Source organism: Reinekea thalattae (assembly GCF_008041945.1).
Lineage (GTDB): Bacteria > Pseudomonadota > Gammaproteobacteria > Pseudomonadales > Natronospirillaceae > Reinekea > Reinekea thalattae.
Map to the genome: position 1 here is coordinate 576,716 of NZ_VKAD01000001.1, position 115,343 is coordinate 692,058.

Annotated in this window: 109 protein-coding genes and 6 tRNA genes (2 of these 115 running past the window's edge); 33 read left to right on the top strand and 82 right to left on the bottom strand. The window is 44.5% G+C overall.

The window, feature by feature from the left end:
- Together FME95_RS02630 and FME95_RS02635 are read left to right on the top strand one after the other, a co-directional pair.
- On the top strand, positions 1-37 hold the 3' portion of the coding sequence (locus FME95_RS02630; protein ID WP_187265419.1) for a nickel/cobalt transporter. 1,121 nt of this gene lie to the left of the window's left edge; the window shows 37 of its 1,158 coding nt (coding positions 1,122-1,158); its start codon lies off the left edge, out of view; the stop codon is at positions 35-37.
- Between the two features lie 23 nt (positions 38-60).
- The gene (locus tag FME95_RS02635) at positions 61-696 is read left to right on the top strand and encodes a DUF1007 family protein (RefSeq protein WP_147712887.1); all 636 of its coding nucleotides are present in this window, start codon (positions 61-63) and stop codon (positions 694-696) included.
- Positions 697-816: 120 nt separating this feature from the next.
- Here FME95_RS02635 and FME95_RS02640 read toward each other — a convergent pair whose 3' ends face one another.
- The 5 genes from FME95_RS02640 to FME95_RS02660 all read right to left on the bottom strand — a co-directional run bounded on the left by FME95_RS02640 (position 817) and on the right by FME95_RS02660 (position 6,854).
- Positions 817-1,680 (bottom strand): ABC transporter permease, encoded by an 864-nt coding sequence (locus FME95_RS02640; RefSeq protein ID WP_222709893.1) that lies wholly within the window; start codon positions 1,678-1,680, stop codon positions 817-819.
- The gene (locus FME95_RS02645; RefSeq protein ID WP_147712888.1) at positions 1,677-2,606 is read right to left on the bottom strand and encodes an ABC transporter permease; all 930 of its coding nucleotides are present in this window, start codon (positions 2,604-2,606) and stop codon (positions 1,677-1,679) included. Before FME95_RS02645 ends, FME95_RS02640 begins: the two co-directional genes overlap by 4 nt.
- Before the next feature lie 104 nt (positions 2,607-2,710).
- Positions 2,711-4,270 carry an ABC transporter substrate-binding protein gene (locus FME95_RS02650; RefSeq protein WP_246109312.1) on the bottom strand — a complete coding sequence of 520 codons (1,560 nt, stop codon included), beginning with the start codon at positions 4,268-4,270 and terminating at the stop codon, positions 2,711-2,713.
- 29 nt (positions 4,271-4,299) lie between these two features.
- Positions 4,300-6,174, bottom strand: a complete 1,875-nt coding sequence (locus FME95_RS02655) for a dipeptide ABC transporter ATP-binding protein (protein ID WP_246109313.1) — start codon at positions 6,172-6,174, stop codon at positions 4,300-4,302.
- 2 nt (positions 6,175-6,176) lie between these two features.
- On the bottom strand, positions 6,177-6,854 hold the full coding sequence (locus tag FME95_RS02660) for a pyroglutamyl-peptidase I (RefSeq protein WP_147712889.1): 678 nt from the start codon (positions 6,852-6,854) through the stop codon (positions 6,177-6,179).
- 172 nt (positions 6,855-7,026) lie between these two features.
- Here FME95_RS02660 and FME95_RS02665 point away from each other — a divergent pair, with 172 nt between their 5' ends.
- From FME95_RS02665 to FME95_RS02690, 6 genes are all read left to right on the top strand, one after another.
- Positions 7,027-7,920, top strand: a complete 894-nt coding sequence (locus FME95_RS02665; protein ID WP_147712890.1) for a LysR substrate-binding domain-containing protein — start codon at positions 7,027-7,029, stop codon at positions 7,918-7,920.
- A 181-nt stretch (positions 7,921-8,101) separates the two neighbouring features.
- The gene (locus FME95_RS02670) at positions 8,102-8,350 is read left to right on the top strand and encodes a CopG family transcriptional regulator (RefSeq protein WP_147712891.1); all 249 of its coding nucleotides are present in this window, start codon (positions 8,102-8,104) and stop codon (positions 8,348-8,350) included.
- Positions 8,351-8,398: 48 nt separating this feature from the next.
- Positions 8,399-9,373, top strand: coding sequence for a metal ABC transporter solute-binding protein, Zn/Mn family (locus FME95_RS02675; protein ID WP_187265420.1), 975 nt, complete (start codon positions 8,399-8,401; stop codon positions 9,371-9,373).
- 4 nt (positions 9,374-9,377) lie between these two features.
- Positions 9,378-10,142 (top strand): metal ABC transporter ATP-binding protein, encoded by a 765-nt coding sequence (locus tag FME95_RS02680; protein WP_147712893.1) that lies wholly within the window; start codon positions 9,378-9,380, stop codon positions 10,140-10,142.
- Entirely contained in the window at positions 10,139-11,005 is an 867-nt protein-coding gene (locus tag FME95_RS02685; RefSeq protein ID WP_147712894.1) for a metal ABC transporter permease, read from the top strand. Before FME95_RS02680 ends, FME95_RS02685 begins: the two co-directional genes overlap by 4 nt.
- 105 nt (positions 11,006-11,110) lie before the next feature.
- On the top strand, positions 11,111-12,337 hold the full coding sequence (locus tag FME95_RS02690; RefSeq protein ID WP_147712895.1) for a tyrosine-type recombinase/integrase: 1,227 nt from the start codon (positions 11,111-11,113) through the stop codon (positions 12,335-12,337).
- Between the two features lie 69 nt (positions 12,338-12,406).
- Here the strand turns inward: FME95_RS02690 and FME95_RS02695 are convergent, their stop codons facing one another.
- From FME95_RS02695 to FME95_RS02835, 29 genes are all read right to left on the bottom strand, one after another.
- Positions 12,407-13,900, bottom strand: a complete 1,494-nt coding sequence (locus FME95_RS02695; RefSeq protein ID WP_147712896.1) for a tripartite tricarboxylate transporter permease — start codon at positions 13,898-13,900, stop codon at positions 12,407-12,409.
- 9 nt (positions 13,901-13,909) lie between these two features.
- Positions 13,910-14,371, bottom strand: coding sequence for a tripartite tricarboxylate transporter TctB family protein (locus FME95_RS02700; protein ID WP_147712897.1), 462 nt, complete (start codon positions 14,369-14,371; stop codon positions 13,910-13,912).
- Positions 14,372-14,470: 99 nt separating this feature from the next.
- Positions 14,471-15,397, bottom strand: coding sequence for a tripartite tricarboxylate transporter substrate binding protein (locus FME95_RS02705; RefSeq protein ID WP_147712898.1), 927 nt, complete (start codon positions 15,395-15,397; stop codon positions 14,471-14,473).
- Positions 15,398-15,869: 472 nt separating this feature from the next.
- Positions 15,870-16,571 (bottom strand): hypothetical protein, encoded by a 702-nt coding sequence (locus FME95_RS02710; RefSeq protein ID WP_147712899.1) that lies wholly within the window; start codon positions 16,569-16,571, stop codon positions 15,870-15,872.
- A 57-nt stretch (positions 16,572-16,628) separates the two neighbouring features.
- Positions 16,629-17,300 (bottom strand): response regulator, encoded by a 672-nt coding sequence (locus FME95_RS02715; RefSeq protein ID WP_222709894.1) that lies wholly within the window; start codon positions 17,298-17,300, stop codon positions 16,629-16,631.
- A 14-nt stretch (positions 17,301-17,314) separates the two neighbouring features.
- Positions 17,315-18,496, bottom strand: a complete 1,182-nt coding sequence (locus tag FME95_RS02720) for a sensor histidine kinase (RefSeq protein ID WP_147712900.1) — start codon at positions 18,494-18,496, stop codon at positions 17,315-17,317.
- A 77-nt stretch (positions 18,497-18,573) separates the two neighbouring features.
- Positions 18,574-19,953, bottom strand: coding sequence for a glutathione-disulfide reductase (gene gorA, locus FME95_RS02725; RefSeq protein WP_147712901.1), 1,380 nt, complete (start codon positions 19,951-19,953; stop codon positions 18,574-18,576).
- Between the two features lie 125 nt (positions 19,954-20,078).
- Complete coding sequence (gene gspM, locus FME95_RS02730; RefSeq protein WP_147712902.1) at positions 20,079-20,561, bottom strand: type II secretion system protein GspM; 483 nt, start codon at positions 20,559-20,561, stop codon at positions 20,079-20,081.
- Between the two features lie 2 nt (positions 20,562-20,563).
- Complete coding sequence (gene gspL, locus FME95_RS02735) at positions 20,564-21,820, bottom strand: type II secretion system protein GspL (RefSeq protein ID WP_147712903.1); 1,257 nt, start codon at positions 21,818-21,820, stop codon at positions 20,564-20,566.
- Between the two features lie 7 nt (positions 21,821-21,827).
- Positions 21,828-22,814 (bottom strand): type II secretion system minor pseudopilin GspK, encoded by a 987-nt coding sequence (gspK, locus tag FME95_RS02740; protein ID WP_147712904.1) that lies wholly within the window; start codon positions 22,812-22,814, stop codon positions 21,828-21,830.
- Complete coding sequence (gene gspJ, locus FME95_RS02745; protein ID WP_147712905.1) at positions 22,814-23,509, bottom strand: type II secretion system minor pseudopilin GspJ; 696 nt, start codon at positions 23,507-23,509, stop codon at positions 22,814-22,816. Before gspJ ends, gspK begins: the two co-directional genes overlap by 1 nt.
- Complete coding sequence (locus tag FME95_RS02750) at positions 23,506-23,892, bottom strand: prepilin-type N-terminal cleavage/methylation domain-containing protein (protein ID WP_147712906.1); 387 nt, start codon at positions 23,890-23,892, stop codon at positions 23,506-23,508. Before FME95_RS02750 ends, gspJ begins: the two co-directional genes overlap by 4 nt.
- Positions 23,879-24,430, bottom strand: coding sequence for a prepilin-type N-terminal cleavage/methylation domain-containing protein (locus FME95_RS02755; protein WP_147712907.1), 552 nt, complete (start codon positions 24,428-24,430; stop codon positions 23,879-23,881). Before FME95_RS02755 ends, FME95_RS02750 begins: the two co-directional genes overlap by 14 nt.
- Positions 24,431-24,441: 11 nt before the next feature.
- Positions 24,442-24,873 carry a type II secretion system major pseudopilin GspG gene (gspG, locus tag FME95_RS02760; RefSeq protein ID WP_281289359.1) on the bottom strand — a complete coding sequence of 144 codons (432 nt, stop codon included), beginning with the start codon at positions 24,871-24,873 and terminating at the stop codon, positions 24,442-24,444.
- Positions 24,874-24,897: 24 nt separating this feature from the next.
- Positions 24,898-26,109: a type II secretion system inner membrane protein GspF gene (gspF, locus tag FME95_RS02765; RefSeq protein ID WP_147712909.1), complete on the bottom strand. Its 1,212-nt coding sequence runs from the start codon at positions 26,107-26,109 to the stop codon at positions 24,898-24,900.
- Positions 26,110-26,111: 2 nt separating this feature from the next.
- On the bottom strand, positions 26,112-27,581 hold the full coding sequence (gspE, locus tag FME95_RS02770; protein WP_147712910.1) for a type II secretion system ATPase GspE: 1,470 nt from the start codon (positions 27,579-27,581) through the stop codon (positions 26,112-26,114).
- An 83-nt stretch (positions 27,582-27,664) separates the two neighbouring features.
- Positions 27,665-29,821, bottom strand: a complete 2,157-nt coding sequence (locus FME95_RS02775) for a hybrid sensor histidine kinase/response regulator (RefSeq protein WP_147712911.1) — start codon at positions 29,819-29,821, stop codon at positions 27,665-27,667.
- Between the two features lie 142 nt (positions 29,822-29,963).
- Complete coding sequence (locus FME95_RS02780) at positions 29,964-30,581, bottom strand: TetR/AcrR family transcriptional regulator (RefSeq protein WP_147712912.1); 618 nt, start codon at positions 30,579-30,581, stop codon at positions 29,964-29,966.
- A 60-nt stretch (positions 30,582-30,641) separates the two neighbouring features.
- Complete coding sequence (gene holB / locus FME95_RS02785; RefSeq protein WP_187265421.1) at positions 30,642-31,616, bottom strand: DNA polymerase III subunit delta'; 975 nt, start codon at positions 31,614-31,616, stop codon at positions 30,642-30,644.
- A complete protein-coding gene (gene tmk, locus FME95_RS02790) occupies positions 31,609-32,229 on the bottom strand; it encodes a dTMP kinase (RefSeq protein WP_147712914.1) in 621 nt (206 codons plus the stop codon). Before tmk ends, holB begins: the two co-directional genes overlap by 8 nt.
- A complete protein-coding gene (gene mltG, locus FME95_RS02795; protein WP_147712915.1) occupies positions 32,226-33,269 on the bottom strand; it encodes an endolytic transglycosylase MltG in 1,044 nt (347 codons plus the stop codon). Before mltG ends, tmk begins: the two co-directional genes overlap by 4 nt.
- 12 nt (positions 33,270-33,281) lie before the next feature.
- Entirely contained in the window at positions 33,282-34,061 is a 780-nt protein-coding gene (pabC, locus tag FME95_RS02800; protein WP_147712916.1) for an aminodeoxychorismate lyase, read from the bottom strand.
- 31 nt (positions 34,062-34,092) lie between these two features.
- Positions 34,093-35,331, bottom strand: a complete 1,239-nt coding sequence (fabF, locus tag FME95_RS02805; protein WP_147712917.1) for a beta-ketoacyl-ACP synthase II — start codon at positions 35,329-35,331, stop codon at positions 34,093-34,095.
- Positions 35,332-35,425: 94 nt separating this feature from the next.
- A complete protein-coding gene (acpP, locus tag FME95_RS02810) occupies positions 35,426-35,662 on the bottom strand; it encodes an acyl carrier protein (RefSeq protein ID WP_132700472.1) in 237 nt (78 codons plus the stop codon).
- Positions 35,663-35,786: 124 nt separating this feature from the next.
- Positions 35,787-36,527, bottom strand: coding sequence for a 3-oxoacyl-ACP reductase FabG (gene fabG / locus FME95_RS02815; protein WP_147712918.1), 741 nt, complete (start codon positions 36,525-36,527; stop codon positions 35,787-35,789).
- Between the two features lie 5 nt (positions 36,528-36,532).
- The gene (gene fabD / locus FME95_RS02820; protein WP_281289411.1) at positions 36,533-37,462 is read right to left on the bottom strand and encodes an ACP S-malonyltransferase; all 930 of its coding nucleotides are present in this window, start codon (positions 37,460-37,462) and stop codon (positions 36,533-36,535) included.
- 115 nt (positions 37,463-37,577) lie between these two features.
- Entirely contained in the window at positions 37,578-38,591 is a 1,014-nt protein-coding gene (locus FME95_RS02825; RefSeq protein ID WP_147712920.1) for a phosphate acyltransferase, read from the bottom strand.
- Positions 38,592-38,599: 8 nt separating this feature from the next.
- Complete coding sequence (gene rpmF / locus FME95_RS02830) at positions 38,600-38,779, bottom strand: 50S ribosomal protein L32 (RefSeq protein ID WP_132700476.1); 180 nt, start codon at positions 38,777-38,779, stop codon at positions 38,600-38,602.
- Between the two features lie 34 nt (positions 38,780-38,813).
- Positions 38,814-39,326 (bottom strand): YceD family protein, encoded by a 513-nt coding sequence (locus FME95_RS02835; RefSeq protein ID WP_147712921.1) that lies wholly within the window; start codon positions 39,324-39,326, stop codon positions 38,814-38,816.
- A 105-nt stretch (positions 39,327-39,431) separates the two neighbouring features.
- Here FME95_RS02835 and FME95_RS02840 point away from each other — a divergent pair, with 105 nt between their 5' ends.
- Positions 39,432-40,019 (top strand): Maf family protein, encoded by a 588-nt coding sequence (locus FME95_RS02840; protein ID WP_147712922.1) that lies wholly within the window; start codon positions 39,432-39,434, stop codon positions 40,017-40,019.
- A gap of 28 nt (positions 40,020-40,047) precedes the next feature.
- Here FME95_RS02840 and FME95_RS02845 read toward each other — a convergent pair whose 3' ends face one another.
- Positions 40,048-41,034, bottom strand: coding sequence for a S49 family peptidase (locus FME95_RS02845; protein WP_147712923.1), 987 nt, complete (start codon positions 41,032-41,034; stop codon positions 40,048-40,050).
- 182 nt (positions 41,035-41,216) lie between these two features.
- Complete coding sequence (rluC, locus tag FME95_RS02850; protein WP_222709895.1) at positions 41,217-42,158, bottom strand: 23S rRNA pseudouridine(955/2504/2580) synthase RluC; 942 nt, start codon at positions 42,156-42,158, stop codon at positions 41,217-41,219.
- Between the two features lie 432 nt (positions 42,159-42,590).
- On the opposite strand from rluC, the gene rne reads away from it, so the two are divergent.
- On the top strand, positions 42,591-45,167 hold the full coding sequence (gene rne, locus FME95_RS02855) for a ribonuclease E (protein WP_222709896.1): 2,577 nt from the start codon (positions 42,591-42,593) through the stop codon (positions 45,165-45,167).
- Between the two features lie 209 nt (positions 45,168-45,376).
- Here rne and FME95_RS02860 read toward each other — a convergent pair whose 3' ends face one another.
- The 11 genes from FME95_RS02860 to FME95_RS02910 form a co-directional block, all read right to left on the bottom strand.
- Entirely contained in the window at positions 45,377-46,039 is a 663-nt protein-coding gene (locus tag FME95_RS02860) for a hypothetical protein (protein ID WP_147712925.1), read from the bottom strand.
- A 231-nt stretch (positions 46,040-46,270) separates the two neighbouring features.
- Positions 46,271-47,284: a ComEC/Rec2 family competence protein gene (locus FME95_RS02865; RefSeq protein WP_147712926.1), complete on the bottom strand. Its 1,014-nt coding sequence runs from the start codon at positions 47,282-47,284 to the stop codon at positions 46,271-46,273.
- A 34-nt stretch (positions 47,285-47,318) separates the two neighbouring features.
- A complete protein-coding gene (gene murB / locus FME95_RS02870) occupies positions 47,319-48,326 on the bottom strand; it encodes a UDP-N-acetylmuramate dehydrogenase (RefSeq protein ID WP_147712927.1) in 1,008 nt (335 codons plus the stop codon).
- Positions 48,323-48,790, bottom strand: coding sequence for a low molecular weight protein-tyrosine-phosphatase (locus FME95_RS02875; RefSeq protein ID WP_187265422.1), 468 nt, complete (start codon positions 48,788-48,790; stop codon positions 48,323-48,325). The genes murB and FME95_RS02875 overlap by 4 nt, the downstream gene beginning before the upstream one ends.
- A complete protein-coding gene (kdsB, locus tag FME95_RS02880; protein WP_147712929.1) occupies positions 48,790-49,533 on the bottom strand; it encodes a 3-deoxy-manno-octulosonate cytidylyltransferase in 744 nt (247 codons plus the stop codon). Before kdsB ends, FME95_RS02875 begins: the two co-directional genes overlap by 1 nt.
- A complete protein-coding gene (gene lpxK / locus FME95_RS02885) occupies positions 49,499-50,497 on the bottom strand; it encodes a tetraacyldisaccharide 4'-kinase (RefSeq protein ID WP_147712930.1) in 999 nt (332 codons plus the stop codon). The genes kdsB and lpxK overlap by 35 nt, the downstream gene beginning before the upstream one ends.
- 124 nt (positions 50,498-50,621) lie before the next feature.
- Positions 50,622-51,047, bottom strand: a complete 426-nt coding sequence (locus FME95_RS02890) for an ExbD/TolR family protein (RefSeq protein ID WP_147712931.1) — start codon at positions 51,045-51,047, stop codon at positions 50,622-50,624.
- Positions 51,044-51,664, bottom strand: coding sequence for a MotA/TolQ/ExbB proton channel family protein (locus FME95_RS02895; protein ID WP_147712932.1), 621 nt, complete (start codon positions 51,662-51,664; stop codon positions 51,044-51,046). The genes FME95_RS02890 and FME95_RS02895 overlap by 4 nt, the downstream gene beginning before the upstream one ends.
- Positions 51,665-51,724: 60 nt before the next feature.
- On the bottom strand, positions 51,725-53,986 hold the full coding sequence (locus FME95_RS02900) for a ComEC/Rec2 family competence protein (RefSeq protein WP_187265423.1): 2,262 nt from the start codon (positions 53,984-53,986) through the stop codon (positions 51,725-51,727).
- Positions 53,987-54,084: 98 nt separating this feature from the next.
- Complete coding sequence (locus FME95_RS02905) at positions 54,085-54,771, bottom strand: ABC transporter ATP-binding protein (protein ID WP_147712934.1); 687 nt, start codon at positions 54,769-54,771, stop codon at positions 54,085-54,087.
- Complete coding sequence (locus FME95_RS02910; RefSeq protein WP_147712935.1) at positions 54,761-56,005, bottom strand: lipoprotein-releasing ABC transporter permease subunit; 1,245 nt, start codon at positions 56,003-56,005, stop codon at positions 54,761-54,763. Before FME95_RS02910 ends, FME95_RS02905 begins: the two co-directional genes overlap by 11 nt.
- A 130-nt stretch (positions 56,006-56,135) precedes the next feature.
- Here FME95_RS02910 and FME95_RS02915 point away from each other — a divergent pair, with 130 nt between their 5' ends.
- Complete coding sequence (locus FME95_RS02915; protein ID WP_147712936.1) at positions 56,136-56,684, top strand: hypothetical protein; 549 nt, start codon at positions 56,136-56,138, stop codon at positions 56,682-56,684.
- Between the two features lie 75 nt (positions 56,685-56,759).
- Here the strand turns inward: FME95_RS02915 and dinG are convergent, their stop codons facing one another.
- Positions 56,760-58,877 (bottom strand): ATP-dependent DNA helicase DinG, encoded by a 2,118-nt coding sequence (gene dinG / locus FME95_RS02920; protein ID WP_147712937.1) that lies wholly within the window; start codon positions 58,875-58,877, stop codon positions 56,760-56,762.
- Positions 58,878-58,942: 65 nt separating this feature from the next.
- Here dinG and kdsA point away from each other — a divergent pair, with 65 nt between their 5' ends.
- Entirely contained in the window at positions 58,943-59,788 is an 846-nt protein-coding gene (gene kdsA, locus FME95_RS02925; RefSeq protein WP_147712938.1) for a 3-deoxy-8-phosphooctulonate synthase, read from the top strand.
- Between the two features lie 82 nt (positions 59,789-59,870).
- On the opposite strand, the gene FME95_RS02930 is transcribed toward kdsA, so the two are convergent.
- From FME95_RS02930 to FME95_RS02980, 11 genes are all read right to left on the bottom strand, one after another.
- Positions 59,871-60,449 (bottom strand): KdsC family phosphatase, encoded by a 579-nt coding sequence (locus tag FME95_RS02930; protein WP_147712939.1) that lies wholly within the window; start codon positions 60,447-60,449, stop codon positions 59,871-59,873.
- The gene (locus FME95_RS02935) at positions 60,433-60,669 is read right to left on the bottom strand and encodes a hypothetical protein (protein WP_147712940.1); all 237 of its coding nucleotides are present in this window, start codon (positions 60,667-60,669) and stop codon (positions 60,433-60,435) included. Before FME95_RS02935 ends, FME95_RS02930 begins: the two co-directional genes overlap by 17 nt.
- Before the next feature lie 78 nt (positions 60,670-60,747).
- On the bottom strand, positions 60,748-62,583 hold the full coding sequence (locus FME95_RS02940) for a SurA N-terminal domain-containing protein (RefSeq protein ID WP_147712941.1): 1,836 nt from the start codon (positions 62,581-62,583) through the stop codon (positions 60,748-60,750).
- A gap of 101 nt (positions 62,584-62,684) precedes the next feature.
- A complete protein-coding gene (hupB, locus tag FME95_RS02945) occupies positions 62,685-62,984 on the bottom strand; it encodes a nucleoid-associated protein HU-beta (RefSeq protein WP_222709947.1) in 300 nt (99 codons plus the stop codon).
- Between the two features lie 128 nt (positions 62,985-63,112).
- Complete coding sequence (gene lon, locus FME95_RS02950) at positions 63,113-65,536, bottom strand: endopeptidase La (protein ID WP_147712943.1); 2,424 nt, start codon at positions 65,534-65,536, stop codon at positions 63,113-63,115.
- A 93-nt stretch (positions 65,537-65,629) separates the two neighbouring features.
- Complete coding sequence (clpX, locus tag FME95_RS02955) at positions 65,630-66,913, bottom strand: ATP-dependent Clp protease ATP-binding subunit ClpX (RefSeq protein ID WP_147712944.1); 1,284 nt, start codon at positions 66,911-66,913, stop codon at positions 65,630-65,632.
- A gap of 139 nt (positions 66,914-67,052) precedes the next feature.
- Complete coding sequence (gene clpP, locus FME95_RS02960; RefSeq protein WP_147712945.1) at positions 67,053-67,685, bottom strand: ATP-dependent Clp endopeptidase proteolytic subunit ClpP; 633 nt, start codon at positions 67,683-67,685, stop codon at positions 67,053-67,055.
- A gap of 105 nt (positions 67,686-67,790) precedes the next feature.
- Positions 67,791-69,104, bottom strand: coding sequence for a trigger factor (tig, locus tag FME95_RS02965; protein ID WP_147712946.1), 1,314 nt, complete (start codon positions 69,102-69,104; stop codon positions 67,791-67,793).
- A gap of 171 nt (positions 69,105-69,275) precedes the next feature.
- Positions 69,276-69,351: transfer RNA gene (locus FME95_RS02970), tRNA-His, on the bottom strand.
- Between the two features lie 20 nt (positions 69,352-69,371).
- Positions 69,372-69,448, bottom strand: a tRNA-Arg gene (locus FME95_RS02975).
- Between the two features lie 73 nt (positions 69,449-69,521).
- Positions 69,522-69,598: transfer RNA gene (locus FME95_RS02980), tRNA-Pro, on the bottom strand.
- Between the two features lie 207 nt (positions 69,599-69,805).
- Here FME95_RS02980 and folD point away from each other — a divergent pair.
- The 4 genes from folD to trmA all read left to right on the top strand — a co-directional run bounded on the left by folD (position 69,806) and on the right by trmA (position 73,302).
- Complete coding sequence (gene folD / locus FME95_RS02985; RefSeq protein ID WP_147712947.1) at positions 69,806-70,672, top strand: bifunctional methylenetetrahydrofolate dehydrogenase/methenyltetrahydrofolate cyclohydrolase FolD; 867 nt, start codon at positions 69,806-69,808, stop codon at positions 70,670-70,672.
- 15 nt (positions 70,673-70,687) lie between these two features.
- On the top strand, positions 70,688-71,185 hold the full coding sequence (locus FME95_RS02990; protein ID WP_147712948.1) for a peptidylprolyl isomerase: 498 nt from the start codon (positions 70,688-70,690) through the stop codon (positions 71,183-71,185).
- The gene (locus tag FME95_RS02995) at positions 71,185-71,934 is read left to right on the top strand and encodes a UDP-2,3-diacylglucosamine diphosphatase (RefSeq protein ID WP_147712949.1); all 750 of its coding nucleotides are present in this window, start codon (positions 71,185-71,187) and stop codon (positions 71,932-71,934) included. Before FME95_RS02990 ends, FME95_RS02995 begins: the two co-directional genes overlap by 1 nt.
- Before the next feature lie 270 nt (positions 71,935-72,204).
- Positions 72,205-73,302 carry a tRNA (uridine(54)-C5)-methyltransferase TrmA gene (trmA, locus tag FME95_RS03000; protein WP_147712950.1) on the top strand — a complete coding sequence of 366 codons (1,098 nt, stop codon included), beginning with the start codon at positions 72,205-72,207 and terminating at the stop codon, positions 73,300-73,302.
- Positions 73,303-73,324: 22 nt separating this feature from the next.
- On the opposite strand, the gene FME95_RS03005 is transcribed toward trmA, so the two are convergent.
- On the bottom strand, positions 73,325-73,774 hold the full coding sequence (locus FME95_RS03005; RefSeq protein WP_147712951.1) for an ankyrin repeat domain-containing protein: 450 nt from the start codon (positions 73,772-73,774) through the stop codon (positions 73,325-73,327).
- A gap of 195 nt (positions 73,775-73,969) precedes the next feature.
- On the opposite strand from FME95_RS03005, the gene FME95_RS03010 reads away from it, so the two are divergent.
- Positions 73,970-75,058 carry a class I SAM-dependent methyltransferase gene (locus tag FME95_RS03010; RefSeq protein ID WP_147712952.1) on the top strand — a complete coding sequence of 363 codons (1,089 nt, stop codon included), beginning with the start codon at positions 73,970-73,972 and terminating at the stop codon, positions 75,056-75,058.
- 3 nt (positions 75,059-75,061) lie between these two features.
- Here FME95_RS03010 and rlmKL read toward each other — a convergent pair whose 3' ends face one another.
- Entirely contained in the window at positions 75,062-77,206 is a 2,145-nt protein-coding gene (rlmKL, locus tag FME95_RS03015; RefSeq protein ID WP_147712953.1) for a bifunctional 23S rRNA (guanine(2069)-N(7))-methyltransferase RlmK/23S rRNA (guanine(2445)-N(2))-methyltransferase RlmL, read from the bottom strand.
- A 285-nt stretch (positions 77,207-77,491) separates the two neighbouring features.
- Here rlmKL and rmf point away from each other — a divergent pair, with 285 nt between their 5' ends.
- Entirely contained in the window at positions 77,492-77,707 is a 216-nt protein-coding gene (rmf, locus tag FME95_RS03020; protein ID WP_147712954.1) for a ribosome modulation factor, read from the top strand.
- 171 nt (positions 77,708-77,878) lie between these two features.
- Here rmf and FME95_RS03025 read toward each other — a convergent pair whose 3' ends face one another.
- Positions 77,879-78,898 carry a quinone-dependent dihydroorotate dehydrogenase gene (locus tag FME95_RS03025; protein ID WP_147712955.1) on the bottom strand — a complete coding sequence of 340 codons (1,020 nt, stop codon included), beginning with the start codon at positions 78,896-78,898 and terminating at the stop codon, positions 77,879-77,881.
- Between the two features lie 183 nt (positions 78,899-79,081).
- Positions 79,082-79,315 (bottom strand): DUF2835 domain-containing protein, encoded by a 234-nt coding sequence (locus tag FME95_RS03030; protein ID WP_147712956.1) that lies wholly within the window; start codon positions 79,313-79,315, stop codon positions 79,082-79,084.
- Between the two features lie 327 nt (positions 79,316-79,642).
- On the opposite strand from FME95_RS03030, the gene FME95_RS03035 reads away from it, so the two are divergent.
- The gene (locus tag FME95_RS03035) at positions 79,643-80,899 is read left to right on the top strand and encodes an OmpP1/FadL family transporter (protein ID WP_147712957.1); all 1,257 of its coding nucleotides are present in this window, start codon (positions 79,643-79,645) and stop codon (positions 80,897-80,899) included.
- Between the two features lie 84 nt (positions 80,900-80,983).
- Here FME95_RS03035 and FME95_RS03040 read toward each other — a convergent pair whose 3' ends face one another.
- The gene (locus tag FME95_RS03040) at positions 80,984-85,798 is read right to left on the bottom strand and encodes an NAD-glutamate dehydrogenase (protein WP_147712958.1); all 4,815 of its coding nucleotides are present in this window, start codon (positions 85,796-85,798) and stop codon (positions 80,984-80,986) included.
- Between the two features lie 506 nt (positions 85,799-86,304).
- Here FME95_RS03040 and FME95_RS03045 point away from each other — a divergent pair.
- The 3 genes from FME95_RS03045 to FME95_RS03055 all read left to right on the top strand — a co-directional run bounded on the left by FME95_RS03045 (position 86,305) and on the right by FME95_RS03055 (position 89,042).
- Positions 86,305-87,966, top strand: coding sequence for a nitrite/sulfite reductase (locus tag FME95_RS03045; protein WP_147712959.1), 1,662 nt, complete (start codon positions 86,305-86,307; stop codon positions 87,964-87,966).
- Entirely contained in the window at positions 87,950-88,435 is a 486-nt protein-coding gene (locus FME95_RS03050) for a DUF934 domain-containing protein (RefSeq protein WP_147712960.1), read from the top strand. Before FME95_RS03045 ends, FME95_RS03050 begins: the two co-directional genes overlap by 17 nt.
- Before the next feature lie 112 nt (positions 88,436-88,547).
- Complete coding sequence (locus tag FME95_RS03055) at positions 88,548-89,042, top strand: hypothetical protein (protein WP_147712961.1); 495 nt, start codon at positions 88,548-88,550, stop codon at positions 89,040-89,042.
- A gap of 53 nt (positions 89,043-89,095) precedes the next feature.
- On the opposite strand, the gene codA is transcribed toward FME95_RS03055, so the two are convergent.
- From codA to codB, 3 genes are read right to left on the bottom strand one after another with little or no spacing between them, the layout of a single operon-like run.
- Positions 89,096-90,340 carry a cytosine deaminase gene (codA, locus tag FME95_RS03060; RefSeq protein WP_147712962.1) on the bottom strand — a complete coding sequence of 415 codons (1,245 nt, stop codon included), beginning with the start codon at positions 90,338-90,340 and terminating at the stop codon, positions 89,096-89,098.
- On the bottom strand, positions 90,327-91,490 hold the full coding sequence (locus FME95_RS03065; RefSeq protein WP_187265424.1) for a PucR family transcriptional regulator: 1,164 nt from the start codon (positions 91,488-91,490) through the stop codon (positions 90,327-90,329). The genes codA and FME95_RS03065 overlap by 14 nt, the downstream gene beginning before the upstream one ends.
- A 29-nt stretch (positions 91,491-91,519) precedes the next feature.
- Positions 91,520-92,776 carry a cytosine permease gene (gene codB, locus FME95_RS03070; protein ID WP_147712964.1) on the bottom strand — a complete coding sequence of 419 codons (1,257 nt, stop codon included), beginning with the start codon at positions 92,774-92,776 and terminating at the stop codon, positions 91,520-91,522.
- A 303-nt stretch (positions 92,777-93,079) separates the two neighbouring features.
- Here codB and FME95_RS03075 point away from each other — a divergent pair, with 303 nt between their 5' ends.
- A complete protein-coding gene (locus tag FME95_RS03075) occupies positions 93,080-93,436 on the top strand; it encodes a hypothetical protein (RefSeq protein WP_147712965.1) in 357 nt (118 codons plus the stop codon).
- 68 nt (positions 93,437-93,504) lie between these two features.
- Here the strand turns inward: FME95_RS03075 and FME95_RS03080 are convergent, their stop codons facing one another.
- From FME95_RS03080 to FME95_RS13595, 9 genes are all read right to left on the bottom strand, one after another.
- Entirely contained in the window at positions 93,505-93,912 is a 408-nt protein-coding gene (locus FME95_RS03080) for a type II toxin-antitoxin system HicB family antitoxin (protein WP_147712966.1), read from the bottom strand.
- A gap of 96 nt (positions 93,913-94,008) precedes the next feature.
- Positions 94,009-94,185 carry a type II toxin-antitoxin system HicA family toxin gene (locus FME95_RS03085; protein WP_147712967.1) on the bottom strand — a complete coding sequence of 59 codons (177 nt, stop codon included), beginning with the start codon at positions 94,183-94,185 and terminating at the stop codon, positions 94,009-94,011.
- 354 nt (positions 94,186-94,539) lie between these two features.
- A tRNA-Leu gene (locus tag FME95_RS03090) sits at positions 94,540-94,626 on the bottom strand.
- A 42-nt stretch (positions 94,627-94,668) separates the two neighbouring features.
- Positions 94,669-94,742, bottom strand: a tRNA-Cys gene (locus tag FME95_RS03095).
- 57 nt (positions 94,743-94,799) lie between these two features.
- Positions 94,800-94,874 (bottom strand) — tRNA-Gly (locus FME95_RS03100).
- Between the two features lie 90 nt (positions 94,875-94,964).
- Positions 94,965-95,516: a CDP-diacylglycerol--glycerol-3-phosphate 3-phosphatidyltransferase gene (pgsA, locus tag FME95_RS03105; RefSeq protein ID WP_147712968.1), complete on the bottom strand. Its 552-nt coding sequence runs from the start codon at positions 95,514-95,516 to the stop codon at positions 94,965-94,967.
- 93 nt (positions 95,517-95,609) lie between these two features.
- The gene (gene uvrC / locus FME95_RS03110) at positions 95,610-97,445 is read right to left on the bottom strand and encodes an excinuclease ABC subunit UvrC (RefSeq protein WP_147712969.1); all 1,836 of its coding nucleotides are present in this window, start codon (positions 97,443-97,445) and stop codon (positions 95,610-95,612) included.
- 238 nt (positions 97,446-97,683) lie between these two features.
- The gene (locus FME95_RS03115) at positions 97,684-99,075 is read right to left on the bottom strand and encodes a PhoH family protein (protein ID WP_147712970.1); all 1,392 of its coding nucleotides are present in this window, start codon (positions 99,073-99,075) and stop codon (positions 97,684-97,686) included.
- A 193-nt stretch (positions 99,076-99,268) separates the two neighbouring features.
- Positions 99,269-99,427 carry a hypothetical protein gene (locus FME95_RS13595; RefSeq protein ID WP_187265425.1) on the bottom strand — a complete coding sequence of 53 codons (159 nt, stop codon included), beginning with the start codon at positions 99,425-99,427 and terminating at the stop codon, positions 99,269-99,271.
- A 51-nt stretch (positions 99,428-99,478) separates the two neighbouring features.
- Here FME95_RS13595 and pabB point away from each other — a divergent pair, with 51 nt between their 5' ends.
- Positions 99,479-100,903, top strand: coding sequence for an aminodeoxychorismate synthase component I (gene pabB, locus FME95_RS03120; protein ID WP_147712971.1), 1,425 nt, complete (start codon positions 99,479-99,481; stop codon positions 100,901-100,903).
- A 131-nt stretch (positions 100,904-101,034) separates the two neighbouring features.
- Positions 101,035-101,751, top strand: a complete 717-nt coding sequence (locus FME95_RS03125) for a phosphoadenylyl-sulfate reductase (RefSeq protein WP_147712972.1) — start codon at positions 101,035-101,037, stop codon at positions 101,749-101,751.
- A gap of 50 nt (positions 101,752-101,801) precedes the next feature.
- Here the strand turns inward: FME95_RS03125 and cysB are convergent, their stop codons facing one another.
- Positions 101,802-102,776 (bottom strand): HTH-type transcriptional regulator CysB, encoded by a 975-nt coding sequence (cysB, locus tag FME95_RS03130; protein ID WP_147712973.1) that lies wholly within the window; start codon positions 102,774-102,776, stop codon positions 101,802-101,804.
- A gap of 297 nt (positions 102,777-103,073) precedes the next feature.
- Here cysB and FME95_RS03135 point away from each other — a divergent pair, with 297 nt between their 5' ends.
- From FME95_RS03135 to lexA, 3 genes are all read left to right on the top strand, one after another.
- A complete protein-coding gene (locus tag FME95_RS03135) occupies positions 103,074-103,847 on the top strand; it encodes a sulfite exporter TauE/SafE family protein (RefSeq protein WP_342783497.1) in 774 nt (257 codons plus the stop codon).
- 91 nt (positions 103,848-103,938) lie between these two features.
- Complete coding sequence (locus tag FME95_RS03140) at positions 103,939-105,036, top strand: 3-deoxy-7-phosphoheptulonate synthase (protein ID WP_281289362.1); 1,098 nt, start codon at positions 103,939-103,941, stop codon at positions 105,034-105,036.
- Between the two features lie 175 nt (positions 105,037-105,211).
- Entirely contained in the window at positions 105,212-105,814 is a 603-nt protein-coding gene (lexA, locus tag FME95_RS03145; RefSeq protein ID WP_147712975.1) for a transcriptional repressor LexA, read from the top strand.
- Between the two features lie 142 nt (positions 105,815-105,956).
- On the opposite strand, the gene dnaQ is transcribed toward lexA, so the two are convergent.
- The 3 genes from dnaQ to FME95_RS03160 are packed head-to-tail and all read right to left on the bottom strand — an operon-like array spanning position 105,957 to position 107,850.
- Positions 105,957-106,673 carry a DNA polymerase III subunit epsilon gene (gene dnaQ / locus FME95_RS03150; protein WP_147712976.1) on the bottom strand — a complete coding sequence of 239 codons (717 nt, stop codon included), beginning with the start codon at positions 106,671-106,673 and terminating at the stop codon, positions 105,957-105,959.
- 12 nt (positions 106,674-106,685) lie between these two features.
- On the bottom strand, positions 106,686-107,129 hold the full coding sequence (gene rnhA, locus FME95_RS03155; protein WP_147712977.1) for a ribonuclease HI: 444 nt from the start codon (positions 107,127-107,129) through the stop codon (positions 106,686-106,688).
- Positions 107,122-107,850, bottom strand: coding sequence for a class I SAM-dependent methyltransferase (locus FME95_RS03160; RefSeq protein ID WP_187265426.1), 729 nt, complete (start codon positions 107,848-107,850; stop codon positions 107,122-107,124). Before FME95_RS03160 ends, rnhA begins: the two co-directional genes overlap by 8 nt.
- Before the next feature lie 203 nt (positions 107,851-108,053).
- On the opposite strand from FME95_RS03160, the gene FME95_RS03165 reads away from it, so the two are divergent.
- Complete coding sequence (locus tag FME95_RS03165) at positions 108,054-109,733, top strand: lytic transglycosylase (RefSeq protein WP_147712979.1); 1,680 nt, start codon at positions 108,054-108,056, stop codon at positions 109,731-109,733.
- A gap of 182 nt (positions 109,734-109,915) precedes the next feature.
- Here the strand turns inward: FME95_RS03165 and sohB are convergent, their stop codons facing one another.
- Positions 109,916-110,929 (bottom strand): protease SohB, encoded by a 1,014-nt coding sequence (gene sohB / locus FME95_RS03170; protein ID WP_147712980.1) that lies wholly within the window; start codon positions 110,927-110,929, stop codon positions 109,916-109,918.
- 142 nt (positions 110,930-111,071) lie between these two features.
- Between sohB and FME95_RS03175 the strand changes: the two genes are divergently transcribed.
- From FME95_RS03175 to FME95_RS03190, 4 genes are all read left to right on the top strand, one after another.
- Positions 111,072-111,383 carry an SCP2 sterol-binding domain-containing protein gene (locus tag FME95_RS03175; RefSeq protein WP_147712981.1) on the top strand — a complete coding sequence of 104 codons (312 nt, stop codon included), beginning with the start codon at positions 111,072-111,074 and terminating at the stop codon, positions 111,381-111,383.
- A gap of 111 nt (positions 111,384-111,494) precedes the next feature.
- A complete protein-coding gene (gene dusA, locus FME95_RS03180) occupies positions 111,495-112,484 on the top strand; it encodes a tRNA dihydrouridine(20/20a) synthase DusA (RefSeq protein WP_147712982.1) in 990 nt (329 codons plus the stop codon).
- Positions 112,485-112,527: 43 nt separating this feature from the next.
- A complete protein-coding gene (gene tal, locus FME95_RS03185) occupies positions 112,528-113,454 on the top strand; it encodes a transaldolase (RefSeq protein ID WP_147712983.1) in 927 nt (308 codons plus the stop codon).
- Between the two features lie 349 nt (positions 113,455-113,803).
- Positions 113,804-114,628 carry a DNA replication terminus site-binding protein gene (locus FME95_RS03190; RefSeq protein WP_147712984.1) on the top strand — a complete coding sequence of 275 codons (825 nt, stop codon included), beginning with the start codon at positions 113,804-113,806 and terminating at the stop codon, positions 114,626-114,628.
- Between the two features lie 36 nt (positions 114,629-114,664).
- On the opposite strand, the gene sthA is transcribed toward FME95_RS03190, so the two are convergent.
- Positions 114,665-115,343: the 3' portion of a Si-specific NAD(P)(+) transhydrogenase gene (gene sthA, locus FME95_RS03200; protein ID WP_147712985.1), read on the bottom strand. It continues 722 nt past the right edge of the window; only the last 679 of its 1,401 coding nucleotides appear in the window; its start codon lies beyond the right edge, outside the window — the gene reads right to left on this strand; its stop codon occupies positions 114,665-114,667.

Below are 115,343 nucleotides of genomic sequence, written 5' to 3' on the forward strand. Positions count from 1 at the left end.
TTCTATAGAAACTGCGGTACAGCACCCTCTTTTCTAAGCTCTATAAATGTTGAATTGCCCATGCTACGTCAGTTAGTTTTATTTTCTTTGTTATTAATAGCCAATGTGGCGCACAGCCATCCACATGCTTGGGTTAGCTTAACCAGCGATTTTGTTATCAATGAGCAGACCGAGCTTTACGAAGTTCGGCAACGCTGGATCTTTGACCCCTTTTATTCTTTAGTAATTCTCGACGATTTACGCAAGCAATATACCGACGACGAATTAGCGCTGAGGATGCAAGCAGATCAAATCGTTAACAATTTACAAGCCTTAGGTTATTACTCGCATTTATCGCTCAATAGCCAACCGATTGATTTAGGTCGCCCTTACAAATGGCATATGTCGACAGCAACCGTTGGCGATGACGAAATCATGATTTTAGAGATGTTGTTTTCGGTATCGCCCATTTCACTTATTAATCATCAGGTAGAGTGGACAGTCTTTGACCCCACCTATTATGTTTCTATGCGCCACGATGCTATTGATTACATCCGAATTATTAATGCCAGTTCCGCTGAATGTGAGCCTCAATTGATTGAGCCAACACCAACAGATGAGCAAATTATGCTTGCTTCCTCTTTGGACAAAACGCAAACCTCGACCGAGGGTCTCGGTGAAATTTTCGCGCAACGCAGTACCATTCAATGCTTTTAATTTGCTTTCAGTAGCTGAATGAGTATGTGATAAAAAACGCCTCAATAGAGGCGTTTTTTTGTTCACACTTGTGTACTGAGATTCCTTTAAGTTTCTAATTTAAGCCTCTAGTTTAAATATCTAAACACTTTTACCTAATTGATCTCTCAGCCAATCGCCGAGTAAATTTAAACCTAACACGGTCAGCATAATAGCTAAGCCTGGAAAAAGCGTTATCCACCAAGCAGTTTGGATGTAGTTTCTGCCTTCAGCCAGCATGCCACCCCAGCTTGGCGTTTGTGGGTCTACTCCTAAACCTAAAAAGGTTAAGCTACTTTCCAATAAAATATTGTTAGCGATATTAAGTGTTAACAAAATAATTAACGGCCCCATCGCGTTGGGCAAAATATGTTTGAAAATAATATTAATACTCGACTGGCCGTAACTTTTTGCTGCAAGGATAAACGTTCGTTCACGTAACGCTAAAACAGAGCCTCTGATAATCCTTGCATATTGCACCCATTGGGTGGCAATCATGACAAAAATAATTCGCTCAAGGCTCGGACCGTAAATTGCGATAATAGTCATGGCAAATAAAATAAACGGGAACGCTAGTTGAATATCAGCAAAACGCATGACAAAAGTATCGAGCCAGCCGCCATAATAGCCCGCATAGAGTCCTAAAACAGCGCCAAGAATCACTGCTCCGAGTGAAGAGTAAATTCCAACGATAAATGAAACCTTACCGCCTGCAGCAATTCGGGCCAAAATATCTCGACCTAATGCATCCGTTCCTAATGGGTATTGAGCGTTTGCAAGCGGTGGTGATAAGCGTGCCAGTAAATTAATGCTGTCAGCTTTATCTGCAAACAACCAAGGCGATAAAAATACCAGCCCTGCTAACAATAAAGTGAGGCTAATGCCTAAAATAAATTCTAAATTTCGAATACGAATCATCCATTGGGATTGCCAAATCGATGCTTTTTCTGCGGCCTGTTGAGTCATGATTTCACCCGTATACGTGGATCGATTAATGAATAAGCCATATCAGTCACTAGGTTTACCAATACGATTAGCATGGCCAAAATACAAACAGAGGCTTGAAGCAATGGGTAGTCTCGTTGCGCAATAGCATCAAGAGCTAACGACCCCATACCCGGCCAGTTAAACACCCGTTCAACCACAACGATGCCACCAATTAAGTTGCCGAACTGAAGGCCAAAAAAAGTAATCAATGCAATGGCGCTGTTACGCAGTGCATGTTTATAAATGACCACCCTCTCCTTTAAGCCTTTGGCTCGTGCAACCATAATGTACTGTTCAGAAAAGATATCTAACATAGCAGTACGAACCAGCCGAACATTCACTGCGGTCAGAACTATCGCGACTGTTAGTGACGGTAGAATTAACGAAGCTATTCCGTTGTAGCCACTGACAGGCAGCCAGCCCAGTGTGATCGAAAAAATTAAAACCAGCATCATTGCTAGCCAGAAATTAGGAAACGAAAGACCTGCTAGAGATAAAATTCTAATCAGTTGATCAATCCATTTTCCTTGTTTTGTTGCAGCAAGAATCCCTAAAGGTACAGAGACAAAAATTGAAATTAACATCGATGTCATGGCGAGAATTAAAGTCGATGGTAATGCAGAACGGATCAATTCGTTGATTGGGCCACGGAAAAAACTATTACCCAACTCGCCAGTAATCAGGTTTTTCATAAAGCCTAAGTATTGGCTATAAAAAGGAGCATTAAGACCAAGTGATTCTCGAATCATTGCTAGGTCTTGTTCAGTCACGTTGCTAGATTCTTGCGTCATCATGACTGCCGGGTCGCCAGTAAATCGGATTGCAAAGGCGACAAATAGCGTTACCGAAAAAGCCACGAACGCAGCTTGAATCAGTCGCTTTATAAAAAATGTCAGTTGTTGCATAGCGTCTCTCCTCAAATGAAAGACTTGAATGGCAACGCCGCTAATCACTTAGTAGTCGTTGATCACCAAATAAGAGTGCGGAGCTGCCTGAGTTACTTTAACTTTTAATCTTCTACTGCTACATCCATATAGCGCACTCGATCATCGGGTGCTGGCGTGAAGCCTGAAACCTTTTTAGAGACACCAAACATTGCTGCGGTATTAAATAATGGCAACTCTAAATGGTTGGAGCGAATGTACTGAGAGACCTCTTGTAAAGCCTTTTCACGAACCTCTCGGTCGTAAGTTCCTCGTTGCTGCTCTAACAATGCATCTAGGGTTTCATCGGCAATATAAGGATTAAAACGCTCGCCACTGTGGTACAACAAATAGGCCGTGTTATCGAAATCGAATGTCCAACCGCCCCAAGCAAATAAAAACAGCTCGCCTGTCTTACCATTTGGAATTAGATCGGAAGACATAATATTGCTGTCGTTTGAACGAATCGATAAATCAAGACCGACTTGGCTTAAATAAGAACTGATAACTTGAGATACTTCACGGAAGGTTTCATCGTTGTTTTGGATATCCAAGGTTATTTTTGTACCTGGTTTTACTCCTGCTTGCGCTAACAACGTTTTAGCGCGTGTAGGGTTGTAACTGTATTTCTCTAACGATGGGTCAAAACCAAACGAGCGTTCACCCTGTGCACTGGCAATGGTTTCACCGAAGCCGCCCAATAGCGCGGTTAAAATAACATCGCGATCAATGGCAATATTAATGGCTTCACGTACTCGAGGGTCGGCAGTAATGGCATCGGTGGTTTTAAAACGCATCATGTAAACCGTCGGCCCTGGTACAGTCACGAGATCAACGCCTTTATTGTTTTTTAACGCTTCAACTGAGGTGCTTGGAATGTTAAGTGAAATGTCGATACCGCCAGACATCAACTCAGCCATGCGAGTTGCAGGTTCGGCAATAAATCGAATGGTGACAAATTCTGTTTTAGCCGTGCCATTCCAATAATCATCGAAGCGTTTTAACTCTACTGCAACTGAAGGCTCATAATTAACGACCTGGTACGGTCCTGTGCCGACAGGCTTACGGTCAAATGCCTCTTCGCCGACTTGCTCAATATATTTTGGCGGTACGATCATCGCGCCATAACCGGCAAGCTTGGTGATTAATACAGGGTCAACCTGATTCATGACAAAATCGACAGTAAATTCGTCAACAACATTAACAGTATCAATGGATGTATAGTTGGAACGCTGAGGGCCTTTCATGCCCTGCTCACCGAGTAATCTATCAAAGGTATATTTAACGGCGTCAGCGTTAAAAGGCTCACCATTATGGAATTTTACGCCTTCACGCAAATGAAAACGTATACGACTGTTGTCATCTAAAAAATCCCAACTGGTTGCAAGTCCTGGTGACAGCTTTAATGTCTCATCACGCTGAATTAAGCCTTCAAAGATATTGCTTCCGATGGAGCCCCAAGAAAGCCGAAAAGTATCAATCGGATCTAGGTTTTGTGGATCGTAACCTTGAGCGACCGTTAGTTGGTCGGCAGAAAATGAATTGACTGAACAAGTCACTGCAGCAATTAAAATTGCACCAACCTTAATGGTTTTTTTAATGCCCTGACTTGCATTTGTCAAAGCGGTATTTGCTAATTTTTTCACAAGAAAATACTCCTAAGTAATTAATTTTATTAATCGTTTATAGTTGTAAACTCGGGACTGTGATTTGCGACCAGATGGCCTTTATTTACCTCAACGTAAGAGTGAACGTTGGGTTGGCTGCCTATTTTTTTAATAGTGCTTGGAATTTCAGTACTAAAGTTTGGCGGCCTGTTTTTATTTCGGGTAGCTATTGTCGGTACTGAAGAGATCAATCGCTTTGTATAAGGGTGCTGAGGGTTTTCAAAAATTTGTTGCCGCGTCCCTATTTCTACAATTTGTCCTAAATACATCACGGCAACTCGATGGCTTATACGCTCAACAATGGCCATATCGTGTGAGATAAATAAATAGGCGATCCCTTGGGTTTTCTGTAAATTCAAAAACAGATTAACCACCTGTGCCTGCACGGAGACATCCAACGCCGACACCGCTTCATCAGCAATGATCAGTTTCGGTTCGCAAGCCAAAGCTCGTGCAATACAGATACGTTGCCGCTGACCGCCAGAAAATTCTTTCGGGTATCTGCGCGCCTGTTCTGGTAATAAGCCGACCATCTTAAGTAATTCAGACACTCGTTCATCGGCTTGCTTTTTACTGCGAACAAGGCCGTGTACCCACGCCGGTTCGATAATCGACGCGCCAATGGTTTTACGAGGGTTTAATGCTCCGTATGGATCTTGAAATACATATTGGATGTCTCGACTAAAGAGCTTTTTACGCGATGAAGAAACCTTATAGATGTCTTCACTCTCAAGCCGGACTTCACCAGAAAAGGGTTCAATCAGTTGTTGAATCGCTTTACCAACGGTTGATTTGCCACTGCCAGACTCACCGACAATGGACAGCGTTTCATTCGGATAAATCGCAAACGAAACCTGTTCTGCAGCATGAACATAATGGGAAAGTCGACCTAAAAAGCCATCGAATAACGGATAACGAACAGTCAGCTTATCGACCTCTAATAGCGGCGCTGAGTAATCAACTCGACTGTCTTGGTCGTGCGCCTCGAGTACTTTTTCATCATCATCGTATTGCTCAAAATACTTAGGGCTTGTAGTGCCCGTCATGCTGCCTAATTCTGGCACTGCGGATAATAGGTTACGCGTGTAGGCCGTTTTAGGCCCACTTAACATTGCCTCGAGTGAATTACGCTCCACCTCTAAGCTATTGCGCATCACCAGTACATCATCGGCGACTTCTGCAACAACGGCCATGTTGTGACTGATAAAAACAATTGCGCTGTTCAGTTCTGTTTGTAAGTCTTTGATGAGTGACAATATTTGAGCTTGAATGGTGACATCGAGCGCTGTGGTTGGCTCATCAGCAATTAAAACTTTGGGTCGGCAGGATATCGCCATTGCAATCATGACACGTTGCAGTTGGCCACCGGATAACTGATGAGGGTAATAGCCGAGCAATCTTTTGGATTGCGGCACCCGCACCAAATCTAACAGTTCACAGGCTTTAAGTTTTGCTTGCTGGTATGAAATACCCTGATGTAACACCAGTGTTTCGCATAGTTGATGACCAATGGTAAATACCGGGTTTAACGACGCCATCGGCTCTTGAAAAATCATCGAAATTTCTCGACCACGAATCAGCCGATGCTTTTCTTCGGGCAGCTGGGTTAGGTCGACAGGCCCAAGTAAATCGCTCTCAAATTGAATCCGCCCCGTGGTAATTTCAGCACCGAGATGCTTGGTTAAACCCATAATGGCAAGAGATGAGATCGACTTACCCGATCCAGATTCGCCAACGATGGCGAGCGTTTTATTTCGATAAAGATCAAAAGAAACCTGATCAACAACCTTGTTACGTCCAAACTGAACGGATAAATTCTCGACCGACATCATAAGATCATCAGAATTTGGCAATGAACTCACGGCTTGAGTTGATTGATTCATTATTATTCCACCTTATTCACCTGAAGCTGTTTGTGTAGCTCACTAACCAACAGCGCAACGGCATCGGTCAGTGTCTGTTCGTCCATGGTTTTAGGCGTATCGATATAGTTTAATGCGTCACCCTTTGGTGGTTCGATAAAAGGAATATGAACAAAACCGCAGAGCATTTTTTGTAGTTGTTGGTTTTCTTGATTTAATTTTTGAGCTAAATAGTTGCCGGTATACAGCATCTGATTACACAGATGCGTTCCGGCGGAGAAAGAAAGTTTGGCAGCGAAGCCAGCTTGATTAAGTTTTTCTACTAATAAGCTACTCGGAAAGTTGGCTTCTAATGCCAACGGGCCTTGCTCAAAAACTCTCAACTGATCGGCAATAAAGCCATTCACATCTGGAACTTCAATAAAGTGACGTTTATTGATAGCCAGTGTTTCAAGCTGTATAGCGTCGGTTCGCCCAGAAACGCCAATACCGACCCAGGCATCGGGCTGGAACTCTCTTATCACTCGGTTCATTGACACATAAAGCTGCTCTGAGTCGACCGCCATATGAACAAACCGAATATCTAAATCTGGCCAGTCACGTAACTTCAGGTTCTCTATAACGACCGTCGATGGATTCACTGGCGCTCTCAGCCAACTGCCGTAACCGGATAAGACGATTCTTAGTTTCCTTGATGACATAACAAACCTTTGCTCGACCAGATTTATAGATCTGATACTGACAAAGGATTGCAATCACATCCAATTATAAGTAATCATGAGCTCATAACCTAAACTGATAGCATGAAGAAACCCATAGCCAAATAAGTTGCCTTATAAGGCTGTTTCCCGTTGGAGCAATAGGCAGAACATTATGATTCGATACCGACAAATAGAAGCGTTTAGATACGTTATGGTGACAGGAACGATGACTGGCGCAGCCAATTCTATGGCGGTAAGCCAGCCTGCGATCAGCCGGTTGATCAGTGATTTAGAATATTATTTAAAGTTTAAATTGTTTGATCGAATCAAAGGGCGGTTGGTGCCAACGCAAGAAGCGATGCAGTTCTATCAGGGTGTCGATCAATTTTATATCGGCTTTGAACAGTTAGAAGATGTTGCCGATAAAATTCGCACCCAACGACCATCGGATTTAAAAATTTGCGCCACACCCGCGCTTTCTACTTACGTTTGTCCTGATGCTGTTCAACGATTTCGGGTGCAGTACCCAAACGTTAGCCTATTAATAGAAAGCTTATCCTCTACCGAAGTGGTGCATCGGCTTAAAACTCATATGGCGAATTTAGGTATTACCACCGCCTTCCCTGACGTTCCGGGTATTGAACAGATCCACTGGCGAACCTGTGCTCATGTCTGCGCCCTGCATCATAGCCATCCGCTGGTTGAAAAACCGCTAATCACGGCAGATGACCTCGTTGGTGAAGAGATTTTAAAAATACTGCCTGCGGGTTTTGTTAATTGGCAGCGAGTCACTAAAACATTGAACGAGGCTGGCATTCATTACAGCGATAGAATCGGTATTCAAAGCTCTCATACTGGCTACAGCATGGTTGCACAAAACTTAGCTGTCGCGATTATAGAGCCCTTTGCTGCAACAACTTGGCTCAACAACGGCGTGGTTATTAAGCCCTTTGAACCTACCATTGAATTTGATTATGTCATTGCTCGTGCAGAGTCAGCCCCGATGACCGAGACGGAGAAAACCTTTATCGCTGCACTTCAGGATGTCTCCTTACCTTCTGCTTAATCTGCTTAAATAGCTATTGCAACAACACTTTACATAATTAAGCGCCGCCTAATCGGTTCTGATATTGACAGTCGAGAATCATTTTCACTATGCTTGCGCCAGCTAGGTATTACTAAGTATTACCTAGCAACAGCAATTGCTAAATCAACACATTCACAGCTTTAGACCGGAGGGGCAAAGCATGAAAGAACAGGTTGTCACATTTAAAGCCGACAAGCGCATGTCCGAGCAGCTTAAAAACATTCCTAATAAGTCTGAATTTATCCGCAATGCGGTCTTCAAAGCACTCAACAATGTTTGCCCGGTTTGTAACGGGGTCGGCGTGTTGAATAGCTGCCAACAAGACCACTGGCAGGACTTTACTGCACATCACGCCGTAGAGCGGTGCGATGATTGCCAATCGGTTCACTTGGCCTGTGAACACAATTAAAACCTTCAGCTAAGCCCAATGACGCACTGAGATATAAGGAAAACCCTGTTGAATACATTATTGTCTTTTCATACCAAGGTTGTAGCCATCGTAGCTTCTGCCTTATTGCCTGCAGCCCTGCTGGCTGCTGAGGCTCAAGTTAAGGTGTATACCAGCATCTTGCCACAGAGCTACTTTGTCGAAAAAATCGGCGGTGACCGTGTAGATGTCAGCGTATTAGTCAGCCCAGGTAAAGGCCCTGCTACTTATGAACCGACCCCTCGCCAAGTTTTAGAGCTTGGTTCTACCGATATTCTATTTACTATTGGTGTTCCGTTTGAAAAAGCCTTTATACCAACCATTAAGCAAACATTACCCGAGCTTACCATTGTCGATACTGCAGCCGGTATTCAGCGCCGCATTATGACTGAGCCTCACCATCACGATGATGAACACGAATACCACGACGCCGATCATGAAGGTGACCATGACGAACATGAGCACCACAACGAGGCTCATCATGAAGACGATCACGATGATCATCACCACGAAGAAGGCGGAGAAGATCCACACATTTGGCTATCGCCTCGCCTAGTGAAAGTACAGGCTCAAACCATCTATAACGCGCTGGTAAATGCAGACCCTGCTGGCAAAGCCGTTTATAGCCAAGGCTTAAAAGCGCTAATCTCTGAACTAGATGAGCTGGATGCCAAACTCAGCACAACACTTGCACCTTTTAAAGGCCAGACGCTATTTGTTTATCATCCATCGATGGGCTATTTCACAGACGATTACGGTCTTAAGCAGGCGGCTATTGAAACCGGTGGCAAAGAGCCCTCTCCTTCGGCGCTAGAGCACATCATCGAAGAAGCAAAGGAACAGAATGTTAAAATTATTTTTGTTCAACCTGAGTTTTCTCAAAACTCTGCTCGTTCTATTGCTAAAGCGATTGATGGTGCTGTGGTAACATTGACGCCCCTTGATCCTGATTACATTAATAACCTGACGCATATTGCAGAAGAAATAGAGAAGGCGTTTAACTAGCACCATGACCGATATCCACATTAAAGCTGACAAGGTCAGCTTTTCTTACAACAAGCAACAGACAGTGTTATCGGATATCGGTTTCTCTGTTCGCAAAAATGAAATCGCAGCCTTCGTTGGCCCTAATGGCGGCGGTAAAACAACATTACTACGCCTTATTGCGGGCTTATTAAAACCCGAGTCTGGCGTAATTGAATTAAATGGTCGTTGTCGTGCCCTTTCAGAAAGCGCACAGCTGATCAGCTATGTGCCGCAATACGCAAAGTTCGATAAACAATTCCCGATGACGGTATTCGATGTGGTATTGACTGGCCTAATAAAGCCCTTTGGCTTTTACTCTAAAGCCGATAAAGACGCTGCTATGCAAGCATTACAATACGTTAGCCTTGAGGCATTAAAAAACCGCTCGGTGGCCGACCTTTCCGGTGGCCAGATGCAACGCATGCTTATTGCTCGCGCTCTAGTTTCGCCTAAAGAGGTTCTGCTATTAGATGAACCAACCGCAAATATCGACCAAGAAAGCAGTGATCAGCTTAAGTCGTTAATTAGCGATTTGAGCCAATCAATTACAGTATTATTGGTCACTCATGACACAGGCTTTTTGAATAACCTCGTCAATCGACTCTTTTTGGTTAATAAAACCCTTCGTGAACTTTCAATCAGCGACCACTATTGCCAACTGGATTCTTACGAACCCCTATCATTGATACAAAACAACACGCCAATGCCATTAGTTAACACCACCAAAACAGAGGAGCACACGCTATGAGTGAGTTCTTTGCGGCACTGGCAAACCCCAATGTCCCCTTTATTCGTTATGCTCTATTTGCGGGTCTGCTTTCGAGTATTCCATTTGGCATTATCGGATCCTTTGTTGTCGTTAAACGTATGACCTACATTGCCGGAGCCGTCAGCCATACAGCTTTAGGCGGTATTGGCATGGCGCTGTACTTAAGCACGCTGTTTGGCTTTACCTTAATTTCACCACTCGGCGGCGCTGTTATCTTTGCGTTGTTTTCCGGCATTATTATTAGCCTAGCAACCAGTTTTAGCCACGCTCGTATCGATACCATCATTGGTGCAACCTGGTCGATTGGCATGTCCATTGGCATGGTTTTTATCTATTTAACGCCGGGTTATATCGATCCAATGAGTTATCTGTTCGGTAATATTCTGCTAATTTCCAAAACTAATCTCATCATGATTGCAGCTCTAAATGGTTTTATTACCCTCTGCTGCTTAGTCTTTTTCAACCAGTTTGTCGCGGTTTCATTCGATAAAGAGTTCGCTAAAACTCGCAATATTAATATTGTACTGTTTGAAAGTTTTTTAATTTTATTAGTTTCACTAACAGTCATTTTGATGATTTCGTTGGTTGGTATCGTCATGGTGATCGCGCTGCTAACGCTACCGCCGGCTATCGCAGGCTTGTTTGCAAAGCGCATGAAAACATTAGTCGTTGTAGCAGCGTTGTTGTGTGGCTGTATTACCAGTTTAGGATTGGTATTGAGCTATGTATTAGAACTGCCAACCGGTTCAAGCACTGTTATTTTGGCTGGCGCAATCTATTTGGTCTGTGTGCTGGCTAAATTTATGTTTAAGCGACGTCCATTACGATTAAGCGCTGTTTAATTGGTTGTTTAGCTCGACACAACGAAACCGCGCTTAAGTTGCCGATTGCATTGCCATCGGCGCTGATCAATAATTTCAATTCAAACAGCAACCACTGCAACTCATATGGCCACACCAAAACCAACGCCCCTATTCCCGAAAGCTGATGAAATGGTCGATTTTGACCTAAGAGATTACCCCGGGATTTCTGAGGCGTTGGACAGCGCGTGGAAAAAAGAAAACTGGCAGTACGCTTTCGACTTTTTAGCCTACATCCGTCGCAATAAATCTGAACATACCTTTGTTCGTTTTCGCAGTGAAATTGAAAAGCTATTGTTGTGGTTGTTCCTAATTAAACAGCAACCGTTAGATGCGTTACGAAAAAATGATATTTTAGAGTACGCCGATTTTTTTTGGCAGCCGCCTAAAACTTGGATGACGTTTAGCAATTACGATCGCTTTGTTTTGGATAATGGTTATTTTGTCATCAATAAAAAATGGTTGCCGTACAGGGTATCTGTTGCCAAAGGCTCCAACCTAAAACCGGATAAATCTAAGTATCGGCCATCGCAACAATCCTTGTCTGCAATGTTCACGGCCATTAACGCCTTTTTTAAGCATCTTACCGAAGAAGAATTCCTGTATGGTAATCCAGTGCCGATTGCCAAAAAAGACTGCCGCTATTTCATCAAAGACAGCCAAGTGAAAAAAACCAAACGACTTTCTGAAGCACAGTGGGAATATGTATTAACCACCTGTATCGATTTGGCCGATTCTGACGCCTACTATGAGCGTAACCTGTTTTTAATTATTACGCTTAAGACATTGTTTTTACGTATTTCAGAGTTATCTGATCGCGAAGCATGGAACCCGAAAATGGGAGATTTCTGGAAAGACCATGACGGCAACTGGTGGTTAAAGATTTATGGTAAGGGTCGCAAAATTCGTGATGTGACCGTACCGGATGATTACTTGGTTTATTTAAAGCGTTACCGATTGTCGCAAAATTTACCGGCGTTACCCGCCAGCAATGAAGCAACACCTATCATTTATAAACTACGAGGTCCTGGCAGCCCAACAGCAAGACAGTTAACCAGGCTGATTCAAGAGATTTTTGACCAAGCTTTTGAACGGATGAAAAAACAGCAAGGTATTGAAGAAGCACAGCAATTAAAAGAGTCTTCATCTCACTGGTTACGACACACCGGAGCCAGTATGGAAATTGAGCGAGGCCGAGATATGAAAGATGTATCTGAAGATTTAGGTCATGCCAGTATGGCAACCACCGATGTGGTGTACGTACAGTCTGAAGATAAAAAACGTGCCGCCAGTGGTAAAGGTCGCAAGGTTTAATTCAGCAGTCACTATATTAAATACAAAAAAAAAGAGGCTTAACGCCTCTTTTTTAGTTTCAGTTTTTAATTAGGATGCCTCGGCGGCAAGCTTTTTAGCCTTATTGTTTCTACGAACGGTAGAAACAACCGACAGTATTGCCAAGACAATAAAGGCTAATGCGATCGGCCTTTCGTATAAAAACGACCAACTACCCTCAAACATCAATAACGATTTTCTTAAATTCTGCTCTGCCATCGGGCCGAGAATAATCGCTAATAAAATCGGCGATGATGGTATATCCATCTTAGAAAGTAAGAAGCCGAGCACGCCAAAAAATATAGCGATACCGACATCGAACATTGAATTGTTAATCGCATAGGCGCCGACGATAGATAAGAAAATAATGATAGGAATCATCAATATTTTCGGCACTTCGGTGATCTTGCAGAAGAATCGGATACCTAACAAACCGACCAACAACATGACGATATTACCGACAAGCATCGAGCTGAAAATGCCATATACAATTTCAGGGTTCTGGGTAAATAATAACGGCCCAGGGGTTAAACCTTGAATGATTAAGGCACCAAGCAATACCGCAGCAACGGCATCACCCGGTACGCCTAAGGTTAACAGCGGAACTAATGAGCCGCCTGTGACCCCGTTATTACCGGATTCTGCAGAGGCCAAGCCTTCTACCGAGCCTTGACCAAATTCATCAGGATTTTTCGAAACTCGTTTGGCCTCGTTATAGCAAACAAATGCTGATATATCCGCGCCTGCGCCCGGAACTGAGCCAATAGCGGTGCCGAACAACGCACTTTTTAATGAAGTCGGCAGCATCTTTTTCAAATCATTAAAGCTTAATAACTTATAACTAAAGTTATTCGACGCCTTAATGTTGTTAAACAGCTTCTCTAATTGGCTAAGCGCCTCAGAAATCGCAAATAACCCAATCAATACAGGGATAACATTAATACCACTGTATAGATCTAAAATGCCAAAGGTGAAGCGCGGTACGCTGCTGATAGGATCTAAACCTATCGTCGATACAAACAAACCGATGGTGCCGGCAAGTAAGCCTTTTAGAATATTTTTTGATGCCACACTGGCAATAATGGTTAAGCCAAATAACGCCAAGGCAAAGTACTCTGGAGCGTTAAAGCGCAATGCAAACTTAGCCAGCAATGGTGCAATGCAGATCAAAATAATGGTACTGGTAATACCACCAATGAACGAAGCCACTGCAGAAATACTTAAGGCTCTGGCCGCTTGCCCTTTAAGGGTCATCGCATAGCCATCCAGTACCGATGCAGCCGAAGCCGGTGTGCCGGGTGTTTTCAAAAGAATCGCGGCTATTGAGCCACCATAAATTCCGCCAATATAAACACCAATCAGCATCACCAATGCTGGGGTCGCTTCCATACCGAAGGTAAAGGGCAATAAAATAGCAACCCCCATGGTTGCTGTGAGGCCAGGTAATGCGCCGAGAATGACGCCCCCTACTACACCAAATATTAAAACAGGCAATACAGACAGGCTAAAGGCGGTGGCGAGACCACCTAATAAATACTCAAACATACAGGCCCCTTAATAAAAAATGCCGGTCGGAAGGGAAATGAAGAATACCTTGGCAAACAAAAAGTAGATGCCAAAAACAAACAGCCATGCGATTAAATAATAAAGTGGTTTAGTCACCCTTAAGCAAGCAAGGTAGGCAGTAAAGCTAAGAAGGCTTGCAGGCAAATAACCAACAAATGAAATAAGAATCGCATACCCTATTAAGAACAATAGGCCCATCAATGACATGAGTGAGACAATAGGGGTAGTTTCAGATTCGTCTAATTGGCTTCGATGCTTTTTCATCAGATGTTGAACAATTAAGGCAATGCAGATAACCAGCTGTGCCAAAATAATAACTGAAGGGAAAAATTTCGCACCAACGCTGGCGTCTTGTTGATATAACGGCACTTCAAACTGGGGAATCAGTGCCAGTACAACAGCGCACAACACTATGACGATAACGGGAAAGACAACTTCTCTATTTAACATAATAGAAAGACACCTTGAGAAATTCGTTGATTACGAAGATAAAGGTTGGCAAGCCGATGCTCGCCAACCATGGGTTTAGAACCTGTTATTAATCAGAAATTATTTAACAAGTGCACCCAGTGCTTGTGTATCTTCTTTAACGAACTCAGTGAATTCCGCTGCGTTCATGTTGTGGATCGTCATCGCGCCTTTGGCCATGAAGTCTTTAAACTCTTTAGAAGCCATCGCTTCATCAAAAGCCTTGCCTAGCGTTTCAATGACATCAGCAGGCGTACCTTTAGGTGCGCCAATACCACGCCAAGTACCAGACGTTACGTTAACGCCCTGCTCGATCAACGTTGGTACATCAGGAATCATCGCAGTACGCTCTTTAGACATAACGCCTAGCGCTTTTAGCTGACCTGAACGTAGCTGAGAAATCGCTTCACCTGGAGTTACCATAGTCACTGCTGTATGACCACCTAATACGGCAGGAATTGCTTCTGAAGCACCATTGTATGGAATAGCATTCAGTTTAATGCCTTGGTCTTTTTCTAAGGCCATTAGGTAAAAGTTAGGCGCTGCTGTAGAGGCAAATTTAACTGAACCAGGATTGGCTTTAGCATCGTTGATTAGGTCGCTAATGCTGTTGTATGGGCTGCTCGCAGAAACCAAAACCACTGCAGGGTCGAGGTTAACTAGACGAATTAATTCAAAATCATCAGCAGAATGCTGCATTAGACCCATTTGCGGTAACGATGCAATTTCACGGGTAACAACAGTTAGCGTATAGCCATCTGGACGTTGCTGAGCACCAAAGCTCATACCAACGGCACCAGAACCACCGGTTCGGTTCATGACCGTAATGTTTTTACCCAAAATATCTTTAGTGCTGTTAGCGATGGTACGGCCAACCGCGTCAGTACCGCCACCTGCACCAAAAGGAACAATGAGTCGAATATTCTTGGTTGGATAGTCTGCAGCAAAGGTTGATGCTGCTGCGATAACACTAGCCGCCGCTACGACGGTTTTTAGTAGCTTTTTCATAGTTATAACCCTTTTATGCTTGTTGGTTTCGGTTAATACTTTTGTCACTATGTTGCTTATTTATTAGCTATGACGTTGTTTGTTTTTATAGTTGTACTGTCTAATTGCTGTACACATTCACTATGCATAGTGATGTGCTGTTACGCAAGTAAATCTATCTATTCGACGATCAAGGTAGTCGCTAGCAACTTGCGCTGCTGTTCGATACCTCTAAAAACCGCCTCCTCATCAATCATAGAGGGTCTATGAAGGACTCAGCTGAGGCTTAATTTATAGCCTAACGTTGTTAATATCAAGCCTTTGGTCAACCAAAAATAGATTTGATTCGCATTATCTGTGCACCTCTACGCATTTTGGTTGACCAATATTTAAAGATCTCAACCGTTTCTGCGTATTTTATGTTTTTATATAGCAATGCGACCCTTCATACGACCAGTATTCAATATGGCCCACTAAAACAAAAAGAGTTCCGTTAGCTGCCTGATAAATTTAACGATTCGACAGTTACCCCGAGATGGACATTATTCCAGACCAGGTCTTCAACCAGTCGTTCAATTAATAGCTGAGCACTGTTACGGTTCGGTGACTGCTTGAACAGGTCGAAAGCAATCTTGCAGGAGTTCGCCAAGGTGCGCTGTTGAGTACAGCAATTTAGGTATCGTAGTGTGTACTTCGTTAATTCCTTCGGAGTGTAGCGTGACAGCTGCGTGAATAGTTGCTGGCTTTGTTCATTTTCTTTTTGCTTATTCAACTCGTACAGCGCCGACTTGAGCCCGGATTCTACCGCTTCACTTAAGGTTTTGATGCCGGTAAGCTTTTTGTATTCCACCAGATCCCGATGTGCCTCGGTCGTTAAAGTAATGTTTACCGGTTTGATTTGTAAGCGCTGTTCTCGACGTCGACGTTTTTTTGCTGATAGTGCCTTGCGATAACGAGCGCGATCTTCTTCGGTAATCGAATGATCTAACAGCTGCTGCAACTTTCTGAGCATTTCATTGGTTGGTTTTTCAACCTGTCGCCATTGAGCAATTGACTGTTGAATCGAGCTAATACCCATTTCATGGATTGGATGTTCTGGCTGGAGCAACCACTGCCGTTGATGAGTTTGATATTCAAACCAATCTAAGCAATCCAGCCAATCCTGACTGCTAATGCGATATCGAGGGCGAGCCATAAAAAACCTATTCGAAGTTTAAAATAGCGTTATTATGACTACAACGTAGACGATAGATCAAATAATTCCCTGTTCTATCGCTCTAAGCACGGCACGGGTTCGATCGCGCACTTTCAGCTTAAACAGAATATTTGAGACATGGTTTTTGATAGTCCCTTCGGATTTAAAGATGGCCCGAGAGATCTCTTTATTGGAATAGCCGCCAGCCAACAGCCGTAAAATCTCTATTTCTCGCTTAGATAGCGGAGCCTCTATAGGTTCGTCTTCAACCTTACTTTCGACCTTACCTTTTAGGTCATCAAAGCCTTTGATCAGTCGTTCGGTTACCGCTGGTTGAATGAGCGTATCGCCCCGATTAACGGTTTCGATAGCTTCGACCAACGACTCTAATGACACGTCCTTTAGCAAAAAGCCTTTTGCACCAGAGCGAATACCATTGAGCACCAGATCATGATCATCAAAGGTGGTGAGTATAATCACCGGCACTTGAATAGTCTGTTGGCTCATACGCTGCAACGTTTCAATGCCATCCAGTCGTGGCATTCTGATATCCATGAGGATCACATCCAGCTCTTGTTGCGCGATAATCTCTAGTGCTTCTATACCATCAGAAGCTTCAGCCACGGTGCGAATATGGTCAGTAAGGTTCAGTAACGACTTAATGCCTTCACGAACTAAGTTTTGGTCATCGACCAGCATGATATTAATTGGTGTTGTTGTAACAGTCATGACCCACCTGTTTGTTAAGAAGGAATAAGGATTCTCAATATAAAATGATTATCCAGCGTAAACTCACACTGGCCACCAATCGCGTCAACCCGCTCTTGCATGCCCTTTAGGCCATTGCCCAGTTGGAATTCGCTGGCACCAACGCCATTATCTTCAATCTGTAATATCAGATGTTCATCTTCTTCACGCAAGACAATCGACAGTGTATCGGCATTGGTATGCTTCAGGGTGTTAGTTATAGATTCTTGCACACATCGAAACAACACCTCAGCGATCCGATAGTCCTGAATGTGTACGTCGGCATCGTAATGCAGTTGCGATTTTAAGTTGGGGGTTTGCGTTATCAGTGCTTCCAGCGCTTCTTTAAGGTTTAGTTCGGTTTTCTCACGCATGTGCCCGACGGTTTCACGCACATCTTGCATCAGTTGACGCGACATCTGATACGCCTGCTGCACAGTTTGCTGAATAGCTGGCTCTTTAGCGGTATAGGTTAAATATTGCAGTTTTAAAATAAGCGCAGATAAACCATGACCTAAGCCATCGTGTAAATCACGCGATATTCTAAGCCGTTCGCTCTGTTCCGTCGATTGCTTCAATAGCTCCTGCATGGCAACCAACTCTTTGTTCAGCCCTGCAATCTGCTCGTAAGCCGCCTTTTCTTGAATAATACGCAGCGCGATTCGGATCGTCAGTAATTGGAGCGCCCCACCCATGGCAGAAACAAAAAAGGCATCCTCTGTTCCTGCTTTAAGGTGTAAGCAGTAATCGATAGCCATCAAAGCTATGATGATGAGCATAGAATGAAACTGACCAAAGCAGATCGGCACCTGTGCCGCCAGTGCCACAGAAATAAGGATGTCCGCTGTTACACCTGGATCGCTATGCCAACGAATTAGCACAACCATAGCTAACTGACCGATAAAACCTAATCGCCGAACTAACTGCTGATTATTCTTAAACGGCCGGTAGCGAGCCTTGTTATAAGGCTGATCTCGCGTGGTCAGATAGAAAAAATAAATTGCCAGCAACAGGGCCGCGGCAATTAAAAATAATCGCACAACCCCTTTGCTGGACTCGATAGGATGAGCACTTAAGGTTAAATAACACACCACAGCCCATGCTAAATATCCGAGCATACCTTCTAGCTTTTGAGCTATAGATAGCTGAATGGTGGCATCTAGCGTCGGCTTATGCACAGATCACGCCCTTATGCCATCGGCAGCCACTGGCTGCGATAACAACGAAACGGCAATGTTGCATGACCACTCGAGCATCAGTCCGTCTTACGACCAATAACACGGCTAACAGAGCCCATGGTGACAAACTCCTCGGCGGCAGTAGGATGAATGGCTACGGTGTTATCGAAATCACTCTTGGTAGCACCAGCTTGCATCGCAACACCAATCCCCTGAATAATCTCACCGGCGTCTGAGCCAACCATATGGCAGCCAATCACTTTATCGGTCTCGGTATCAACCAATAGCTTCATTAGCATGCGTTGTGAACTGCCTGACAGCGTGTTTTTCATCGGCCGGAAAATGCTTTCGTACACCTCGACGCGATCATACTTCGCTGCGGCTTCATCTTCGGTAAGGCCAACCGTTCCGATATTAGGCTGACAGAAGACTGCGGTAGGAATCAGATCATAGTTAACGCTGTATTTGGGTGTTTCGCCAAATAGGTGATTCGCAAGGTACATACCCTCGGCAATCGCTACAGGCGTCAGCTGGGCACGATCAATGACATCGCCAACGGCGTAAATATTGGCAACATTAGTTTGATACTGATCATTCACAGCAATACTGCCTTTGCTGGTCAACGCAACACCAGCGGCATCTAGGTTCAATGGTTCAACCAACGGCTTGCGACCTGTTGCTGCAATAATGGTGCCCGCCTCAAGTACGTTACCGCTGGTTAGGTGGGCTTTCAGCACACCGGATGCATCCTTTTCTACCTGCTCAATATTTTCACCGTAATGAACCTGAATACCGGTTAACTCCAGTTGCTCAGAGACAAAGTCTCGCACACCACGATCAAAGCCACGTAACAGCTTATCGCCGCGGTAAACCAGATGCGTTTCGATACCTAGACCATTCAAAATACCGGCAAATTCAACCGCAATGTAACCACCGCCGAGCACGATCATGCGTTCTGGTAAGGATTCCAGATAGAAAAACTCGTTTGACGTTACGATATGCTCAGCACCAGCAATGTCTGGTTTAAAAGGCCAGCTGCCAGTAGCGATAAGGATTTTCTCAGCACTGACGGAACGATCACCAATACGCACCTGATGCGCCGACTCAAACTGGGCGCTGCCATATAGGATCTCGACGTTATTGTTCTCTAATAGATTCTGGTAAATACCATTTAAGCGTTTAATTTCATTGGTTTTGTTATCACGCAGCTTAACCCAATCAAATCGAGGCGTACCATCTACAGTGTAGCCAAAACCCTGCGCATCTTTGAAATGCTGGCCGTATTCAGAGGCATAGACAAACAGCTTTTTCGGTACGCAACCGACATTAACGCAAGTACCTCCAAGATCGCGAGACTCAACCACCGCAACCTTGGCGCCTAATTGAGCTGAAACTCGTGCTGCTCTAACACCACCGGAACCTGCACCAATGACCAGTAAATCGTAATCAAAACTCATCTATTATCCTTAGTTGTGCCTCTAGGCACGCGTCTTAATCATTAAAAAGTTATCTAACCAGCCATAGACACAGCGAGTTCATAGCAGTTCTCATGGAGGCCATAAAAAATCATACTAACCATAGCCTAAGGCAGTAATGTCACGCGAACATCAACATAGCCAGACTTAGCGCCCTGATCGACCACCAAATCGGTGTGAGCAATGCCCCGCTCTTCTAAACTTGCTAACCAGGCAATGACAGCACTAAAAGCTGCCTCCTCTAACCAGACTTTCAGATTGTTGCCATCCGGTTCAAAGCGTTGAATATCAAAACCATTCACGGCGGCCTGTTTACGTACTTCGCTGTTTAGATCGGTCGTCGCGGAAACTGCGACATTCGCATTATTAGACATCGCTAAAGGCGCTAATCGGGTTAATTCTTGGTAAGTTTGCTGCGCCGCCGTTAAATTGGCCTTATGGCCTGCCAGCAGCCGATGTAACGGAGAAATAAGGCCAAAAACCAAAATAGCAACCACAAGCAAGCCAGAAAGCCATTTTAACGCCAGCTGATCTCGCGCCGATAGTTGCTGCCAACGCTCTGTTAATTGGTTTAGAGTGTCTTGAAACATCGCTACGCGCCTCCCTTTACCGCTTTAAAACGCGCTCGAATTTGATCGTTATCTTGATTCGCAGAATAAGAAACCTCATAACCCTGCTCATCTAAATGTGAATTAAGCTGTTCAAACAGCTGATACGCCTCACTGCTCGACCCTTCGCTCACCAATAGAGTAAACAGCGCTTCGTTACGTTGCGCATTAAAACGAAAATCTTCCATCAGTGCAGAACCAGATGCCGTTGCAAGGTCGTTTAAAATTCCGAGCGCAGACGAATGCTGTTCTGCAATGCCAGTATTGCCTGCGGCTAAGGCTCGCATTTCTCGAACCATAAGCGGGCGCTGTATACGTTTTTGCGCACCAAAGACCTGTAAAAACACCGCTTCACTGGCCGCCCATGTTTGATCAACCTGGCGCTTAAGTTGTTGGTTAGTTAATAAAGCCATAATCAGCAGCAACAACATTGTCACGCATGCAGCTAGGCTGACTGGTAACCAGGGACGCCATGAGTTGCTTTGTCGCTTTGGTCTAAAGGCACCTTGCAAGATATTCAATGATGATTGATGAGCTCGCAGCGATAACAGCCATTGACCGTTATAGGACCGATTGCGCCAATCAACCTGATAACCACTGGCTTGTAACTCGTTGGCTAATATTTTTGCAGGCCCTTCGGCACTGTCACTATGAATCACAATAGTCTGATCGCTTGCTAGCTGATGTTGTTGTGCCCATAAATCAAACCATTCTGAAAAACCCTGACTGTGAATTTGATGCGCTTCGGCTTGGTAACATAGACGCACCTGCTGCTCATCGAGTTGGATGGTGAGCTCATTAGCATCATCGGCAGCCAGCAGTTCATGCTCTGAATAGGCCTCGGCAACAAGAAAACCTTCAGATTCTAGCGACGCTAACACCTCGGTTAACTGAGCTGTCTGGCTCACTAAAACGCGCAATTGCCCCTGTTCAGGCTTACCCAATGGAATAAGGTGAAGTTCCTCTACCGATTGTGCCAAGGCATCCTCACAGGCAAACTTCAGTGCATCTGGACTGAGTTTTTTTATCGCGCTAGGAACTTGGATACTGATGGTTGAAAACCAGAGTGCGGGTAGATAAAGCCGACATTCAACCTGATCGAAATTTTTCCGCCGCTTGTCATGCGCTAATTGATCGAGCGAGCCTTGCTGTAATTGTGCGTTGAGTCGCTGCGGCGTTAAGTGCCATGCCCAGAGGATATCTCCTTCATTGGTCCACTTAAGTGTTAATTGGATACTCATCAATGCTCTACTCTTCTTCTATCGGCAGTTCAGTATAGGTACCGATGTAAACGGGATCGTCTGCAATGGGGTTGGGTTCATTAAGAGACTGATTACGCCCAAAAACAGTCGCCTGACCACTGTCGTTGTCACGGTATAACAAAGTTGTACAGTTAAGTAAACGCGAGCCATACGAGGCTTCACTGTACAGTTCAAACCAAGAGGAACTGACCGACAATTGGTTTAGGTATTTGCTTGTATCATTGTTCTGCCGAAAGATACTTGCCGACAAAAAATCATCCACCGAGCTGAAGCCTTCTTCACCACGGCTCTCAACTAACCCTTCGGCTGAAGACTCATCAATAAAGGCAGCAATACTCTGAATAACTAACGCAGGAGCCGTATTAATATTTAATGAGCTATCTGCCGGTAACGCACTCAGATAAGGCGTTAATGTTTGGTATCCATCAAACGATACGGCTTTTAATAGCAGTAATTCCGATAAATCGGCCATTTCTCGCTTCGATGCCGCATAGGCAGGTTGCTCGTAAGCGTAACTTAACGATGAATCTGACTCTGAAGAAAACCAGTTATACAGCTCTTCGGCAATGTCCTCTTCAAGCTCAAGCAATAGCAATAATCGCTGCAGTGCTTTTAATGAGCTATCTCGATCTGGGCTACTCTGAGCTAACCAATTTACATTAAATCGTCCTTGTAAATCATGCAGCTGAGAGCTTAATAACCAACCAGGCGATGGTGGAAAGATACTGTTCGTGGTATTCCACAGTTCATAGAGGTGATCGGTTGTACTGTATTGGCTATCAACATAGAGGCCAACCATTGCAACATCTTCTGCGCTTTCAATGTAGCTTTGCGCCTGACTGACAAAGAGTTGTTGTGATACGCGTTCAATCTGAATGCGTTGCTCGTACTGCATTTTTGCCGCGACAATGATTAGTATCGCAAACACCAACATTACCTGTATCAATACAAAACCGCCTTGTTTCGTGCGCATTATTGAGCCTCGCTTGGCAATTCAATTGATGGCACTCGAAATAAGCGAGTGTGCTGTTGATTCTGTATGCCAGTGGTCAGCACCCATTCGACAGCCGTTGTTACGCCGGTTAATTGGCCGGTAGTTGCGTCGAGAACCGGTGGCTCAGTTTGATAATCGAACGATTGCGTTGCCGTGCTATAAACCCAAAAACGCCATTGCAATTCAGAAACAGGTCGCAGTAACAGTTGATTTGACCAATCTAATGAGCCGTCATCATCTAGATGCGCACGATAACTTCGCACTAAACAGTCTAAAACTTCGTCATCTTCAGGCTCTTGCCAAGGGCACTGCTCTGCGCCGTTTTCTACCAAGGTATAGCGTACACGCTGTAACGATGAACGCTCATAGCTCATTACCCGACTGGTCGCCCAACCATTACGGGTCAGCACTAATCCTTCATAGTCTAAAGTCAACGCTAATTGATACTCATCGAACGCATCTTTGACCGAGCGAGTTGGTGCGAGCTGTAAAAAGTCGCGTTCAATCACTGACATTGCACGGGCTAACTGACTTAGCTCTTCAGCGTGTACACCCAAATTATCACGGGTTGTGACGCTGCTGTTGAACAGACGAAGTGTTCCAAGCGCAATAATTGAGCCGATGGCAAGAGAAATAAGTAATTCAACCAGAGTTAAGCCCGTCTGCTGTTTCATAGGCTGATAACCTTACCCAGCGTTGCGCGTAAGGTATCAACATACTGCTGTTGACCAAGCACACGAGAGGACAATTCGACATGACGTAAATAGCTGCCGAGTAGCTCTGAGTCTTCAACCTGAACTTCGATATCAACCAACCAGGTTTGACCGTTATATTCATACTCACGATCGGTACTGCCTGAGCGAGGAAAACTTTCTGCTAAACGCATTTCGGTGAGCACATTTTGATTCACCCAGCGACCTTGCAATTGTTCATCCAACTGCCGCGCGGTACGTAGAGATTGAATGTTGGTCAAGGTAATTGTCGAAGCCAGCAGCGCAAAAATAAACAGCGCAATCATTAGCTCGACTAAGGTAAAGCCTCGGCTAGCGCGATACACGATTCAACTCCATTCGATTATAACCGTCGGCGGTTAACTCAATGAATTCATCCGTATAGCTCTGTTGGGAAATTCGAAATAGAAAAGAAGGCTGATATTCTTCGGATGCAAATAAAATAACGTGCGGTGTGATGGTTTCATGATCAGAAACCGCATTGCGTAACGACTGCCAATTATTGGATTCAATATCCAGCAGTAATTCAAATTCGAGCGACTCGATGTCATGGCCGTAAGAAAGTTGATCGACAACTTGCCAAACAATGGCAGCCTCACCAGCTGATCGATCGCCCTGCCGCCAGGTGAGGCTGATTATTTCAGACTGCAAAAAATACAGGCCTAAGTCTTCGTGGCTCATCAATGACTGCTCTTGCTGCTGTGTAAACCAATGCTGGAACTGCTGGGCGATCTTTTCAGCCTGATCTAATGGGTCTGACTGCGGTACGATAAGCCGAACAGTCGCTGCGCCGATGGCGATGATTAACACCACCATCATTAATTCAATCAGCGTAAAGCCAGTCTGTGGCGCAGTTCTTTTCATACCGATTAAGCTTATAAATCGGAAGAAGAAATATCGGCGTTCACACCTTCGCCGCCAGCGCTATTGTCGGCACCGTAAGAGATGATTTCAGGTACACCAGACTCATTAATGTAGCCGTATTCATAATCCCATGGATCCATCGGTGTTTTTGGCAAATAAGGACCACGCCAATTTCTAGCCTCAGGTGAACCACTCGGCTGGCTGACTAATGCTTCTAAGCCCTGATCCGTTGAAGGGTATGCCGAGTTGTGTAGACGATACATCTCAAGTGCCTGAGAAATGGTTTTAATGTCTGTCTGTGCTGCTGTCACTCGAGCCTCATCGCCGCGGCCGACGACATTAGGTACAACTAATCCCATAATGATGCCGAGAATAACCAATACCACCATCAGCTCAATCAGCGTAAAACCACGTTGTTTTGTTGTACTGTTTTTATCTATCACTGAAATATCCATCCTTACCTTTTCTTAACCTGCCATAGAGTTCATTTGCATAATAGGCAATACAATCGCTAATACGATCAACAATACAATTGCCCCCATGATTAAAATCATCAACGGTTCAAATAAACCTAAAACCGTTGAAATCAAATCCTGTACCGAACGCTCTTCTGCATCCGCTGTCTTCTGTAACATGCTGTCTAATTCGCCACTGGCTTCACCGCTGGCAATCATATGCAGCATCATCGGCCTAAAATAACCGGCTTCTGAAAGCGCTTTATATAAAGATTGCCCTTCACTGACCATAATCGCGGCAGCTGCCACCTTTTGTTGAATCGCTAAATTAGAAATAACTTGCGTCGCAATACGCATCGCTTCAACTAATGGCACGCCACTCGATGACAGCATGGCTACCGTGCCAATGAATCGTGCGGTATTAAAACCCAAACTGACTCGTCGTATCAGTGGTAATTTCAAGTAGAGCCGATGGGTTTTAATGCGACGTTCAGGTTTACGGTTAAACTGTACTGCCGCCGCAATTATAAGCACGATGGCAAACAGAATTAGCCCCCAATAACGTTCGGTAAAAGCACTGACAGCGAGTAATACTCGTGTTGGCGTGGGTAAATCCTGACCCGTTGAAACGAAGACGCCGACAATATCCGGCACTACTGAGTTCAATAAGAACGCCACAATGGAGAGCGCGACCAGAGTTAAAATAACCGGATAAATACTGGCCATTTGAATTTGTTTTTGGATACGCTGTTGCTCTTCCATATAGTCCGCTAAACGGTTCATTACCTGATCTAAATGGCCGCTGTGCTCACCAGCGTTAACCGTTGCTTGATACAGTGTGGAGAAAGAACGTGGGTATTCTTTTATTGCAGCTGCCAAGCTGTAGCCTTCTAACACTTTGGCGCGGACACTTAATATAAGCGAACGAGTTCTGTTTTTTTCAGACTGCTCTGCCACTGCCTTGAGGCATTCTTCAAGCGGCATTCCGGAACTTACCAATGTCGCCAATTGACGCGTCACCAATGCTAATTCCGATACCGAAAGTTTGGGTGTAAACAGAGTGAGTAATGGCTGCCGATTACGTTTTTGGCTAATGTGCACCTGCTCAACCAACCAACCCTTCTCTCGCAGTTGCTGACGAACTTGACGTGCACTGTCGCCTTCTAATATGCCTTTTTGCTTTTTACCAGAGGCATCTAAAGCGACAAATTCAAACGCAGCCATGATCAGTAACTCCGATTAACACGTAACACCTCTTCGATGGTAGTGAGGCCCTGCAGGATTTTACTTTTACCATCGTCGATAATTGAATGCGCATGCTGACGCGCATAGTTTTCTAATTCAATGTCGCCAGCTTGGCTTTGAATAAGCTGACGCAAGGTATCATCAATTTGAATTAATTCATAAACGCCGATACGGCCTCGAAAACCACTGCCTTTACATTCTGAACAACCAACCGCTTTATAAATAGGCTGTTGGTTATGCTCTGCTAAATCCAAAAAAGTACGCTCGCTTTCATCCGGTAAATGCGCCATCTTGCAGTCTGGGCATAGAGTTCGCACCAGCCGTTGAGACACCAGACCAATTAGACTGGAAGCCAATAAGAAAGGTTCAATCCCCATATCTTGCAATCGCGTCACCGCACCGACGGCAGAGTTAGTATGCAGCGTACTCAACACGAGGTGACCTGTTAAACTGGCTTGCACGGCAATTTCTGCCGTTTCGCTATCACGAATTTCACCGATCATAACGACATCAGGATCCTGTCGTAAAATTGCTCGCAAGCCTCGAGCAAAGGTCATATCAACCTTGCTATTAACCTGAGTCTGGCCGATACCTGGCAAGCCATATTCAATCGGGTCTTCAACCGTCATGATGTTCCGAATATGACTATTCAGCGATTGCAAAGCAGCATAAAGGCTGGTGGTTTTACCTGAGCCTGTTGGGCCGGTGACCAAAATAATGCCATGCGGCCGAGAAATTAGATTTTCAAACTTAGTTAAATCGGCACTCGCCAACCCTAGGTGAGCTAAGTCCAGTCGGCCAGCCTTTTTATCAAGCAAGCGCAATACAATCCGTTCGCCATGATTTGCTGGAATAGTCGAGACACGTAAATCTACTTCACGACCGGCTACACGCAGTGAGATACGACCATCTTGCGGCAAACGTTTTTCAGCAATGTCTAACTTTGACATGACCTTAATACGGGAAATTAATAATGGCGCCAACGCACGCTTAGGTTGTACCACTTCACGCAACACGCCATCGACACGAAAGCGAATTGACAGCCGTTTTTCAAAGGTTTCGATATGAATGTCGGAAGCGTTTTCGCGCACCGCTTCCGTTAAGATCGCATTAATTAAACGAATGATCGGAGCGTCATCAACCTGATCCATGAGGTCGGTCGTTTCCGGTAAAGCATCAGCGAGACTGGATAGATCCATGTTGTCGCCTAAACCTTCAACCATTTGCATGGTCTCTTCTGAGTCGACCTGATAAGCACGATTAAGGGCATCCGAAAAATCACTGTCACTGACTAACGCTAGCGGCAAGACTGTGGCAATAAAACGTTGTGTTTCTTGGATAGCCATTAAATCAGCATCGGCTCGATACAAAATTCGAGCACCGTCAGGACCGTCACTGTCGACGATAACACCCTGACGTTTTGCGAATGAAAAAGGCACCTGCTGATCCATACTTTTACCTAACTGACTATTTTAACTCATTAAAAAACATTAACTTCTGCAATACGATCGAGAACAAACGATGATTGGGTTTGCTAACCTACCCATCGCTGAATCAATTGCACCACATCATCTAACTGCAGAGGTTTAATTAAGAAATCATCGACACCTGCGGTGAGGCTTTCACGCTCAAATTCAGGGTCCTGCTCGGCAGACATCATGATAATGGGGACATGCAGCCCGGTTGACTGTTCCGTCTGGCGAATCACCTGCGTTGTCTCTAAGGCGTTCCGCATTGGCATTTCGCTATCCATTAAAATTAAATCATAATTTGTTTTTTGCATCATTTCTGTGACTTCAATGCCATTGGTACAGGTGTCTACTTCGGCACCAACCTGATCGAGAAGTTTCAAAATTACTTTTTGGCTTAATAAATTATTATCAGCCACTAAGATTTTGGTGTCAGTGAAATGGAACTGAACCTGTTGATCGGCAGCACCCTGCTTATCGTTTGCATCTCGCAATGCCGATAATAACTGATCGCGTGCCACGGGTTTTTCAACAAAAATAAACTCGACACTGAGTTCGTCTAGTAATTTATGTTGCAGCTCAGATGCATATAAAACGTAACGCGCTTGAGCGCTAAAGCTTGCCTGCAAACTATTAATTTTTTTCAGCTGTTTACGTGCTTTTTTGTCATCAACCGGAACATTGATAAACACAAAATCACTTTCAATAGCGTCACTCTGTTGCAGCAAGTCATCAATTTTCCAAACCGAAATATTCATACCCCAGCTTTCAAATTCAGCGGCCAGGGAGCGACGATTTTGCGGGCTTAGATCAATAAGCACAATGGACTTACCCGCCATATACTTACTGGGTTTAAATGAGCTTGCTTGTTGGCTGGTTGTTTTGATCGGTAACTGTACTGAAATTTTATGCAGCTCACCTTTCGACTCGGCATCCAGCGTTGCGCCCATTGCTTTAAACTGAGCACTGGCGATCATTAGCGTGAGCTGCTCAACAACGTCTTCATCTTCTGGTAATTCACCCAACTGACGTTCGATAACACTAAGCAGTTCGGCGTTACTAATTTGGCTATTTTCAAAATAAAAAGTCAGCAGCAAAGCGTCTTCATCGTGCTTACTGATCGAATTAATTTTAACCGTGATCTCACCCTGCGTTGCCATATCAATGGTGAAGTCAATCATCCTGCGGAACGCGTTAGTCAGCCAAATAGGGTCGGACTCAATACGCTCTGGCACTTCAGGATGGTAAAGATAAGACAGCTCTCTGCCCTTTTCGTGAGCTTTGCCACCCATTTCTGATAACGCAGTTTCTAGCGTTTTACGTAAATTGAACACACTAGAATCTGGTGCTTTGCGATCGCGCTGATCAAGAAACGCCTCTAAGTCTTTGATCAGATCAAGCATGGAATAACCAGAGCGTTTAGCAATGCGTAACATACCTTGGTTTTCAACATCATTATCATCGACAGAGAGCGTACCAAGCACACCAATCAAACTGCCTAATGGATTTTTTAATCGATTTAATAGCTGCCGAATAAAACGTCGGTTAGACGTTATGCGAATGCTGTTGGCTTCACGAGCCTGCTCAAACGCAGACAAACGTAATTTATATTCATGGTTTCTAGCCAAAAAGGTCCAGATAAGTTCAGCCATACGAGAGCCAGTACCGACCAAATAGAAGTAGGCCATAATAATGCCCGCACCAACGGCGGTAGAGGCCGCGGAGGTCTGGATAAAGGTAAAATAGAAAAATAACGGGCCAAGAAGAATGGCCAGAAAATAGCGCACTGCATTACCATACAACGAATACACAAAGGTACCGCCCGTAGCGATGGCAGAAGTATAGAGAATGCCTAATAGCATCATCGGCTCTTCTGGTAGCGTTGCTAGCCGATAAACAATATAGCTAGACCAAGTGCCGGCATGCATAAAGCCGGAGACAATAAAAACTTCACGCCAATGTCCTGGGCCTTTAGCGTATAGGCTTTCAAACTGGGTTATGAGTATGAAACGCCAAGCGGCCATAATAAACAGAAGCAAGCCGAAGAAATAAACAATATTCGGGGCATCTTCGCTCTGTAGTAAGTGCCACTCAATGATGACGTACAGCACAAAGTGCATCAACGCACTGGGCAAACCTTGCCTGCTCAATGTTTGATCAATCTTCTTTAAGATCGCGCGATCTTTTTGTGCCTTGAATTTAGGCTTAAAAAACAGACCCATATTGCCGCCGTGTTATCGGTATAGAAAGCTGGCTACTATACGCTTAAGTTGCTATCGACCCAAGCAAACAGTACATACCATTGGGCATTATGGATCAATCAAATAGACTTTTAATACTAAGGTATAGTTTATTGTTAATTTGCTAGCTGCCGCCCTTCTCTAAATTAATACTGGTTAGGTTTTGCAGTGCTTTGAGCAAAAACTGAGTAAACGCCCGCCGATCTTGAACCAGATTATAAAAGCGGTCGGTTTCTGCAATACTGCAGAATCCACGCGCCATTGCCCACACCAATGCATAATAGGCGTAAGCATCCTCACGGTCGGCTGATAGAGGTAAATGACTGGCGACCACCTCGGTGAACTCCGAGATATGCTGCTGGTTTAAAGCTTTCCAATTCAGATAGCGTTCGCATCTATTATTGCTTTCGTCGAGTTCAACTTCTATCTCGATTAACAAGCGAAATTTTTCGATGTCTTCAATACGGAACAACAAGAAGTCTTCCAACAGCTTAGAAAGGCTTTCACGTTTACGCATATCCGAAATTCGCGAACCGAAGTCCTGCTCATTTTCTAACAAGATTGCGGCGTAAAGGTCCTGCTTGTTTTCAAAGTGCTTATAGAATTGGGCTTTGCTGAAGCCAGTTGATTTTATCAGGTGAGCAATACTGGTTCGGCTGGGGCCGTTGATCATGAATATCTTTACAGAGGATTGAACCACAGCTCGCTCAATCGCCGACGGTTCATGAATAATACGCGCCATAGCCAATATCCTTAACTCTTGCGATGTGGGCTCGCAACTGATTAATGACAGGTTAAACAATCAGGATTGGATCGACAACCACTGACTGGCGATTCCTTCTGCCATCATCTGAGGGTTTAAATTTGCCTGCCGACTGATCGCGGATAACTTATTAACCAGATAATCACGCAAAGCAAACAGCCGAGAGGCATCTTGCTTGACTAACGATTCAATGACAGTCGTGCTGATACCGGTATAGCTTAATGAGCTTTGCTGCTGCGCCCGTATTGCCGTATCAAGCCACAACATCATTTGCCGGATCAACGCCGCCATGTCTTGACCTGAAATGTATCGGCTCAGCTCCATAAACTGCTTTTCCGTCGCCAACTTTGCTTCTGTTTCTTGCCAGCGTTGCACATCTTGTTCGGTTAGTTTTGCAGCAAGCATTGGGTGACCATTGGTAATGGCCAGAGCCAATTCGGGCAAGTTTTGATAACCCTGTTGCTGCAAAAATGCCGCTGCCTGAGCTTCTGTTGGTCGCGCTAATGTTTGGATTCGACATCGAGACCTCAATGTCGGTAGCAACCGGCTCAGTTCGTGAGTGGCTAAAAATATGTAGGTGTTCGCCGCTGGCTCTTCTAATATTTTGAGTAACGCATTGGCGGCACTTAGATTCATGCATTCGGCCGACTCTATACGAACCACCTTATTGCCGCCCTGTTGTGCAGTGCCAGTAACCTTTTGCACTATGCTGCGAATAGCATCGACTTTAATGGTTTGGCTTTTACCTTCTGGCTCGATACGAACATAATCAGGGTGGTGCTTAGTTGCAAAAAGCTTGCAAGACTTACATTCGCCACAAGCCTGATTAGCCTGCAATTGCGTGCAAAATAATGCCTCTATTATTTTATCCGTTAAAACTTCGCGGCCATCACCTGCATGCCCAACCAATAAAATTCCGTGCGGCAAACGGCCCTGACGATACTGAGTTAACAGCTTATCTTGGTCAGCGGTAAGCCAAATTGGGACAGTTTGAACGTCAGTGGCACTATGCAAAATGAAGCTCCAATGCTGCAATTAATTCGCGCGATACCTGATCAACATCGTTGTTGGCATTGATGCGTAAAAACCGCTGAGGTTGTTTTTCGGCGCGGCTGGCGTAAGCATCACGACAACGATTAAAGAACGCCATGTCTTCTTGTTCAATCCGATCCAGTGCACCTCGATTACTGGCTCGGCTTAAACCTACTTCTGCATCACAGTCGAACCAAATAGTCAGATCCGGCTGAAAGCCTTCAAGAACGGTATTTTCCAATTGCTGAATCAATTCTGCAGCTAACATCCTGCCGCCACCCTGATAGGCATAGGTCGCATCGGTAAAGCGATCACTCAACACCCACTTGCCTGCCGCAAGCGATGGTTTAATCAGCGTTTCAACGTGCTGTTTACGAGCCGCAAAAACCAGCAACAGTTCAGCAATTGGATCGATCTCTTCTTCGTGCGTCGCCAATACTAATTCACGAATAGCTTCAGCCACCGGTGTACCGCCGGGCTCTCGGGTTCTCACTAACTCAACGCCGCGCTCGGTTAGCCAATTCATTAATACAGCGGCTTGCGTGGTTTTGCCAGCTCCTTCTAGCCCCTCAATAGAAATAAAAAGTGGCTTCACTCTGCTGTTGCCTCTTGCGCCGGAGCGGATTGATAGTCTTCGCGACGGCCAAAACGCTGATACTGCCTTACCGCAGCATTATGTTCTTTTAACGTACTGGAAAAATAATGCGTGCCGTCACCCTTGGCAACAAAGAAAATAGACTCGCCATCGGCTGGGTTCAAGGCTGCCCAGATAGCTTCTCGTCCTGGGTTAGCGATTGGCGTTGGCGGCAAACCACCACGAGTGTAAGTATTGTACGGCGTATCGGTACGTAAGTGTCTGCGGGTAATATTGCCATCAAAATCAGCACCCAATCCGTAAATAACCGTAGGGTCTGTTTGCAAGCGCATGCGGCGCTCTAAACGGCGCGTAAAAACGCCAGCAATCTCTGGCCGCTCAAACGCAGCTCCGGTTTCTTTTTCAACAATAGATGCCAAAATCAAAGCTTCATAAGGCGTGCTGACCGCTGTTTTTTCTGATCGCTCAGCCCAAAGTTGATCAAGCTGCGTCTGCATACGCGAATAGGCTAAGCGTAAAATATCGATATCACGCGTACCCGATTCAAACAAATAGGTATCAGGGAATAGCCAACCTTCTAAGTTTTCTAATTCTGGGTCAACTTGTAATGCAATCTGTTCAAGGCTGAGGCCATCAAGTGTTTGAGTTAAATAGCTGTTTGCACGAATAACGACTAGATAATCAGTGACCGTCTTACCTTCGATAAAGCGCACCGAGCGCAGTATCTTTTCGCCACGAACAAATTGCTCAATGATTTCATCGACTGTCATCTGACTCGACAGTTCATACTCACCGCTTTGGATATTCGTTTTACCTTGAAAGCGCAACCAGAGTTCGTGCACACGCGGGTAAGCAACCCAGCCCTGATTAGAAAAATCGTTCAGTACTCTTTTTAATGAAGAGCCTTTTGCCACTGTGTAATGCTGTGTTTCTGTAGAGAAATTAATTGGCTTATTTAATTCTCGCAGTACAAGGCTTGCACTGATTAAAGCCACAGTAAGGAACAGGACAATGGCACTGACTATAATTTTTTTGATCACAAAATTTTCACTTTATTCTGAAGTTAGATCGGAGCATACCAGCAATGCACGACCCTGAAGTTCAGAGATCGGTACAATGCCTATAAGGCTGTTGGTTATAAAAGCGGACTCGATATCATCGAGAACGGCAACGTCAATGTCACGTTCTTCTATGTCGTATCGCTGCATTAACGACTGTTTATAGATACCCTCGACACCGGCCTTTTTCAATAAAGGCGTTTGCCATTTACCGTGGATTTTAAAAAACACATTGGTCATCGTACCCTGAATGATATGTTGTTTTGCATCCAGCATCAGCACTTCATCTGCACCCAACTGTCTTGCAGTCTGCCGGGCTAATACCGAGTCGAGGCGATTCAAATGTTTAAGGCCCACTAAGGCTGTACTTTCGGTCACAGGAATATCAGACACCATAACGCAGGCGCCCTGCTCTGCCCAAGCAGGCTTTGAGTAGTCTGAGAGTTGAATCACAGTGTCAGATAGTTGCTCAGTTGGTACAAAATCGTAACCACGACCAGCACTTTGGCGCAGCACCATAACTTTGAGTACATGAGGAGACTGTAGATTTTTACACAGGTGGGTAAGGCTATCGTGCAACTCAGCAAGCTGAGCTTCAGAGTAATTAAGCTGTAGCCGCTTAATACCACGTGCAAGGCGTTCTAAATGTTGGCTGAGAAAATGGGGCCCCTGCTGATCAACGTAAATCGTTTCAAAGAGGCCATCACCGTAAGCTAAGGCACGATGAGAAACAGGCAAGGTGCCTGCTTCTCCATTAAGTAGACTAATATTCATGCAAATAAGGTCTTAGACAAAGATATGTCGATTATACCTTACTAAAAATCAAAGAACCGTTAGTACCACCAAAACCGAAAGAATTACTTAACACATGCGTTAAGGCCATCTGTCGAGCTGTATTAGGTACATAATCTAGATCGCAAGCAGGGTCTACATTATCAAGGTTGATGGTTGCTGGAACCACTTGATCTTGCAATGCTAAAACGCTGAACAAGGCTTCAATCGCACCTGCAGCGCCTAACAAATGGCCAGTCATCGATTTTGTAGAGCTGATAACGATTTTGTCGTACTCCGCTCCGTAGATCGATTTAGCGGCTTGTGATTCTGCAACATCGCCTGCCAACGTTGAGGTACCGTGGGCGTTAATATAGTTAACATCGGTAGCGTTTAAACCTGCATCATTTAATGCATTTTGCATCGATGCAGCCGCTCCGGCACCGTTTTCTGACGGTGATGTCATGTGGTAAGCGTCACCGCTCATACCAAAACCAGTCACTTCGGCATAAATAGTCGCGCCACGCGCTTTGGCGTGTTCGTATTCTTCCAGAATCAACACTGCAGCCCCGTCACCTAGAACAAAACCATCACGGTCTTTATCCCAAGGTCGTGACGCCGCTTCATGGTCATCATTACGTGTTGACAGCGCACGAGCAGCACCAAAGCCACCCATACCCAACATACCAGAAGACATTTCAGCACCGCCGGTTACCATCACATCGGCATCACCATAAGCAATGGTACGTGCAGAGTATCCGATATTGTGAGTGCCGGTAGTACAAGCAGTAGTAATGGCTATATTCGGGCCTTTAAAGCCGTATTCGATCGAGACATTACCAGAAATCATATTAATGATGGCTGCAGGCACAAAAAATGGAGAAATACGACGTGGACCAGAACGCATCATGGCCGAGTAGTTTTTCTCGATGGTATCTAAACCACCAATGCCTGAACCAATAGCGACACCGATGCGCGATGCGTTTTCTTCGGTCGCCTCAATACCAGAATCTTTGATTGCCTGTACCGCAGCGGCATAGCCGTACTGGATAAAGCCATCCATCTTCTTAGTATCTTTAGGATTCATGTAGTCAGCGGCATCAAAGCCTTTCACTTGTGCAGCAAACTTAGTTGTGAATTTCTCAGTATCGAAGTTTTCGATGAGATTGACACCGCTCTTGCCTGCTAAAATGCCTTCCCATGTGGTCGCTACGCTATTGCCTAACGGACTAATACAACCTAAGCCGGTGACAACCACTCTTCTCTTAGACATATAAAACCTCCATACCAAAAATCTGTAACTTATAGAACGCAAAAAGCCGCATTGTCTAATGAAAGCAATACGGCTTTTAAAAGGTGCTTATCGATTAGGCTAAATGCGTGTTGATATAATCGATAGCGTTTTGAACAGTTTGTAACTTCTCAGACTCTTCATCCGGAATCTCAGTTTCGAACTCTTCTTCAAGAGCCATAACCAAGTTAACCGTATCCAAAGAATCGGCACCTAGATCATCAATGAAAGATGCTTGTGCGGTTACGTCTTCTTCTTTTGCGCCTAACTGTTCACAAACAATTTTCTTAACGCGATCTTCAATGCTGCTCATAATGAGACTCCTTTAAAAGTTTTTAGCACTGTCTTAAAAAATGTGCGGGTAGTTTATATAAACGGTATTCCATTGGGCAAGTGAAAAGACTATTAACCTTAGGGAATTAGCCAATCTAAGGTTTTTAGCCCATATACATGCCGCCATTGACATGAATTGTCTCACCAGAAATATAAGATGCGCCGTCACTGGCTAAAAATAGCGCAGCGTGTGCAATCTCTTCTGGCTGTCCTAATCGGTTCAATGGTATTTGCTTCATCAGCGTTTCTTTGACGTCTTCTGGTAAATCGTGAGTCATGTCAGTCTGTATAAAGCCCGGTGCAATGCTGTTAACCGTAATATTACGGCTACCAATTTCACGTGCAAGAGAGCGAGTAAAGCCCTCTACGCCAGCTTTAGCAGCGCAGTAGTTTGCTTGCCCTGCGTTACCCATAGAACCAACCACTGAAGAAATATTAATGATTCGGCCGACTCTGGCCTTCATCATTGATTTAATCACTGCTTTGCTCATGGCAAATACAGACGTCAAGTTAGTATCGATTACCGACTGCCACTCGTCGTCTTTCATCCTCATAAAGAGGTTATCTTTAGTAATGCCTGCATTATTGACCAATACAGCAATATCACCAAATTCTTGCTTAATTTCTGCCATTACAGTGGCGATAGAATCAGCGTCGGTTACATTTAAGCAATAACCCTTGCCTGTAAAGCCCTTTTCTTGAAAACGAGCTGTAATTTTTTCAGCACCAGCATCACTGGTCGCTGTGCCTAGCACCGTATGACCCTGCGCGCCAAACGCATCGGCGATCGCAGCACCAATACCACGGCTTGCGCCTGTGACTAAAACAATTTTTGAATCTTCCATTTCGCTTACCCTAACCTTTGTTGAAATGATGATAAATCGCCTAACACTGTGTGCGTTAACTCTTTGGCAATTCTCTTATTCAGGCCAGTCAGAACCTTACCTGGACCGCATTCTAAAATTTCAGTTGCACCGGCTGAGACAATGTACTCAATCGAGCCTGTCCACAGCACTGGCTGATAAAGCTGCTCAAGCAAGTTGGCCTTGATTTCACTCACATCAGTCACCGCTTTTGCCGTTCGGTTTTGAACAATTGGAGCACTCGGAGTATTGAACTGAATAGCATCAAATTCACTCGCCAACTTATCAGCCGCAGGCTTCATCAAGGCGCAGTGAGAAGGCACGCTAACCGCTAGCGGCATCGCTCTTTTAGCCCCCATCTCTTTGAGTACCAGCATTGCACGCTCAACCGCGGCTTTCTCACCGGCAATAACCACTTGGCCTGGCGTATTGAAGTTTACTGCAGAAACCACAGCACCTTCGCTGGCTTTAGCACAACCTTCGACAACCTGCTCATCACTCAAACCTAGAATCGCCGCCATCATACCTTCACCAGCAGGCACTGCTTGCTGCATGAGCTGACCACGTAACTCTACAAGTTTTAGCGCATCAGCAAAGCCTAGCGCACCGCTGGCAACCAAAGCGCTGTATTCACCTAGACTATGACCGGCAAACAGCGCAGGCGTTTGCTCCATCTGTTGACACCAAACCTGATAAAGCGCGGTACTGGCAGTCACTAACGCTGGCTGAGTTTTTTCAGTTTTATTTAACTCTTCTGCTGGGCCATCAAGAATCAGCGACTTCATATCATAGCCTAAGGCATCAGAAGCCTCAGCAAAGACGTCTGACACTTTTGGAAAGGCGTCTAAAAATTCAGACAGCATTCCAACCTGTTGCGAGCCCTGACCGGGAAACACAAATGCTAGTTTGCTCATAATATATTCTCGTAAGTAGTAAAATTTTTGCGGATTATGGAGTGATCTTCAGCAAGATCATAGTTTTAAGCCGTTAAAACATTTATGAACGGCAGGCACGTAATGAAAACACCACGCACTATCCAGTTATCACACCCTTTTGATCGTTGGCGACCTGATCTAATTTTTGTTGAATCGCAACCACACTTTGCTGCTGACACAGCGCCAAGGCTTTAACCAACGCACTGTTAAAAGCTTTACTTCTGGCATTACCGTGACTTTTAACCACGGCTAAATCACTGCCGGCAACAACAGCGCCATTGTAATTAGCAGGATCTAATGGCTTCAAAGCGGCCTTCATTTGTTTTTTAAACCACAGACCTAAAAATTTATTTAAATAATTCTGATTCAATCGATCGCTCAATAACTGACTGGATAATGCCATGCTGCCTTCCGCCGACTTAATAACGTGGTTACCAGAAAAGCCATCACAAATCACAATATCGTAATCGCCAGAATAAATATCACAGGCCTCAACATAGCCTTTAAAGTCGATATCTTTCCAATTAGCAAGTTGCTCTGCAGCTCGCTGAAGCTCAATTGGCCCCTTAAAGGCTTCCACGCCAACATTAAGCAATGCGAGCGACGGCTTCTGCTTAATCGCTGAGGCTAAACTGGTGCCGATGGCTGAAAACGCCAACAATTGAGCTGTTTTTGCTGTGTAAGAGGCACCCAAATCCAACATTAAACAGGGCTCTTTGACCGTTGGAATTGCCGACACCAGTGCCGGTCTTTTCAAAAATGGATGCACCTGACCGTACTTGGTCGTCAGAACCAGCAACACACCCGTATGCTCAGCCGAAACCAAGACATCGGCCTGCCCCTGCTTAACCAACTCAAAACAACTTTCTATTGAGCTATTTGCTTGTCGCTTTAATAAGCGCGCAGGACGTTTTGCCGCATCACCTAAGGCTGGTTTATCTAACCAATCGATATTCGAGGGACAATGTTGAACAACAGAACGAAATTGTTTTAGATCACCAACCAATATGCCCTGATGGCTTGGCTGCTCTCTAAAAAATTGAAAACAGGCGGGAATTAATAAGGAGGGGCCGAAATCCCCTCCATGAAGATCAATGGCAACGGTTGCCATTAATAAAATTAATCGTCTTTACCAGCTACGACTTTCTGGCCTTTATAAAAGCCATCTGCAGAAACATGGTGACGACGGTGAGTTTCACCACTTGTCGCATCTACAGAAGTTGTCGGTGCGGTTAAAGCATCATGAGAACGACGCATACCGCGACGTGAACGTGTTACTTTACTTTTTTGAACTGCCATGGCTTAAAGCCTCCTACTATTAATACTTTTGAAATCACTTCAAATCTTTTAAAACATCGAATGGATTCGGCTTTGACGGTGCGTCCTCTACCTCATCCAATCCAAATTGGGTTTCAATCTTACAATCGCCCTCAGGATGCATTGCATGCATAGGAAGACAAAGCAAAAGCTCATCTTCAATAATACTGGCTACATCTAGCTGCTCGTCTGGCAAGTGCAATAACGAATCAAGCCCTGCCGGTAATGCTCTAGCCATTTCGTCGTTATAAACGATAGCTAAGGTGAATTCACCACTCAACTCAACGGGATAAGGCTCCATACAGCGCTGACATTCAAGACTGACAGCACAAAAAACCTTACCTTCGATAACTCGCCGACCTGAATCATCTCGCTTAAAAGACAACTGAGCTTCGGCTGACTTATCGATCGACACAACCGCTTGAGATAGCCGATTGAGTCGCAGAGCTGGAACCACACCTTCCAAACCAGCTTGCTTATCGGCAAGTTGGTAAGGATTTATATTTTCCGGCATTTCGAAATTTGACATAGGCGCGGTATAATACGTATGCACGCCCCTAAGTCAAAGGCTTTTTAGGCTAAAATCGGTTTCTCGCCCAGTTTGTTCGTTAATCTTCTTTGAGTCGCGCTATTCATGTCCAACTTCAAGCTAATGCTCGCCAGCACATCTCGCTATAAACAACAGCAATTACAGCAACTTAAGCTGCCTTTTGAGATATGCGACCCGCACGTCGATGAAGACCATTCACGCAGCGATAATGCCGAACAACTCGCCATGCTACTAGCCGCACAAAAAGCGGAAGCAGTTTCGTCTCAATTTCCTGAGCACTGGGTCATCGGGTCGGACCAAACCGCGATAACTGCCGACGGCTATATGCTTAACAAGCCACTCAATAAAGAAAAAGCCTTTGAGCAACTGAGCCTTTGCCAAGGGCAAAGCTGCTACTTTTATAGTGCGGTCAGCCTAATTAACAAAGCACTAGATGCTCGCCAATGCTGGTCAATCAAAACAGAAGTTAACTTTCGGGATTTAAGCGCTGCAGAAATACAGCGCTACATTGAGCTCGACGATCCGCTTTATTGTGCTGGCAGCTTTAAAATCGAGTCGCTGGGCATCAGCCTATTCAAGTCAGTTCGCAGTGACGATCCTTCTGCATTGATTGGCTTACCATTACTCAGTCTGTGTAATCAGCTGAGGCATGCCGGCTTTGCACTGCCTTAACTTAACAGGCCGACACCCCTACAGATCTTTATTGCAGGTTAAACTGGTCGTTTTGCAACAGCTTAACCAAGTTTTGCGCCACCGATGCACCAAATCGATTGGTGAACTGCTCAAATGGCGATGGACGACTGGTAAAATCGACAAGACTAGGGTGACCAATCTCTCTAGCCAGCTGCCCAGTTGATTTCAAGCCATCAATTAACCCAAGCTCAAGCGCTTGTGAGCCAGTCCAAAACAAGCCAGAGAAGACATCCTCTGTTTCAACCAGGCGATCACCTCGCCCCTGCTTCACGGCATCAATAAATTGCTCATGCACATCCGTCAGTAATGCTTCAAACAAGGCCTGCTCTTCTGGGTCGACGTCAGAAAATGGATCTAAAAACGCCTTGTGCTCGCCAGAGGTAAACTCTCGACGTTCAATACCTAGCTTTTCGATTAAGCCTTGGAAGCCAAAGCCGGCCGCTGTAACACCAATAGAACCAACAACACTTGCACCATTGGCGTATATTTCATCCGCAGCCGAGGCAATAAAGTAAGCTCCGCTTGCACCGGTATCAACAATGACCGCATAGATCGGGATCTCAGTATAGATTGCTCGCAGGCGACGAATTTCATCATAAACATAAGCCGACTGAACAGGGCTACCACCAGGACTATTAATACGCAGCACCAGCGCCTTAGTCCCCTGATGACTTAATGCACGCCGGACATTGGCAATAATGGCGTCGGCATTGGCCTGATCAGATGCAGATATCACGCCGTCGATATCAACCACGGCAGTGTGATCAGTCGAATGGGCATGATCACTCAGATCGACACTGTTTTGAAAATAAACACCCAACAGCACAAACAAATAGATAAAGGTTAATAATTTAAAAAAGATTCCCCAGCGACGCCCTCGTTTAAGCTCCGCTGTATTTGCCATAACAACTCGCTCAATGAGTCGCCATTCTTTTTCCGATGACGCTCCAGATGAATAAGAGTCAACCGATGGTGTCTTTTTACGACCGAACATGTGAAATCCTTATAATAAAACAGCCTAATTCGTTGCTAAAACGACACACTGATTAAATGCGCCTCTAATAAGCTACGTATAGATCTTACTCAGGGGTTAACGATTATGATGCAGCTTTACCACTATTTACTTAATCTTGTGGCCTTAATTTTAATGACATAAAACGATAATGGCAGTGATCATTAGTCACTTAATCTCGCCAAAAGCGCCTGCAAGCTAGGCTCAATTTGTGCGCGGAAGACCATCTCCTCACCACTAACAGGATGTGGAATCGTCAATTGTGCCGCATGTAAAAATAATCGTTTCAAACCAATTTGCCGGCACAGCTGCTCCGATTGAGAGTCTTGGTATTTATCATCCCCTAAAATAGGATGGCCGGCATGCAAGCAATGCACTCGAATCTGGTGAGTGCGCCCTGTGATTGGCTGCGCTTCAACCCAAGCGCATTGATCAAACTGCTTCAAGAGTCGATATTTTGTTACCGAGGCCTTGCCTTGCGCATTAACCGATACCCGACGCTCGCCACTGGCAGCTTCTTCGTGGCGCAAAAGCGGCGCATCAATTCGCTTTTTGTCTTCAGGCCAGCGCCCTTTCACTAAACACCAATAGGTTTTTTGAACCTGGTGTTTGGTGCGAAAATAATCTTGCAGCAACGTCAAGCTGCTGCGTTTTTTGGCAACCAGCACCACGCCGGAAGTATCTCTATCAAGCCGATGAACAAGCTCTAAAAAACGATCATCAGGTCGATCAGCCCTCAATGCCTCAATAAGCCCCAACGTTAAGCCCGAGCCACCATGCACGGCCAAACCTGAAGGTTTATTTATTGCAATTATGTAATCATCTTCATAAATGACAGCATCGATTAATGCACGCCGCAAACCCTGGCTTGGCGAATGAACAGTCTTTTCTTTCTGAGCTTCTGTAACCGGTGGAATGCGCACCTCATCACCAGCACACAATCGGGTTTCAGGCTTTGCTCGCTTGCCATTCACCCGAACTTCGCCTTTGCGAATAATGCGATAAATCCGACTTTTAGGTACATTATTCAGATGAAAGCGTAAAAAATTGTCCAATCGCTGATCATCACGATCCTCTTCAACAGATACAAACCTAACCTTTGACACAAAGCTTCCTTTCAGATTCTTAACGGCGAGGATGATAGCAGATAGCAGAGCGTTGAAGCAGCAAGGGTTTACTGTTATATTGCAGGAGCTTGGTATTCTATGTCGGCGCCCAGAGATCACACAGGCGTTCAGGCACAGAAGCTCAACAACAATGAAATTTATCGGTTGGGCAGCAAGAACAGATTTAAAACAGAACGAAAGGCCTTCAGAACAGGTTGAAAGTATTCCTAAAGTACTGTGAATACTGCTAAAAAGAGCCGGAAACTCCATAAGACTCTGCCATTTTCTGAAACAAGGCTCGTTTAACATTGCTAGTTGTTACATGCGTTAAAAATACGCAGTTTGTATTGTGTAAATTGATTGCTAACGATGTACCGCTCTGTCTGCCTGTTTTGCTGCTCTGAAATCAACAACTCAGAGTAATATCCCTTAATGAAAAGAATGTTAATTAACGCAACGCAAGCCGAAGAGCTTAGGGTTGCACTCGTAGACGGACAACGCATTTACGATCTGGACATAGAAGCCGGATTTAGAGAACAAAAAAAGGCCAATATCTACAAAGGCCGAATCACCCGCATCGAACCCTCGCTAGAGGCTGCATTTGTCGATTTTGGCGCTGAGCGTCATGGCTTCCTACCTCTTAAAGAAATCTCCAAAGAATATTTTATTGACCCTTCTATGTCCTCTCGCTCTAACATCAAAGAGCTGATCAAAGAAGGCACTGAAGTTATTGTTCAGGTTGATAAAGAAGAGCGTGGTAACAAAGGCGCGGCATTAACAACCATGATCAGCCTTGCTGGTCGTTATTTGGTGCTGATGCCAAACAATGCTCGTGCAGGTGGTATTTCTCGCCGAATCGAAGGTGATGAGCGCGCACAAATTCGCGAAGCACTGCAGGGTGTCACTATGCCGGATGGTATGGGCTGCATCGTTCGTACTGCGGGTATCGGTCGCTCGACAGAAGAGCTGCAATGGGATTTAGATTACCTAATGCAGTTGTGGGGCACGATTAAAGAAGCCTCTAACTCTCGCCCTGCTCCGTTCCTTATCTTACAAGAAAGCAATGTTATCTTACGTGCGATTCGTGACTACCTACGTCAAGACATCGATGCCGTAATGATCGATAACAAAGATGCTTACAACTATGCGTTAGACTTCGTACAGAAAGTCATGCCGAGTTATCAGAACAAGATTAAACTCTATGAAGATACGGTACCGCTTTTTAACCGCTATCAAATTGAGTCTCAAATCGAAACAGCCTTCCAGCGCGAAGTGAAACTACCGAGCGGCGGCTCGATTGTGATTGATCCGACAGAAGCTCTAGTTTCTATCGACATCAACTCAAGTCGTGCGACCAAAGGTGTGGATATCGAAGAAACCGCATTCAATACCAATATGGAAGCGGCAGAAGAAATTGCACGTCAACTACGCTTACGTGATATGGGCGGCCTGATCGTTATCGACTTTATCGATATGAATCAAGCCAAGCACCAACGCGAAATTGAAGCAAAAATTAAAGAAGCGACTAATACCGACCGAGCTCGCGTTCAAATTGGCCGACTCTCTCGTTTTGGCTTACTTGAAATGTCACGTCAACGTTTACGCCCTTCTTTAGGCGAAACCAGTGGTATTGTCTGCCCTCGCTGTAGTGGCCACGGCACCATTCGTGATGTGAAATCGTTGTCACTTTCTATTCTGCGCCTAATCGAAGAAGAAGCGTTAAAAGAGCGTACTGCGCAAATTCGCACCATCGTGCCAATGACCGTAGCAACCTTCTTGTTGAATGAAAAACGCGATCAAATTTCGGACATCGAAAAACGCCTAAACGTACACGTACTCGTGGTACCGAACCCAGAAATGGAAACGCCACATTATGACGTACAACGTTTACGTGACGACGATGAATCGGTTATCGAAGGCCAGCCAAGCTACGCCATTAAATTTGAATCTGAACCATCTGAAACAGAAGCGGTTCTAGAAAACACAGCGAAGCCTCAAGAAGCCGCAATCTCAATGCTTCAAGCTCCTCGTGCGCCCGTTCCAGAAGCTGCGCCGAGCAAGCCGCAAAAGGCTAAAGCTAAAAAACCGGTGACTCGCAAAAAGAAAAAAGCCAGCCTAGCTAGCAAATTAGCTTCTTGGTTTGGTGGTTTGTTTAAGCAGGAAAAGAAAACCAAGCGAGTGACGAAACCTAAGCACAAGTCTGGTAAAGTACCTGCGAACAAAAACAATCGCAATAGAAATGACCGTAATGATCGCTCATCTAGCAATTCACGTCGTAACTCGCAGTCTCGTACTCAATCGAACGAGAACAAACAGCCACGTCGTAAAAACAATGCTAACCACGAGCAAAAAAAATCGACTGACGATAAGTCAACCGAGGTAGAAAACAATACCAATAGCCCAAAAACAACTAAGCGCCGTCCGAGTCGAAACGCTCAAACAGGTCGTGTGTCGGTTGATGAAATTGGCTCTAACAGAAAAGGTCGCGGCGAGAGTAAAAACTCAGCTAAGCGAGTAAAGCCTGTTAAGCCAACTGAGATTGTCTCGGAAATCGATTTTGATCTTGTTGGTAAAAAGCCTGAATCAGCTGAGCCAGTATTGGATGCAAACGCTGCGGAGCAAACGACAAATCCAGTCAATGCTATGCCTGATGTTGAAGTTAGCACTGAGCAGCTCAATCAGCCTACTCAACAAGAGTCAGCAACTGAGGCGAACACAGATACTGCAGCTGTCGACAAAAGCCAGAACCAACCGGCAAACAGTCAACCGGCAGAAAGCAGTCAGCCGGAAAGCTCTCAGTTTGATGTTTCGCCAACACCGAGTGTTGAGCGCGAACCATTAGCACCAGCTGAAGCTGCAAGCCCTAAAGCGAGCGAGCAAACAGAGGTTGCTGCAAACGACGAAAACCAGGCGTCGGATGATGATAAAAAGCCGACCCGCGCACCGAACGACCCAAGAGAAGTTCGTCGCCGTCAATTAGAAGCTGAACGCGCATCTTCTGAAGACTAAAGATCGAAATAGGCTATAGCCATTAAAAAACCGAATAGCGACATGCTATTCGGTTTTTTTATATCTGCGGTTTTTTATATTTTCGGTTTATTGGCATCTGAAAATAGATAGCTCTTTTCGATCATAAAGCCCCTTTAAACTACAGGCTATTTCTAAACCACAGCCCCTTCTAAGCCACAGACCCTTCTAAGCCACAGAGCCCTTTTAAACTAAGCATCAAAATTACTAATCGCTAAATAACGGTCGATCTCGGCACTCGTCGAGCCAGACGATAAATTGTTGGCAATACTCAGCGTCAAGGTTAACTTATTTAACGCCTCCTGATCAGAATCGGACAGCTCTAACTCGCTGTTTGAGCTAGCATTCTTTAGTTCATCCACGACACTTTGAATATTAACTGCGCGACTTTCCGCTGTAGGACTATCAATATTATCGATCACCAGCTGCGCCTCTTCTAATATGCTGATTAATGAACTTTGAGAGTCACTGCTTTCTAGCTCAGCAACTAAGTCATCGATAAAAGAAGAAAGCTCACTAATCGTTGAGGTGCTTTCTGTTGAAGCGCTCTCTGTCGAGGTGACACTGGCTGACAATCTGGTTGCCTCGCTGGTGGTAATAAAACCATATTCTTCTAATCGACTAATAAATTCACTCGACACTTCAAAGGCACTCGGGCCTGCCGAAAAAAACTCCTCGTTAAGTTTTTGCAATTTCTGGCTTCGGGTTGATAACTCAACTGAACTTTGCTCTGTTGAGCTCTCTTGGTCATTAACATCAGTGCTAATCTCATCGATCTCGCTAGAGGCAATGGTTGAATCGGTTTGATTAGCGATAAAGCCAGTGTTGATTAAGCTAGATGCAATCTCTGTCATTGGGTGTCCTTATTTTTAGATGCATAGCTTGCAATAGCAACGATCGTGCCTAACGTCAGCAGGGCTAAGCCTCAGTGTTTATAAGGGGTTTCAGAGGGTAGGAAATGAAATAATTGCCGTTATCGGCATAAGGTTGCCGCATGACAATGTTTAACTGAGCGGCAATTGACTGACAATGAATATGAGGATCTAGATGACTGATCAATTAGATCAGTCATCTAGACTTAAACATTACTGAGACATGCTGGTGGTACGGATGGTATAGCCGTCTTGGTTTGATATAACAGCAATATGCCCTTCGATACCATTAACATAAGCATTAATAGACCGCTCATTGAGTACTGATTGAAGCGCTTTCAATTTTTTCCAATACTTGACTGACGAGGCCGCCAAATAGTCTTTTGCAACAACATTATCTAAAAATGCATCCGGTACAAACGACTTATCTGAACTTAAAGGAATAGTCGCTACATCAACATCGTAGGCTTGGCTTAAAAAATAATGCTCCAATGCAGTATTGTTATCACCCGTAATTAAAAATCTATTTCCATAATCACTCAGCATGGCGACAAAGGGTGGCACACTCGGTTCTTTACTCTGATCATCGGACAAGGCCGGTAACGATGCATGTGAATACAGCACCTCGATAAATGTATCGTCGTCTATATCATACCTTTCGTTTGGCATCATAATATCAATAGTAAGGTTCTTGTACGCGGCAATATCCCTAAGAACCTCTAATGGCTCCTGCTTATTACCACCAGATCGATCTTGAGTATCATTTATATTACTTGGCATATTTAATTTAATTGAACCAATCGAAATGTCATCCGACAGTAATAGTTCTCGTAAACCACCGTAACTCTCCGGTGAAAAACTCATTAAGTAAATTGTAGAAAGATAACTCACTTTATTTTCTTCAAGATATCGAGCTAAGCTATGTTCTTTTTTATTTTGATAACTTCCGGTATCAATCAAAATAGATTCTGTATTTTTAGTAATGAGGTGCGCATCAGAATATTGACCGCCGGATAAATTGACCGACACCCAATGCAAATTACCATCATTGAATGCATTATCATAATTACCGGCATTAAAAATAAAATTTTCATCTCCGAATTTTTGAGCTTCAAATGGGAGCACCCGCGTCTGGCGTTCAAATCGAATAACACCAGAAAAACAAATTGCAACCAATAACAAAAGTGCAGCAATTAAAGAAAATATAACTTTAATTTTCATGTTCATTTACTTCTCCAAAACAAACATCGATTAAATCGAACTACCAGCAACGAGGCTCTATTTCTAGCTCGACCGAAAACAACTGCTGCACCTTTGCTTGTACTAATTCCGCCCAAGATAAAACGGCTTTTCCACTCGCCTTATTCGGGTTAATTAAAACAAGTGCCTGCTTTTCATAACAGCCGACACCCTCATCGCCAACACAGCCTTTTAGACCAGCCTGATCAATCAACCAACCAGCGGCAAGCTTCACCCCTTGATCTGTTTTAAAGCTGACTAAATTTGGCCATTGAACACTTAACTGTTCAAATGTTTCTTGAGGCACCACTGGGTTTTTAAAAAAACTGCCAGCATTGGGCAACACCGTAGGATCGGGCAATTTTTCTTGTCGAGTTTTAACAATGAAATCGAATACAGCTTTTGCACTCAGTTTATTGGAGTCGGCCAAGGCGCTCAGTGCACCATAAGAAATAACGGGATTAAACTCTTTACTTAATTGAAAGCAGACGGAGGTGATGATGTATTTATTTTCTTGCTGTTTAAATAGACTTTCTCGATAACCAAACTGACATTCTGGCTGAGAAATTTTTTGCGTTTGCTGAGCAACAAGATCGTAGGCGGTCACTTCAACAATAGTATCACCGGCCTCTACGCCATAAGCCCCAATATTTTGTACCGGTGCTGCACCGACTGTACCGGGAATAAGTGCTAAATTCTCTAAACCATAATAGCCATGTTCAACACACCAAGAGACAAAGTCGTGCCAGTTTTCACCGGCACCTACGCGAACTCTAACAGACGCGTTATCCTCTGAGATAATGTCGATACCTTTAATTTCATTTTTTAATACCAGCGCATCAATAGACTCACTTAAAACCAGATTACTGCCCTCTCCCAAGGTTTTAACAGACAGTTGCATCTGTTGTGCAAGCGCCGCAACCTCTGCTACATCATTTGCCTCTTGTAAGCGATAAAAGTAAGACGCTGAAGATTGCACGGCCATGGTATTAAGGCGCTGCAATTCAATATTTTGCTGAAAAGAAATCACCGACTTGCATCCTGTTTGTAATGTTCGATGATACCAAGCGCGATACTTTCACATTGCTGAATAACATCATAAAAACCCTGTGCATCACCATAATATGGATCCGCAACATTGATAAAGGATTGCTCAGAAAAACTCGACGCCATTGCAACTGTTGCCAAACTACCCTTGGGTTGTATGTGATGGATATCACGCAGATTGGCTTCATCCATCGCTAGAATCAGATCAAATTCATTGAAGTCTTCAACGTTGAGTTGCCGTGCAGATAATGACGACAGCGCATAACCCTTAGCCTTGCCTGCAGCAATAGCACGCTCATCAGGAGGATTACCTATGTGATAGCCTGCAGTGCCAGCAGAATCAACCTCGACACTATGAATCGATTGCTGCTCTAGTTTCTGTCTCAATACCGCCTCAGCGGTCGGTGACCGGCAAATATTACCTAAGCAGACGAATAACACCTTCATCAGCTTTGCTCCTCAAATAGAGCTCTGACTGTCGCTAAATCTTCTGGCGTATCAACCCCGACAGGAATAGGACGCTGGGCTTTATCGGCATTAATAAAATGTCCGTTCTCCATAAACCGTAGCTGCTCTAATTTTTCCAGCGCTTCTAACTGGCCTTCAGCATAGTTAGTAAATTGATCAAGGGCTTTTTTACGGTAAGCATAAACACCGACATGGCGCTTAAGACTGTCTGTTTGCTGTCGCGTATTATCGCGATCAAAAGGAATACTGGCGCGACTAAAATACAGCACACGATTATCTTGGCCCTGAACCAATTTAACGATATTTGGATTGTCCGCCTCCTCAACAGAGACTTCTTCGTAGAGTGTCGCAACCGAGGCATCAGGAGATTGTTCTAATAAAGAGGCAACCTGCTGCAAATTTTCGGATGGCATAAGAGGCTCATCGCCCTGTAGATTGATCACAATGTCATCGTCGAGCAAGCCGAGTTTACTGGCAGCCTCTTGCAATCGATCGGTACCACTTAAGTGATCGGCCTGAGTCATAACAACGCGATAACCCGCCGCTTCGACAGCCTGGGTAATTCGCTCATCATCTGTCGCGACCACCACCTCTGTAAACTGGCTGGCATCCACCGCTTCACAAACACGCACCACCATGGGTTTGCCGGCAATATCTTGCAGCGGCTTACCAGGTAATCGTGTCGAATTATAGCGTGCTGGAATGATGACTACTTTTTTCATGAATAAGCGCCTCAATTTTGCTTAAAATATTTACTTTAAATGCTTCAGGCAACTCAAAATCGAGCTTTAAAACATAAAGATTAGGATAGTTTTCGAGGTTAATTTTGACTGCGTCTTTTTCGGTAATAACCAACGGAAGTTTTGAATCGCTGAGAATAGACTCGGGTATAAAGTCATGATCATTAAAACGATGACGTTCTGCAATTTGAAACCCGAGTGCTTCAACGCTAGCAACAAAAGAGTCAAAGTTACCTATCGCTGAAGCCAGATTAATCGTTTTTTCTGTCAGACTTTTACCTTCAGCGTTTGTTGGCGGCGTAAAGGTTAAGTTAGCGGCATAACTTAGCTGCAATGCCTCAGGCAGGATTAATTCTCTACTTGGCTGACCTTTGGTGACAATAAAATCAACGCTTGCTAGTCGCGCCATAGATTCACGCAGCGGCCCTGCTGGCAGTAATTTTTGATTACCAAACAGTCGCTTAGCATCGACCATTAAAAGCTCTAAATCTCGATGCATGCCATAGTGTTGCATACCATCATCACTAATAACGACATCAACTTCATGCTGCTGTAATAGATAACGCACGGCACAATCGCGATCTGGGTCGACAACCACCTGACAACCGGTTCTTAGTTGGATCAGCTTGGGTTCATCGCCCACCTGAGCAACCGATGACTGCGCCGTTAAAGATACAGGGTAATTCACTTTCTGTGTTGCACCATAGCCACGACTGACCACGCCAACTCGAATGCCCTGCTGTTGCAATGCGGTCACCAACCAAATAATCATCGGTGTTTTTCCGGTACCACCAACCGTTAAATTGCCAACCACAACGACGGGGGCTTGATAGGCCGTTTGGTTACGCTGACGACGGCGTTTATCAGTCAGACGACGCACCAGAGCTGACAATGGCGATAAACAAAAAGCCTGCCATCCAATGTTCGTTTGATACCAAAATTTCATCACAGACCTGCGTCGTAATTTAAGGAATTATGATTCTTCATGAGTTTGGCAAATCTTGACGAATAAGGCATAACTCGACTAGCCGAACCCGATGAGTCTTCAATTGCTATTTGCATCTTTAGTTTCAGTTAGCGTCTTCGGTTTCACTTTGAGTGGTAATACTGACTTTAACAAAACCTAATTGAGCGGCGGCATCAAGTGCAGTAACAAACGCCTGATGAGGCGCCTGTGCGTCACCTGTTAAAACAATGGGCAGATCCGTCTGGTTTGCCGACAATTCAACTAACGCCGCCTTCAACGAGGCAAGATCGGATCGAATCAATACTTCTCCGTTAAGCGCATAGCTGCCTTGGCGATCAATCACAATTTCGATGGGTAATTGCTGCTCTGCCTGAATTTCACTCTGACTTTGCGGCAAGTCGATCTTTAACTGTGTTTGCCGAGTAAAGGTCGTGGTCACCATAAAAAAGATTAACAATAAAAAAACCACGTCAATCAATGGCGTCAGATTAACGTTAACCTCTTCTAAGCGTTTACGGCGAGATCTCATTTTTTCTGTGCGGCCCCATCCGAATGAATCGCATCAACAAGCTTAATGCTGTCTTGCTCCATTAATACCGTTAGCTCATCAACTTTACGTACCAACGCGCGATGAAAAACTACCGACGGAATAGCCACAGTTAAGCCCGCTGCGGTAGTAATCAATGCCTTAGAAATACCGCCTGCAAGAATACTGGTGTTGCCGGTACCTTGAGTCATGATATCGCTAAAAACATCGACCATACCCAACACGGTACCGAGCAAACCTAATAACGGCGAAATTGCAGCGATAGTACCCAGCGTACTGAGGAATCTCTCCATTTCATGGGCCGCATGATCGCCCGCTTCCTGAATGGCGTCTTTCATGGCATCGCGGCCATAACGAGAGGCTTGTAAACCTGCAGCAAGCACAGAGCCGAATAAGCTGCTTTGGCGTAGGTTTTTAATCTTTTCAGAGTCGAGCTGTTGATTTTTAATCCAGCGCCAAACCTGAGGCAACTGATCTTTAGGTCGCACATTGGCAACCCGCAACGTCCAATAACGCTCGATAACAATGGCCACCGAGATAATAGAACTGATGATAATAGGCCACATAAGAATGCCGCCAGATTTGATAATTTCGTACACAGTCTGCCTCCTGATATCCGCTCTACTCTATCATAGCCTGAGCCTCAAAATGTATAAAAATCAACGTATAAGACGCATTCTATAGGCGGTTGCTGAATGCTTAACCTTAAGCCCATCGCTATCAAAGTACAGTCGAATAGAGCCAAGTTGCGCAGTGCTTAACAATTGTTGCTCTGGGTGAGCATCAAACCAGCTGACAATGGCCGCAGCTGGCCAGCGCGGCGATAGCCGATCACCGTTGCTGACTAAGTAAAGCGCGCCTCTATTGGCTTGCAGCCAATCATGTGAGGAACTGGTGGCAGAACCATGGTGCCCAAGCACGACGATATCTAACGGGAATAGTTCAGGATAAGCCTGCAGTAAAAAATACTCGATCGATTTTCCCGCATCGCCCGTAATAATCATTCGCTTGCCTTGAGCCTGATAAAGCAAAATACAGGAGTGGTCATTACTACTTTGCCGAAACGGCTCCGGCACAGCAATAAAGCGCATATTGGGTGTCGGTGAAGTATCGGCATTGCAATGATTGAAACCGCTGCGATGCGGCGCTTTAGCGAGCCTTTCTGGCTGCCCAGACCAAGCCAAAAAGGCTGCCTGCGTGTTCATAATATACTCAACTGCCATGGCGTGATCGGCATCCGCATGGGTCACAATTAAACCGCTTAACGGGCCTACTTGCCGATCTAAATCACGCTGAAAATAACTTAAGCCAGACCTTAATCCTCCACCTGTATCAACCAACCAACGACCATACTGATCTTCAATCAATAGCGAGGAGCCGTGCCCAACGTCATACAGAGTGACGCGCGCCGCCTGCGTCTTCATCATGGGAAGACGATAAGCAAAGCCATAAAAACCATACCTAATCAGACTCACCAACAGAACGAGCAGCAATACAATGGATGTTAAACGTCGATCAACAAACCATATGAATAAAACCAAAAGAGCAACAACACTGATCACCAGCAACGGCGAAAACCAAGCAAACTGAAATGCAAACTGCTGCGTCCAGTGCAACAACATGAGCAATGTCTGAACGACGAATTCATACACCGAAACAACTATGGGCATGGGTTGCAGCGCAATTAAAAAAGCCAATGGTAATAGTAAAAAACCAATCAACGGCGTTATAAAAAAATTCAACACGCCTGCGAAAGGATTCATCGAAAAGCCAGATAAAAAAGCCCATGGCAACGTTGTTAATGACATGGTGCATTGAAATAAAAATAACCGAAGTAACCAATGGCCGAGGCTCATCCATTGCCAACGAATTAAAACAATGATGATTAATATAGAAATAAAACTTAGCCATGCGCCTAATGACAACCAAGCTTCTGGTTTCAATAACGACAGAACGGCCAAGGCAACTAACAGCGCCATCAACCAATTAAGTCGAATGGCTAAACGCATTATCATGAAAGGAACAAGCAGCATAATCAGCGCTCTGGTAGCAGGTACTGGCCAGCCTAAAAACGCGACATAGAGAACAACAAACAATAGCGCTAACGTATATTGAACCGTTGTCGACAATAACAATCGACTCGACCAAGGCTGCATCACGACTTTAATCAGCAGCAAGCAAAACACTGAAATAAAACCGATATGCATTCCACTGACAACAAACAGATGCATGAGTTGATTTTGGCTGAAGGTATTTTTTAAATCTTGATCAATAGAATGAGACCAACCTAAAAATAGCGCAGCCCAAATATCGAAGGCTGAATCAGAATGAAAACTCGCCTGTCGATTTTTGTAGAGCCTTTCGGATCTTTTGGGTTGGTATTGCAAACTATATAGATCGACCAAGGTTGCCTTAGCATCCATCTGCGTCGAAAAATAATAGCGATCAGCATCAAAGCCACCAGGTGTTAAAAACCCAAGTGGCTGCCTTAAGCGAAAAGCGCCAACAAGGCAATCTCCCGGATAGATGGGTTGCGTAACCTTTGCTTTAGGCAAACTGATTTGAATATTACGTAGCTGCGTCTGCGCTGGTTGAGAAACAACACGAGCCCGACTAAACCAAACATCATCGTAACTGGCTACTGCCCTATTAATACAAACAGTCAGTGGTAAGGTTTGATGTTTCAAACTTGCGGGCAATGGATGCTGTAGTTGACGCTCCAGCTGAATTAACATCAGGCTGGCCAACAACGCATAGACGAGCAAAACATAGGGGTGTTTTTGCTCGCTAAAAAATCGACGCTGCCTGCCATAGTAAAACAAGCTGACTAATAGCGTCGCAGCAATAAGGATAAGACTAGGAAATAAACCAAACTGATACCAAACAGGTGGCAGCAGTGGCAAAAAAAAGATTACAAACAATGTCACCATCCTTGGTTTATTGATCGTACAGCGATTTATTAATTATATAACTATGATTTAGATGAAGCTCATTCGCCCGCAATAAATAGATGTTTCTGTTATCGAACTTGAGTTAATTGGCCTTTAGTTAAACGATATTGAGTTGGGAATTGATTAGACCATTCTTGGTTGTGAGTTACGACAACAAAAGAAGTGCCCGTCTGTTGGTTAAGCGATTCAATCATCGATTGAATCTGTTCAGAAGTCTGTTCATCCAAGTTGCCGGTTGGCTCATCCATCATAACAATACCAGGTTTATTAACTAAGGCTCTGGCTATCGCAACACGTTGACGCTCACCACCAGACAACTCCGCTGGGCGATGATCCATACGATCTTGCAAACCGACCTGTTGCAATAACTGCTGAGCATAGAGGCGAGCCTCTTTCGTTACCTGGTTTCGAATTCTATGCGGGATCAATACGTTATCGATTGCAGAAAATTCAGGTAATAGGTGATGGAACTGAAACACAAAGCCCATAAACTGATTGCGTAATTTTGCACGAGCAACATCGCCCAGTTTATTGATCGCCTGCTCATCCATGTAGACGCTGCCTTCACTCGGATCATCCAAACCTGCCAATAGATTTAACAGTGTTGTTTTACCTGAACCGCTGGTGCCGACAATGCTAACCATTTCACCTTGAGAAATTGAAAAATCAATTTCATTAAGCACCTGAATATACTCACTGCCCATCTTAAATTGGCGTGAAACCGATTGGCATTTTAATACGGATTTAAGACTCATAACGAAGGGCCTCCGCCGGTGAAATTCGAGAAGCCTTCCACGCAGGATAAATCGTTGAACACACCGATATACAGAAACTTGCAGCAGCAATTAGATAGACATCGGACCATTTTAATTGCGACGGGATGTAACTAATAAAATAAACATTGGCATCTAAAAATTGAATGTGAAACACCGATTCTATCCAAGCAATAATATCGGCAACCGAAAGCGCACCAATAACACCTAGAATCACACCAATAATGATACCGACCAAACCAATCGCCGTACCCTGCACCATAAAGACCGCTAATATTTGTCGTCGCGTTGCGCCCAAAGTGCGCAACACGGCAATTTCGGCTTGTTTATCCGTCACCAGCATGACCAAACTAGATACTGTATTAAAGCCAGCCACTGCGATAATCATAAAGAGTAATAGCCCGACGAGCTTTTTCTCCATTTGAATGGCTTTAAACAGGTTACCCTGTGTACGAGTCCAATCGCTGACGTAGTAAACATCGGTTAGTTCACGACCTACATCAAATGCGGTCTGTCGCGCCTTAAATAAATCTGATGTTTTTAACTGCACACCGTCAACGGCACCGCCATAAAGCATCAGTTTGCCTAAATCATCGATGTTAGTGACGACTAAACCTGCGTCCATTTCTGCACCGACTTCAAATAGGCCTACAACAGTAAAGCGCTTAAAACGAGGTTGTATGCTGGCAATGTTTACTGACAATTCAGGCACAATTAATGTCACCTTATCGCCAACATCGACACCCAATATATGCGCCATTGTGGTTCCTAAGATGGCACCAAACGGCTGATTAGCGAGATCTTCTAATGAGCCTTCCACTATGTGTTCAGGCAATATAGAAACACTGGCAATGGTTTCCGTGTTGATACCACTGAATAAGGCGCCGCGATTAACATTGTTGGCAATGACCATGCCTTGGGTTTCAATATATTCTGACGCACCCTCGACTAACGGATGCTGCAAAGCTTTATCAATAATTTCTTGCTGCTTGGTCATCTCACCAGGCAGTGAAATGGTGGCATGAGGCACCATACCAAGAATACGATTGCGCATTTCTTGATCAAAGCCATTCATGACAGAAAGTACTATAATAAGCACCATGACGCCGAGCGTAAGACCGGCCATCGATAGTGCAGAAATGAAAGAAATAAAGTGGTTACGTCGCTTGGCGCGTAAATATCTTAAACCTATATAAAAAGGCAGGCTGCGGTACATAGTTTGGATATTCCATTAAACTCTATGATGAGAGACTATTCTATGGTGAGATAATATACTGTTTAGAGCACTATATTGATACTGTATGGCTGTCGTGCCCATTTTACACAACTATGACATCGGAGCACTCATGAATAATAATAACGACCCTCATCAGAATGACGCCTTTCATGTCGACATGACAGCGATTGTTGACCTAAAGCCTGCTGATGCAGAATCGTCAGATGCCGCTAATTGCTTTCCCGAATTACACGCACTGGCATTAATGTCTGAAACCTCAAACATCGACGATGAGTTAACCGCCCTAACCGATCGTATTAAAGATATAACATTAAAAAAATCGGTTTCTTTGCTGCATAAAAAACTCAACATCATCACTTCGCTTATCGATATAAAAACTGCGCAACAAAAAAATTCACCGCCTCAATCAATCAATATGAGCGAAGCTAATTGTCGACTCATTAAACCGAAAGGTTTCAATATTGGCCAACGAGTCGCCATCGCCATCATTTTCACACCTAGCTACTTCACTCATTTTTCGTTTGCTAAAGTCAGCCAAGCTAAGCCAATAGATGAATCACGGTTAGAATATCTATTTGAATTTGAAAACCTAACCGAAGCTCAAAAGCAGCAACTGATCAAACATATGTTCAGAGCACAAACCTCAGGACAAAGCTAAGCTATTGATAAACCGTTATTCGACTTTCAAAGGTGTTATTCGACTTTCAAAGGTGTTATTCGACTTGCCAATGCGTTATTCGATTTTCCAATGATAGTTGGGTAACGAGTTAATAATAGTTTTCCCATAGCGTTTGGAAACAATACGTCGATCCATAAACCAAATAACGCCACTGTCCTGCTCTTGCCGAATCAGTCGCCCGCAGGCTTGCACTAACCGAATGGTCGCCGCGGGTAAGGTAATCACTTGAAACGGATTCATGCCTTTACTTTCCAACCACTGCGCCAATGTTGAGGTGATGGGGTCATCTGGGACACCAAAAGGAATTTTCGCAATAACCAAATGCTTCAAATAGTTGCCCGGTAAATCAACACCTTCGGCTAAGCTTGCCAAACCAAATAGCGTAGAACCCCCACCCTCATTCAGCCGCTCTTTATGATGCTCGATTAACGCTGTTTTTGGCAGATCATCTTGCGAGGTGACTAATGCTTTCCAGTCGTCATTTAAGCCTTCATAGACCTCTTGCATCTGCGCTCGCGATGAAAACAATACCAAGTTGCCTGTTTCCATTGGCAGGTGCTGATGAATAAGAGCAACAATCGACTCACTATGAGCATCTCGCTGACTACCCTCTACAGCCAATGCAGGAATAGTCGCGGTAACTAAATTTGGGTAATCAAATGGGCTCTCAACTTTTAAGACATCGGCCTGCTCCGGAATGCCACACTGAGTCATAATGCGATCAAACTTGCCAGCAACCGTCAGCGTTGCTGATGTCACTACCGCACCGCAACAGCGATTCCATAGAAAGTTTTTTAATACTGAGCTTGCCGAAACTGGGCTGGTGTTAAGTATTAAATCTTGGTTATCTGCGTTATCAATTCTGTCTAACCAGCGAGCCACTGGTGGCGCATTCTCTGCATCAGGCTCAAGCCAACTGTCGACCAACCCTTTAGCTGGTTCAATTCGGCTTAGCCATCGGCCAATAACCGGCAGCGCATTTTGTAAGCGTTCTTTTTCTTGAGGATCATCAGAGGCTGAAAGTTGCTTGCGAGTATGTTCATCTAGGGCATTCATCGATGCATACAAACTGGTGAACGGATACACCAGCGGATTAAGTAAATCATCCAACGGCTGTCGCTGCTCTGATTGTAAAAAGGTCAAGGTGCGCTCTTCTGAGCTTAACCGATTAAACCAAGGTTGCATCGCAGACCAAGTCAATGATAACTGCTGATGCGCGTCATTTAAGCCATCCACAATGGTGGCTAATAATCGCTCTGCCGTATCACCGTATGCTAATTCAAGACGAACTTTCGGAATCTGTTTACGAATGGCATCAATCTGATTGAGCGTGTATTTAACGGTTAATTGCTGAGCAAAATGCGACAGCGCTTTTTCGGGAAGATGATGGCCTTCATCAAAAACATAAATGGTGTCTTCTGGTGCTGGTAAGATTGCACCGCCACCAAGAGAGAGATCCGCCATAACCAAGTCATGATTAGCAATAATCACCTGTGCGTTTTCAAGCTCACCACGCGCTTCAAAAAATGGACAATTTTGATAATGCGGGCAACGCCGATTGAGGCACTCCCGATGCGAAGAGGTTAAGCTGAACCAGAGATTATCGTCGATTTTATCTGGCCAGTGATCTCGATCTCCAGACCAAGCGCCACTGCCAAATTGCGTCATTAACTCATTGTATTGAGCTAAACTCGCCTCATCGGCCTCCATGGTTTCTTCAAACAACGACATGGCCACCACGGTACCGCTATAAAACTGAATTAGTTGCTCAAGCTTTTGCGTACACAGGTAACGACTGCGCCCTTTGGCTAGAACTGCTTTAAAATTCAGCTCCGTATTTTTAGCAATATCTGGTAAATCTTTGTTAACAACCTGTTCTTGCAAAGCAATGGTGGCCGTTGAGATAACCAGTTTTTTCTCCATCGCCATTGCTAAGCTGATAGCACTTAACGCATAGCCAACCGTCTTACCGGTTCCGGTACCCGCTTCTACAACAGCAATACCGGTACTATTGGCTTGGCGTACGCCTTCATCATCCAACGCTATATTGCCTAAGGTTCGAGCAATTTGAGCTAGCATATGCTTTTGACCAGAGCGAGGCTTTAGGTCACGGTTTTTTAGATATTCAGAGTAAGCCGTTTGAATATTGCTTTTTACGGTATTGGAGAGCATTTGAAATTTAGTTTAAAGGAAAACAAAGTTACAATACCTGAAACTCATATTAAGAGGAACTTAGAATGCAACAACGTGTGGTTTCAGTCGCGAATATTGAATGCGGCAACGACAAACCCTTTACCCTATTTGGCGGTATCAATGTACTGGAAAGTCGTGACTTAGCCCTAAAAGCCGCTGAGACTTACGTTAAGGTAACCAGCGAACTTAATATTCCTTATATTTTTAAAGCAAGCTTTGATAAAGCCAACCGCAGTTCCATTTCAAGTTTCCGCGGCCCAGGCTTAGAAGAAGGTTTAAAGCTGTTACAAGAAATTAAAGAAACTTTTGGCGTGCCGGTCATTACCGATATTCACGAACCTTTCCAAGCGGCTCCTGCTGCTGAAGTTGCAGATGTTATTCAGCTGCCTGCTTTTTTATCTCGCCAAACTGATCTGGTAAAAGCCATGGCAGAAACCGGTGCAGTCATCAATATTAAGAAGGCTCAGTTCTTAGCTCCGCATGAAATGGCTCACATCTTGAACAAGTTCCAAGAAGCTGGAAACGACAAACTGATTTTATGCGAACGCGGTACTTCGTTTGGTTACAACAATCTCGTTGTCGACATGCTAGGTTTTGGAATAATGAAACAGACTGGTTTCCCAGTTATTTTCGATGTTACTCACGCACTACAAAAGCCAGGTGGTCGTTTAGATTCTGCTGATGGTCGCCGTGCTCAGGTTACCGACCTTGCTCGCGCCGGTATTGCACAAAAAATTGCAGGCCTATTTCTTGAAGCTCACCCAGACCCTAATTCTGCAAAATGTGACGGACCTTCAGCATTACCACTGGATAAGCTTAAGCCGTTCCTAGAGCAATTGAAGGCGGTTGATGAAGTTGTGAAATCGTTCGACGATATCGTTACAGAATAACTCGATAACTAACACTAGCTACGCTACTGGATAAACAGTTGCTGGAGAAACAGCCTCGACCGGCTGCAACCCCTGAATAGCATCAAGATCGATTGCGTTCAAATAACGGTGTTGCAGCCAATTTATAAGCTTCAGCTAAAACCCCTTTCGCATTTAACACTATATCGCACACCAGCCGAGCCACCCCTTGGCCACCACCTAATGGCAATACGATACTCGCCTGCTCGCAAACCAATGCATATGCGTCGCTGGGGCAGATAGAAACACCCACCTGAGTCATAACGCTAAGATCAACCATGTCATCACCGACGTAACAAACTTGCTCTAAAGAAAGTTCAAGTCGATCTAATAATTGCTGCACAATGGCAACCTTGTCTTTAACGCCTTTAAAGTAATATTCGACACCTAAATCAGACATGCGCTGATCGACCATAGCGCTGTCTTTCGCTGTAACAACCGCTACCGCTATAGACTGGTCCTGCAATAACTTAATGCCAACACCATCTTTAACATTAAACAGCTTTACGACCTCACCATTACTGCCATAAACAAGCTGCCCATTGGTTAAAACACCATCGACATCAAAGACGACCAAGGATATTTTGTTAAGCGCCGTATGAGCACCTTGATAATGCTGAGTGAGATCATCCGAATAAGTCATACTGCGCTTCCTGATTATCAGTTTCAGTCTGATCATCTAACCAAAACTTAGGTTTTGAAAAGGTCTGTTCTATTTGTCGTGATAGGCTTGCTGTTAACTTCTTTGAACCTGCCACAAGCTCTTCAGCGACGGCCTCATCAATGCCTAAGCAAAAACTAAACTCCGTTACACCAATAGCATTTTCTTGCAGTAAATCGGCTAATTTTTCCGCTTGGTTCATTTTCTTTCCTTACACAAAAAAGGCTGCATAACGCAGCCTTATTTTAGCAGTCAAGAACCATGACTGCGTAGCATGAGATTAACGAATTTTAATTTTCGCTTGCTCACGCGCTAAATTAAACATCAGTTGCAATTGATCAATACTGGCCAATTGACTACTTAAATTTTGTGAGGCCTCTAACTGCTCAGCAGAAGGCTCGATCTCATTAACTGCAGTCACTGCAACAACATAGGCGGTATCACCCTGCACTGCCGATGCTGAAATACTTGGCTGACCTTCACTTGGCTTAGCCAGTTCAAACGCGGTCACTAATACTTCTGAAGGCAAAGCTTCTGCATCAACACGAGTCACACTAACAGCTGGCTGCCAACTATCATCAACGGTTGCGGTGGCGACTGCTGAGTCAATAGCCTGTTGCATTAGCTCGCGGGATTTTTCCAGCTGAACAATGGAGGCAATCTGCTCAGAGACTTCTTCAAGCTCACGCAACATCTCTTCTTGGTAATCGGTTTTTTGTAAAACAACTAAATCGTTATTTTCCAAACGAACAACGTCGCTTAACTCATCGCTAAAGACAACCGCATCAGAAAACGCAGCGCTTTTTAAATCGTCATTTGCAAAAATACCTTGAGTTGTATCACGCTGAATCCAATCACTGGTTTGTACATCAACACCAAAAGTTTCGGCGACTTCAGCAATATCACTCGATGTAAAAGCAACATCGGCTAATTCTTCTTGAACAACATACAACTCTTGTGCTGCTGTATCGATCTTAATCTGTGCAACCAGCTGCTCTCGTAATTCTGATAGAGGTTCAATCGTTGGGCTTTCTAATGAATCCAAACGAATAATATGAACACCATCATCAGTGGCTACCGGTGCACTGTAATCACCTGGTGCAGCTAAGCTAATGGCTGCATTATAAAGTTCGTCGGCGTAAACACCTTCAAAAAGTTCACCTAGCTCACCACCGATATCAGAACTACCTGGATCATCAGAAAGCTCTGCCGCTAAATCTGCGAACTGCTCACCGTTGTTTAGGCGCTCAATAGCAGCCTGAGCCTGAGCCATTAGGTCATCGCCTTCAGTAAACATAATGTGTGAAATACTGCGGCTTACTCGGCTTTCTAATTCCGCTACGTAGGAATTATAAGCCTGCTCAATCTGCGCATCGGTCACTTCAACCTGACTTGCTAAGTGCTCTTGTGTTAGCGAAACAAAGGAAACTTTAATCTGCTCAGGTGACACAAACTGATCTTGATTTTCATTGTAGTAATCTAAGATCTCTTGCTCTGTTGCTTGCGCTTCAGACAAAAAGTTCACTGAACTAAATTCTTTATAACGAACTTCACGCTGTTGCGCGCCAAGTTTGGCGTAACGGCTTGCTATTTTTTCAACATTAAACGCGCTGTTTTGAACCGATGCTTGCATTTGCGTTAATGCCAACAATTCTTTTTGCTCTGCTAAAAAGCTCGCGTGTGTATAGCCGTTAGACGCCAATAGACTTTCATAAACGCCTTTATCAAACTTACCATCAATTTGGAAAGCGGGTACATCGGCAAGCGTTTTTAACACCTGCTCGTCCGACACTTGAAATTTCAAATCGCTAGTCAGCTGCTGTTCAAGTGTCTGATTAATTAATTCGCTAAGAACCTGATTTCTTAGTAACGAAGAATTTGCCAACTGTGCGGCAAACTCAGCGCCATACTGACTCACTAATGCTTGCTGTTGACTGGCTAAAGATCGCTGAAAATCGATCTCTGAAATTTTTTCGCCGTTAACCGTTGCAGGAGAATTATTGCCTGCGATAGAAACAATAGACTCGGCACCGAACAAAACAAATGTAACAACGATGAGTCCAACAATGATTTTACCAACATGACCCTTGGCTGAATTTCGAAAAACCTGAAGCATTGATATTCCTAACGGCCTTGAAGCCTTTTATAAAAAAAAAGCGCATCGGATGACACGCTACAATTCTTAGTAGAATACACGGGCCAGAGGCCCGCAAAAACTTAATTTACAGCGTCTTTTAACGCTTTACCTGCTTTGAAGCTAGGTACTTTAGCTGCAGCGATCTCAATTGGAGCACCGGTCTGAGGGTTACGGCCCGTACGTGCAGCACGGTCTTTTACGGAGAATGTGCCAAAACCAACAAGAACTACTTGATCACCCTCTTTTAACGCTTCTGTTACAGAATCAACCATTGCATCCAATGCACGACCTGCAGCAGCTTTTGAAATATCAGCAGCTGCAGCTACAGCATCAATCAATTCAGATTTATTCACACTATTCCCCTTTACTATGTTGTATATATAAGACAATGGATGCGTTCTTAAATGTTGCAATCCAATGCTTTGTGAACCTTATTAACTATTAATAATTGTGCTTTCTTATACCAGCGGTAGTTTATACCAGCCTCAAAAAACTACTGTCAAGCCGCTTAATGAGTACTGATGCTACTTTCCGTGCTGTTTTTCGATTTTTGCTTAGATATTTCAGTTTCAACCTCTTCATCGGTCAATCCCTTAGGTTTAGACTCTAATGCGATGTCTAAAACTTCATCAATCCAAGCAACGGGTCGAATCTCTAACGCTTCCTTAATATTATCAGGAATTTCTTTTAAATCTCTGACATTTTCGTCTGGAATGATCACCGTTTTGATACCACCACGGTGAGCTGCCAGTAACTTTTCTTTCAAGCCACCAATCGGTAGCACCTGACCTCGAAGCGTAATCTCTCCGGTCATTGCAACATCGGCACGAACAGGTATTCGAGCCAACACCGAAACTAAAGCAGTACACATTCCGATACCTGCCGAAGGACCATCTTTAGGTGTCGCGCCTTCTGGAACATGAATATGGATATCTTTATTTTCATGAAAATTAGGCAAAATACCCAATCCTTGCGCTCGACTTCGAACAACCGTCATTGCCGCTTGGATCGATTCCTTCATGACATCGCCCAACGAGCCGGTTCTTAAGATAGCGCCCTTACCTTCGACACAACTGGCTTCTAAGTTGAGTAATTCACCGCCAACCGAAGTCCAAGCAAGACCTGTAACCATACCGATCTGGTTATCTTCATCGGCAATACCGTACTTAAACTTATAAACACCAGAGTACTCTTCTAAGTTGTCAGCACTGATGGTTGTGACTTCTTTAGAATCGTTAAGTACATTATTCATTACAACTTTACGGCATATTTTAGCGATTTCTCGTTCAAGACTACGAACACCTGCTTCTCGCGTATATTGACGAATCAATGTCAAAATTGCATCTTCCTGCAAACTCAATTCGTCTTTCTTTATGCCGTTGGATTCAATTTGCTTAGGCACTAAATATTTTTGAGCAATATTTAGTTTTTCATCTTCGGTATAGCCAGGAATTCGAATCACTTCCATACGATCCAACAACGGACCAGGAATATTCATACTGTTTGAAGTACAAACAAACATGATATCAGATAGATCGCAATCTACCTCTAAGTAATGATCATTAAAGGTATGATTCTGTTCTGGGTCCAATACTTCAAGTAATGCAGATGCTGGATCGCCTCGATGATCCATGCCCATCTTGTCAATCTCATCAAGTAAGAATAATGGGTTTTTAACACCCGTCTTACTGAGTTTTTGAACAATCTTGCCAGGCATTGAACCAATATAGGTACGGCGATGGCCACGAATTTCTGACTCGTCACGCACACCACCAAGCGCCATGCGTACAAACTTACGATTGGTAGCCTTGGCAATAGATTGCCCTAATGAAGTTTTACCTACACCAGGAGGGCCAACCAAACAGAGTACCGGTCCTTTAACTTTTTTGACCCGCTTTTGTACTGCCAAATACTCTAGGATGCGCTCTTTAACTTCATCGAGACCATAATGGTCTTTCTCTAAGATCTCTTTGGCCCCGGCTAGATCATGACGCACTCGGGAACGTTTCGCCCAAGGCACACCCAAAATCCAATCTAAATAATTCCGAACAACCGACGCTTCAGCTGAAGTTGGCGACATCATTTTTAATTTATTCAACTCAGCCAAGGCTTTTTCGCTCGCCTCTTTTGGCATGCCTGAGTCTTTAATTTTTTTCTCAATCTCTTCTATTTCTGAAATATTATTTTCATCAATATCGCCGAGTTCTTTTTGAATGGCTTTCATTTGCTCATTCAAATAATACTCACGCTGAGATTTTTCCATCTGTTTTTTAACGCGACTACGAATGCGTTTTTCTACTTCAAGTAAATCGATTTCCGCCTCAAGAAGCGCTAACAGATGTTCGATGCGATCACGTTCACTGGCAACTTCAAGAACCTTCTGTTTCTCATCAACCTTAAGCGACAAATGAGAAGCAATGGTATCCGCAAGCTTGCCTGATTCTTCAATATTAGACAGCGAGGTCGAGACTTCTGATGGAACCTTCTTACTCAATTGCACATATTTATCGAATTGAGACATCAGCAAGCGAACAAGTGATTCTTGCTCTCGTTCGTTTAATGGATCAGCGGTTAATACTTCAGCCTGCCCCATTAAAAATTCTTCGCCATCGCGCACATCATTAATTGCGACACGGCTAACGCCTTCGACCAGAACCTTAACGGTTCCATCTGGTAGGCGTAATAGTTGTAAAACGCTAGCTAGAGTTCCGACGCTGTATAAATCACTCTGTTCAGGGTCATCGTCCTTGGCGTTTTTTTGTGCAACCAATAGGATTTTTTTATCGTTATCCATAGCGTCTTGTAACGCTGCGATCGATTTTTTACGACCCACGAATAATGGAATAACCATGTAAGGATAAACAACCACATCGCGCAGTGGTAATAGCGGTAAATCCATTAATAATTCTTCTGTAGCATCTGTGTTCGCCATAATTACCTCAACACTTAATTCATACACTCACAATGGCGACAAATTCATAGATATCAATATCTTAGAGGAAAAAGCGGGCGTACTGCCCGCCTATTATTCGGCTTGTCCGCCGGCAGTTTTTTGAGGTTCAGAATTTTCGTAAATCAGTATAGGCTCTGCCTCGCCTTTAACGACTGACTCTTCAATCACAACTTTTGTGATGTTTTCTTCGGATGGAATTTGATACATCGTGTCGAGCAAAATACCTTCTAAAATAGAACGCAAGCCTCGGGCACCGGTATTGCGCTCCATCGCCTTATTAGCAATAGCACGCAAAGCGCCTTCACGAATATCGAGTTCAACACCTTCCATTTCAAACAGTTTTTGATACTGCTTAACCAAGGAGTTCTTTGGTGCTGTTAAAATAGTCACCAAGGCGTCTTCATCTAACTCTCGCAATGTAGCAACCACTGGTAAACGACCAATAAATTCAGGAATCAAACCATATTTAACTAAGTCTTCAGGTTCGACATCTGCAATAACAGCCCCTGCTTTACGTTCGTCTTTTTGTTTAACTTCGGCACTGAAACCAATTCCACCTTTGGCAGTTCGATTTTCAATAACCTTTTCTAAACCAGCAAAAGCACCGCCACAGACAAACAGGATATTTGAGGTATCAACCTGTAAAAATTCTTGTTGTGGATGCTTTCGTCCGCCTTGAGGAGGAACCGACGCAACCGTACCTTCAATGAGCTTCAACAGCGCCTGCTGAACGCCTTCACCAGAAACATCACGGGTAATCGAAGGGTTATCAGACTTGCGTGAAATCTTATCGATCTCATCAATGTAAACAATGCCGCGCTGAGCTTTTTCGACATCGTAATCACATTTTTGCAATAGCTTCTGAATGATATTTTCTACGTCTTCACCAACGTAACCGGCTTCTGTTAGCGTTGTAGCATCGGCCATTGTAAATGGCACATTAAGCAATCGCGCCATCGTCTCGGCTAACAGCGTTTTACCACTACCAGTCGGGCCGATTAATAAGATATTCGATTTACTAAGCTCGACATCCTGATTGGCTTCACCATATTGCAAACGCTTATAGTGATTATAAACAGCGACCGACAAGACAATTTTGGCGCGCTCTTGACCAATAACATACTCATCTAATGTCTCGCGAATTTCTGATGGTGCAGGCAGCTTATCGTTTTCGCTTTGCGGGGCCTGCTCTTGAAGCTCTTCACGTATAATGTCATTACAGAGGTCAACACACTCATCACATATAAATACGGAAGGCCCTGCGATCAGCTTTCTAACTTCATGCTGACTTTTGCCGCAGAAAGAGCAATACAATAGCTTCCCATCATCGCCCTTTCTGTTTTTATCATCGGCCATTTAAGACTCCAAGTACAAAACTATTTAATAAAGATGTAACTAGCTTGCTATAAATGCAAGTTTTCTAGAAACTTTTTCTGCATAAAACACGATTTTCATCAATATTACTATTCTAGCGGACTTTCAGTTCAAAAGTCGGCTATAAACGGCGGTCTATTACCTGATCAACCAAACCGTATTCAACAGCTTCGTTAGCCGTTAAGAAATTATCGCGATCGGTGTCTTTTTCGACCTCTTCGATCGGACGACCTGTGTGATACGCCATAATTTCGTTTAATTTCTTTTTCATATCTAAGATTTCACGCGCGTGAATCTCAATATCAGTTGCCTGCCCTTGATAACCACCTAATGGCTGGTGAATCATCATACGAGAATTCGGCAAACAATAACGCTTACCCTTAGCGCCACCGGTAAGTAGCAAAGCCCCCATACTAGCAGCCTGACCAATACACATAGTACTCACATCTGGCTTAATAAACTGCATGGTATCGTAAATAGCCATACCTGCTGTTACAGAACCGCCAGGAGAATTGATATACAGATGAATGTCTTTTTCTGGGTTTTCACTTTCTAGATAAAGCAACTGAGCTACCACTAGATTCGCCATATAGTCTTCGACCTGACCTACCAAGAAAATGACGTTTTCTTTGAGTAAGCGCGAATATATATCGAACGAGCGCTCTCCACGAGAGGTCTGCTCAACCACCATCGGCACTAAGCCGCCTGCATTATAGATTTCGCTGGATAATTCTGAACGGCGATCTGATGACATATAACTGCTCCTTGACTTGTTAGGGCAAAAAAAAGTTGGCCTTCATGTGAAGAGCCAACTTAGATGGTAGTCCTTGAATTAAACACCACTACAAGGCGTTAGTGTTTAACCTTGAGCTGCGTTTTTAGACTTAATGGCTTCTTCATAGCTGACAACTGTATCAACTACTTTCGATGCTTCTAAGATATGGTCAATCGCTGCGTTTTCAACAACCGCGGCGCGAACCTGATTAAGCATCTCTGGATTACTCTTATAATAATCGACAACTTGCTGAGGATCTTGATAGACAGAAGCCTGATCGTTGATATACGCATCAACGGCAGCATCATCTGCTTTAATCTCAGCCTTGTTGATGACTTCGTTCATAATCAGACCAACTTTAACTCGACGCTCAGCCTGATCTTTAAATAATTCGTCAGGTAGCGTGTTCACATCGAACTGAGCCTGCTGACCGAATTGCTGCATAGCCTGTTGCTTAAGACGAGGAATCTCATCAGCAACCAAGGCAGCAGGAATATCGAACTCATTAGTCTCAACAAGCTTTTCGATAACTGCATTCTTCAATGCCGCTTCCAAAGCAGAGCGAGCTTCACGCTCCATATTCTTGCGAACTTCAGCTTTAAAGCTTTCTAGATCTTTACCTTCAGCACCGAATTCGGCAAAGAAGGCTTCGTCCATTTCAGGCATTTCTGCTTCAGCAACTTCATGAACGGTAATATCGAAGACAGCAGCCTTACCTGCAAGCTCTTCATTACCATAGTCTTCAGGGAAGGTTACGTCTACCGCTTTTGTTTCGCCAGCAGATAAACCTTCGATGCCAGATTCAAAACCAGGAATCATTTGACCTGAGCCCAAAGTAACTGACTGCCCTTCTGCGCTACCGCCTTCGAAAGCTTCGCCATCAATTTTGCCGACAAAATCAATCTTCACACGATCGCCATTCACTGCAGGACGCTCAACAGCAACATAGTTAGCACGCTGCTTTTGCAAGCTTTCTAGCATAGTGTCGATGTCTGCATCGGTAACTTCAGTAGTCGACTTTTCAAACTCGTAACCGTCGAATGAAGCCAGCGCAATTTCAGGGAAGACTTCAAACGTTGCGATAAACTCAACGTCTTCACCAGCCTTATCTTTGCTGAATTCGATCTTAGGCATGCCAGCTGGCACAACCTTCTGTTCTGTGATCGCTTTGGCATAGTAGTTACGCACGATATCTTCTAATACTTCTGCACGAACACTGTCACCAAAGCGCTGCTTAACAACAGCCACTGGCACTTTGCCAGGGCGAAAGCCATCAATCCGTACACGACGAGCGGTTTCTTTTAATTTTTGACTAACAGCATTGTCGACTTCGCCTGCTGGCACACCAACAGTCATGCGACGCTCAAGACCCGTAGTTGTCTCGACAGAAACTTGCATGAGGCTTCCTCTTTAAACTTATTTCTTAAAATACATGAATGAAAAATTTTGGGGGTGATACTCTAAGGACGGAACATCCCATAATCAAGCCCTAAAATAGGATATATCTTGCTTCCCGACATATTCGAAGCAAAAAAAAAGCCGTTTATGACAACGGCTCTTTTAAAAATATGGGGTGGACGATGGGGATCGAACCCACGACCACCGGAATCACAATCCGGGGCTCTACCAACTGAGCTACGCCCACCATAAATATAACGTTGAAGCTGGCACGCCCGGCAGGACTCGAACCTGCAACCACTCGCTTAGAAGGCGAGTGCTCTATCCGGTTGAGCTACGAGCGCTTCTTGCCCGTCCTACTTACACTGCCAGTTACTTAAAACCAGTCACCTAAACGACTCTAATTCGATTAGGAATTGGTCGGAGCAGAGGGATTCGAACCCCCGACCCTCTGGTCCCAAACCAGATGCGCTACCAAACTGCGCTATGCTCCGAGTGACCGTGTCCGTCAACGTGGCGCGCATATTAATGATAGCCTTGCGAGCAGTCAAACCTTTTTTTAAAAAAAATGTTAAAAAACAAGACGATAGCAATAGATACATCATTCAGATGCGACCAATTAAGCGCGCCCTATTATTGCTGAAAGCTCGGTCACATGAGAACATAGCGCCATTCAATCACTTCTACTGTATGGACAATCGATGTCGGCACAAATTATCGACGGTAAGAAAATAGCCTCCCAACTCAAAGAACAGATTCGTAGCGAAGTTTCCAAGCTGACTAGCCAAGGCCACCGAGCGCCCGGTCTTGCTGTAATCATAGTCGGCAGTGACTTTGCTTCTCAACGCTATGTCGCCAGTAAAATTAAAGCCTGTGAAGAAGTCGGCTTTAAATCAAAGAATTACGACCTGACCGAAAACACCACTGAAGCTGAGCTTATTGAATTAATCGATAGCTTAAATGGTGACGCTTCGATTGATGGCATCCTAGTGCAGATGCCGCTTCCAGAACACATTAATGCCGACACCATTGTCGAGCGCATTAAAGCAGACAAAGATGTTGATGGCTTTCATCCTTACAACATTGGCCGCCTAGCACAGCGTCGCCCATTATTAGAAAGCTGCACGCCAAAAGGCATTATGACGCTATTACGTAGCACGGGCGAAGATTTAAAAGGTAAAAATGCCGTGGTCGTCGGTGCATCGAATCATGTTGGCAGACCGATGGCATTAGAACTACTGTTATCCGGCTGCACGGTTACCACGACCCATCGCTTCACCAAGAATTTAGAACAGCATATTCGCCAAGCCGATATTGTTGTCGCCGCTGCCGGTAAGCCTGGACTTATTCAAGGCGAGTGGATTGCTGATGGCGCGATCGTGATTGATGTCGGCATTAACCGCGACCAAGATAACCATATTGTTGGCGATGTCGACTTTGATGCCGCTAAAGAAAAAGCAGCATGGATCACTCCAGTACCCGGTGGTGTTGGACCCATGACAGTCGCAACACTGATGGAAAACACTTTAATTTCTGCAAAACAATTGCATTTAGGCCTAACCAATTAGCATAAAGGACAAACCATGAACGTTTTAATGACGACTTCAATGGGTGATATTAAGATCGCTCTAAATACCGAAAAAGCACCAAAAACGGCTGCCAACTTTGAACAGTATGTGAAAGACGGCTTTTATGACGGCCTTATTTTTCACCGTGTTATCAACGGCTTTATGATTCAAGGCGGTGGTTTTGAGCCGGGCATGAAGCAACGCACCACTCGCGACCCTATTGATAACGAAGCTAACAACGGCCTTAAAAATACCGAGTACACTCTAGCCATGGCTCGCACCATGGACCCTCACTCAGCAACGGCTCAGTTCTTTATTAACGTCGCAGACAACAGCTTTTTAGATTTTAAATCTGAAACCGCTGACGGTTGGGGCTACGCAGTTTTCGGTGAAGTCATCGAAGGCAAAGAAGTGGTCGACAAAATCAAAGCGGTAAAAACAACCTTTGCTGCAGGACACCAAGACGTCCCTGCTGAAGATGTTGTGATCGAAAAAGCGGTTATCGTCGATTAATGTCGCTTAACTTTACGAATGCCCTCTTCATCTCGGACATTCATCTGACCGAAAATCGCCCGGACTGTGTTCGGGCTTTTTTCGATTTTATTGAATGGGTTCCCGCCAGCACCGAAGCACTTTTTATTCTGGGTGATTTCTTTGAGTATTGGCTCGGCGACGATATTAATTCTGAACTATCAGAACAGGTAGCCAATGCCCTTTCTCAATTAGCCAAACAAAAATCTGTACAAATTTTCTATATGGCCGGCAACCGAGACTTTGCGCTTGGCGAACATTACTGCAAGCTCTGCTCAATGAGCTGGTTAGAAGACGGAACGCTAGCAACAATCGACGGATTAAAGGTCTACCTCAGCCATGGCGATCTATTTTGTACCGATGATAAAAGCTACCAACGCTTTCGAAAAATCATCCGTCACCCTGTTGTTTTGTTTTTATTAAGACGAAGCCCTAAAGCTTATCGAAAAAATCTAGCTGCCAAGCTGCGTGCTAAATCAAAACAAAAATATCAACAAAACCCAACCTTCATCGATGTAACCAACAGCGCTATCAGCCACACCTTTAAGCAAAGCCAATGCGATCTTATCATTCATGGCCACACACACATGGCAGACATCCATGTCCATAATTACAAGCCACAACAGCTTCGAATGGTACTGGGTGATTGGGATCAAGTCGGCTGGTATGGCAGCATTGAGCAACAACAACCTCAGCTTACTCAGTTTTCTATAGAAAACCCTTCGTTCTAATCTCGCTACTTAATACTCGAAACCTGCCTCTCGTAACTTCTGCGCCTAAGCTGCTGACTTAATTATCTGCCTAAAACAGTTCGTCGTTGCTTGAGTGATCACCATCAGCAATTTCATCGCAGACCAAAATGGCACTCCTCTTACGTTGTCTGACTTCTTTATCGGCATCAGATAGCCTGTGGCGAAAAAGCCAAAATAGATAACGGTATAAAGTAGAAATTACGCGCTATATGCCTACAATCGGCGCTCCGTTTTATATTGAGCTCACGCATGCCTTTCCCATACGATCCAGACAACTATTCACAGCAACTCGCGACCAAAACAGCAACACTGACGCAGCTGTTTGAAGGTTGGCAAACACCTGAGTTAGAAGTATTCGACTCACCCAAAAGCCATTATCGTATGCGAGCGGAGTTTAGAATTTGGCACCAAGACGATCAGTCTCACTTTGCCATGTTCAAAAAAGAAGATCCGAAAACCCCCGTCTTTATTGATGACTTCCCCATTGCCTCGGAACAGATTACAACGCTAATGGGGCTCGTTCGTGAAGCGATTCACCAAGACCCAGAACTGCGCTTTAAGCTATTCCAGGTTGAGTTTTTGACAACCAAAGCTGGTGATGCACTGATCACGCTGATCTATCATCGTAAGCTTGATGAAGCTTGGCAGCAGCGCGCCGAGCATTGGCAAGCAACCTGGGGCATTCCTGTCATTGGCCGAGCACGTAAGCAAAAACTTGTCCTAGAAAGAGACTATGTCAATGAAACACTGAACATTGCAGGCAAGGCTTATCAATTTAGACAGTACGAAAACAGCTTTACCCAGCCTAACGCCGATGTTTGCGAAAAGATGGTCAGCTGGGCAGTGAAACAGACCGCTAACTGCACCGAAGGCGATCTAATGGAACTTTACTGTGGCAATGGTAATTTTTCGATTCCATTAGCAGAGAACTTTAATAAAGCGCTGGGCACTGAAATTTCTCGTACTTCAGTTAAAAGCGCCAACGAAAATATTGAACTAAACAACATTCAAAATTTAAAAATTGCGCGCATGGCCAGCGAAGACCTCTCCAAGGCATGGCTACACAACGAACCGAGTCGTCGTTTCAATGAATTTTCCATCGGCGACTATAACTTCAATACGGTACTCGTCGACCCACCGCGTGCTGGCCTAGATGAAGACACAATAAAATTAATTCAACGCTTCGATCGTATCCTTTATGTTTCGTGCAACCCGAATACGTTAATTGATAATTTAACGACATTAAAAGATGAATACGACATCACCGCATTTGCCCTGTTCGATCAATTCCCTTATACCGATCATATTGAAGCGGGCGTGGTTTTAGAACGTCGAACTGACTCATAATATAAAGGGTTCGTTAATCAGCCTATTCGGCTCGCTTTGCGGCTAATAGCGTCATAATATCAGGATGCTTTTCAGCTAATGAATAGGCTGTCTCGCCAAACCAATCGACAGCGTTTATATCAGCTCCTCTGGAGAGCAAAAAGGAAACCGTTTCAGTCTTGCCAGCGGTAATAGCCTGCAACAACGGCGTGCGAGCGTCACCATTACGAAACTCAATATTAGCGCCAGCGTCTAATAAAGCTGCCAATATTTCTGTTCTACCTAAATAGGCTGAAAAAGTGACGAAAGTTGGCGATGCTCGACTATCAACTCTTAGGTTTAAATCTATATCGTCGGCAATTAATAATTCAACCGCTCCTAAATTGTTATCATTTATGGCGTTCATCATTAGCTCGTAATCACCTAATGACTCAGCAAAAGTACTTTGCGCCATACAAATAACAACCAACAATATTAAAGCGACTCTAAACATATTTATTTACCTTTTAGGTTTAACTTAACAATGCAGTAGATACATACCTAGCCAGTAAACACTAAAATCTAGCAGCTTTCATCCCTATTCTGGTTTACGACTTTAGCTATGCCATATAAATAAATTAGCTAATGAAAACTCCAAGCTTATAACGGTAAAATAGTGAACTTTTCGATACAGCACAGAGAATCCGTCATGTTAAAAAATTTACGACTGTCGCGAGTACCAGCCGACACTCAATTACAGGCATGGAACGCTGCGGACGAATTCCTATTAGGTCAACAACAGTTGCTGCGAAACCCCGTTTTATTGGTAAACGATGCCTTTGGCGCCCTTGCGCTAGCGTTACAAACGGCCAATTCCGAATTGGAAAACCTAGACTGGTGGAACGATTCGGCCAGCGCAATGGAAGCTCTGCACGAAAATGCAGACCGCAACAACCTGCCCTTGCCTGCTCTAGTGAATGCGCCCTTTGCAGATTCATTGAGCTCGCACTACCAAAGCGTGGTCATACACATTCCTAAATCGGCCAGTTACTTTGCATGGCAACTAGAACAGATAAAGCCAAGCCTTAACGAAGGCGCAGAAGTTTTTGCCTTGGGTATGGTGAAGCACATCAACAGCGCTCACATTAGGGTAATGAATGAGCACTTTCAAACAGTAAACCCAGGACGAGCCGAAAAAAAAGCCAGAGTTATTTGCTTAACAAATCCAAATAAAAACACACAAAAGCCAACCATAAAAAGCTATCACAACCCGTTAAATCAAAAACCGATTTATACTTTGCCCGGCTGCTTTGCAGAAAAAACACTCGATCCTGGTGCTCGAGCCTTTATTGAATATTTTGATCAATTACCGAGCGCTAAAAAGGTCTTAGATTTAGCCTGTGGCAACGGTGTATTAGCACAATCGTTTTTAACTGATCAAACAGATGTGCAACTGCACTTGGCAGACGATAGCTTGCAAGCCATTAATAGCGCAAAAATGAACTTGACCAACTTAGAAAATTGTCATTTTCATCACAGCAATGGTGCGAATAAAATTCCAGAACAGGATTTTGATTTAGTACTGTGCAACCCGCCGTTCCACCAGCAAGCGACCGTTACTGAACGTATTGCCGAAAAATTAATTGCGGATGCCGCTAAGGTGTTAACAGCGCAAGGACAACTTTGGCTAGTGGCCAACCGGCATTTAGATTATCGAAAAACGCTAAAGCGTTATTTTAGCGCCACTCGAATTGTATCGAATGACGCTCGCTTTAACGTTATTTGCTGCCAAAAATAAGGCTTAAAACTTATGGCGAATTTCAAAACAGCGGTGTGGTTTTTTTCGTTTAAAGTCATTTGGTACTGAACGCGCGGTAATGTCTTTAACATCGAATTTTTCGTACAGCGCGTCATCCATATAAAACTTTTTGTAGTTATTGGAGAAAATCAAAACCCCATCAGCGGTTAAACACTTCATGGCACTTTCAACCAAAAACTCATGATCACGCTGAACATCCAAGGTATCAGTCATACGTGCCGAGTTACTAAAGGTAGGCGGGTCTAACACGATGATATCGAATGTCTCTTTGCATTCAGCTAACCACTTCATACAGTCGGCATGAATAAACTGATGGTTTGGCCCTTCTTTGCCGCCGTTAAGCTCTAAGTTATCACGCCCCCATTTTAAATAGGTTTTTGATAAATCGACACTGACTGTTTTACTGGCCTTGCCAACAAAAGCATGTGAGGTAAATGCCGCGGTATAGCAAAATAAATTCAGTACTCGTTTTCCGGCGCTGTGCTGCTGCACCCAAATTCGGCTGTTGCGATGATCTAAAAACAGACCGGTATCAAGATAATCAAATAGATTAACCGATAGCTTCACGCCCTGCTCTTGCACCTGAAAAAACTGACCGCGAGTTGAGCTTGCCTTTTCGTATTGATTTTGACCCTTTTGCCGCTCTCGGCGTTTAACTGCAATCTTGGCAACCGGTACTGAAAAAATTTCGGTGAGCGCTTCGATGGCGAGCATTAAACGTTGCTCTGCTTTTTGTGGCGGAATCGATTTCGGTGGCGCGTATTCTTGAACATGCAATGAATCGCCATACTTATCTATCGCAAAGGCGAAGTCTGGTAAATCTGCATCGTAAACACGAAACGCTTCAACCTGCTCACGCTGCTGCCATTTTTTTAATTGTTTGAGGTTTTTCTCAACACGGTTTTTAAAACCTTGCACCTGCTCATTATGTGCACTGACCTGAACCTCGTTACGAGATTCATCCGCTTCATACAAATACAGAGTGGTTTCAATAGGACCGTTTTGGAAACGTTTTTTGTCGTATGGGCGCAAACCAACTTCGCGCGCTAATACATCGTCGGAAGTTAAAACACCAACGCGCCAGCCTGCTAGTTTTTCGCGCGCTAACTCACCCATCTTTCGATAGGTTTTTAACAATAAAGGTTTGTCGCCTAGACGCTCACCATACGGTGGATTAGACAACCAAAGGCCAGGTTTAACAACTCGATGCGTCGGCATTTCCCATTCGTGTAACGGTTTTTGATAACAGCGCACTTGGGTCGATAAACCTAAGTTTTTTAATGTTTCATTCGCTGAGGCAATCACGCCGCCATCGGCATCGTAACCCATCACCACCGGCATGGTTTCTATCCCCTTAACGCGGCGCTGACGGGCTTCGGTGATTAATTCTTGCCAAGCTTTATTATCGTGCTGTAACCAACGCTCAAAGGCGAATTCTATACGACCTAAGCCTGGCGCATAGTCGGCAGCAATCATCGCAGCCTCAACCACCAGCGTACCAGAGCCACACATTAAATCGAAAAAGGATTGTCGCTGCTGTGCCATTGCCAGCCAACCAGCAGAATAAAGCAGCGCACAGGCTAGGTTTTCTTTAATGGGTGCTGGGCCTGTGGCTTGACGATAGCCGCGTTTATGCAAGGATTCGCCAGTAAATTCCAAACCAACAAACATCTTTTTACGTGCAACTTGTGCAAAAATCGTTACATCTGGTTTATCAGTATCAACACTGGGGCGAGCACCGTGTTTATCACGCATCTGATCGACAACCCAGTCTTTCACCTTTTGGCCACCGAATCGTGTATCGCGAATTTCGGGCAAATGGCCGCTGAACTTCACTTTTAGTGTGCCTGTTGGCCTTAGATGTTCATCCCACGCGATTGAGCCAACAAGTTGCTCCAGCGCCTCAAACGACACTTCGTTGCTTTCGGCCAAGGCTAAATACACTCGGCTCGACAACCGGCTCCACAAACAAATCTTATAGGCATCGGCGATACTGCCAACAAAGGTTACACCCTTGTGCCAATCCCCTACCTCAACGGACGCTATTTGTTGAATTTCGGTTTTAAGTAGCCCATGGACGCCCTGTGGGCAGGTTACCCAAAAACGATAGCTGGTAGTTGAGTTCATTTTTTAGACAACTTCTCTTTAGTAATTAATATTTTTGTAACAATGAGTCATATACAAGATGACGCCATTTTAACATACATCGCTGAAAGCGCCGAATGACGCGCTATGCCAACCGTAACCAAAGCCTTAGCTAGAATGATTATTAAAACGCGTGGTGATAGATGAATATATTCATCGACTTGATCGACTAACCTTATGTACAACTGTGTTTAATCTTTCACGATTACTTGGGGCCACATTGTAGTACCCGCCCTGCTCTTAAGCACCATAAATCGAGGATAACCTATGCGACGACAAAAAAGAGATAAGATGGAAAGAGCATTTCAAAAAGGCTATTACGCCGGAATTGAGGGGAAATCGAAAGATCACTGCCCAAAAGATGACGGGCCAATTCACCAGCAGTGGGTCAATGGTTGGCGTGAAGGCCGCAGCGACCATTGGGACGGCTACACGGGCGTCAGTGGTGTCCACCGACTTAACGAGTTGGTTATACACCACTGATCAATAATTCACTGCTCAGCGCTCAACAAAGGTTCGCAACTCATTCGTCGAATCGTCAGCCACGAGCTTACTGACATAACAAGCTGACTTCGAGCCAGCCAACACCGCTTGGTATTCTCGGCTCGAAGTTATTCATTTCACACGTTACCTTCTCATGCTCACAGTTATCAGCTAGTTATCTAACTTTGCCAACAGCGCGGCTGTCTTTTTCACTAAGCCCGGCCCTTGGTAAATAAAGCCACTGTAGATCTGCACCAAGTCGGCGCCATGACGCAGTTTTTCTTCGGCATCGTGTGCTGACATAACACCGCCAACACCGATGATTGGAATATCCGCATTCAGCTGTTCACGGAACTGTTTAATAACCGCATTGGACTGTTCACGCAATGGCGCACCAGAAAGCCCACCAGCTTCACTACTGTACTTGTAACCTTCAACTTCAGCGCGTTCGACCGTGGTGTTGGTGGCAATAACCCCGTCGACCTGTAACTCATTAAAGACTTGCGCTAACTCGCTGACTTCTTGCTCGGTAAGATCGGGCGCGATTTTAATAAAAATAGGCTTATGGTCGTGCACTTTATCCAGCTCTGCTTGCCGTTGCTTCAAGGCAACAATCAATTGCTTGAGGTTTTCACCAAACTGTAAGTTACGCAGCCCCGGTGTATTAGGTGAAGACAGGTTCACTGCAATATAACCAGCAACTGGATAGGCTTTATCTAAGCAATAGAGATAGTCGTTAATGGCTTCGTCTTCGGGAGTGACTTTGTTTTTGCCGATATTAATGCCAATAACGCCCTGATATTGGCTGCGCTTAACCCGCTCAACCAAATAGTCGACACCTTTATTGTTAAAACCCATGCGATTAATGATGGCTTCTTTTTCTGGTATACGAAAGCAGCGCGGCTGAGGGTTACCCGGCTGAGCAACTGGCGTTACGGTACCCACTTCGATAAAACCAAAACCCAAGGCGCCTAAGGCATCGATACAGTCGCCGTTTTTATCTAGACCTGCTGCCAAACCGACCGCATTTGGAAATTCTATGCCTGCAATGGTCACAGACTTTTGTTTGCTTAATTTAGGCAGTAGACGAATAAGGCCGAGACGCTGAGCGACGGCTAATGCTTCCATGGTGAGGTCGTGCGCGGTTTCTGCCGACAACAGAAAAATGATCTTACGAAAAAACGAATACATAGCAGGCTCCCAAGTCAATGTGCTGCGCGATTATACGGATATTCGTTTGCCTGAATACTATCAAGGTCAATAGTCTTCAACATCGATAGCCTTAAAGACCGATAGTCTTAAAAATCAATCGCCTGCAAAACCAAACCTATCGGTTATCTAGGTTCAGGCAAAAAGCAGACGCAGGAATACGAGTTAGGAGATTTTTTCTATGCCGGCAAATTTATGATGTTCGTCGAACTGGATAGCAAAGGTGCCATGAATGCCTTCTTTACTGACAAACGGCTGCAAGATACGACTAGGAAAGCGAACTCTACGGCCATCGCGAGCTAACGCCGATACCTGACTCACGCTGCCTTGATAATGCTGTAAATAATCTTCTGCTGAAATCAGGATATCAACAATGATCGAATTCGAACGGTCTTCCAATGTGCTCTCCTAACACTCTTTAACGTGCCTGATTAGCTCCCGCAACAGATATTCTACGCCTAGCTTTAAATCAATAGCACCTAGCTTGAAAAGCGCTATTTAACCATAAGGCGGCTTATCATTTCGAGCAAAGCCTAGTTATAAATGAGTTTTATTCACAATTCAGTTGAAACTTAGCTCATTACTCCTCCCAAGGTCGATGATTAAAATCGTGCTCACGTAAATCGCCGATGCTGTTCTTGTGCAGATTCAGCATAAAGGTGGACACACTCTCAAAGAGTTCGCATTCAAGACGAACGCTTGATAATAGAAGATAAGAGAATTTTCATGAATTTCAAAAAACATCATTTAGCCCTCATCGTCGCAGCGAGCATTACCAGCCCGATCAGCCTTGCAGCTGGCTTCCAAGTTACCAACCATTCCGCCAGTGGCTTAGGTCATGCTAATGCGGGCGATGCTGTCATTGCCGATAACGCCAGCGCTATTGCTAACAACCCTGCTGCCATTATGCTGTTCGACTCTGCCAGCCTTTCTGTCGGTGCTAACGGCGTAGTACCGAGCACGGACGTCACGGATGTAAAGCTAAACGGTGCTTTAGAACTAGACGATGCTGAAGATGTCACCAACTCTTCAACTGTGCCTTACCTATACTACATTCACCCGGTGAATGAGCAGTTCTCGGTCGGTGCCAGCATCTATTCTGACTTCGGTACCAGCGTTGAATACTCTGACGAATTTAATGATCAGTACTACCTGTCTCCTGCTATCAATGCTGGGCTATATGCAGGTACTACAAAAATTTGGTCGCTAAACTACGCTGCCACTGCCGGCTACCGTATTAACGATGCCATCAGCCTTGGTGGTTCGGTAAAAGCCTTAAACGGCGGCGGTACCTTTGAGCGTGGCACGACCATTGACTTTGAAGGCAGCGGTTGGACCTACGGTTGGGATTTAGGCGTCGTTTATGAACTGAGCCCACAACATCGCTTTGGCCTTAGCTACAAATCGGCTATGGATTTAGATGTACAAGATACAACTGACAGTACGTTCACTAGCAACGGCTATACATTCGGTATTGATTACCTTGAAATCAGCCTACCTTCGATTGCAGAATTTTCTGGCTATCATGGTGTAACTGAAAACCTAGCTGTGCACTACAGTATTATGCACATTGGTTGGAGCGGTTTTGAGGAATTAAACTTTAAACTTGATAGTGAAGTACTTCCTGAATACACATCAACTTACGGCTGGGACGACTCTTGGCGCTATTCACTCGGCACCACCTACCAAGCAAGCACTGCGTTGGCACTGCGTGCAGGTATCTCTTACGATGAAAGCCCTATCCCAGAAGATAAACGTATTTTCTCGATTGTAGACTCAAACCGTATCTGGTATTCAACCGGTGCAACTTGGGCCTTTAACGAGCAATCGTCGATTGATTTTGGCCTTAGCTATATCGTTGGCGAAGAAGTCGACATAGAAGAAGCCATCTACATCGACGCATTAGGTAGTGATGTAACGTTATCCGGTACCGCAAAAACAACCGCTTGGTTAGCTGGCTTACAGTTTAACTACAACTTCTAAACGGTCTGTTTTTTTTAAACATTCGTTGCACAAAAAAGCCGACATCATGTCGGCTTTTTTATTTCTCTTGTTTTCGCTAATCCACTAATCCAAAGCAGCCACCTGCGATAAACCAAGCAGCTCACGAATGGCGACACTGTACATACTGAATTCCGGTTCGCTAATCGAACGTACTTCGTTGATCATCCGCAGCCAGCGCTCCACTAATAGATGATTCGCGCCCATCCAAGCACCAATCTTTTCATCGACAGCTTGAGAAGGGTCTGAGTCATTAGCCAATAAGCCCTGAACAATTCGGCGTTGCTGCCATTCAATATCATCACGATAGGCTTCACGCGCCATCGCCTGCCAGTGACTGTTAATGTTGATGGCATTAAGCGCTGTAGTGAACAGTTCTAAGCCGAGTGCCTCACCGATTCTGAAATAGGCATCAGCGGCTCGCTCTACCTTCATGTCTAGGTTTTGCGACACAGCAATAATGCCAAGCGACGAGTATAGAATGTTGACCGAAGCCACCTTCGTTGCCAACGCCTTCGGTGCGCCCTGCTCGATATAGTTATCGCGCTTGGCTAACCAGGTTTCTTTAGCGTGATCTGGCAATAAACCTTCCAGCTCTTTTTCTAAGCAGCTCAATCGCTCTTTAAACTGACCAACCACTTCTTGGATATCAATACCGGTGCGGTAATTGCGTAGAATCCAACGTGTTGCACGACGAACCATGCGTGAGGTTTTCAGCATCATATTATTTTGCAGTTCAGCCGGCACTTTATAGTCCAGTGCTTCTATCTGCTGCCAAATATCAGTTAGCCCAAAGATCTCTCGGCTAGCAACAAAGGCTTTAGCAATTTCCACCGCACTGGCGCCAGTGCTTTCTTGCAATCGGTTATAAGAATTAATGCCTAAATAGTTGACCATTTCGTTTGCGGTAATGGTGGCAATAATTTCTTTTTTCAGCAGGTGCTTATCGATATGGTCGCCCAGTTGAGACACCAAAGCTTGCGGAAATTCGGTTTCGATTGCGTTGCTAATAACAGGATCATTAGCAAGCTCTTCCGTTGCCAACAATTCTTTTAGATCGCCCTTCACATAGGAAATCAACACCGCTAATTCTGGCCGTGTTAAGCCTAAACCATCCGCTTTACGTTCAGACAACTGCTCATTGGTTGGCATAAATTCTAACGAACGATCAAGCTTGCCAGCGTTCTCCAATGCGTTCATCAAGCGGCGATATTCTTCTAAATTTGTATTGGATTGCGAAAACGCCAAACCCAACGCTTGAGTTTGCCGATAGTTGTTATCCAGCACTAATTTAGAAACGTCTTCGGTTAAGGACTCGAGTGTTTCATTACGCTGTTTGACGGTAAGATCGCCGTGCATGACCATGTCGTCGAGCAACACCTTAATGTTAACTTCGTGGTCTGAGCAATCAACACCGCCAGCGTTATCGATAAAGTCAGTAAAGCAGGCACCACCGGCTAGGTTATATTCAATACGTCCTAACTGACTTAAACCTAAGTTACCGCCCTCGCCGACAACTTTGCAACGCAACTCTTTACCGTTAATGCGCACGGCATCGTTAGCTTTGTCGCCAATATCTGAATGCTGCTCGTTGCTGGCTTTTACGTAGGTGCCAATGCCGCCATTCCAGAGCAAATCGACCTTGGCTTTAAGCAAGGCGGTAATTAATTCTGTTGGCGTGACTCGGGCCTGTTTAATGCCGAGCAATGATTTCATCTGTTCGGTAACAGCAATAGATTTTGATGCACGAGAAAATATGCCGCCGCCTTTAGAAATTAAAGACTCATCATAATCGGTCCAAGAAGAACGAGGTAAATCAAACAAACGCTGACGCTCTTTAAAGCTGGCTTTTGGATCTGGGTCTGGATCAAAAAAGATATGTAAGTGGTTAAAAGCACCAATCAGTTTAACGGACTCTGATCGCAATAAACCATTACCAAAGACGTCGCCAGCCATATCACCAATACCGACAACCGTAATTGGATCTTTTTGCACATCGATACCAATTTCACGGAAGTGTCGCTGCACACTCACCCAGGCACCGCGCGCTGTTATGCCCATTTTTTTATGGTCGTAGCCGTTAGAGCCACCAGAAGCAAAAGCATCGCCCAACCAGAAGCCGTAATCTTCTGCAACGCTGTTCGCGATGTCAGAAAAGGTCGCCGTACCTTTATCGGCAGCAACCACTAAGTAAGGATCATCGCCATCGTGACGAAGCACACCCTGCGGCGGTACGATTTCTTTTTCTACCAAGTTATCGGTAATGTCTAGTAGGCCACGAATAAAGGTTTTATAGCATTCAATACCTTCGGCCATAAAGGCCTCGCGATTATCAGGTGCAGGCAGCTGCTTAGCGACAAAGCCACCCTTGGCACCGACAGGAACAATCACTGCGTTCTTAACCTGTTGAGCTTTTACCAGACCAAGCACTTCGGTACGGAAATCTTCGTTACGATCTGACCAACGTAAGCCACCACGCGAGACACTTCCGCCACGCAAGTGAACGCCTTCGACTCTTGGTGAATAAACAAAGATTTCATACTTAGGTTTTGGCAATGGCAGTTCAGAAATCTGCTGCGGATCGAGTTTGTAACTGATGTAAGACTTACAGCTTCCGTTGCTATCTTTTTGATAAAAGTTAGTTCGTAATGTCGCCATCATCAGCTCAATATAACGACGGAAAATTCGGTCTTCGTTAATGTTATTAACATCATCGAGTTTATCGACAATCACTTTTTGCCAATTATCAGCGGACTGGTTGTCTTTCGATTCCGGATTAAATCGGGCGGCAAACAGGCTTGCCAAATGGCAAGTAATATCGGTGTAATCAATCAACGTTTGCGAAATATACTCGGTACTTAAACTGAATTGTATTTGCTTTAAATATTTTGCGTAGGCGCGAAACATAGCAACCTGCTGCCAAGTTAAATTGGCCCGCAAAACCAACTGATTAAAGGCATCGTTTTCAGCATGACCACGCCAAATATTTAAGAACGCATCCGAGAAACGCTCTCGATGACGAGCTGGGTCGATATCCGGTTGTGGTTCGTAACGTAAATTAAAGTCGTAAATCCAAGTGCAGCCTAAGGTCGGGTGCTCAATTTCATACGGGTATTCATCAATGACCTTAAGCCCTAAGTTTTCTAAGACTGGAATCAAATCAGAAAGAATTAAGGCTTCGCCACGGTTAAATATTTTAAGCTTTAACACGCTGCCATTAGGCTCAATAGATTGAAAAAAGTTGAGCGATATATTGCTGTCTTCATTGCTATGCAAGGTTTGAATCCGCTGCACATCCGCAACTGCAACGCGTGCGCTGTATTCTTCTATATAGCTTGGTGGAAAGGCGTATTCGTAAGATTGATAAAGCTGAATGCCCTGCTCTTCACCAAAGGCTTCAATCATGGCGGTTTGCAATTCGTCATTCCAACTGCGTGACATCTGAACGATGCGGCTTTCAAAAAAGTCGGTGGCTGGCAGCGCATCAATAGGCTTGGTTAACTTAAAGACAAAACGGGTTCTAGCCAATACCGATTCACTAAAGAAGGTAGTGTAATCGGAACCGGCAACATCGAAGTAGTCGGCAAACAGATCATGCATCTGTATACGTATTTGGGTATTAAAAATATCACGCGGCATATAAATCACGATATTCAAAAACTTACCGTAGGCATCGGTACGCATAAACAGGCGTATTTGCTTTCGCTCTTGTATCGAGAGTACATCGTTGCCAACCTTCAACAACCAATCGATACTGCTCTGAATTAACTCATCGCGTGGGAAGTTATAAAGAATAGCCACAAGCTCTTTATAAGCATGGCTGCCTTCACTATAACCACTGTTTTTTAACACCTGCTCCAGTTTTTTGCGCACCACCGGAATACTGGCAGGCGTTTCGCTATAGACATTGGAGGTAAACAAGCCCATAAATCGGCGACCACCAACAACTTCGCCTTTGTCATTAAATTGTTTTACCAAGATGTAATCGGAATAGGCCGAACGATGCACCGTTGAGCGATGACCAGACTTAGTAAATATCAATAATTCTTTTTTGAAAACGTGCTCTTGTCGAGCAGGTGTCATCTCGGTTACTCGCTCAACTCGCCGCTTTTTATTTTTACGGAATAAACCTAACGCAGACCCTTTAACCTGCTTTACTTGGCCGTCGTCGATAACATATTCATCGTACGCTAAAAAGCTAAAGTGGTTCTGCGTTAACCATTGCATTAATACTTTAGCTTCTTGCTTGTCTTCACTGCTAATAGGAATAGAGTCGCTGTCTAAATCTTTAACCACGTCGAGCGTTTTATCGCGCATGGCGCTAAAGTCATCGACAACATAGTCGACATCTACAAGCACCTGCTGCAGCTCATTTTGTACATCCAGCTTTTGCGCTTCGTCAGTGGTTCGATCAACTTCGATACAGAGCAGTAATTCTGCGGCACCCTTTTTATCAAAACTGACAAATTGACCTTCTTTATCACGCTTAACATGAAAATTGCCGTAAAACAGCGCATGGATGTTCATAGCATGACGGCTTAACGCCAAACGCATAGAGTCGATTACAAAGGGTTTATCTTCCGTTACAACCGAAACGATGGTGTGCTGATTTTGCCAATCGTGCTCTTCAATGTTCGGGTTTAATACTTGAACGCCCTTGTGGTTCGCATTTCTGGTTTGCAGCGCTCGCCACATGGCGACTGCCATACCAGCGAGGTCACTGGTCTTATAGTTTTCTAAATCTCGTAGTGAGGCATGCTTTAAAAATTCAAAGATAAAGGTGTTTAGCGCCTGATGATGTTCAGCAGGAAACTGCGGTTGTAGTCGCTGATACAGTGAATCAATTATTTCATCGCGGTCTATCTGAAGATCATCGGTCATATATGCCTCTTACTCTTATATGGGTAATGTATTTTATATGGGTCATCTATATGTGTAATCGGCTACCCGTTAGATGGGCTTTAGATCACCAAGGTTAAAATAAACAGCCAGTTAATTTTTATATTTTCAATAGTATAGACAAGTTGACTATCAACTTATGTCATTCGGCCTAACTCGCCCTCGTAAATTGAGCACAGTGAACAAAACCACAACCTAAATGCCTATTTATTGAGAGTTTAGCCTATATACAGCATTACTATAGCTTCATGAAACGCTCTTAAGCGATGACAATCAGGCACAAATACCTCAAAAATGCTGCTGAGTACATCTACACCTGTAGTTGCGTCGAACAGTGTAAACACAAGTCTAACGCTTATAAGATTAAAGAATCACTATATAATCCTTTAGTCATTCAGAGAATATTAAAGATAAGCTATAGTAGCCGGCGAATTTAATGGGTACTCTTTAGCCTATTCATAGATCACCACTGACAAAAAGGTTTAACCATGTACGTTTATGACTCGTATGACCAACAAATCGTTGATCAACGTGTTGTTCAATTTAAAGAACAAACTGAACGATACTTAGCTGGCCAACTCGCAGCCGAAGAATTCCTGCCATTACGCTTACAGAATGGGTTATATGTTCAAAGACATGCACCTATGCTGCGCATTGCGGTTCCTTATGGCCTAATGACAGCGACTCAACTTCGTAAAACAGCCGATGTCAGCCGCCGGTTTGATAAAGGCTATGTACACTTTACGACACGTCAAAACATCCAGATGAACTGGCCTGCGCTAGAAGATGTACCTGAAATCTTAGCCGAGCTTGCCAGTGTGCAAATGCACGCCATTCAAACCTCTGGTAACTGTATTCGTAATACAACCACCGATCAGTTTGCCGGTGTTGTGCCCGATGAGGTTGAAGATCCTCGGCCTTGGTGTGAAATTATTCGCCAATGGTCAACGCTCCACCCTGAATTTGCGTTCTTGCCTCGTAAGTTCAAAATTGCCGTCAATGCCTCACAGAGTGAAGACCGCGCCGCGATTCGTTTCCACGACATTGGCTTGCAAATGGTTAAAAACGATCAGGACGAAGTTGGCTTTAAAGTCTATGTCGGTGGCGGTTTAGGCCGTACTCCTTTAGCAGGACAAGAGATCAACTCTTTCTTAGCTAAGCAAGACCTCATCACCTACCTTGAATCGATCTTACGGGTCTATAACGTTCATGGTCGTCGTGACAACAAATACAAGGCGCGCATTAAAATCCTAGTCAAAGCGATGGGCGTTGATAAGTTTTCTGCCTTGGTCGATAAAGAATGGCAGCAAATTAGACAGGGCTCTAACCAGCTCACCGATGCAGAAATAGCGCGTGTTAAAACCTTCTTTACCGGCATCCACTACGAGACTTTAGCGGATCAAACGGAAGCATTGGCGACTCAACGCTTTGAGTCTGCTGCCTTCGACAAATGGATGGCACGTAACGTTGATGCGCACAAACAACCGGGTTATGCCGCGGTAACACTGTCATTAAAACGTGTTGGTTATCCACCGGGCGATGCCACAGCCGAACAGCTAGAACTGATGGCCGATTTGGCAGAACAGTACAGCCAAGGCGAGCTAAGAGTGAGCCACCAACAGAACATCATTTTCTCTGACGTTAAACAGAGCGAGCTATTTGCTCTGTGGCAAACTTTAGATGCGAACGGATTAGCCGAGCCAACGGTTGGCACACTTAATGATGTCATCTGCTGCCCTGGCGGCGACTACTGTGCTTTGGCAAACGCTAAGTCTATTCCGGTTGCCGAGTCTATCCAAGAGCACTTTAGCGACCTTGATTACCTGTTTGACCTCGGTGATTTAGACCTCAACATCTCTGGCTGCATGAATGCCTGTGGCCACCATCATATCGGCCACATTGGTGTTTTAGGCGTCGATAAAAAGGGTGAAGAGTTCTATCAAGTATCGCTTGGCGGTGACAGCGGTGTCGGTGCTCAAGTCGGTAAAATTTTAGGGCCTTCATTCAGCGCTGAAGAAATGCCGACTGTTATTCAGAAAATAATCGACGTCTACATTGCAGCACGTGAGCCAGAAGAGCCGTTTATTTCTGTAGTTAATCGATTGGGCCTAGCCCCATTTAAGGAGCGCGTCTATGCAAAAGCTAATTAAAAACCTTCAGCTTATCGATAATGACGGCTGGCTAGAAGTTGCCTCTGCAGAAGAATTTGAACAGTCAGCGCAACCTCTCGTGCCCTTTAAGTTACTCGATGAGTTAGGCAGTGATCTACTGGCAACGAAAGACTATGGCATTCTATTTGAAGTATCGGATGACTATGAGGCTTTAATTGCAGCGATTAGCACTCAACCGCTTGTCGTATTTGAATTCGAAAAATTTGCCGATGGCCGCCCTTTCACCTTTGCCCGTGAATTGCGCGAATACCACCAGTACAAAGGTGATATTCGAGCTTCTGGTGACTTTATGCCAGACCAAGCAGCCTTTTTGTATCGTTGCGGCTTCTCTTCGCTACAGTGCCGCACAGAGCAAGATGCTCAAACCGCACTGGCAGTAAAAGACATCGTATCGGTTAACTACCAAGCAGATATGGAGCAGGCTGAGCCTCTCTTTAGACGACGCTAATCGACTATCGACTCGCAAAAAAAAGAGCCTTTATTGGCTCTTTTTTTTGACATCCGAAAAATTACTGTATATAAATACACTACATGTTTATTTATACAGTACTGGAGTCAGTATGCTTTCGATATTAAACACCGCCACACATGCCCAGCAGCACTTAGCCGCTATCTATGAGCCAAGCCTAGAAACCAGCATTGAGCTTGCGTCCAGTGAAGCTCCTTTATTTGCCCAGTGGCACCGTCTGTTAGCGGCGCTGGCCGAAGCATCTGAGCAAAAATGGATTACCCTGATTAACCCTCCGTTCGTACCGGATGAACAATCGCTGGCAGCTTATGGCATCAGCAAGCGCTTTTTTAGAGTGCTAACCCTTAGCGAAACTAACCCGAATACACAAAAGCACATTGTGCGCAGTATTTATAACGAAAAGAGCAGTCTCGTTGCAGCTTGGCTAGATCACCCTGCTCTTGTCGATGACATCAAAAATCTTATCGCAGACAACACGGCAGAATCCAACAGCAAACCAAGCGCTTGTAAAACCCTGCTGTTCAGCCCCAAAGCAAACCGTAACAGCGCCAAAAGAGACGAAGTTCAGCTTGAAATGTTTGTTTAGGCTCCTTGGTAAGGCTTGCTACAGCTTTATAGCAAATCAATTAATTCGGGCGATTAAAAAGTCACCGCCTGCTTTAAACTGCTGGGCTGACGCTCAACGAGCACATTACCCTGCCGAACAGACCATAAAACATCGCCCTGACCTTTAACGACTTCAAAGTCGTTAGCGCCCTGCAAAATAATAAAGTTGGCAGGCTTGCCCTCTTCAATACCGTAACGATCGGTAATGTTTAATGCTTTAGCGCCATTGATGGTAATGAGGTCGAGTGCGGTTTCAAAGTCTTTGTAGCCCATCATTTGGCAAGAATGCAGCCCTGAATCCAATACCCGTAATAATTTGCCATTGCCCAGTGTGTACCAAGGGTCTTGGATTGAATCTTCAGCAAAACAAACATTGATGCCCGCAGCGCGTAATTCTTTTACCCGAGTAATGCCTCGACGTTTAGGGTAAGTATCGTAGCGGCCTTGCAAATGAATACTTTCCGTTGGGCAGGACACAAAATTAATTTTCGACATTTTAAGTAAACGGAACAGTTTTGCGCAGTAAGCATTATTATAAGAATGCATCGCCGTGGTATGGCTGGCAGTCACTTTTTCGCCAATGCCCTGCTCTAATGCAGCGGTTGCAAGTACTTCTAAAAAGCGTGAATTATCATCATCGATTTCATCGCAATGAACGTCCACCAATTTATTATGTCGTTTAGCTAAATCGACCACCCAACGCATCGACTCAACGCCATATTCACGAGTAAATTCAAAATGCGGGATGCCGCCAATAACATCGACTCCATACTCTAACGACTTTTCCATCAATGCCTTACCATTAGGAAACGATAAAATCCCTTCTTGTGGAAAGGCCACAATTTGCAAATCGATATAGGGTTCTAGTTGTGGCCGCAATGCATTAATAGCTTTGAGCGCAACTAAATCAGGATCAGTAACATCAACGTGCGTACGGATGTGCTGCACGCCATTGGCAAGTAACAGCTCGACTGTCTTTAACACTCGCTCTTGAACATCCGACTCACTTAATAAGGCTTTACGTTTTGCCCACTGCTCAATACCTTCAAAGAGCGTACCACTCATATTCCAGCTTGGCTGCCCTGCGGTCAGCGCTGCATCCAAATGAATATGCGGTTCAACAAAGGGTTCACATAAGAGGTTCTGCTGCGCATCGATCTCTGAATCTTTTGCATTCAGCGGAGCACTCTGTTGTTCAATACGAGAAAAAACGCCTTGCTCGCACTCAACACTGTATAAGTGGTCTAAGCCTCTTAAGCGTGCATTAATTATTTTCATCTTGCCCCCGATTATCTAAGCTGGATAACGCTAACGCTTCCATCACTAACGCATTATGTAAACACAGCCGCGCTTGCGAATTTTGCAAACTGCAAGCAGTAAGTGTTTCTATTTTTTTGAGTCGTTTGGTTAAGGTGTTGCGATGAATATTTAATACCAACGCTGTTTTTCTTGCTGAGCCTAGCTGTTCAAAATAAACCAACAAGGTATTTTTTAATAACAAAAATTCCTGACTGTAACAAGCAAACAAAGGCCCTAACGTACGCTGACAAAACTGCCTTAATTTTTCTCGATCTTCAACCTCAGCAAACAATTGGTTAATGCCCAAATCAGCGTAGTGAATCACGCGAGCACTGTTTTGGTAGTGAATAAATTCAACCGCTTGCCGTGCCTGCTTTGCTGCGATATTCAACTCTTCGAGACTATGACACTGACTTACACCTATATGGCAAGCCAGCCCCTGCGATTCGAGCTGACGTAAGAGTTCAGACCACATCTCACTCTGTTCATGATCAGACTTATGTTCATTTTCTACTACTAATAGCCAGCCCTGATGAAACTCTAATAATGGAATTGCGGCATCGGATAAAGCCAAGAATTTATTTAAAGAATACTGCCATCTATGTAATTGGGCAGCATCGATACTGATCGGATTAACCACGGCAACGGTCATTGATTGGCTAACCTGAACACCCAACTCCTCGGCACGCATAAGAGTCAATTGGGCTGGCGGTGTACTACTATTGATCAGCTGTAACAACAGCCAACGCAAAGAATGCAATGCCATATCGGCTTGGATAATGGCATTAGAAATCAGCTCCGTCACCCGAACCATGGGCAACGAAAACGGCTGTTCTAATAATGGTACTGCTAGCTTATCGGCACGCGCCAACACTGGCTCAGGTATCACATGAATCAACGCCGAACCCGTCAGCACGACAATACCACTGGCCGCCTTTTTCTCAGCAATTTCAATCAGCTGATAATAATCATCAAGCTGCCATTGCCAGGTAATGCCGGTGACAAAAATTAACTCGCCGCCAGATAACCAGGGTTCTAAATCATGGTTTTCTGCAACATACGGCCACCTCACCACATTATTGGCGCTGGCAAGCCCTGCTCTTAATTGCAGGGCTTCCAGTCCAGGCAAGGAAAGTACATCCTTTACTGTTAACACAACTAGGCGGTTTTAGAGTCTTTATCTGACATACCAAGAACCACAACCAGTGCACAATAGACGGCACTCGAGACGACGATACCAACGATAGGAGCGACCCAAGGCGAATAATAAGCACAGGCGGAACCCACAACATAAGCAGCCAAACCAGCATAGTTAAATTTAACCGGTTCGGTGCTGGCGAGTAAGTCAGCATCAGCGCGGAAGCGGAACCAGAAATCGGTCATGATAATGGCGCCGATCGGTGGGATGAACGTGCCTAATAACACCAAAAATGGAATCAGCATATTGTACATACCAAAGATCGCTAGCAACGTACCAATGGCAGCACCAACAACAGTGATTAACTTACGTTTGTCGGTATTCAACAAATTACAACCGGCAGCAGCAAAGTTATAGATGGTGTTATCTTGCGTCGTCCAAATATTAGTAAACAACATCAACACGGCGATTAAAATAAAGCCCTGCGCAACTAGGATATCGACGATATCTGCTTGCTGATAAACCAACGCACCAAAAGCACCAACAAAGACCATCAGGCCATTACCAATAAAAAACGCAGCCAACGTTGCAATGACCGCTGTTTTACCGGAATTAGAAAAACGACTCCAGTTTGTCGCCTGAGTACCACCACTAACAAAGGTGCCAAAAACCGTCGTAATAGCAACGGCAAAAGTCATGCTTTCTACTGGCGCAATGGAAGCAAGTTCTGAAAGACCACCAACATCAGCGAAACCTTTAATAAAACTGATAGCAATAAAGATCAGCATCAACGGCACCGATATTTTCGACAGCAACGCAATCGCCTTATAACCAATAGCAGCGCTAATACAAAAGCCGAAGCCGAATACAATCATCAATGGAATTTGCCAAGCATCCGGCAGGTTTAACAGCTTGGTTAAAATAATAGCGATGGTTGCCGTGCCCCACGCATACCAACCAATTTGTGTGAAACCCAGAATAAAGTCAGACAATTTACTGCCCTGAGAACCAAAGCTATAGCGCCCTAACAGAACTGTATTTAAACCTGTCTGATAAGCCACATAAGCCAAGCCAGAAGCATAAGCCCCTAACAGCAGATTGCCGATAAAGATAATCAACAATAATTCAGAAAAACTAAACGCTACGCCGAGTGAACCACCTGCCCACATCGTCGAAGTAAAAAAGGTAAAGCCTGCTAACACCGATGCAATCGACCAAAAGCCCTTACGTTCTGTCTTCGGTACTGCACCTAATGGATGGTCATTTTGTATAGTCATGCAAAATAGCTCCTCAAGTTAATAAGCCACTTTGCTATTCAAAGCCTATGCCAACGGAGTAAAACGCCCTAACCTGAACAAAAACTGTGCAATGACGTGAACTCACTCATTTAAAAATATACCAAATGCACACCTAATAAAAATACAGCCTATACCGCAGCACTCTATTAATTCATTGGAAGCAAACTAAGCACCTAGAAGAGGCATGCTGGTGTTGGCCTGATCAACTAAATAAGTACTCTGCATTGCGCAACGATATCCCCTATGGTATTTGTTCTGCTAAACATCAAAATAGGAGTCAATATGAACAGGGTCATTTTCATTCTAGCCACTTCACTGTTCGGTATAGCGAGCGCAGCAGAATTCATTCACCCTGGAGACTTTACTGGCAGCCAAACTGAAAAAGATGCCGTTGTTGCCTATATCGTAGAACAGACAAAACTCCAATACTCCGCAATTGGCATGGATGACCCCATGACACTTCGAATGATGGAAAAAGAAAACTTAGTATCATTTCAACAGCTCACTACAGCGACTAATCGCCCTCTTTTAGATAGTGTTATAAAGCAGTATTGCGCTATTGGAATGTGCGACTATCAAACAATCAATATGATGTATAACGAACAGAACAGAGCGGCCAGCCCATCACTAAGTTGGTAGATGCTGCTTAATAGGAATAAAAAAACCCGCGTAAAGCGGGTTCTTGAGGCTAAGAAAGTATGGTTATTTTATGCGACTTCTAATCGCAATTGCTTACCCAAAGCTTGCAATGCTCGAGCCAGCGTATCTATTTTTGTATTATGCTTTAGATTAACCAAGCGCGTTATTTCTTGTGGTTTTACATGAATGCGCCGCGCTAATTCTGCGTTACTAATCCTAGCTTCTAACATACTATTTAAAAGATAAATTTTAGCCTCTAGGCTTAACGGAACGTCAATATAGTGTTCTGCTTCAGCCAATGGTGCGGGCACTGCTCTATTATCTTCAAAATAAAATTCAAATGCGGTTAGCAATGCATCTTGTGCCATTGCTTTTGCATCGTCCAAATCATCGCCGCATGTTAGCGCTTCGGGTATATCTGGAAACGATACGGTCACCCCATCACTTGAAATATCGTAATGCACTGCATATTTCATTGTCTTCTCCTTGTTACTCTGTAAGTAACAACCCTTGTGTCATCTTTGTTTCTTTTTATGTGTTATGCGATCAGCCCGAAGACTAATCGTTAATGCTTACTTTAAATCGAGCTGCTTAATGATCGCTTTACGCAACCCTTCGCTTATCTCTTTACTGCCATGCCTTGGCAATGTTGACTGCTTGCCATTGCAATAAATCTTGGTGTGGTTACTTCCTTCTTTGAATTCAGCACCTTGCTTCTTGAGCCACCGTTTAAATTCGCTTTGCTTCAACAACACTTCCTTTCGTTAGCCTCAAAAGAATTATAATCATTTTTGCTTACAATGAAAACAAAAATGTTTATTAGATATGGAGTCGTGAGTCGTGAGTCGTGAGTCGTGAGTCGTGAGTCGTGAGTCGTGAGTCGTGAGTCGTGAGTCGTGAGTCGTGAGTCGTGAGTCGTGAGTCGTGAGTCGTGAGTCGTGAGTCGTGAGTCGTGAGACAGCATCAAAAACGAGGTAAATCACCATAGCAAGTGACACACAGGTGACACTTATCGACCGCAAAAGCCCAATATTAGGCGCAGTGACACTTCAGTGACATAAACAATTCAGAAAGGAGAATCAGCCGGAAAGGCCTATAGGAAGTGGTGCGGGTGGCCGGACTTGAACCGGCACGACCGTGAAGTCGCAAGATTTTAAGTCTTGTGTGTCTACCAATTCCACCACACCCGCTAGACTTTGTGCTGTTGCACATGCGTTTACTTATTTAGTTGCTGGAGGCGCGGGTCGGAATCGAACCGGCGTACACGGAGTTGCAGTCCGCTGCATGACCACTCTGCCACCGCGCCTAAATTACTTAAGCAAACTTTTTGAATTACAAACTAACTAACGCCAATTTGTAAAACTGGAGCGGGAAAGGAGGCTCGAACTCCCGACCCCAACCTTGGCAAGGTTGTGCTCTACCACTGAGCTATTCCCGCTTTTTGCTAACCGCTCTAGGCTGTCAACGAGGGCGCATTTTAAAGAAGCTTAGATTAATGTCAAACATTTTTTTCTTTTATTTTAAGTACTTAGGAAGCTTTTGGCATTAAATAGCTCCAAGCCGCTCGCAAATAAACGATCATTGACCAGAGCGTTAAAACCGAAGCAAGCTGAAGACTTACTAAACCAACATAGCCAATTACAGAGCCTGGCGCTTGGCTTAACAAGATAATAATGGCAACCATCTGTACGGTGGTTTTAATCTTACCCAAATTATTCACTGCGACACTGGCTCGACTACCCAACTCTGCCATCCATTCACGCAATGCTGAAATGACGATTTCGCGGCCAATAATAATCACTGCTGGAATGGTTAACCAAATAGAGTGGTAATTCTCGACCAAAATAATTAATGCCGCTGCCACTATTAACTTGTCGGCAACCGGATCGAGAAAAGCACCAAAGGGAGTCGACTGATTCCATTTACGGGCTAAATAACCATCAAACCAATCGGTTACTGCAGCAACAACAAACAACGCAGACGTGGCGATATAAGACCATTCAAAGGGTAAATAATAAACACCAATACAAACAGGAATTAACACCAGACGCAGCAGGGTTAGTAAATTTGGGATATTCATAGGGCACCTAACAATTTGATGAGGCGATTATAAACAATTCACTAAGCAGATAGACAGTCGTTCTGTAATTAACTCGCAATAAATCATTGAAGCTTAAGAGGTATGTAAAAAGTCGTATATAGATTGAGCAAGGGATTTCGATATTCCGGTAACCTTACCAATCTCTTCAACACTGGCCGACTTAACAGCTTGGGCACTGCCAAAATGTCGAATCAACGCCCTCCTTCGGCCTGGCCCTACTTGCGGGATATCATCGAGCACTGAACCAATTCGTGCTTTACCACGCCGCGCTCGGTGACCCGTAATGGCAAATCGGTGCGCTTCATCACGAATATGCTGAATAAGATGCAGCGCCTGTGAATGATTCGGCAAGGTAATAATATGGTCGATGCTGTTAAAGAACAGTGTTTCCAATCCGGGTTTTCGCGTCTCCCCTTTTGCAATACCCAGTAATGGAATATGGATACCTAGTTCCTCCATCACCTGTTGCGCCATTGCCATTTGGCCTTTACCACCATCGACAATCAACAGCTCCGGCAACACTGCGTTCTCTTTTTGTAAGCGAGCATAACGCCGATGAATCGCCTGTTGCATGGCGGCGTAATCATCACCTGCTGTGACACCTTCGATATTAAACTTGCGATATAAACTTTTATTCGGCCCATCTCGATCGAATACCACACAAGAAGCCGTCGTCGCTTCACCGCTGGAATGCGAAATATCAAAACACTCAATACGTGCGGGAATCGACTCCAATTCTAACGCTTCTTGCAATGCTTCCAAACGCGCCGTGACCTGAGCACCATGAGACATGCGCAACTGCAATTGTTCTGCTGCATTGGTTTTTGCCAACTCTAACCATTTGGCGTTGTTGGTTCGAACCGAAGATTGCACGCTAATATTTTTGCCGTACTGTTCTTTTAAGGCAGCCTCAAGCCAAGCGGAATCGGCTAGCGGCACATTGGATAAAATTAACGGTGGACAATCGCCATGCTGCTTAGCGATATAATGCTGCGCTAAAAAACCCATCATGATAAGCCGTTCATCGTCTTCAATGCCCAGCTTAGGAAAGAAGCTTCGACTGCCAATCATACGACCGTCACGCACCATCAAAAAATGAATACAGACACCTGAGGCTTGCTTTTCAATAGCAAAGACATCGACATCGCCTTTACCTCCGGTCACATACTGCTGCTCCTGAACCTTACGTAAAAACAACAGCTGATCGCGATACTCTGCGGCACGCTCGTAATCGTATTTCTGCGCGGCATCATCCATTTCTTTCTCAACATGAATGATCAGATCTTGGCTTTTGCCCTTTAAAAAAGCCCGTGTTTTTTCTAGATCTCGCTCGTTTTCTTCTTCGCTGACCAAGCCAACACAGGGAGCTTTGCAACGTTTAATTTGATACTGCAAACAGGGTTTTTTACGGTTTTCAAAAACGGAATCTTCGCATTGCCGAATACGAAAAACCTTTTGCATTAAGATAAGGCTTTCACGTACTGCGCTGGCACTTGGGTACGGGCCGTAGTATTCGTCCTTAGTATTTTTAGCGCCTCGGTGTACGTATAAACCCGGCCATTGATGACTAGAAGATATTTTAATGTAGGGATAAGACTTATCATCAACTAATAAAATATTATACGGCGGCCGATGATTTTTAATCAGCGTTTGCTCAAGCAGCAACGCTTCTATCTCGCTGTGAGTAACGGTCACTTCGATAGATCGAATATGAGAAACTAAGGCAACTGTTTTATTGGTTAAGCCTCGACTGCGAAAATAACTCGACACTCGGTTCTTTAAATTTTTCGCCTTACCAACATACAGTAAATCATTATTTGCATTGTACATTCGGTAAACGCCCGGCTTTACAGTCAGGTTACGTAAAAAGTTTTTATGATCGAATGAATTATCGGGCTGGTCAGTCATTAGCTTAATTATTTATAGAGTGATGGCTAGAGAATCAAAATAAACAGCAAGCTATCTAAATAAATGCCTGTTTAAATGACTAAGCGTAGGTGAATGATAAACTGCCGCCATCATACAGAAAGGAGGCAAAGAATTCCTGCTCTGTTGGCTCGCGGCTGGCAACATTATCTGTGCAAAAGGGACAACATTCAAACCTATCGATTTAAAACCCTTCGCAACAGATTCTATCAATTAACCGCTATAGATGAGACTCGGCAAACGCTGCCAAGCGGCTACGGGCAACCGACTGTAACGTGATTGCGCCACCGTGACTAAAGCCTTTAAAGCGCTCACTTAAATAGGTTAGCCCCGAACTTGTCGCCCCTAGATAAGGCGTATCTATTTGAGCGAGATTACCCAAACAGACGACCTTTGTGCCTTCACCGGCACGGGTAACCAATGTTTTCACCTGATGCGGCGTTAGGTTTTGCGCTTCATCGACAATCAAAAAGGTTTGCTGAAAACTACGACCACGCACAAAGTTCAAACTCTTAAATTGCAGCGGAACTTTTGAACCAACATAGTCTTCACTGCTGCCTGGGTCGAAATCTTCTGAATGCAGCGCCTCTAAATTATCGGTAAAAGCACCCAACCAAGGCTGCATTTTTTCAGCTTCGGTTCCCGGTAAAAAACCAATATCTTCGTCTAAGCCTCGCGTACTTCGAGTCGCTAAAATACGCTTATAGTCTTTGGTTTCCATGGTCTGTTCTAAAGCGCACGCCAATGCAAGAATGGTTTTACCGCTACCGGCAGCACCATTGATAGCCACCAAGTCGATTTCTGGGTCAAACAATAAATACATCGCCATCGCCTGATAGATATCACGCGGGCTCATACCCCACGCTTTTTGACGCATCAATAGGCCGGTATTTAATAATTCGATGGCGTAATTTTCACCGTCCTCTTTATAAATACGGCAGACAAATTCTTTGTCATCAAAAATAAACTGATTAACGTAAGCTTGGCGTGGCAAGATTTTCTGTAACGTTTCTTTGGCTACTACATGATATTTATTACCAGAAACGCTTTGCGGCTCGACTTTTTCCAGCTGCTCCCAAAAGCTGCCTTCAATATGGTGATAACCAGTGGAAAGCGATTCTAAATCAGAGATTAACTGGTCGTTATGATAATCGTCAGCCAATAAGCCACTGCCGCGCGCCTTCAACCTCATGTTGATATCTTTGGTCACTAACACGACTTCTCTTTCAACGGCGCGCTGTTTCAAAAACATCAGGTCATTGATAATCAAATTATCATTACTGGTCGGAGATAAAGAACCGGTGTCACTTTTCGACGCCATTAAAATTGTGATGTTGCCCTGCTCGCTGCCGTCTGGCCGGATAAGCGGAACACCTGCAATGACTTCTTCGGGGGAGGCACTGCCAACCAGTGCATCGATTGTTCGAACGGCTTGACGAGCGTCTGCCGCGACTGAAGAGCTACCAACCTTTAGCTTATCTAACTCTTCAAGGACTACCATGGGGATCAGAACTTGGTGTTCTTCAAATTTGAATACTGCATTTGGGTCGTGAATTAAAACATTCGTGTCCAGCGCATAAGTGCGGATAGTAGACGTCCCAATTTGTGTCATATACAAATCCTCTAACAATTTCATTGTTATGGTGAGTTAATGTGGTTGTAACTACGAAATAGCTCCTCCTTAGCGATGATTGGGTTCAACAGCCGTTCATTTAAATAGCAATCAAAACTGGATCTAACGCTCCAATCCTTAAGTTGCTGGTCTCCTTTATAGCGCTCTAAAGCCTAGCTTGGCAACAGCAGAATTAGAATAAATCGATGAATAGCTGGCTTTTGCCTTTACCTGCAGGCAAGAAGAAATCGCGCCACACCAATCGAGCATTTTTTAACCAATACAGCTGCGATACAGCCAACGCCAGCAGCTTTTTATTCAGCATAGTCCAGCTGTAATTTAAACGCGACACAGGTATTATGCTCGCTTTATGTAGCCACTCTATTCTATTAACAGGTCTACCGTGCTGTCGTTATCCATCCCTTATTTCTCTCAACCTATCCAACTGATTAAAGAAACGCATCAAATGGATGGGCTTATCTGGTTCCATCAGGGCGGTGGCGAGAGCTCTAACAAAGAATGGTTTTCTGCTTGGCCAGAGTCGACCTACGAGTACCTCGGTAATGGCAGCACTCGAGTCACAAGCTATCAGGGCGATGTTGAATACTGCAATGGCGACTTTTTTAATCTACTGAAAAAACGCTACCCTCTTCATACTGTTGACGATGAGCTAAAAGCAACTGCCTCGCCATTTGAACAGGGAGTGCTCGCTGGGCACCTAAATTATGATTTAGGTTTAGAGCTGCTCAATATTAGCTCTCGGCATTTAAGTATCGATGAGACGTCAAACAATGACACCAGCAACCAAAAGCCACTCGCCGTCGTTGGCGATTACCGCTGGGTTTGCGAGTTTGATCACGTACAAAAAAAAGCCTGTATCTATATTGCAGTCAACTGCCCAGCTGCTATTACACATAAAGTTAAGCAACTGGCAGAACAGTTAAATCAACCAGCAGATACTGGCAGCCCGGATGCCCCCAACGCTCAAACAGCTGCTCACTGGCAATCGGCTATGAGCTTTGAGCACTATCAATACGCCTTTGACACTATTCAGAATTATCTGATTGAGGGTGATATTTACCAAGCCAACCTAACGCGCCAATGGCAAACAACAACCCAGCTTTCCGATTGGGCGATTTATCAACCCTTAGTCGAGCAGATGCCAGCGCCCTTTTCGGTGTTCCATCGCAGCCCGCTGTCTTCCTTGCTAAGCGTTTCACCGGAGCGCTTTATTCAAATCCGTAAACAACAAATTGTAACCCAGCCAATTAAAGGCACGCGCCCACGCGGTGCTGATGCAATACAGGATCAAGCATTTAAAGCAGAACTAGAAAACAGCGAAAAAGACAAAGCCGAAAACCTGATGATTGTCGATTTATTAAGGAACGACATCGCCAAAAGCGCCAAGCCTGGCAGTGTTCAAGTAGACAAGCTGTTTGAATTGCAAAGCTTTAAAAATGTACATCATTTGGTTAGTTCTATCAGCGCGACATTGGCACAGAACACTCATCCTCTGGATGTACTTAAAGCGGCGTTTCCTGGTGGCTCGATTACCGGCGCACCTAAAAAGCGAGCTATGGAGATCATAGATGAGCTGGAAACCACTCATCGAGGCGCCTATTGCGGCAGTGCTTTTTATCTAACAGCCAATGGTGATTTAGATAGCAATATACTTATTCGCAGCTGCGTGCTCGAGAACAATCACCTCGTTTGCAGTGGTGGCGGCGGCATTGTAGTAGATAGCCAACTGGAAGATGAATTTAATGAAAGCTTCGTAAAAGTAAAAAAAATACTCCAAACAATCGCCCCAGTAACTGAGGAGCGTTAAACAAAGAGGCGGCAATCAAAAGCCAATACGTTATTCCAAATGGTTATGCTATATCGTTATTTTATAATGTTATTTAACCTCTAGCATGGGCTATGATACCGTTCGCTTAACTTCATTATTAAATCACCCCTATGACCGATCTAACCAGTTTACAGCTCGAACTTAGCGCCCTATCACCTCGCGACATTTTAAAAAAAGCCATTGCTGCACATGAGCAAATAGCACTCTCTTTTAGCGGTGCTGAGGATGTTGTGCTTGTCGATATGCTGGCAAAGCTAAAACCTGAGGCGACGATTTTTACGCTGGATACTGGCCGTCTGCATTCAGAAACCTACCAGTTCATTGAAGACGTACGCAGCCATTACGGCATTCAAATTAAAGTTTATTCGCCTGAGCATAAGGCGCTGGAAGCATTTGTCGAAGAAAAGGGGTTATTCAGTTTTTACCGTGACGGCCATAGTGAATGTTGCGGTGTGCGTAAAACATCCTCATTAAAGCGGGCGCTATTACCATTAGATGCTTGGATTACCGGACAACGAAAAGACCAAAGCCCGACTCGAACGTCGGTGCCTCATGTCGAAAAAGACCCAGTCTTTCAAGGTCGCGGCGACATTCTTTATAAATACAACCCATTAGCAAACTGGTCTTCAGAAGATGTTTGGAATTACATCCGAATGATGGAAATCCCCTACAACCCGTTGCATATGAAGGGTTATAAAAGTATCGGCTGTGAGCCTTGCACCAAACCGACATTGCCAAACCAGCACGAACGTGAAGGTCGCTGGTGGTGGGAAGAAGCGACTCATAAGGAATGCGGCTTACACGCTGGTAACCTAAGCGCTTCTTAAAAACAGACTGGCTAGATTAGCCTTCTCTACTAATAAACCAGTGCTCTCTACTAATAAGTCGGCAACAGCGTATTCTTAAAATACTCTTCCAGCTCATGCTTACCACTACACAGCATCGCCTCATCGACAACCTGCTTAGTTAGGTGAGGCGCAAACTTTTCAATAAACTGATACTGATAGCCGCGCAAAAACGCGCCCTTACGAATGCCAATATAAGTCGTACTGGCGGCAAATAGATGGCTAGCATCTAACGCGACCAAATCTCTATCCCGTTCAGGGTCTACTGCCAAATGCGCCAAAATACCAACCCCTAAACCCAAACGAACATAGGTTTTAATGACATCAGCATCGGTCGCAGTAAATACCACATTAGGAACCAACTCTTTAGATTGAAAGGCCTCATCCAGCTTGGATCGACCAGTAAAACCATAAACATAAGTAACCAATGGGAAGCTGGCGATTTCTTCGAGCGTTAATGAATTGCGACTCGCTAATGGATGACCTTTAGGCACAACAATCGAACGATTCCAGCGATAACAAGGCATCATCACCAAGTCTGAATAATGATCCATACCTTCAGTGGCGATCGCCATATCAACAGTGCCGTCAGCGGCCATTTCAGCTATTTGAATGGGCGTACCCTGATGCATATGCAAGCTGACATCTGGATAGCTTTGAATAAAGGATTCAATAACACTTGGCAAAGCATAACGAGCTTGCGTGTGCGTGGTAGCAACACTGAGGCTACCCTTTTTATTGTTACTGAATTCTTGGGCAATCTGCTTGATCGAGTCGACCTGACCTAAAATTTCACCGGCAACTTTCAATACCGCTTCACCGGCTGGTGTCACTCGGGTTAGATGCTTACCAGAGCGCGCAAAAATTTCGACACCCAACTCATCTTCAAGTAAGCGTATCTGCTTACTGATGCCGGGCTGAGAAGTATAAAGTACCTGAGCAGTCGCACTGACGTTAAGGTCATTGTGCGCTACCTCCCAAATATATTTTAATTGTTGCAGTTTCATTTGGTTTCCTTCTTTGGTCAGCCGGTTTATTGCCTTTTATTCAGGCTTTATTATGACTCGTGCCTGCACGCACAAAAAATAGATGAGCCTCATCGCTTCAGGATAGCGGCTGTTTTAATCTGCTGCTGTTCATCCTAATGCATAAAACAGTCTCATGACTATCTTCACACTAGATTCTATCGAAGAAAGCCCTTACCCTTCAATTAAGTTATATAAATATTAGTAACTATTCTTTTTAGAAATACACTGATCAGGTTACATTAGCTTCCAATTTAGGCACATTTCTGGGATATGGACATGCTGACATACGCAGCAACTGGCGCAATCATCGGCTTAATTATTGGTATCACCGGTGTAGGTGGCGGTGCTTTAATGACGCCAGCGTTACTTTTTTTTGGTTTCCCCGCTCACATTGCTGTTGGTACCGACCTTTGGTATGCCGCACTAACTAAAACGTCTGGCTTATGGACTCACCATAAAAAGAATCATATCCGCTGGCGCATAGCCCTTAACATGGCCACAGGTAGCTTACCGGCAGCCATTCTAACAGGTGTCGTGCTTTCCATTTGGTTTGGCGACGCCCAGAGTTACGGCCATATTTTGAAGTCTGCACTGGGCTTTATGCTTATCGTTACCGCTGTCATGCTTATTTTGCGTTCATACCTATCAAAAACCATAGGCGCTCGTGGCCAAACAGATACAGAAGCGAGCAATCTATTTTCAATTAAACTGATTTTAGTCGGCGTATTACTCGGCATTTTAGTAACACTTAGCTCAGTGGGCGCTGGCGCTGTAGGCACCGCTGTTTTGATGATGCTTTACCCACGACTATTGCCCAAAGAGATTGTCGGTACCGACATTGCTCATGCCGTGCCGTTAACCTTTATTGCCGGTCTGATTCATTTACACCTAGGTAATGTTAACTTTACTTTATTGGCTGCCCTATTAATTGGCTCGATTCCAGCCATTAATATTGGTGCCATGATTTCCAGCAGCATCCCAGCAAGGTACCTAAACCCAGCACTAGCAAGCCTATTACTGCTACTAGGGCTACGTTATGCACTATTTTAAACACTAATATTCATCGTTTATTAACTGTCTAATAAAGGCACGAAGTAAACTTAAGTTTACAGCATGTACAGATATTATTACCTAGGATAGTATGGCGTCACATCCACAGCTTGATAGTGAACGCAGCATGTTCAGCACAGAGAATTTAAACATCGAAAACCAAGAAGTTCTGATCACCCCATCAGATATAAAAAAACAGATTCCCGTTTCGGAAGCCGCCAATAAAACCATCACCGAAGGCCGTAAAGCAGTACGTGATATTTTAGACCGCAAAGACAATCGACTTATGGTTGTCATTGGCCCTTGCTCTATCCATGACCCAGAAGCGGCCTTGGATTATGCTCGCCGATTGAAAAAGCTCAGCGACGAAGTCAGCGACACCCTACTATTGGTGATGCGGGTTTATTTTGAAAAGCCTCGTACCACGACAGGCTGGAAAGGCTTAATTAACGACCCTTACATGGATGACTCGTTCAAAATTGCCGACGGCATTCAAATTGGTCGTAAGCTGCTAATGGATATTGCCGAAATCGGCTTACCAACCGCAACAGAAGCGCTAGACCCTATTTCGCCACAGTACATTCAAGACCTCATCAGCTGGTCTGCAATTGGTGCACGTACAACAGAAAGTCAGACTCACCGTGAAATGGCCAGCGGCCTTTCCTCTGCTGTTGGCTTTAAAAACGGTACCGATGGCAGCTTAGATGTCGCCATTAATGCGCTACAAAGTGTCTCGTCGCCGCACAACTTTTTAGGCATCAACACGCAAGGCCAAGTTTCTATTATCTCGACCAAGGGCAACCAATATGGTCATGTTGTTCTACGTGGCGGCGGCGGCAAGCCTAACTACGATTCGGTTTCGATTTCGTTATGTGAAGAACAGCTAAACAAAGCCAAGATTTTGCCAAACATCATGGTTGACTGTTCACACGCCAACTCGAATAAAGATCACAACTTACAGCCTCTTGTTGCCGATAACGTTGCCAACCAAATCACCGAAGGTAACACCTCGATTGTTGGCTTGATGATTGAAAGCAACATCGTCGCCGGTAACCAAAGCATACCGAGTGATCTAAAAGAGCTAACCTACGGTCAGTCAGTTACGGATGCTTGTATTTCATGGGAAACGACCGAGTCGCTGATGAAATCGATGCGCGATAAAATCAAAGACAGCCTAGCTAAACGCTAACCAAGCGACTCTGCTACAGATAACTGTTGTAAATAAAAGGCCGACATTGTCGGCCTTTTTTATGGCATCAATTATCCGCACTTTAGCTCGACGCGACTTTAACTGCTGTATATCTTTACAGCTGGCACATACTGTATATAATCCTATGACTGGACATTTTAACAGGCTTAAGATTATGGAAAAGCTCACCGCGAGGCAGCAACAGGTTTTAGATGTCATCAAAGATCACATTGAAAAAACCGGCTACCCACCAACCCGCGCCGAAATAGCAAAAGAGCTTGGCTTTAAATCGGCAAATGCAGCAGAAGAACACATCAAGGCACTGGCAAGAAAGCAACACATTGAAATTGTACAAGGCGCAAGCCGTGGCATTCGGCTGCCAGAGTCAGAATCTGGTATTCCTGTCATTGGTCGTGTTGCCGCAGGTTCGCCAGTACTGGCTGAAGAACAAATTGCAGAATACGTTGACCTTCCTCGTAGCCTGTTTCAGCCAAATGCCGATTTCATGCTGCAAGTTCAGGGCTTAAGTATGAAAGATATTGGTATTTTAGAGGATGACCTTATTGCCGTTCACAAAACTACATCCGTGCGTAACGGTGATATTGTAGTGGCTCGTGTCGGTGACGATGTCACGGTAAAGCGCTACGAGAAAAAAGGCAGCATTGTTACGCTCTACCCAGAAAACGAAGATTTTGAGCCTATTGTGGTCAATCTAGCTGAAGAAGACTTTGCCATTGAAGGCCTTTATGTTGGCGTTATTCGACGCTCAATTCACTAGCCACAACCGACATTGATTAGGCTAACTTAGGTTAGCAGCTACAAAAAAAGCCGCTTAATGCGGCTTTTTTTATTTGAGCAATTATTATAGTGAAGATCGTGTTTATTTAGTTGTCTTTATTAGTTGTCTTTATTAGTTGCCTTTACCAGCTGACTTCTTTATCGGCTTTAGCGCTGATCATTGCTAAAAATTCTTTATGTGCCGCCAACTCTTCAGCACTTGGCTGAACCTGAACAAGAGGCTTCTGCCCTTGAGTGTCGAGCACAGAAAGGTCAATCGCCGCCGTTTCATTAGCGTTCGTTTCAGATTCACCGAGCATCAAATCTGTCTGGCCACCGGTTAGGAACAGATAAACATCCGCCAGAATCTCAGAATCCAGTAATGCGCCGTGTAAGGTTCGATGCGAATTATCGATGCCATAACGCTTACACAATGCATCCAGCGACACCTTAGAGCCAGGATGCTTATCGCGTGCAATTTTTAATGTATCGATAACGCCACAAGCTGATTCCAGTGGCACAAAAGTCTGGCCCTGCTCTTTTGCAAAACGCTCAAATTCAGCGTTTAAAAAGCCCATATCGAAAGCGGCGTTATGAATAACTAGATCGGCACCTTCGAGCCATTGCCACAAACCAACAGCAATATCACGAAACTTAGGGCAATCTTTAACTCGTTCGTTGTCGATACCATGAACGGCCACTACCTCGGCAGGGATATCGCGTTCAGGGTTTATGTATTCATGATAATGGCGCCCAGTTAATTTACGCTCCACCATTTCAACACAGCCGACCTCAACAATACGATCGCCTTTTTTGGGATTTAAACCCGTTGTCTCGGTATCTAAAATAACTAATCTCATGCGAGTTTATTTTTACCCCTTAAATTCATCCATCGCTTGGTTGGCAAGTTGATCGGCAACTTCATTATATTTGTCGCCCGCGTGCCCCTTTACCCAGCGCCAAGTCACCTTATGCTGAGACATCATTTGATCGAGCTGCTGCCATAAATCCTGATTTTTTACTGGCTTGCGTGCGGCTGTCTTCCAACCGTTTTTCTTCCAGCCTTCGATCCACTTAGTAATGCCTTGCTGAACATATTTTGAATCCGTATAGAGCTCGACACTGACTGGCTTTTTCAACGCTTTTAAACCTTCAATGGCAGCAGTTAACTCCATACGGTTATTGGTTGTGTCAGCTTCAGCGCCATAAAGTTTCTTTTCGCGCCCAGCCCAAATTAAGACTGTACCCCAACCACCAAGGCCAGGATTACCGCGACAACCACCGTCGGTGTATATCGTTACTGCTTTTTCACTCACTAGAAGACTCCCTCTTTGACGAACTGACACCCAGCGTGGTTTCTAAAACGCTTCTTTTTGAATTTCTTCGCAGCTCAGGGGGAAGCTTACCCAAAACCTGCTTATAACCGACCAATACATAAACCGCACCAAAAAATGGACATAGCTTTGTCAGCCATTTTTTTAAGCCATTAAACCGATTCAACCAATTGGGTGCCACCATCGGTAATGTAAAGACATGCTTTTCGTGACGCTCTAATTCAAAGTCGAGCACTTGCATCCAATCTTCTACACGGCTACTGCGAATAAATCGTGAGCACCAAATACTGTTATTACTGCGAGCGGCAGAAAAAAGCGAACGCAAGCCCCAACTACTGTAAGGGTTAAAACCAACCACAATCATCAAGCCACCCGGCTTTAAGGCAATCGATGCTTCACGAACGGCTTTGTAAGGGTTTTCACAGACATCCAGTGTGTGGTGCAACAACACCATGTCGATACTTTCTGGCTCGAACGGTAAAGCCTCTGCACTGGCGCAAACCACCGGACATAACGCTCTATTCTCTAGCTGAGAAACCAGAATGCCAGAGCCGAACAGGCGCTTTTCAAACAACGCCTCATGATAGCCGCTGTCAAGCTGAGCAATGGTGGCGGCAAAGCGACCCGAAATAGCACGAGCAACAATGACTTTTTCCTGCTCAATTAGCTTTTCACCTAAAGGCGTACGATACCAATAAGACAAGCTAGCCTCTTGTGCACGACTGTCATTAGGCCCTTTCTTGTACACCTGTTTAAACTTTTGTTTCAGTCGTTGTACCAAATCGAACCTCTCGGCATGAATAAATTCATTAGATCGTATAAGCTGTGACTTGCTAGAACTGTCTCTGGAAAATAGAATTATCTATGATCTAGAAAATACCTACAAATTATTCGCAGTGCGAGACCATGACTTTTATTAAAAAATCTATTTTCCTTGTTGCTGGCAGCCTCTTTTTAGCCGGTTGTAGCACCACGTCCTCCAATACATCGGCAGGCGTTTTTTCTCCCAGCAAATGGTCTACTGCGTTTTCTTCGCTTAGCCGAGATAAGAAACAAGATCCTAATCATGAGGCGCTAGCGCAGCAAATTATTACCGCGACCTCTGAAAAAACTTACAACAAAGCAACCGACACGCTACCTGTCTGGGGCAAGCCTCTCGATTTAAGCCGCCCAATACCAGACGATCTTTATCAGGTTCTTAGAGAAGGCTTTACGTTCGACCTAACAATTGAAGACAGTCGCGTTGATGCTCAGCTTCGTTGGTATGCAAGACACCAAAGCTACCTTAACCGAGTCAGCGATCGCGCATCGCGTTACATGTATCACATCGTTACCGAAATCGAAGCTCGTGATATGCCACTCGAATTAGCACTGCTACCGATTGTTGAAAGCGCCTTCGATCCATTTGCTTATTCCCACGGCAGTGCTTCAGGCATGTGGCAGTTTATTGCTAGCACCGGCAGAATGTACGGCCTACAGCAGGACTGGTGGTACGATGGCCGCAGAGACGTTGTTGCTTCAACAGATGCGGCATTGAATTACCTAGAAGACCTAAACCGCATGTTCAAGGGCGACTGGCTTTTAGCTCTCGCCTCCTATAACTCAGGTCCAGGCACTGTATTAAGAGCTCAACGCCGCAATCGCGCTGCCGGCAAGCCGACTGACTTCTGGCATTTAGACCTTCCTAAAGAAACAGAAGCCTATGTTCCTAAGTTAATTGCCTTAGCCAAACTATTCAGCGAACCAGAAAAATACGGCATCACCCTACCAAAAGTTGCCAACGAACCTTTCTTTGCAGAAGTCGACACTGGCGGTCAAATTGATCTAGCCCAAGCTGCGACGCTGGCAGACATGAACCTTAGCGATCTTTACATTCTTAACCCAAGCTACAATCGCTGGGCAACGGCGCCTCAAGGCCCACACAAATTGTTAGTATTTAAAGACCGAGCTGACCTATTCAATCAACGCATCGCCGAATTACCTGCCAACCAACGATTAACATGGAAACGCTACACCATTGAATCTGGCGATTCATTATTGTCCATCGCACACCAACATGAAGTCACCGTGGATGTGCTTAAGGACGTCAACAATATTAATGGCAACCTTATTCGTGCCGGACACACCCTTCTGATTCCAGTGGCCAGTAAAAACGACAACTACTATTCCATGTCGGCGGAAAACCGCTTAAAGATCAAACAGAATGCCTTGGCAGGCTCAAGTAAACAGCGTATCGATTACACGGTCCAATCTGGTGATAGCTTCTGGAGCATTTCGAGAAAGTTTGGTGTTAGCACTGCATCGGTTGCCAAATGGAACAACATGGCTCCGAAAGATGTCTTAAAAGTTGGCCAACAATTAGTAATATGGTCAGACTCAAGCAGCTCAGCCAGCGCACTAGATAGCCGCCAAGTTGTACGTAAAGTCGGCTATGTTGTTCGCCGTGGCGATTCGCTCTATCGCATTGCAGATAAATTCAGCGTGCGCGTCAGCGATATTCAAAAATGGAACCAGATTTCCTCGAATCAGTATTTACAGCCCGGTGATCGGCTTACACTCTATGTTGACGTAACCCGTATTCAATAGCTGCGCCTTTAGATTTACTGATATAAAGATTTAGCGACACAAGAGAGCAGCAACAAGACACCCAGATATAAAAAGACATTCAAACAAAAAGAGCGATTTGCCTTAGCAACTCGCTCTTTTTTTATTTTTTATTCACTCAATAGATGCTTACACCGACATCGGTAAAGACTATGGCATAAAGACTATGGCAAAGGTCGCTTACCCAAAAACTGTTCCACAGAATGGAATAGCGCTGTGCTGGCACCGCGAATACGTTCTTCCATGGTTTTATGCGCCAACCACTGTACACGGTAAACATCATTGCTCTCACTGACACGTTGCAAATAAGCATCGCTGCTACCAATCTCATCGACAAGCTTGTGCTCAAGAGCATCTTCAGCAAGCCAAAAATCACCTTCTGAGACCTGTTCTAAATCCAATTGATCACGATGCAATTTCACCAATGATTTAAAACGCGCATGAATAGCCGTTAAATCCTGCTCATATTTTTTACGTCCTTCATCAGTATTTTCACCTAACAACGTCATTGGTGCCTTGTGTTTACCAGCGGTAATCACATCAACATCGACATCAAAGCGCTTCAGCATGCGATGAATATTCGGTATCTGAGAAATAACGCCAATAGAGCCAACAATAGCAAAGGGAGCGGCAATAATTTTATCCGCGACACAGGCCATCATATAACCGCCACTGGCAGCGACTTTATCGACACAGGCAGTCAGTGTTAACCCTGCATCCTTAATACGCTGCAATTGCGTCGCGGCGAGACCATAGCCAGATACGGCACCACCGGGGCTTTCAATGGCTACAATCACCTCGTCACCCGGCTTTGCGATGGTCAATAAGGCGGTCACTTCTTGGCGTAATGCACTGACTTGCGAGGCCTGAATATCGCCTTTAAATTTAATAAAGAAGCTCCGAGGTCGCTGTTCGCCTTGCTTGAGCTTTTTCTGTAATTGCTTCTGCTCTGCTTTCTTTTCTTTCGATAACTGCTTCAGTTCTGCCTTGCCTAATATTTGCTGCTGCATTCGTGACTTAATGGCTTCAAACGCCTTATTGAGATTTGTCACCTCGAGCTTACCCTTGCCTGCACCACCCGATTTCGAAGCCTTAGCAAACAGGCTGATTAAAATAGCAACAACAATTAAAACCGTGACAGACTTTAATAAAAATAATAAATAGTCGGACCAGAGCATTAGATTCCTCGCATGATTATCTGGTAATTTAAAATGGCTTGCTCATATGACAATGAACATTTGAATTTCTTTATAACAGGGCTCTACAATGCACGCCAGCGAAACACCGCCAATATTGACACCATACTGAGTGAGCTAAGCAATGAATGCCATCGAACAGGTCTTTGATAAAATCGAATCGCGCTTTAATCCATCCGCGGCGATCGACTTTAACCATAACTTTCAGTTTGAAATTGATGATCAGATTTATCATCTCGTCATCAATAACGGCCAATGCAAAACCGCTAAAGGCGCGCATCCGGACCCTAGCATCACTCTATTTATGGACTTAGATACCTTTAATGAGCTCATTTCTGGGGAACTCAATGGCATGCAAGCTTTTATGAGCGGAAAATTACGTGCAGAAGGCGATATCATGCTTGCCAGTAAGCTTAGCAAACTGTTTAAACGTTGAAGCTAAGGCGAATATGGATAGCAAAACGAAACACTATGGAGACTAAAGCGCAATACAACAGCTCTCGTTGCCTGCTACAATACCGTCCGCTTAAAAAAAACCAGTACCAAGATGTCAGATTACCCTCATAAATTTTCTGTTGCTCCAATGATGGATTGGACAACCAGCGAATGCCGACAGTTTCATCGCATACTCAGTCAACGCGCTCTGCTCTATACCGAAATGGTGACCACCGGAGCCATTCTGCACGCTGGCGCTGAACGCTTTTTAAAACATGAAAGCATGGAACACCCACTCGCCTTACAGCTTGGCGGCTCAGACTATAAACAGCTTAGCGATTGCGCCAGCATTGGTGAGTCTTACGGTTATCAAGAAATTAACCTGAATGCCGGCTGCCCAAGTGATCGGGTACAAAATGGCATGATTGGCGCAATATTGATGGCACATGCCACTCTGGTTAAAGATTGCATGAAAGCGATGCTCGATCGTGTTTCGATTCCAGTAACGCTTAAACATCGCATTGGTATTGATGATTTTGACAGCTATGAATTTTTACGAGACTTTGTCGGCGAAGTTGCCGAATCTGGTTGTGATACCTTTATCGTTCATGCTCGAAAGGCTATTTTGCAAGGCTTAAGCCCGAAGGAAAATCGTGATATTCCGCCACTGGATTATGACCGTGTATTGCGCTTAAAAGCCGACTTCCCACAGCTCAACCTCATAATTAATGGTGGTATCAAAGATCATCAACTGGCTCTATCATTGATGGATCAGGGTATCGACGGAGTCATGCTTGGCCGTGAAGCCTACCAGAACCCGTTAATGCTATTAGCGGTTGACCCGACTTACTACCAACAGGACTGTCGCTTTACAGAAGCTAACAGCCTAAATGCCGCGCTCATTGATTGGGTACAACAAAGAACCCAACAGGGCGTGCCACTAAAATATTTAGTTCGTCATATGTTAGGCCTATATTCTGGCTTGCCTGGCTCAAAAAAATATCGCCGCCTACTGAGCGAAAACATGACTAAAGAAAATGCCGATACCGACTTATTTTGCTCGGCTTTAAAGCTAATCAACACAACAGATTTTTTATTCTAAATTGCCAAACGCAATTTAGAACCCTGACAAATGGAAACAACAGATGAACCAACTAGCGCAACTCGAAAAAATGACAACTATTGTTGCCGACACCGGTGATATTGATTCAATCAATCAATTTCAACCTCAAGACGCAACCACAAATCCATCGCTCGTGCTTAAAGCCATTGAGAGCGGTCAATTCGATGCAAAACTCGATCGACTTGCACAGCAAAACTTAACGCAAGCAGATTTCATCGATCATATTGGTGTGGAAATTGGCGAAGAAATCCTCAATACCGTTTCTGGTTATGTCTCAACCGAAGTAGACGCTCGGCTCTCTTTCAACACTGAAAAAACAATTGAAAAAGCACGTAAACTGATTTCACTGTACGAACAAAAAGGCTTTGCAAAAGAGCGAGTTCTGATCAAAATTGCCAGCACATGGGAAGGTATCCAAGCTGCAAAACAGTTAGAAGCAGAAGGCATTAAGTGCAACCTAACGTTATTGTTTAGCATGGTGCAAGCGCAAGCCTGTGCAGACGTTAACGCGACGCTAATTTCGCCGTTTGTTGGTCGTATTTTAGATTGGTATAAAAACGCCACTGGCGAGAATTACAGCAGCGAAACAGACCCTGGCGTTGTCAGCGTAAAAAGCATTTTCAACTACTACAAGCAGCACGGCTACAAAACCATTGTCATGGGTGCCAGCTTCAGGAACATTGGTGAGATCCAAGCTTTAGCAGGATGTGATCGCCTAACTATTGCGCCGGCATTACTGGATGCATTGAAAAACAATGACCAGCCGTTAGAGCAACAGCTATTTGATAACGGCAAGGTCTCAGAAAAGCCAGATGTAATCAGCGAAGATGACTTTAGGCTAGCGCTCAACGCAGACGCTATGGCAACCGAAAAACTCGCCGAAGGCATCCGTAATTTCATTAAAGATCAGCAGACGCTAGAGCAGCTTATTGCCAAGCGTTACTATTAATTTAATAACCGTTAATTAAATGACGTTCGTTACGGATGAAAATACTCGTTACGAACTTAAACTTAAAATACAAAAGTAAAAGTAGCGACAGGCTAAGCATCTAACACTGCGCTATCTAAAGATAAGCATCTTCATACAAGCACTGACCTAAATATTGGCAGTGCTTTTTTCTTACTCTCTATTTATCAACACTTATAAACTCGCAAGACAATAACTCACAACTAAATCAAATTTAGCAGTGAACTTAACGAGCCAGCCAAATCGAGTTTTTCGACTGAAACCACTGCCCTTCCTTTTTTTAACAGCATCCGCTAGACTCATAGATCGCAACATAGATAACGGTATAAAAATGGCTATTATCGAGATATTCGAACAGTTACAAAAGCAGCTTTCTGAGTTAGCTGATGATATCCAGCAACACGAAATCTACTGGTTATTAGATGTTGCCCACCTCAATACAACAGCTCCTTTAGCGCAGGCTTTTTTAGACCTCTGGTATCAGGGTGACCAAGATGGCCGCACCACTCGCATCTATCCGGGTTTAGTTGCCGCCACTGAAAACCAACTGCAAAAAGCCGTTGAGATTAATCAGCTAAAAACCGATTTACGCCAACTAATCAACGAAATAAAACAACAGGACTTGAGTGGCTGGAAAGAAATACAGCAGAAATTAGGTAAGAGAAACCGGCAGCTACATGAGTCGTTAAGCAGCCAAGGTATAGAGCGATTACACCTGAAACAGATGTGGCGGCAAATCCCGATCATAGATCAAGTGCCGATTAAAATAAGCTTTAACTGGTACACCAGTGGCCGCTCTATCACGCGCGTTAGCAAGCAAGAGGCATACGACATGCTATTGCAGCTAAATACCGAAGCGGCTCATATTAAAATGCAATTAGCGAAGCTTGCGAGTTTGCCAGAGTCAGAAAAGTTAGCTCGAGTGCAAAAGCAAGCTCCGGTATTGCGCGCTAATCTACTGTTTGAAAATGGTCAGCGCAAAGCGATGAACGCCTCATTGCCGATATTATTTTTACAGCAGGATAAACAGACCTTGCCGAGCTTTATTGCGCCCTCACCTGCGCCGCCAAAAGAACGTAACCGGCAAGTTCGATCCGATAACCGACTCGAAGACGAGCCGTTCTTAAAATCGATTAGAGTCCATCGATATCAATAACAATCAGAGCCGATAACGCAATTATCAGCAACGCCATTAAAAGAGCCGATTAATACCGTTTAAGGCAGCCACTCGATAAGCCTCAGCCATCGTTGGGTAATTAAACGTATGCTCTAAAAAGTATCGAATGGAGTTGCCACCACTCTCGCTTGGTTGCGACATAATCGCCTGCCCAATGTGTAAAATTTCTGCTGCCTGATCACCAAAACAATGAATCCCTAACAGTTCTGTCGTTTCACGATGGAAAAGTAATTTAAGAACACCTGCTTCCTCGCCGGTAATTTGAGCGCGAGCAGTGTCTTTGAAATAGGCCTTACCGACTTCGTACGGAACCTTTTCTGCGGTGAGTTCACGCTCGGTTTTACCAATCGATGAAATCTCTGGAATCGTATAGATACCCGTTGGAATGTCATTAACATGACGATAGGTACCGTTATCACTGATCACACCAGATATGGAGCGACCTTGGTCATAGGCTGCACTGGCAAGACTTGGCCAACCAATAACATCACCAGCGGCATAGATATTCTCTTGTTGGGTACAATAATGCTCATCAACTTCTAATTGACCTCGACGATTTGCCTTAAGGTCAATTGCAGCCAAATTTAAACTGTCGGTATTGCCTGTTCGGCCATTGGCCCATAGGAAGCTGTCGCACTTAATTTTTTTGCCTGATTGCAACGTTAAAACAACGTGGTCATCAAAGCCTTCTATC

What these genes read in the sequence shown, in the direction of transcription:
- lpxK (WP_147712930.1), bottom strand. Translation starts at nt 50,497, where the DNA reads ATGAAATTTTGGTATCAAACGAACATTGGATGGCAGGCTTTTTGTTTA.
- FME95_RS03115 (WP_147712970.1), bottom strand. Translation starts at nt 99,075, where the DNA reads ATGACACAAATTGGGACGTCTACTATCCGCACTTATGCGCTGGACACG.
- FME95_RS03175 (WP_147712981.1), top strand. Translation starts at nt 111,072, where the DNA reads ATGAATGCCATCGAACAGGTCTTTGATAAAATCGAATCGCGCTTTAAT.
- FME95_RS02910 (WP_147712935.1), bottom strand. Translation starts at nt 56,005, where the DNA reads ATGTACCGCAGCCTGCCTTTTTATATAGGTTTAAGATATTTACGCGCC.
- FME95_RS03080 (WP_147712966.1), bottom strand. Translation starts at nt 93,912, where the DNA reads ATGAAATATGCAGTGCATTACGATATTTCAAGTGATGGGGTGACCGTA.
- FME95_RS02640 (WP_222709893.1), bottom strand. Translation starts at nt 1,680, where the DNA reads ATGACTCAACAGGCCGCAGAAAAAGCATCGATTTGGCAATCCCAATGG.
- gspJ (WP_147712905.1), bottom strand. Translation starts at nt 23,509, where the DNA reads ATGAAACAGCAGACGGGCTTAACTCTGGTTGAATTACTTATTTCTCTT.
- uvrC (WP_147712969.1), bottom strand. Translation starts at nt 97,445, where the DNA reads ATGACTGACCAGCCCGATAATTCATTCGATCATAAAAACTTTTTACGT.
- FME95_RS02680 (WP_147712893.1), top strand. Translation starts at nt 9,378, where the DNA reads ATGACCGATATCCACATTAAAGCTGACAAGGTCAGCTTTTCTTACAAC.
- lexA (WP_147712975.1), top strand. Translation starts at nt 105,212, where the DNA reads ATGGAAAAGCTCACCGCGAGGCAGCAACAGGTTTTAGATGTCATCAAA.
- lon (WP_147712943.1), bottom strand. Translation starts at nt 65,536, where the DNA reads ATGGCGAACACAGATGCTACAGAAGAATTATTAATGGATTTACCGCTA.
- sohB (WP_147712980.1), bottom strand. Translation starts at nt 110,929, where the DNA reads ATGCTCTGGTCCGACTATTTATTATTTTTATTAAAGTCTGTCACGGTT.
- gspF (WP_147712909.1), bottom strand. Translation starts at nt 26,109, where the DNA reads ATGGCTGCGTTTGAATTTGTCGCTTTAGATGCCTCTGGTAAAAAGCAA.
- FME95_RS02995 (WP_147712949.1), top strand. Translation starts at nt 71,185, where the DNA reads ATGTCGCTTAACTTTACGAATGCCCTCTTCATCTCGGACATTCATCTG.
- FME95_RS02875 (WP_187265422.1), bottom strand. Translation starts at nt 48,790, where the DNA reads ATGAAGGTGTTATTCGTCTGCTTAGGTAATATTTGCCGGTCACCGACC.
- FME95_RS02715 (WP_222709894.1), bottom strand. Translation starts at nt 17,300, where the DNA reads ATGACTGTTACAACAACACCAATTAATATCATGCTGGTCGATGACCAA.
- pgsA (WP_147712968.1), bottom strand. Translation starts at nt 95,516, where the DNA reads ATGAATATCCCAAATTTACTAACCCTGCTGCGTCTGGTGTTAATTCCT.
- FME95_RS02935 (WP_147712940.1), bottom strand. Translation starts at nt 60,669, where the DNA reads ATGAACCAAGCGGAAAAATTAGCCGATTTACTGCAAGAAAATGCTATT.
- FME95_RS02695 (WP_147712896.1), bottom strand. Translation starts at nt 13,900, where the DNA reads ATGTTTGAGTATTTATTAGGTGGTCTCGCCACCGCCTTTAGCCTGTCT.
- FME95_RS03050 (WP_147712960.1), top strand. Translation starts at nt 87,950, where the DNA reads ATGCAAAAGCTAATTAAAAACCTTCAGCTTATCGATAATGACGGCTGG.
- tig (WP_147712946.1), bottom strand. Translation starts at nt 69,104, where the DNA reads ATGCAAGTTTCTGTCGAGACAACTACGGGTCTTGAGCGTCGCATGACT.
- FME95_RS03075 (WP_147712965.1), top strand. Translation starts at nt 93,080, where the DNA reads ATGAACAGGGTCATTTTCATTCTAGCCACTTCACTGTTCGGTATAGCG.
- FME95_RS02645 (WP_147712888.1), bottom strand. Translation starts at nt 2,606, where the DNA reads ATGCAACAACTGACATTTTTTATAAAGCGACTGATTCAAGCTGCGTTC.
- codB (WP_147712964.1), bottom strand. Translation starts at nt 92,776, where the DNA reads ATGACTATACAAAATGACCATCCATTAGGTGCAGTACCGAAGACAGAA.
- tal (WP_147712983.1), top strand. Translation starts at nt 112,528, where the DNA reads ATGAACCAACTAGCGCAACTCGAAAAAATGACAACTATTGTTGCCGAC.
- gspK (WP_147712904.1), bottom strand. Translation starts at nt 22,814, where the DNA reads ATGCGCACGAAACAAGGCGGTTTTGTATTGATACAGGTAATGTTGGTG.
- rne (WP_222709896.1), top strand. Translation starts at nt 42,591, where the DNA reads ATGAAAAGAATGTTAATTAACGCAACGCAAGCCGAAGAGCTTAGGGTT.
- cysB (WP_147712973.1), bottom strand. Translation starts at nt 102,776, where the DNA reads ATGAAACTGCAACAATTAAAATATATTTGGGAGGTAGCGCACAATGAC.
- folD (WP_147712947.1), top strand. Translation starts at nt 69,806, where the DNA reads ATGTCGGCACAAATTATCGACGGTAAGAAAATAGCCTCCCAACTCAAA.
- dusA (WP_147712982.1), top strand. Translation starts at nt 111,495, where the DNA reads ATGTCAGATTACCCTCATAAATTTTCTGTTGCTCCAATGATGGATTGG.
- codA (WP_147712962.1), bottom strand. Translation starts at nt 90,340, where the DNA reads ATGAAAATAATTAATGCACGCTTAAGAGGCTTAGACCACTTATACAGT.
- FME95_RS02710 (WP_147712899.1), bottom strand. Translation starts at nt 16,571, where the DNA reads ATGGCTCGCCCTCGATATCGCATTAGCAGTCAGGATTGGCTGGATTGC.
- FME95_RS02755 (WP_147712907.1), bottom strand. Translation starts at nt 24,430, where the DNA reads ATGAAAAGAACTGCGCCACAGACTGGCTTTACGCTGATTGAATTAATG.
- FME95_RS03165 (WP_147712979.1), top strand. Translation starts at nt 108,054, where the DNA reads ATGACTTTTATTAAAAAATCTATTTTCCTTGTTGCTGGCAGCCTCTTT.
- FME95_RS02930 (WP_147712939.1), bottom strand. Translation starts at nt 60,449, where the DNA reads ATGACTTATTCGGATGATCTCACTCAGCATTATCAAGGTGCTCATACG.
- FME95_RS03190 (WP_147712984.1), top strand. Translation starts at nt 113,804, where the DNA reads ATGGCTATTATCGAGATATTCGAACAGTTACAAAAGCAGCTTTCTGAG.
- FME95_RS02825 (WP_147712920.1), bottom strand. Translation starts at nt 38,591, where the DNA reads ATGGCAACCGTTGCCATTGATCTTCATGGAGGGGATTTCGGCCCCTCC.
- FME95_RS02655 (WP_246109313.1), bottom strand. Translation starts at nt 6,174, where the DNA reads ATGAATCAATCAACTCAAGCCGTGAGTTCATTGCCAAATTCTGATGAT.
- kdsA (WP_147712938.1), top strand. Translation starts at nt 58,943, where the DNA reads ATGCAACAACGTGTGGTTTCAGTCGCGAATATTGAATGCGGCAACGAC.
- FME95_RS02670 (WP_147712891.1), top strand. Translation starts at nt 8,102, where the DNA reads ATGAAAGAACAGGTTGTCACATTTAAAGCCGACAAGCGCATGTCCGAG.
- FME95_RS02860 (WP_147712925.1), bottom strand. Translation starts at nt 46,039, where the DNA reads ATGACAGAGATTGCATCTAGCTTAATCAACACTGGCTTTATCGCTAAT.
- FME95_RS03125 (WP_147712972.1), top strand. Translation starts at nt 101,035, where the DNA reads ATGACCGATCTAACCAGTTTACAGCTCGAACTTAGCGCCCTATCACCT.
- FME95_RS02890 (WP_147712931.1), bottom strand. Translation starts at nt 51,047, where the DNA reads ATGAGATCTCGCCGTAAACGCTTAGAAGAGGTTAACGTTAATCTGACG.
- gspM (WP_147712902.1), bottom strand. Translation starts at nt 20,561, where the DNA reads ATGTTTCAAGACACTCTAAACCAATTAACAGAGCGTTGGCAGCAACTA.
- FME95_RS03135 (WP_342783497.1), top strand. Translation starts at nt 103,074, where the DNA reads ATGCTGACATACGCAGCAACTGGCGCAATCATCGGCTTAATTATTGGT.
- dinG (WP_147712937.1), bottom strand. Translation starts at nt 58,877, where the DNA reads ATGCTCTCCAATACCGTAAAAAGCAATATTCAAACGGCTTACTCTGAA.
- fabF (WP_147712917.1), bottom strand. Translation starts at nt 35,331, where the DNA reads ATGTCTAAGAGAAGAGTGGTTGTCACCGGCTTAGGTTGTATTAGTCCG.
- FME95_RS03010 (WP_147712952.1), top strand. Translation starts at nt 73,970, where the DNA reads ATGTTAAAAAATTTACGACTGTCGCGAGTACCAGCCGACACTCAATTA.
- FME95_RS02940 (WP_147712941.1), bottom strand. Translation starts at nt 62,583, where the DNA reads ATGCTTCAGGTTTTTCGAAATTCAGCCAAGGGTCATGTTGGTAAAATC.
- FME95_RS02775 (WP_147712911.1), bottom strand. Translation starts at nt 29,821, where the DNA reads ATGGGTCTGTTTTTTAAGCCTAAATTCAAGGCACAAAAAGATCGCGCG.
- acpP (WP_132700472.1), bottom strand. Translation starts at nt 35,662, where the DNA reads ATGAGCAGCATTGAAGATCGCGTTAAGAAAATTGTTTGTGAACAGTTA.
- trmA (WP_147712950.1), top strand. Translation starts at nt 72,205, where the DNA reads ATGCCTTTCCCATACGATCCAGACAACTATTCACAGCAACTCGCGACC.
- FME95_RS03035 (WP_147712957.1), top strand. Translation starts at nt 79,643, where the DNA reads ATGAATTTCAAAAAACATCATTTAGCCCTCATCGTCGCAGCGAGCATT.
- clpP (WP_147712945.1), bottom strand. Translation starts at nt 67,685, where the DNA reads ATGTCATCAGATCGCCGTTCAGAATTATCCAGCGAAATCTATAATGCA.
- rmf (WP_147712954.1), top strand. Translation starts at nt 77,492, where the DNA reads ATGCGACGACAAAAAAGAGATAAGATGGAAAGAGCATTTCAAAAAGGC.
- FME95_RS03045 (WP_147712959.1), top strand. Translation starts at nt 86,305, where the DNA reads ATGTACGTTTATGACTCGTATGACCAACAAATCGTTGATCAACGTGTT.
- pabC (WP_147712916.1), bottom strand. Translation starts at nt 34,061, where the DNA reads ATGAATATTAGTCTACTTAATGGAGAAGCAGGCACCTTGCCTGTTTCT.
- FME95_RS02665 (WP_147712890.1), top strand. Translation starts at nt 7,027, where the DNA reads ATGATTCGATACCGACAAATAGAAGCGTTTAGATACGTTATGGTGACA.
- clpX (WP_147712944.1), bottom strand. Translation starts at nt 66,913, where the DNA reads ATGGCCGATGATAAAAACAGAAAGGGCGATGATGGGAAGCTATTGTAT.
- rlmKL (WP_147712953.1), bottom strand. Translation starts at nt 77,206, where the DNA reads ATGAACTCAACTACCAGCTATCGTTTTTGGGTAACCTGCCCACAGGGC.
- FME95_RS02845 (WP_147712923.1), bottom strand. Translation starts at nt 41,034, where the DNA reads ATGTTCGGTCGTAAAAAGACACCATCGGTTGACTCTTATTCATCTGGA.
- FME95_RS03040 (WP_147712958.1), bottom strand. Translation starts at nt 85,798, where the DNA reads ATGACCGATGATCTTCAGATAGACCGCGATGAAATAATTGATTCACTG.
- FME95_RS02705 (WP_147712898.1), bottom strand. Translation starts at nt 15,397, where the DNA reads ATGAAAAAGCTACTAAAAACCGTCGTAGCGGCGGCTAGTGTTATCGCA.
- FME95_RS02915 (WP_147712936.1), top strand. Translation starts at nt 56,136, where the DNA reads ATGAATAATAATAACGACCCTCATCAGAATGACGCCTTTCATGTCGAC.
- FME95_RS02840 (WP_147712922.1), top strand. Translation starts at nt 39,432, where the DNA reads ATGTCCAACTTCAAGCTAATGCTCGCCAGCACATCTCGCTATAAACAA.
- FME95_RS02835 (WP_147712921.1), bottom strand. Translation starts at nt 39,326, where the DNA reads ATGTCAAATTTCGAAATGCCGGAAAATATAAATCCTTACCAACTTGCC.
- FME95_RS02905 (WP_147712934.1), bottom strand. Translation starts at nt 54,771, where the DNA reads ATGAGTCTTAAATCCGTATTAAAATGCCAATCGGTTTCACGCCAATTT.
- FME95_RS03005 (WP_147712951.1), bottom strand. Translation starts at nt 73,774, where the DNA reads ATGTTTAGAGTCGCTTTAATATTGTTGGTTGTTATTTGTATGGCGCAA.
- fabG (WP_147712918.1), bottom strand. Translation starts at nt 36,527, where the DNA reads ATGGAAGATTCAAAAATTGTTTTAGTCACAGGCGCAAGCCGTGGTATT.
- FME95_RS02635 (WP_147712887.1), top strand. Translation starts at nt 61, where the DNA reads ATGCTACGTCAGTTAGTTTTATTTTCTTTGTTATTAATAGCCAATGTG.
- FME95_RS03025 (WP_147712955.1), bottom strand. Translation starts at nt 78,898, where the DNA reads ATGTATTCGTTTTTTCGTAAGATCATTTTTCTGTTGTCGGCAGAAACC.
- FME95_RS02780 (WP_147712912.1), bottom strand. Translation starts at nt 30,581, where the DNA reads ATGGCGCGTATTATTCATGAACCGTCGGCGATTGAGCGAGCTGTGGTT.
- FME95_RS03140 (WP_281289362.1), top strand. Translation starts at nt 103,939, where the DNA reads ATGGCGTCACATCCACAGCTTGATAGTGAACGCAGCATGTTCAGCACA.
- FME95_RS02685 (WP_147712894.1), top strand. Translation starts at nt 10,139, where the DNA reads ATGAGTGAGTTCTTTGCGGCACTGGCAAACCCCAATGTCCCCTTTATT.
- gspE (WP_147712910.1), bottom strand. Translation starts at nt 27,581, where the DNA reads ATGGATCAGCAGGTGCCTTTTTCATTCGCAAAACGTCAGGGTGTTATC.
- gspL (WP_147712903.1), bottom strand. Translation starts at nt 21,820, where the DNA reads ATGAGTATCCAATTAACACTTAAGTGGACCAATGAAGGAGATATCCTC.
- rpmF (WP_132700476.1), bottom strand. Translation starts at nt 38,779, where the DNA reads ATGGCAGTTCAAAAAAGTAAAGTAACACGTTCACGTCGCGGTATGCGT.
- dnaQ (WP_147712976.1), bottom strand. Translation starts at nt 106,673, where the DNA reads ATGAGATTAGTTATTTTAGATACCGAGACAACGGGTTTAAATCCCAAA.
- FME95_RS02700 (WP_147712897.1), bottom strand. Translation starts at nt 14,371, where the DNA reads ATGTTAAATAGAGAAGTTGTCTTTCCCGTTATCGTCATAGTGTTGTGC.
- FME95_RS03055 (WP_147712961.1), top strand. Translation starts at nt 88,548, where the DNA reads ATGCTTTCGATATTAAACACCGCCACACATGCCCAGCAGCACTTAGCC.
- FME95_RS02990 (WP_147712948.1), top strand. Translation starts at nt 70,688, where the DNA reads ATGAACGTTTTAATGACGACTTCAATGGGTGATATTAAGATCGCTCTA.
- kdsB (WP_147712929.1), bottom strand. Translation starts at nt 49,533, where the DNA reads ATGAAAAAAGTAGTCATCATTCCAGCACGCTATAATTCGACACGATTA.
- gorA (WP_147712901.1), bottom strand. Translation starts at nt 19,953, where the DNA reads ATGAGTTTTGATTACGATTTACTGGTCATTGGTGCAGGTTCCGGTGGT.
- FME95_RS02865 (WP_147712926.1), bottom strand. Translation starts at nt 47,284, where the DNA reads ATGAACATGAAAATTAAAGTTATATTTTCTTTAATTGCTGCACTTTTG.
- FME95_RS02690 (WP_147712895.1), top strand. Translation starts at nt 11,111, where the DNA reads ATGGCCACACCAAAACCAACGCCCCTATTCCCGAAAGCTGATGAAATG.
- FME95_RS02660 (WP_147712889.1), bottom strand. Translation starts at nt 6,854, where the DNA reads ATGTCATCAAGGAAACTAAGAATCGTCTTATCCGGTTACGGCAGTTGG.